General features: G+C 47.4%; 97 protein-coding genes and 1 tRNA gene (2 of these 98 only partly in view). 50 read left to right on the plus strand and 48 right to left on the minus strand.

What is annotated here, in order from left to right; translation table 11 throughout:
• The 4 genes from ABIE50_RS22205 to ABIE50_RS22220 form a co-directional block, all read left to right on the plus strand.
• On the plus strand, positions 1-1,168 hold the 3' portion of the coding sequence (locus ABIE50_RS22205) for a FecR family protein (protein ID WP_209859544.1). Its footprint begins 2 nt before the window's first position; 1,168 of the gene's 1,170 nt are visible here — the last part of the coding sequence; its start codon straddles the left edge of the window (only 1 of its three bases is visible, at position 1); it ends in the stop codon at positions 1,166-1,168.
• Between the two features lie 285 nt (positions 1,169-1,453).
• Positions 1,454-4,828, plus strand: coding sequence for a SusC/RagA family TonB-linked outer membrane protein (locus ABIE50_RS22210; protein ID WP_209859542.1), 3,375 nt, complete (start codon positions 1,454-1,456; stop codon positions 4,826-4,828).
• Between the two features lie 10 nt (positions 4,829-4,838).
• Positions 4,839-6,299: a RagB/SusD family nutrient uptake outer membrane protein gene (locus ABIE50_RS22215; RefSeq protein WP_209859540.1), complete on the plus strand. Its 1,461-nt coding sequence runs from the start codon at positions 4,839-4,841 to the stop codon at positions 6,297-6,299.
• 58 nt (positions 6,300-6,357) lie between these two features.
• Entirely contained in the window at positions 6,358-7,503 is a 1,146-nt protein-coding gene (locus tag ABIE50_RS22220; protein ID WP_209859538.1) for a redoxin domain-containing protein, read from the plus strand.
• Positions 7,504-7,619: 116 nt separating this feature from the next.
• Here ABIE50_RS22220 and ABIE50_RS22225 read toward each other — a convergent pair whose 3' ends face one another.
• Together ABIE50_RS22225 and ABIE50_RS22230 are read right to left on the minus strand one after the other, a co-directional pair.
• On the minus strand, positions 7,620-8,081 hold the full coding sequence (locus ABIE50_RS22225; RefSeq protein WP_209859536.1) for a hypothetical protein: 462 nt from the start codon (positions 8,079-8,081) through the stop codon (positions 7,620-7,622).
• Positions 8,082-8,163: 82 nt separating this feature from the next.
• Complete coding sequence (locus tag ABIE50_RS22230; protein ID WP_209859531.1) at positions 8,164-8,583, minus strand: hypothetical protein; 420 nt, start codon at positions 8,581-8,583, stop codon at positions 8,164-8,166.
• A gap of 554 nt (positions 8,584-9,137) precedes the next feature.
• Between ABIE50_RS22230 and ABIE50_RS22235 the strand changes: the two genes are divergently transcribed.
• Positions 9,138-9,449, plus strand: a complete 312-nt coding sequence (locus ABIE50_RS22235; protein ID WP_142688334.1) for an EF-hand domain-containing protein — start codon at positions 9,138-9,140, stop codon at positions 9,447-9,449.
• A gap of 57 nt (positions 9,450-9,506) precedes the next feature.
• Here ABIE50_RS22235 and ABIE50_RS22240 read toward each other — a convergent pair whose 3' ends face one another.
• Genes ABIE50_RS22240 through ABIE50_RS22260 form a run of 5 tightly spaced genes read right to left on the minus strand, consistent with a single transcriptional unit; the run spans position 9,507 to position 16,851 of the window.
• The gene (locus tag ABIE50_RS22240) at positions 9,507-10,742 is read right to left on the minus strand and encodes a glycoside hydrolase family 88 protein (RefSeq protein WP_209859529.1); all 1,236 of its coding nucleotides are present in this window, start codon (positions 10,740-10,742) and stop codon (positions 9,507-9,509) included.
• Between the two features lie 3 nt (positions 10,743-10,745).
• A complete protein-coding gene (locus ABIE50_RS22245; protein WP_209859527.1) occupies positions 10,746-11,657 on the minus strand; it encodes a DUF5017 domain-containing protein in 912 nt (303 codons plus the stop codon).
• A 17-nt stretch (positions 11,658-11,674) separates the two neighbouring features.
• Positions 11,675-13,708: a RagB/SusD family nutrient uptake outer membrane protein gene (locus ABIE50_RS22250; protein WP_209859525.1), complete on the minus strand. Its 2,034-nt coding sequence runs from the start codon at positions 13,706-13,708 to the stop codon at positions 11,675-11,677.
• Between the two features lie 10 nt (positions 13,709-13,718).
• On the minus strand, positions 13,719-14,930 hold the full coding sequence (locus ABIE50_RS22255; RefSeq protein ID WP_354028125.1) for a SusC/RagA family TonB-linked outer membrane protein: 1,212 nt from the start codon (positions 14,928-14,930) through the stop codon (positions 13,719-13,721).
• On the minus strand, positions 14,887-16,851 hold the full coding sequence (locus ABIE50_RS22260) for a SusC/RagA family TonB-linked outer membrane protein (RefSeq protein ID WP_354028126.1): 1,965 nt from the start codon (positions 16,849-16,851) through the stop codon (positions 14,887-14,889). The genes ABIE50_RS22255 and ABIE50_RS22260 overlap by 44 nt, the downstream gene beginning before the upstream one ends.
• 270 nt (positions 16,852-17,121) lie before the next feature.
• On the opposite strand from ABIE50_RS22260, the gene ABIE50_RS22265 reads away from it, so the two are divergent.
• Positions 17,122-21,093, plus strand: coding sequence for a two-component regulator propeller domain-containing protein (locus ABIE50_RS22265; protein WP_209859521.1), 3,972 nt, complete (start codon positions 17,122-17,124; stop codon positions 21,091-21,093).
• 78 nt (positions 21,094-21,171) lie between these two features.
• Positions 21,172-24,066, plus strand: coding sequence for a polysaccharide lyase family 8 super-sandwich domain-containing protein (locus tag ABIE50_RS22270; protein WP_209859518.1), 2,895 nt, complete (start codon positions 21,172-21,174; stop codon positions 24,064-24,066).
• Positions 24,067-24,135: 69 nt separating this feature from the next.
• Here ABIE50_RS22270 and ABIE50_RS22275 read toward each other — a convergent pair whose 3' ends face one another.
• The gene (locus ABIE50_RS22275) at positions 24,136-24,540 is read right to left on the minus strand and encodes a SpoIIAA family protein (RefSeq protein WP_209859516.1); all 405 of its coding nucleotides are present in this window, start codon (positions 24,538-24,540) and stop codon (positions 24,136-24,138) included.
• Between the two features lie 178 nt (positions 24,541-24,718).
• On the opposite strand from ABIE50_RS22275, the gene ABIE50_RS22280 reads away from it, so the two are divergent.
• The 3 genes from ABIE50_RS22280 to ABIE50_RS22290 all read left to right on the plus strand — a co-directional run bounded on the left by ABIE50_RS22280 (position 24,719) and on the right by ABIE50_RS22290 (position 27,094).
• Positions 24,719-25,606, plus strand: a complete 888-nt coding sequence (locus tag ABIE50_RS22280; protein ID WP_209859514.1) for an NmrA family NAD(P)-binding protein — start codon at positions 24,719-24,721, stop codon at positions 25,604-25,606.
• A 29-nt stretch (positions 25,607-25,635) separates the two neighbouring features.
• Positions 25,636-26,550 (plus strand): helix-turn-helix domain-containing protein, encoded by a 915-nt coding sequence (locus ABIE50_RS22285; protein WP_209859512.1) that lies wholly within the window; start codon positions 25,636-25,638, stop codon positions 26,548-26,550.
• 73 nt (positions 26,551-26,623) lie between these two features.
• Positions 26,624-27,094 (plus strand): hypothetical protein, encoded by a 471-nt coding sequence (locus tag ABIE50_RS22290; protein ID WP_209859510.1) that lies wholly within the window; start codon positions 26,624-26,626, stop codon positions 27,092-27,094.
• Here ABIE50_RS22290 and ABIE50_RS22295 read toward each other — a convergent pair.
• Positions 27,091-27,927, minus strand: a complete 837-nt coding sequence (locus ABIE50_RS22295; RefSeq protein ID WP_209859508.1) for a DUF8758 domain-containing protein — start codon at positions 27,925-27,927, stop codon at positions 27,091-27,093. The genes ABIE50_RS22290 and ABIE50_RS22295 overlap by 4 nt on opposite strands.
• Positions 27,928-28,117: 190 nt before the next feature.
• Between ABIE50_RS22295 and ABIE50_RS22300 the strand changes: the two genes are divergently transcribed.
• Positions 28,118-29,740 carry an NADP-dependent glyceraldehyde-3-phosphate dehydrogenase gene (locus ABIE50_RS22300; protein ID WP_209859506.1) on the plus strand — a complete coding sequence of 541 codons (1,623 nt, stop codon included), beginning with the start codon at positions 28,118-28,120 and terminating at the stop codon, positions 29,738-29,740.
• Positions 29,741-29,870: 130 nt separating this feature from the next.
• Here ABIE50_RS22300 and ABIE50_RS22305 read toward each other — a convergent pair whose 3' ends face one another.
• The 4 genes from ABIE50_RS22305 to ABIE50_RS22320 form a co-directional block, all read right to left on the minus strand.
• Entirely contained in the window at positions 29,871-30,593 is a 723-nt protein-coding gene (locus tag ABIE50_RS22305) for an SDR family NAD(P)-dependent oxidoreductase (RefSeq protein WP_209859504.1), read from the minus strand.
• 130 nt (positions 30,594-30,723) lie between these two features.
• Positions 30,724-31,494: a DJ-1/PfpI family protein gene (locus ABIE50_RS22310; RefSeq protein ID WP_209859502.1), complete on the minus strand. Its 771-nt coding sequence runs from the start codon at positions 31,492-31,494 to the stop codon at positions 30,724-30,726.
• A gap of 66 nt (positions 31,495-31,560) precedes the next feature.
• Positions 31,561-32,499 carry a GlxA family transcriptional regulator gene (locus ABIE50_RS22315; protein WP_209859500.1) on the minus strand — a complete coding sequence of 313 codons (939 nt, stop codon included), beginning with the start codon at positions 32,497-32,499 and terminating at the stop codon, positions 31,561-31,563.
• A gap of 83 nt (positions 32,500-32,582) precedes the next feature.
• Positions 32,583-33,473 (minus strand): aminoglycoside 6-adenylyltransferase, encoded by an 891-nt coding sequence (locus ABIE50_RS22320; RefSeq protein WP_209859498.1) that lies wholly within the window; start codon positions 33,471-33,473, stop codon positions 32,583-32,585.
• 147 nt (positions 33,474-33,620) lie between these two features.
• Here ABIE50_RS22320 and ABIE50_RS22325 point away from each other — a divergent pair, with 147 nt between their 5' ends.
• The 3 genes from ABIE50_RS22325 to arr all read left to right on the plus strand — a co-directional run bounded on the left by ABIE50_RS22325 (position 33,621) and on the right by arr (position 35,742).
• Complete coding sequence (locus ABIE50_RS22325) at positions 33,621-34,691, plus strand: alpha/beta hydrolase (protein WP_209859496.1); 1,071 nt, start codon at positions 33,621-33,623, stop codon at positions 34,689-34,691.
• 159 nt (positions 34,692-34,850) lie between these two features.
• Complete coding sequence (locus ABIE50_RS22330; protein ID WP_209859494.1) at positions 34,851-35,312, plus strand: MarR family winged helix-turn-helix transcriptional regulator; 462 nt, start codon at positions 34,851-34,853, stop codon at positions 35,310-35,312.
• Positions 35,313-35,316: 4 nt separating this feature from the next.
• Positions 35,317-35,742 (plus strand): NAD(+)--rifampin ADP-ribosyltransferase, encoded by a 426-nt coding sequence (gene arr, locus ABIE50_RS22335; RefSeq protein ID WP_142688316.1) that lies wholly within the window; start codon positions 35,317-35,319, stop codon positions 35,740-35,742.
• 119 nt (positions 35,743-35,861) lie between these two features.
• On the opposite strand, the gene ABIE50_RS22340 is transcribed toward arr, so the two are convergent.
• The 8 genes from ABIE50_RS22340 to ABIE50_RS22375 all read right to left on the minus strand — a co-directional run bounded on the left by ABIE50_RS22340 (position 35,862) and on the right by ABIE50_RS22375 (position 47,430).
• On the minus strand, positions 35,862-37,664 hold the full coding sequence (locus ABIE50_RS22340; protein ID WP_209859492.1) for a DUF4091 domain-containing protein: 1,803 nt from the start codon (positions 37,662-37,664) through the stop codon (positions 35,862-35,864).
• Positions 37,665-37,709: 45 nt separating this feature from the next.
• Positions 37,710-38,243 carry a gluconate 2-dehydrogenase subunit 3 family protein gene (locus ABIE50_RS22345; RefSeq protein WP_209859490.1) on the minus strand — a complete coding sequence of 178 codons (534 nt, stop codon included), beginning with the start codon at positions 38,241-38,243 and terminating at the stop codon, positions 37,710-37,712.
• Entirely contained in the window at positions 38,244-39,944 is a 1,701-nt protein-coding gene (locus tag ABIE50_RS22350; protein WP_209859488.1) for a GMC oxidoreductase, read from the minus strand.
• A 38-nt stretch (positions 39,945-39,982) separates the two neighbouring features.
• On the minus strand, positions 39,983-40,741 hold the full coding sequence (locus ABIE50_RS22355) for a glucosamine-6-phosphate deaminase (protein ID WP_209859486.1): 759 nt from the start codon (positions 40,739-40,741) through the stop codon (positions 39,983-39,985).
• A gap of 7 nt (positions 40,742-40,748) precedes the next feature.
• Entirely contained in the window at positions 40,749-41,846 is a 1,098-nt protein-coding gene (locus ABIE50_RS22360; protein ID WP_209859484.1) for a Gfo/Idh/MocA family protein, read from the minus strand.
• A 56-nt stretch (positions 41,847-41,902) separates the two neighbouring features.
• Entirely contained in the window at positions 41,903-42,745 is an 843-nt protein-coding gene (locus ABIE50_RS22365; RefSeq protein ID WP_209859482.1) for a glycoside hydrolase family 16 protein, read from the minus strand.
• Positions 42,745-44,280 carry a RagB/SusD family nutrient uptake outer membrane protein gene (locus ABIE50_RS22370; protein ID WP_209859480.1) on the minus strand — a complete coding sequence of 512 codons (1,536 nt, stop codon included), beginning with the start codon at positions 44,278-44,280 and terminating at the stop codon, positions 42,745-42,747. The genes ABIE50_RS22365 and ABIE50_RS22370 overlap by 1 nt, the downstream gene beginning before the upstream one ends.
• A gap of 72 nt (positions 44,281-44,352) precedes the next feature.
• Positions 44,353-47,430: a SusC/RagA family TonB-linked outer membrane protein gene (locus ABIE50_RS22375; protein ID WP_209859478.1), complete on the minus strand. Its 3,078-nt coding sequence runs from the start codon at positions 47,428-47,430 to the stop codon at positions 44,353-44,355.
• Positions 47,431-47,656: 226 nt separating this feature from the next.
• On the opposite strand from ABIE50_RS22375, the gene ABIE50_RS22380 reads away from it, so the two are divergent.
• Both ABIE50_RS22380 and ABIE50_RS22385 read left to right on the plus strand, forming a co-directional pair.
• Positions 47,657-50,512 carry a ligand-binding sensor domain-containing protein gene (locus ABIE50_RS22380; RefSeq protein WP_209859476.1) on the plus strand — a complete coding sequence of 952 codons (2,856 nt, stop codon included), beginning with the start codon at positions 47,657-47,659 and terminating at the stop codon, positions 50,510-50,512.
• Positions 50,513-50,634: 122 nt separating this feature from the next.
• Positions 50,635-51,225, plus strand: coding sequence for an RNA polymerase sigma factor (locus tag ABIE50_RS22385; protein WP_209859474.1), 591 nt, complete (start codon positions 50,635-50,637; stop codon positions 51,223-51,225).
• Here the strand turns inward: ABIE50_RS22385 and ABIE50_RS22390 are convergent.
• Positions 51,175-51,459, minus strand: coding sequence for a PDDEXK nuclease domain-containing protein (locus ABIE50_RS22390; RefSeq protein ID WP_209859997.1), 285 nt, complete (start codon positions 51,457-51,459; stop codon positions 51,175-51,177). The genes ABIE50_RS22385 and ABIE50_RS22390 overlap by 51 nt on opposite strands.
• Before the next feature lie 243 nt (positions 51,460-51,702).
• On the opposite strand from ABIE50_RS22390, the gene ABIE50_RS22395 reads away from it, so the two are divergent.
• A complete protein-coding gene (locus ABIE50_RS22395) occupies positions 51,703-52,731 on the plus strand; it encodes a glycosyltransferase family 2 protein (RefSeq protein ID WP_142688307.1) in 1,029 nt (342 codons plus the stop codon).
• Positions 52,732-52,781: 50 nt separating this feature from the next.
• On the opposite strand, the gene ABIE50_RS22400 is transcribed toward ABIE50_RS22395, so the two are convergent.
• On the minus strand, positions 52,782-53,678 hold the full coding sequence (locus tag ABIE50_RS22400) for a helix-turn-helix domain-containing protein (RefSeq protein WP_209859472.1): 897 nt from the start codon (positions 53,676-53,678) through the stop codon (positions 52,782-52,784).
• 242 nt (positions 53,679-53,920) lie between these two features.
• Here ABIE50_RS22400 and ABIE50_RS22405 point away from each other — a divergent pair, with 242 nt between their 5' ends.
• The 3 genes from ABIE50_RS22405 (at position 53,921) to ABIE50_RS22415 (ending at position 55,715) form a co-directional block, all read left to right on the plus strand.
• Positions 53,921-54,592, plus strand: a complete 672-nt coding sequence (locus ABIE50_RS22405) for a carboxymuconolactone decarboxylase family protein (protein ID WP_209859470.1) — start codon at positions 53,921-53,923, stop codon at positions 54,590-54,592.
• A gap of 92 nt (positions 54,593-54,684) precedes the next feature.
• The gene (locus ABIE50_RS22410) at positions 54,685-55,062 is read left to right on the plus strand and encodes a putative quinol monooxygenase (RefSeq protein ID WP_354028127.1); all 378 of its coding nucleotides are present in this window, start codon (positions 54,685-54,687) and stop codon (positions 55,060-55,062) included.
• An 83-nt stretch (positions 55,063-55,145) separates the two neighbouring features.
• Positions 55,146-55,715, plus strand: a complete 570-nt coding sequence (locus ABIE50_RS22415; protein ID WP_354028128.1) for a DapH/DapD/GlmU-related protein — start codon at positions 55,146-55,148, stop codon at positions 55,713-55,715.
• A 224-nt stretch (positions 55,716-55,939) separates the two neighbouring features.
• On the opposite strand, the gene rsgA is transcribed toward ABIE50_RS22415, so the two are convergent.
• Positions 55,940-56,992 carry a ribosome small subunit-dependent GTPase A gene (rsgA, locus tag ABIE50_RS22420; protein ID WP_209859466.1) on the minus strand — a complete coding sequence of 351 codons (1,053 nt, stop codon included), beginning with the start codon at positions 56,990-56,992 and terminating at the stop codon, positions 55,940-55,942.
• 372 nt (positions 56,993-57,364) lie between these two features.
• Here rsgA and ABIE50_RS22425 point away from each other — a divergent pair, with 372 nt between their 5' ends.
• Positions 57,365-58,237: an AraC family transcriptional regulator gene (locus ABIE50_RS22425; RefSeq protein WP_209859464.1), complete on the plus strand. Its 873-nt coding sequence runs from the start codon at positions 57,365-57,367 to the stop codon at positions 58,235-58,237.
• Between the two features lie 65 nt (positions 58,238-58,302).
• Positions 58,303-59,040, plus strand: coding sequence for an SDR family oxidoreductase (locus ABIE50_RS22430; protein WP_209859462.1), 738 nt, complete (start codon positions 58,303-58,305; stop codon positions 59,038-59,040).
• 218 nt (positions 59,041-59,258) lie between these two features.
• On the opposite strand, the gene dxs is transcribed toward ABIE50_RS22430, so the two are convergent.
• Positions 59,259-61,193 carry a 1-deoxy-D-xylulose-5-phosphate synthase gene (gene dxs, locus ABIE50_RS22435; RefSeq protein ID WP_209859460.1) on the minus strand — a complete coding sequence of 645 codons (1,935 nt, stop codon included), beginning with the start codon at positions 61,191-61,193 and terminating at the stop codon, positions 59,259-59,261.
• 79 nt (positions 61,194-61,272) lie between these two features.
• Here dxs and ABIE50_RS22440 point away from each other — a divergent pair, with 79 nt between their 5' ends.
• The 3 genes from ABIE50_RS22440 (at position 61,273) to ABIE50_RS22450 (ending at position 64,502) form a co-directional block, all read left to right on the plus strand.
• A complete protein-coding gene (locus tag ABIE50_RS22440; RefSeq protein WP_209859458.1) occupies positions 61,273-62,679 on the plus strand; it encodes an aminotransferase-like domain-containing protein in 1,407 nt (468 codons plus the stop codon).
• Positions 62,680-62,765: 86 nt separating this feature from the next.
• Positions 62,766-63,272 (plus strand): N-acetyltransferase, encoded by a 507-nt coding sequence (locus tag ABIE50_RS22445; protein WP_209859456.1) that lies wholly within the window; start codon positions 62,766-62,768, stop codon positions 63,270-63,272.
• 18 nt (positions 63,273-63,290) lie between these two features.
• On the plus strand, positions 63,291-64,502 hold the full coding sequence (locus ABIE50_RS22450; protein ID WP_209859454.1) for an MFS transporter: 1,212 nt from the start codon (positions 63,291-63,293) through the stop codon (positions 64,500-64,502).
• A 109-nt stretch (positions 64,503-64,611) separates the two neighbouring features.
• On the opposite strand, the gene ABIE50_RS22455 is transcribed toward ABIE50_RS22450, so the two are convergent.
• Positions 64,612-64,684, minus strand: a tRNA-Lys gene (locus tag ABIE50_RS22455).
• An 88-nt stretch (positions 64,685-64,772) separates the two neighbouring features.
• Here ABIE50_RS22455 and ABIE50_RS22460 point away from each other — a divergent pair.
• Positions 64,773-65,255 carry a hypothetical protein gene (locus ABIE50_RS22460; RefSeq protein ID WP_209859452.1) on the plus strand — a complete coding sequence of 161 codons (483 nt, stop codon included), beginning with the start codon at positions 64,773-64,775 and terminating at the stop codon, positions 65,253-65,255.
• 57 nt (positions 65,256-65,312) lie between these two features.
• Here ABIE50_RS22460 and rluF read toward each other — a convergent pair whose 3' ends face one another.
• The gene (gene rluF, locus ABIE50_RS22465; RefSeq protein ID WP_209859450.1) at positions 65,313-66,062 is read right to left on the minus strand and encodes a 23S rRNA pseudouridine(2604) synthase RluF; all 750 of its coding nucleotides are present in this window, start codon (positions 66,060-66,062) and stop codon (positions 65,313-65,315) included.
• 111 nt (positions 66,063-66,173) lie between these two features.
• On the opposite strand from rluF, the gene ABIE50_RS22470 reads away from it, so the two are divergent.
• Positions 66,174-68,120: a lectin-like domain-containing protein gene (locus ABIE50_RS22470; RefSeq protein WP_209859448.1), complete on the plus strand. Its 1,947-nt coding sequence runs from the start codon at positions 66,174-66,176 to the stop codon at positions 68,118-68,120.
• A 39-nt stretch (positions 68,121-68,159) separates the two neighbouring features.
• Here ABIE50_RS22470 and ABIE50_RS22475 read toward each other — a convergent pair whose 3' ends face one another.
• The 3 genes from ABIE50_RS22475 to ABIE50_RS22485 all read right to left on the minus strand — a co-directional run bounded on the left by ABIE50_RS22475 (position 68,160) and on the right by ABIE50_RS22485 (position 71,229).
• Complete coding sequence (locus tag ABIE50_RS22475; protein WP_354028129.1) at positions 68,160-69,242, minus strand: 3-oxoacyl-ACP synthase III family protein; 1,083 nt, start codon at positions 69,240-69,242, stop codon at positions 68,160-68,162.
• A 162-nt stretch (positions 69,243-69,404) separates the two neighbouring features.
• On the minus strand, positions 69,405-70,412 hold the full coding sequence (locus tag ABIE50_RS22480) for an LLM class flavin-dependent oxidoreductase (RefSeq protein WP_209859446.1): 1,008 nt from the start codon (positions 70,410-70,412) through the stop codon (positions 69,405-69,407).
• A gap of 61 nt (positions 70,413-70,473) precedes the next feature.
• Complete coding sequence (locus ABIE50_RS22485; RefSeq protein ID WP_209859444.1) at positions 70,474-71,229, minus strand: type 1 glutamine amidotransferase domain-containing protein; 756 nt, start codon at positions 71,227-71,229, stop codon at positions 70,474-70,476.
• 184 nt (positions 71,230-71,413) lie between these two features.
• Here ABIE50_RS22485 and ABIE50_RS22490 point away from each other — a divergent pair, with 184 nt between their 5' ends.
• On the plus strand, positions 71,414-71,989 hold the full coding sequence (locus tag ABIE50_RS22490) for a Crp/Fnr family transcriptional regulator (protein ID WP_209859442.1): 576 nt from the start codon (positions 71,414-71,416) through the stop codon (positions 71,987-71,989).
• 99 nt (positions 71,990-72,088) lie between these two features.
• Positions 72,089-72,478, plus strand: a complete 390-nt coding sequence (locus ABIE50_RS22495) for a RidA family protein (RefSeq protein WP_209859440.1) — start codon at positions 72,089-72,091, stop codon at positions 72,476-72,478.
• A gap of 43 nt (positions 72,479-72,521) precedes the next feature.
• Here the strand turns inward: ABIE50_RS22495 and ABIE50_RS22500 are convergent, their stop codons facing one another.
• The 3 genes from ABIE50_RS22500 to ABIE50_RS22510 all read right to left on the minus strand — a co-directional run bounded on the left by ABIE50_RS22500 (position 72,522) and on the right by ABIE50_RS22510 (position 76,447).
• Positions 72,522-73,622, minus strand: coding sequence for a glycosyltransferase family 2 protein (locus ABIE50_RS22500; protein ID WP_209859438.1), 1,101 nt, complete (start codon positions 73,620-73,622; stop codon positions 72,522-72,524).
• Positions 73,623-73,867: 245 nt separating this feature from the next.
• Positions 73,868-75,055 (minus strand): M20 metallopeptidase family protein, encoded by a 1,188-nt coding sequence (locus tag ABIE50_RS22505; RefSeq protein WP_209859436.1) that lies wholly within the window; start codon positions 75,053-75,055, stop codon positions 73,868-73,870.
• A gap of 66 nt (positions 75,056-75,121) precedes the next feature.
• Positions 75,122-76,447, minus strand: coding sequence for a sugar MFS transporter (locus tag ABIE50_RS22510; protein WP_209859434.1), 1,326 nt, complete (start codon positions 76,445-76,447; stop codon positions 75,122-75,124).
• Positions 76,448-76,695: 248 nt separating this feature from the next.
• Here ABIE50_RS22510 and ABIE50_RS22515 point away from each other — a divergent pair, with 248 nt between their 5' ends.
• The 5 genes from ABIE50_RS22515 (at position 76,696) to ABIE50_RS22535 (ending at position 81,777) form a co-directional block, all read left to right on the plus strand.
• Complete coding sequence (locus ABIE50_RS22515; RefSeq protein WP_142688285.1) at positions 76,696-77,217, plus strand: DinB family protein; 522 nt, start codon at positions 76,696-76,698, stop codon at positions 77,215-77,217.
• A 218-nt stretch (positions 77,218-77,435) separates the two neighbouring features.
• A complete protein-coding gene (locus tag ABIE50_RS22520; RefSeq protein ID WP_209859432.1) occupies positions 77,436-77,987 on the plus strand; it encodes a gluconate 2-dehydrogenase subunit 3 family protein in 552 nt (183 codons plus the stop codon).
• Between the two features lie 12 nt (positions 77,988-77,999).
• Complete coding sequence (locus ABIE50_RS22525; protein WP_209859430.1) at positions 78,000-79,709, plus strand: GMC oxidoreductase; 1,710 nt, start codon at positions 78,000-78,002, stop codon at positions 79,707-79,709.
• A gap of 136 nt (positions 79,710-79,845) precedes the next feature.
• Positions 79,846-81,024 carry a hypothetical protein gene (locus ABIE50_RS22530; protein WP_209859428.1) on the plus strand — a complete coding sequence of 393 codons (1,179 nt, stop codon included), beginning with the start codon at positions 79,846-79,848 and terminating at the stop codon, positions 81,022-81,024.
• 75 nt (positions 81,025-81,099) lie between these two features.
• Positions 81,100-81,777, plus strand: coding sequence for a DUF2625 domain-containing protein (locus ABIE50_RS22535; RefSeq protein ID WP_209859426.1), 678 nt, complete (start codon positions 81,100-81,102; stop codon positions 81,775-81,777).
• Positions 81,778-81,833: 56 nt separating this feature from the next.
• Here the strand turns inward: ABIE50_RS22535 and ABIE50_RS22540 are convergent, their stop codons facing one another.
• From ABIE50_RS22540 to ABIE50_RS22560, 5 genes are read right to left on the minus strand one after another with little or no spacing between them, the layout of a single operon-like run.
• Positions 81,834-82,181, minus strand: coding sequence for a HopJ type III effector protein (locus tag ABIE50_RS22540; RefSeq protein ID WP_209859425.1), 348 nt, complete (start codon positions 82,179-82,181; stop codon positions 81,834-81,836).
• Positions 82,182-82,210: 29 nt separating this feature from the next.
• Positions 82,211-83,833 (minus strand): sodium:solute symporter, encoded by a 1,623-nt coding sequence (locus ABIE50_RS22545; RefSeq protein ID WP_209859423.1) that lies wholly within the window; start codon positions 83,831-83,833, stop codon positions 82,211-82,213.
• Positions 83,830-85,071 (minus strand): enolase C-terminal domain-like protein, encoded by a 1,242-nt coding sequence (locus ABIE50_RS22550; protein WP_209859420.1) that lies wholly within the window; start codon positions 85,069-85,071, stop codon positions 83,830-83,832. The genes ABIE50_RS22545 and ABIE50_RS22550 overlap by 4 nt, the downstream gene beginning before the upstream one ends.
• A 1-nt stretch (position 85,072) precedes the next feature.
• Positions 85,073-86,413: an alpha-L-fucosidase gene (locus ABIE50_RS22555; RefSeq protein WP_209859418.1), complete on the minus strand. Its 1,341-nt coding sequence runs from the start codon at positions 86,411-86,413 to the stop codon at positions 85,073-85,075.
• A gap of 14 nt (positions 86,414-86,427) precedes the next feature.
• Positions 86,428-87,198 (minus strand): SDR family NAD(P)-dependent oxidoreductase, encoded by a 771-nt coding sequence (locus ABIE50_RS22560; protein ID WP_209859416.1) that lies wholly within the window; start codon positions 87,196-87,198, stop codon positions 86,428-86,430.
• Between the two features lie 121 nt (positions 87,199-87,319).
• Between ABIE50_RS22560 and ABIE50_RS22565 the strand changes: the two genes are divergently transcribed.
• Entirely contained in the window at positions 87,320-88,198 is an 879-nt protein-coding gene (locus ABIE50_RS22565) for an AraC family transcriptional regulator (RefSeq protein ID WP_209859414.1), read from the plus strand.
• A 2-nt stretch (positions 88,199-88,200) separates the two neighbouring features.
• Here ABIE50_RS22565 and ABIE50_RS22570 read toward each other — a convergent pair whose 3' ends face one another.
• From ABIE50_RS22570 to ABIE50_RS22585, 4 genes are all read right to left on the minus strand, one after another.
• Positions 88,201-88,392, minus strand: a complete 192-nt coding sequence (locus ABIE50_RS22570; protein ID WP_354028130.1) for a hypothetical protein — start codon at positions 88,390-88,392, stop codon at positions 88,201-88,203.
• Entirely contained in the window at positions 88,373-89,359 is a 987-nt protein-coding gene (locus ABIE50_RS22575; protein ID WP_354028131.1) for an SGNH/GDSL hydrolase family protein, read from the minus strand. Before ABIE50_RS22575 ends, ABIE50_RS22570 begins: the two co-directional genes overlap by 20 nt.
• The gene (locus ABIE50_RS22580; RefSeq protein ID WP_209859410.1) at positions 89,356-91,701 is read right to left on the minus strand and encodes a glycoside hydrolase family 95 protein; all 2,346 of its coding nucleotides are present in this window, start codon (positions 91,699-91,701) and stop codon (positions 89,356-89,358) included. Before ABIE50_RS22580 ends, ABIE50_RS22575 begins: the two co-directional genes overlap by 4 nt.
• A 404-nt stretch (positions 91,702-92,105) precedes the next feature.
• Positions 92,106-93,161: a serine hydrolase domain-containing protein gene (locus tag ABIE50_RS22585; RefSeq protein ID WP_209859408.1), complete on the minus strand. Its 1,056-nt coding sequence runs from the start codon at positions 93,159-93,161 to the stop codon at positions 92,106-92,108.
• Between the two features lie 81 nt (positions 93,162-93,242).
• Here ABIE50_RS22585 and ABIE50_RS22590 point away from each other — a divergent pair, with 81 nt between their 5' ends.
• The 4 genes from ABIE50_RS22590 (at position 93,243) to ABIE50_RS22605 (ending at position 97,818) form a co-directional block, all read left to right on the plus strand.
• Entirely contained in the window at positions 93,243-93,887 is a 645-nt protein-coding gene (locus ABIE50_RS22590) for an HAD family hydrolase (RefSeq protein ID WP_209859406.1), read from the plus strand.
• Between the two features lie 207 nt (positions 93,888-94,094).
• Positions 94,095-95,756, plus strand: a complete 1,662-nt coding sequence (locus tag ABIE50_RS22595) for a lectin (protein ID WP_209859404.1) — start codon at positions 94,095-94,097, stop codon at positions 95,754-95,756.
• Positions 95,757-95,896: 140 nt separating this feature from the next.
• Complete coding sequence (locus ABIE50_RS22600) at positions 95,897-96,658, plus strand: glycosyltransferase family 2 protein (protein ID WP_209859402.1); 762 nt, start codon at positions 95,897-95,899, stop codon at positions 96,656-96,658.
• A 38-nt stretch (positions 96,659-96,696) separates the two neighbouring features.
• A complete protein-coding gene (locus tag ABIE50_RS22605) occupies positions 96,697-97,818 on the plus strand; it encodes a glycosyltransferase family 2 protein (RefSeq protein WP_209859400.1) in 1,122 nt (373 codons plus the stop codon).
• On the opposite strand, the gene ABIE50_RS22610 is transcribed toward ABIE50_RS22605, so the two are convergent.
• Positions 97,799-98,884 (minus strand): lactonase family protein, encoded by a 1,086-nt coding sequence (locus ABIE50_RS22610; RefSeq protein ID WP_209859398.1) that lies wholly within the window; start codon positions 98,882-98,884, stop codon positions 97,799-97,801. The two genes, ABIE50_RS22605 and ABIE50_RS22610, sit on opposite strands and share 20 nt — an antisense overlap.
• A 322-nt stretch (positions 98,885-99,206) precedes the next feature.
• Between ABIE50_RS22610 and ABIE50_RS22615 the strand changes: the two genes are divergently transcribed.
• From ABIE50_RS22615 to msrB, 5 genes are all read left to right on the plus strand, one after another.
• Complete coding sequence (locus tag ABIE50_RS22615; RefSeq protein WP_209859396.1) at positions 99,207-100,733, plus strand: thiol-activated cytolysin family protein; 1,527 nt, start codon at positions 99,207-99,209, stop codon at positions 100,731-100,733.
• A 128-nt stretch (positions 100,734-100,861) separates the two neighbouring features.
• The gene (locus ABIE50_RS22620; protein WP_209859394.1) at positions 100,862-101,455 is read left to right on the plus strand and encodes a TetR/AcrR family transcriptional regulator; all 594 of its coding nucleotides are present in this window, start codon (positions 100,862-100,864) and stop codon (positions 101,453-101,455) included.
• Between the two features lie 79 nt (positions 101,456-101,534).
• On the plus strand, positions 101,535-102,095 hold the full coding sequence (locus ABIE50_RS22625) for a carboxymuconolactone decarboxylase family protein (RefSeq protein WP_209859392.1): 561 nt from the start codon (positions 101,535-101,537) through the stop codon (positions 102,093-102,095).
• Complete coding sequence (locus tag ABIE50_RS22630) at positions 102,085-102,468, plus strand: DUF302 domain-containing protein (protein WP_209859391.1); 384 nt, start codon at positions 102,085-102,087, stop codon at positions 102,466-102,468. Before ABIE50_RS22625 ends, ABIE50_RS22630 begins: the two co-directional genes overlap by 11 nt.
• Positions 102,469-102,569: 101 nt before the next feature.
• Positions 102,570-103,088: a peptide-methionine (R)-S-oxide reductase MsrB gene (msrB, locus tag ABIE50_RS22635; RefSeq protein ID WP_142688264.1), complete on the plus strand. Its 519-nt coding sequence runs from the start codon at positions 102,570-102,572 to the stop codon at positions 103,086-103,088.
• Between the two features lie 16 nt (positions 103,089-103,104).
• On the opposite strand, the gene ABIE50_RS22640 is transcribed toward msrB, so the two are convergent.
• The 3 genes from ABIE50_RS22640 to ABIE50_RS22650 form a co-directional block, all read right to left on the minus strand.
• Positions 103,105-104,274, minus strand: a complete 1,170-nt coding sequence (locus ABIE50_RS22640; protein ID WP_209859389.1) for a serine hydrolase domain-containing protein — start codon at positions 104,272-104,274, stop codon at positions 103,105-103,107.
• 75 nt (positions 104,275-104,349) lie between these two features.
• A complete protein-coding gene (locus tag ABIE50_RS22645; protein ID WP_209859387.1) occupies positions 104,350-105,483 on the minus strand; it encodes a helix-turn-helix domain-containing protein in 1,134 nt (377 codons plus the stop codon).
• 47 nt (positions 105,484-105,530) lie between these two features.
• Positions 105,531-106,262 (minus strand): DUF481 domain-containing protein, encoded by a 732-nt coding sequence (locus tag ABIE50_RS22650; RefSeq protein ID WP_209859385.1) that lies wholly within the window; start codon positions 106,260-106,262, stop codon positions 105,531-105,533.
• Between the two features lie 99 nt (positions 106,263-106,361).
• Between ABIE50_RS22650 and ABIE50_RS22655 the strand changes: the two genes are divergently transcribed.
• Both ABIE50_RS22655 and ABIE50_RS22660 read left to right on the plus strand, forming a co-directional pair.
• On the plus strand, positions 106,362-106,826 hold the full coding sequence (locus ABIE50_RS22655) for a hypothetical protein (RefSeq protein WP_209859383.1): 465 nt from the start codon (positions 106,362-106,364) through the stop codon (positions 106,824-106,826).
• A gap of 84 nt (positions 106,827-106,910) precedes the next feature.
• Positions 106,911-107,750, plus strand: a complete 840-nt coding sequence (locus ABIE50_RS22660) for a sugar phosphate isomerase/epimerase family protein (protein WP_209859381.1) — start codon at positions 106,911-106,913, stop codon at positions 107,748-107,750.
• 6 nt (positions 107,751-107,756) lie between these two features.
• Here ABIE50_RS22660 and ABIE50_RS22665 read toward each other — a convergent pair whose 3' ends face one another.
• A complete protein-coding gene (locus tag ABIE50_RS22665; protein WP_209859379.1) occupies positions 107,757-108,746 on the minus strand; it encodes a helix-turn-helix transcriptional regulator in 990 nt (329 codons plus the stop codon).
• Positions 108,747-108,860: 114 nt separating this feature from the next.
• On the opposite strand from ABIE50_RS22665, the gene ABIE50_RS22670 reads away from it, so the two are divergent.
• From ABIE50_RS22670 to ABIE50_RS22685, 4 genes are all read left to right on the plus strand, one after another.
• Positions 108,861-110,657 carry an ABC transporter ATP-binding protein gene (locus ABIE50_RS22670; RefSeq protein WP_209859377.1) on the plus strand — a complete coding sequence of 599 codons (1,797 nt, stop codon included), beginning with the start codon at positions 108,861-108,863 and terminating at the stop codon, positions 110,655-110,657.
• Positions 110,654-112,378: an ABC transporter ATP-binding protein gene (locus ABIE50_RS22675; RefSeq protein WP_209859375.1), complete on the plus strand. Its 1,725-nt coding sequence runs from the start codon at positions 110,654-110,656 to the stop codon at positions 112,376-112,378. The genes ABIE50_RS22670 and ABIE50_RS22675 overlap by 4 nt, the downstream gene beginning before the upstream one ends.
• Before the next feature lie 41 nt (positions 112,379-112,419).
• A complete protein-coding gene (locus tag ABIE50_RS22680) occupies positions 112,420-112,791 on the plus strand; it encodes a hypothetical protein (protein ID WP_209859373.1) in 372 nt (123 codons plus the stop codon).
• A 136-nt stretch (positions 112,792-112,927) separates the two neighbouring features.
• Complete coding sequence (locus tag ABIE50_RS22685; RefSeq protein ID WP_209859370.1) at positions 112,928-113,869, plus strand: alpha/beta fold hydrolase; 942 nt, start codon at positions 112,928-112,930, stop codon at positions 113,867-113,869.
• Between the two features lie 101 nt (positions 113,870-113,970).
• On the opposite strand, the gene ABIE50_RS22690 is transcribed toward ABIE50_RS22685, so the two are convergent.
• Positions 113,971-115,343: the 3' portion of a TonB-dependent siderophore receptor gene (locus ABIE50_RS22690; RefSeq protein ID WP_209859368.1), read on the minus strand. The gene runs 970 nt beyond the window's last position; the window shows 1,373 of its 2,343 coding nt (coding positions 971-2,343); its start codon lies beyond the right edge, outside the window; it ends in the stop codon at positions 113,971-113,973.

Raw genomic sequence — 115,343 nt, forward strand, 5'->3', positions numbered from 1 at the left:
GGACAATACACGCATATATTATCTTACCGGGCGGTACCTGGAAAAAAACCTGAGCGAAGCAGAGCAGGAAGAGTTCCGGCGCCTGTTACAAGCCCCCGCCCACCAGGAGGCATTGCAGGCTGCCTTTGAGGCGCTGGCGGGAGAACCGGATATGAACATCCCCCGGGATGAGGCCTTGCTGCCGCTGTTGCAGCAGGCACTAAACAGCGATAAGCCTGTTCGCCGCATTCATTTCCTACCCCGCTGGAGCTGGGCCGCTGCTTCGGTTTTGCTGGTGCTTGCCGCCGGTGCTTACTATTGGACAGTCCATAAAAAAAATACACACCCCGTGGCCATTGCGGCTAAAGCTACAGACATAGGCCCCGGCAGGGAGGGCGCTACCCTTACCCTGGCCGATGGCTCCAAAATAAAGCTGGATAGCCTGGGCAATGGCGTTATTGCCAAACAGAACGGCGCACAGGTGGTGCTGGCCAACGGGCAGGTTGCATATGATCCCACGGGCAATACGAATGGAGAAGTGGTATTTAATACAATGTCGACCCCGAGAGGCAGGCAATTCCGTCTTACTTTACCCGATGGCACCCTGGTATGGTTAAATGCAGCCAGCTCAATACGTTATCCTACCGTGTTTCCCGGTAAGGAAAGAAAAGTGGAAGTGACCGGTGAAGCCTACTTTGAAGTGGTAAAGAACCCCTCTGTTCCCTTCAGCGTGAGGGTAAACAATAAAGCGGAAATAGAAGTGCTGGGCACTCATTTTAATGTGAATGCCTACGAAAACGAGCAATCTATTGCCACTACCTTACTGGAAGGAGCGGTGCGGGTTTCTGCGGCTAACCGGCGTGGACCGGGAGCCGTGGTTCTTCGTCCCGGTCAGCAGGCGCAATTGAGCAATGCCGGTATAACCGGGATTAAGGTGGCAAATGCGAATACGGAAAAAGCGGTTGCCTGGAAAAATGGACTGTTTTATTTCGATGGAGCAACGCTGGCCGAAATCATGCGACAGATGGAGCGCTGGTACGATATAGAGGTAGTGTATGAAAATGGTGTTCCCGATATTGAATTTGAAGGGGAGATGACCAAAGATGTATCATTAAACGGTTTACTGATCATGCTGAAAAGAACGGATGTACGCTTTCGGATTGAAGGCAGGAAATTGATTGTCCAATAGAATATGCTGTGCTGCCGCTTTTAAGCGGCATAACAATATATACCGGGTCAGCTTTTAAAAAAAAACCGTCACAGTTTAGGCCTGTGACGGTGGATAAATTCAGCTGGTCCAAAAAACGGTTTGCCAACCACTTTTATTAACAACCAAATCTGCTGCAAATCTATGCAAAAAAAATGCTATTGCCCCCCCGCCAACCAGGGGGAATGCCAGGGCATTGCCCGATCCGCGAAAGCCGGATCCAGCGCCTCCTTAAAAAAAGGATCGCCTACCAAAATCTTTAAGGTTATGAAATTAACTACCTTACTATTAACGGCCGCTTTTATTCATGCCCAGGCCACCAGTATGGCGCAAAACGTCACTATTTCAGGCAGGAACCTGAGTTTAAAACAGGTGTTTGCTGCCATTAAAAAACAGACGGGCTATGTGTTGCTTAACCAGAAAGGAGTGCTGGCCGATTCCAGGCCGGTATCGCTGTCTGCTAAGGACCAGCCGCTTACAGAGCTGTTAAACGATATTTTTAAAACCCAGCCATTGGAGTATGTGATAGAAGGCAAAACGATCCTTGTTTCCCGGAAAGTGGCGCCCGCAGCTCCTGTTAAAACGCTTTCTCCTTCCGCTTCCTATATTAACACGCTTATTCCTGTAAGAGGTATTGTCCGTTCTTCCGACGGACAACCTCTGGCGGGAGTGAACGTGGTGATAACCGGTACAAAGAAAGGCACTACTTCCACGGCTAATGGCTATTTTTCCATTGATGCCAGTGAGGGAGATGTGCTTAAGATATCTGCTGTAGGATTCGCTCCGCTTACCCTTCGTTTCACAGGTGATCATGTACAGGTGGTGAATGCCGGGCAGCAGGATAAGGAGGAGAACACTTCCCGGGCCGGTTCCTCGAAACTGGTATCCGGAAATCCGTCGGCGCTCATCATACAGCTTGCTGTGAGCACTTCTCCTATTGATGAAGTACAGATAACTGCCTATGGTACCACTACAAAAAGATTTAATGCGGGTAACATTACTACCATTACGGCTAAAGAAATAGCCAAGAACCCGGTAAACAATGTGCTGGAAGCATTACAGGGCAAAGTACCGGGTTTGTTCATCCAACAGGTGACCGGTCAGCCGGGAGGCGCTTTTACCATCAGGATGCGCGGCTCTGCCAATCTTACCACCGGCGCCACACAGCCGCTGATCATTGTGGATGGTGTACGTTTTCCCGGTGGCACATTGCCCCTTTCTACCAATACCTCCTATGGTACGCAGGATTTCCTGCAGGGTGGCAGCGGCTTAAACTACATCAATCCAAACGATATTGAAAGCATCGATGTGCTCAAAGATGTAGATGCCACTGCTATCTATGGTTCTTCCGGCGCCTATGGCGTAATTCTCATCACCACAAAAAAATCCAGGTCGGCCCAGCAATCCTTTAACGCCAATATCTATACGGGCGTATCGGTCAACGGCCAAACGCCTCCCCTGCTTAATACCCAGCAGTACCTGATGCTGCGCCGCGAAGCAATAAAGAATGATGGCCTGGACATATCTGCCAGCGATAATGACCTGAATGGTACCTGGCCGGCCGACCGCTACACGAACTGGAGAAAGGAGTTTATGGGAAAGTCGGCAGCCACCACCAATGCCAACCTCACTTACAGCGGCGGTGCGCAGAACACGACTTATCTTATCAGCGGAAGTCTCCGCGACATGGGGAATATCCAGCGCCATAAAGGATCAAACAGGGATGGCTCGCTCAGGTTTTCATTAAACACAAGCTCGGCAAACAATAAATTCACGATGGGCATCACCGGTACTTATCTCTCCTCCAAAAATGATATGGTGCCTTATGATTTCTCCGTTAGCGCGCTCACACCACCTAATGCGCCACCGGCCTACAATAAAGACGGCAGCATTAACTGGGCATCCATTGGAAATGACCTTAACAGCAGTGGTACCGCAAGTAATGCGAACAGGTTGTATAAAAACGTGACCAATAACCTGCTTGCCAATGCTACCCTTACCTACAAACCTGTTAAGAAGGTGACCCTTCGCAGTATTTTCGGGTATAATACGATTTCCGGGAAAGAACTGATCGGCTATCCCACTTCTACCTTTAATCCTACCAACACCCAGGCAGCTACGCAAACAGTGGGTATTCTTCACCAGTATAATACCCGCTCCATCACTATTTCGCCTTATGGTGAATACAATACCTTAATTGGTAAGAAAGGTGATCTGAGCATTAAACTGGGCGGTGAAGTGAACAACCAGGTAACCTATTTTGATGAGATCACCGGGAAAGGTTTTCCGTCAGATGCTTTGCTGAACAACCCTTCCGCCGGGTCTACGGTAACAACCGATTATAATCTCACCGAGTACCGGTCCATCGGCATGTATGGGATTATAAAATTTGTTTGGGATGATAAATACATTATCGATATTAATACACGGAGGGATGGTTCCACTAAATTCGGCCCGGGGCGCCGTATAGGAAATTTTGGTTCTGCAGCGCTGGCCTGGATCTTCAGCGGGGAAAAGCTGGTAAAGGATAACCTGCCCTGGCTCAGCTTTGGTAAGTTAAGAGTGAGCAGCGGCGTAGTAGGCGGCGATGCCATTGGCGATTTCCGCTATCTTGGTACTTATAGTGTGACCGGTGGCTCCTATGATGGTAAGGTAGGATTATCTCCCAACTCCCTTCCCAATCCCCTGTTGAACTGGGAACGTAACTTTAATTCCGAAGCCGGCCTGGAGCTGGGTTTCTTCAACGACAGGATTACGACCGATGTTAGTTATTATCATAACCGCGCCGGCAACCAGCTGCTCGGACAGCCCCTGTCGAGCGTAACCGGTTATACCAGCTATACCCTGAACTCTGATGCGCTGATCCGCACCAGTGGCTGGGAAGCCAGTCTGAACACCATCAATATCAAAAGCAAAAATTTCACCTGGTCAACACGGTTCAACATTTCCGTACCAAAGAGCAAGCTGCTGCGGCTTCCATCTCAAAGTAACCAGAATTCGAATTATGTGCTGAACAAACCTGTTACCGGGATATTACTTTATAAATACAACGGGGTAAACCCCGAAACAGGCTACTACAGCTTCACTGATGCGAAAGGTAATGTTTCGGATTTCACAGGAGGATTAACACGGGCAGATAAAACTGAATTTGTAGACCTGGCACCGAAATATTTCGGGGGACTGCAAAACTCCTTTACCTATAAGCGGCTCACCTTCGACTTTTCATTCAGCTTTACCAGCCGGACAGGTAAAAACTTCCTTGGCCAAACTGCTTTCCCTTTTGGCTTATACGGCCTGAACGGGTCCACCATGTGGCTGCGCCGCTGGCAGCAACCGGGTGATGTAACCGATATTCCCAAACTAAGCTCCCAGTTCACCAGCATATTCCGGCAGTGGCTACTGCAGGAAAGTACCGGGGCATACAGCAATGCTACTTATGCAAGGCTGCAAAACGTAAGCATACGCTATAGCTTCAGCCCTGAAGTAAATAAAATGCTGCATCTGAAAAACCTGTCGGTTTACCTCCAGGGACAAAACCTGCTTACCATTTCCAACTTCGACGGCCTCGACCCGGAGAACCTGAACGCCGGCGTAATTCCTCCATTGCGCGTATTTACAGCCGGAATTAATGTAACACTTTAATGTAGAGAAAATGAAGATGATATTTCATACTGATCATAGCTTACCAAAATGCCTGCTTGCTGCTGCAGCGATGCTTACCTTCACACTAAGCAGCTGTGAATCCTACCTGGACGGCACTCAGCTGCCCGCAAACACCATTGCGGCTGCCGATGTTTATTCCAACGACAACATGGTGTCCACGGTTGTTACAGGCCTTTACCTGGCCATGAACAGTTCCGGCCCTTTTACCGGCAACGCGAGCGGCAATATAGGTTATACCATGGGTTTATATACTGACGAGCTCAAAAGCCTGCTGTCCGGTAACTTTGCAGATGTATTTTATAAAAATGCGGTTCAAAGCGGGCAAAGCGGCAACTGGGCAGATTTGTATAAGCAGCTTTTCACAGTTAACACCGCTATTGATGGTATCAATACCAGCAAAGGCAACCTGGTTTATAAGGATCAATGGTTGGGTGAGTGCTATTTCCTCCGCGCGTATTTCTACTATTACCTGGTCAATATCTACGGACCTGTGCCGCTTGCGCTAACAAACGACTACGCAATAAACAACCGGTTATCGCGCGCACCGGAAGCAGATGTATACAAGCAGATCATTGCCGATCTTAAAATGGCGCAATCGCTGCTGAGCGATGAATATAAAAACGGTTATGGCATCACCACTCCTAATCGCTTTCGCCCCAATAAAGCGGTAGCTACAGCCATGCTGGCCAGGGTATACCTGTATGCGAAAGACTGGGCCAATGCAGAGGCGCAGGCTACTGCACTGATCGGCAACACGAATTATGAGATGCTTGCGCCGGATAAGGTGTTCCTTGCCAACAGCAAAGAAACCATCTGGGCGCTGGCTACCAACAACCCGAAAACAACCAGTGAATATTCCTACTACAATAATGGCATGCCGGCTACTATCACGCCGCCGCAAACACCTGCTTCCTCCAGCGTTTTCGTGGCGCTGAGCAGCATTTTACTCAATACCTTTGAGAACGGGGACCAGCGTTTCACCAATTGGACGCGTACTTCAACGGTTGCCGCTACTTCTACCAGTCCGGCGGTCACTTACTACTTCCCTGCTAAATATAAATCTGCCGTACCCAATGCAGAATACCAGGTGCTGCTGCGGCTTTCGGAACAATACCTGATCCGTGCAGAAGCGAGGGCCATGCAAAATAAAAACACCGCAGTGGAAGACCTGAACGTTGTACGCCTGCGTGCCGGGCTGCAAGCCCTACCCAACAGCAACCAGGCTGCTCTCCTTGCCGCCATTGCCCGGGAAAGGCAAACAGAACTGTTCACAGAAAGCGGACACCGTTTCTTCGACCTGAAACGTACCGGTACCATTGATGCCGTAATGGCTGTTGTGGCGCCCGTCAAATTAACCACCTGGAAAAGTTACATGGCGTATTGGCCTATTCCGCCCGGCGACCTGCTGCAAAATCCTAATCTTACTCCCAACCCGGGATATCTTCAATAAATAATACCGGAACAGGATAGCAAAACTGCTGTCCTGTTCTTCTCAACAAAATCTTTTTATGAAAAAAAATATTTTCATTGCCGCCCTGCTGGCGCCCGGACTGGCATTTGCACAATCCGGTAAATACACGCTGACTGTCAGGCTCAACACCATCACAACACCTGCAAAGGCTTACCTGGTAAAAGATTACGGATGGAGCAACCAGCAGCTTCTCGACTCGGTAATGCCTCATAAAGGTATTTATACTTTTAGCGGACAGGTAGATGAACCTTCAAAAGTAACTGTGCTCATTGATCATGACGGAGGAGCAGCCCAAAAATGGACAAAGACAGCTGATGTTATTGACTGCTACCTGGAAAAAGGCCGTATAGACATTACCGGTACAAGCACTGTCAAAAACGCTACCGTTAAAGGCGGACCTGTAAACAACGACTACAAGCGATACAAACAAACGGTGCTGCTTTATATGGATCAGATGAGCAAGTCCATGGATTCCATATTCCGTACCGCATCAGACCAGCGGAAAAAAGACCCTGCACTGATGGATAGCGTGATGAAACAATACCGGGAAGTTTCAAAAAAAACGGATTCTCTGAAATATGTCTTCATCCGCCGCAATCCAGCCTCTTTTATCAGCCTGTTTACCCTGGTGGAAGTGGCCGGGAATGATATAGATGTGCCCCGTATTAAGCCGATCTTCCAAACGCTTTCTCCTGTATTGCAGCACAGCAATAGCGGTAAACGATTTGCGGAAATACTGTACGATCTGGGCCCCCTTTCCATTGGAGCAATTGCCCCTGACTTTACACAAAACGATGTAAACGACAAACCTGTAAAGCTTTCTGATTTCAGGGGGAAATATGTACTGGTGGATTTCTGGGCCTCCTGGTGCGGGCCATGCCGGGCAGAAAACCCTAACCTGGTTAAAGCATACCACAAGTTCAGGGATAACAACTTTACCGTACTTGGTGTTTCGCTGGATCAACCCGGAAAAAAAGCAGCATGGCTTGGAGCGATTGAAAAAGATGGTTTACCATGGACCCAGGTTTCCGATCTGCAATTCTGGAAAAATGCGGCTGCGAAGCTGTACCAGGTGCACTCCATTCCGCAGAATTTTTTGATTGATCCCAGCGGGAAGATCGTGGCAAAGAACCTGCGGGGAGAGACGCTGGAAGAGAGGCTTGGGGAGATATTGGGGAGATGATAAGAGGGAAATTTATATTCATCCTGCATACAATAGGAAATCCGTAGATAATGTCTGCGGGTTTCCCCTCTTCTTTCATTGAAAGTAACCAGGTAAAAAAAACTTCATCCAATGTATTATTTAAAAATTCTGCCGTCAAAGATCCAATCCAGACTATTACCACTCCAAAGCCTGCTATCCTTCAGTTGCCTTAAGTGGCTTAGCACCTCCCATTTTTCACTCCACTGATTAAAATGTTGACTATGGAATTCCAAAAAATTATATTTAAACAATGAAGCTTTGCTATCAGCAGTTAGAAAACCGAGAGTTAAATACTCCTCAGGATTGGTTATAAAATGCCCGCATACAACACACTTTCGTTCTCTTTTCAATGAAGAATAGTACTTAAAAAACAAATCGACTTCCCGCCATTGTGGATTATTCATTAAACACCCGGAATGATATACCTGATCATTAAAACAATAAAGTGGATCGGACTCATTCTGTACTACATTAGGAAATGAAACGATTTGGTCCTCAACATCTAGTATTTTTCCACAAAGATCACATTTTGTACTACCCCAAAAAACTAATGCCATATAGGTATTTGTTTGCTTTCTCTTTTAAGAGTTGTAAAAAATAATTTTTGTAAGAATAGATTTAAAGCCTTCTTCTAATATTTCATACTACATGATGTAATAATTGAAATATACCTTTGTAATGTTCTCCCTTCTCTAATTTCACAATATGATTTCTGTCATGAATATCGATCAAAACAAGACGTGTAAAATCCTTTACACTCTTTATCCCGTCTTTATATTCCTCATGGAGGGCAATATTTACCTTGACCAGTTCCGAATAGTGTATAAACAATGTTACTCCATTTTTTTCCTCTATAATCCGGTCTCCCGTTATTAATAACCAATTTGATTCATCCTGCTTAAAACATAACAACGGTTGTTCATCTGTTTGAAGAAAAGTCAATTGATGAATAAAATCGGTTTTGTTTTCATCACTGATTATTTTAGTCATCGACCCTTCACCGCCTTTCCTTCGGAAGATTGACAATAATATAGACGGTTCATATTTTTTATATTTCATAAAATGTTATAATCAGACGTTTCGGGCAACTAAAATCCGGAAATATCAAAAATATGTTGTTCTGCTAAAGATGTAAGGGTAACAGACACAGTATACGTACTAATTTCAGTATTCAAATGCGTATACCGGTATACTGCTGTGATTATCCGTAGAATGGCACCTGAGCGCCTTCGGCAGCTGATATTACGGATCATGGGAGGATTGCAATGCTAATATATTGTATTCATTTTTTCTCAATCACCAGTAATACTTTCAATATTTTCTATACACTCCATGATGCCCTAAAGTTAATATAGCGAACTCACATCTGGCAGAACTCCGTTAATTACTACTAACCAACGTTAAACAGTGTTAAGGGCCCCAACCATTAAAACACACCTAAATCCAATATTATCAAGCCATACCAGCCGCCAACTTATCCTGCACCCTCTCAACGTCTGCTTCTCTCTCCTTAAACTTCCATTACTGCCAGCCATCTAAAAACTATATGTCGAACTGGTTCCTGTTGTTAACACCAGGAACATTAATTCATTCAAAACTAAAAACACACAATTATGATGAAGCATTTTCTTGTAGCAGGTTTGTTAATGACAACACTGGTTTCTGTAAAATCTTATGCACAGCAACCGCAACAGCCACAGCAACACGACCGGGAAGGGTTCTTTAAGAAGATTGATACAGACGGGGATGGTAAACTCAGCAAAACGGAAGTAGATGCAGCGGCTAAAGACAATAAGCGGCTTTCCAAAATAAGCGAAAACTTCGCCGCTATTGATACCAACAAGGATTCTTTTCTTGACAAAGATGAGCTGAAGGCATATAGAAAAAGCCAGGGACCACGCAAAAAAGAGGACGGTAATAAATAGCACAAAAAAGGGGCAGTTATCCGGATCACCGGACAACTGCCCTCTTTACTCTTTATCTCAATCAAGTGAAGCCTTGTAGCGCTCCAGTGCTTCCATAAAGTAATAGTCTGCATACACCAGCGGCACATCAATCTCTGTATTATGCGGAATGCTTCCCACGCTATGCATCAGTATAAAATTACCGTTCTTCCCTTCCGGCGCCCTGTATGCAGCACTTGCCAGTGAATGCAGTATGGCGATGGCCGCCTTACGGTAGCCCTCTCCCTTGCTCTTATCTACATAACCACTCAATTCAAATAATGCCGACGATACGATGGCGGCAGCAGAAACATCCCGGTATTTTGTTTTTACGCGGTTGGCATTGGAACGTATGCCAGGTTGATACCCTGCTTCCTCTGCATTGAAATCCCAGTAAGGCACTTTGTCTTCAGGCAGGTTTTTATTATCCAGGAACCAATCCGCCATCCCGGCTGCTGTTTTAAGAAAACGGGGATCATGCGTTTCCCGGTAGATCATGGTAAAACCATAAATGCCCCATGCCTGGCCGCGCGACCAGGTAGAATTATCCGCATAGCCCTGCGCGGTTTCCCGGGCCAGTACCTTACCATTGGTGGTATCGTAGCATACTACATGATAGGAGCTGTAATCGGGCCGTACCTGGTTGTACATGGCAGTTTCTGCATGGCTCACCGCTATGTGGCGGAAGCTGGTGTCGCCGGTTTCCCTGGAAGCAAAGAACAACAGCTCCAGGTTCATCAGGTTGTCGATGATCACAGGATAGTAATACATCTGCTGGCCATGCCAGGATTTAAAGGCATTCCATGATTTAATGCTCCGGGTTACGGGGTTAAAGCGGGTGCTGAGTGAGCGGGCGCCCTGGATGAGGATATCGCGGTATGTTTTGTTACCGGTAAGACGGTAAGCGTTGCCATAGCTGCAATACATCATGAAGCCAAGATCATGGTGTTGGGTAAAATCCTTCAGCGGCTCCAGTTTCTCCGTCCATTTAACGGCCTCCCGCTGCCATACAGGATCTTTGGTTTGCTCATAGGCATACCAGAGCGAGCCCGGGAAAAAACCAGGCGTCCAGTCGTACATAGAGGTGGTGATCATTTTTCCCTCTTTGTTGGTAGTACGGGGAAATGCCAGTTGCTCCCGCGATTCCGTATCCTTCAGCATATGCTTAAGCTGTTGCCTTGCAAAGCCTGCATTACTGTCTACAAAGTCTTTCTCACCGCCGGCAGTGAAAACACTCAGTCCGGCGGTTAAGATGAAATAAAACAATGGTTTCATATGCTATGGTATCACTTTAATGATAAACTCCCTTATTATACGCCTTTCTTCATCCAGCGTATGGTTAAATGCTACAAAGGTGGCCTTGTACACACCGGCGGCGGGGTATGCGTAGGCATATTCCGCTTTATCAGGCTCATTGATACTTTTAATGCCTGTGCTTACATCTCCCGGAACCCGGCCGGCATACAATGGTTTGGTCACCACCCAGCTGGTATTGGTAGCTGCCGCGGCATCGCCGCCTGTGATCTTAAGATCAGTGGCAGATGCCGTCCAGCGCCCGCTGGCGGGATTCCATACATTGCCGTAACGGGTCCAGTAGGCTACGTCTGTGGAGAAGGAGCTTAAGGATACTGTTTTTTCAGGCAATACATTGTTCACTGCAAATTGGGTGATCGTCCAGGTGCGTTGTGTGGAACCGGTTACGCCGCTGTATTTGAAAGCAATGAAGAGTGAATCGTTTTCATTGGCCAGCAGGTCGGTCAGGTCTGCAGTGCCAAAAGGCACTTCAGTGCTACCGGTTGCCAGCGTGCCGCGGTTACTGATATCTGTCCAGGCGGCATTCACTACAGCAGCAGAATCAAGCCCCGCCAGTTTGTTGGTAGCCAGCACCTGCAGGGTATTGGTTTGTGAGCCATATTGTGCTTTTGAAGAAAAGCTAAGGGTGATGTGGCCCAGTTTATAGGCTGCAGAGCGGCCATCGTAACGCTTGCCGGGCTCCCCGGAATAGAAGGTGATATTACCTACGGTACCATTGAATTTAAAACGGGTAGTATCGCCAAGGCGGTAGGTGAAGGTATCTGCCACCAACCGTGCAGGATCAAGCGAAACATTAAAATCCGGTGTATCTACTTCCAGTTTTTTGGAACAGGCTACGGCGCAGCAGCACAGCAGTATGAGGAATGATCTTTTCATGTTTGTTTTTTTTAGATTTACCAGCCTTCGTTTTGTACCAGTAAGCGGTTAAGATTAAGCTCATAAGTAGGCTTGGGCAACATTACATGCCTGCTGCTCACGTTGCGTATTCCCTGTAAACCGTTGGGGTTACCGGTAGAAGTGACCCCTGCCCCGTTGGAAGTGGCCCAGGCGGCGAAGTTCTGCATGTCTGCCACAAAATTTCCCCAGCGGATCAGGTCTGCTTTCCTTACGGCTTCAAAACATAGCTCACGCATTCTTTCATCGCGGATGGCCAGCTGGAATGCATCTTTGCTAAGACCGGGTGTAAGATCGGATTCGTTGCCAGTGGTAATGGCTGCCGTTGCAATAGCGGCTATGCCCGCATAGGTGAACACTGCGCCGGTTACCGCGGGATCAGAGGCGCCGGAAGTATTTGTTGGCGCCGTATTGGTGGAGGTACCGGCCGTTGTTACCGTATACAGGTTACCGTTATTGGTGACCTGTATTCCCTTGGCATAGCTGATACCTGGTGTCCAGAAAGTACCGATTACTACCACAGGTGCGGAAGTATAGTACGAACCTGCTGTTAAAGCCCCAGGGCTGTTCAGGTAAATACCTGTTACCTTGCCTTCGGCAATGATGGCCGTGCCGGTAGCGCCATTGCCACCACCGCCGGTGATGCTCACTGCGGGGGCTTTGGTATAGCCGCTACCTGTGCCCGTCATGGTAATGGATTTTACTACATTGCCATTCATCAGCCCATACCCTCTTTTCCGTACCTGGTTAATGTAGGTATATGCGTTCGTAGGCCCGTTCACGTAGTTCTCAGCTTCTGCACGCATCAGCAGTACATCTGAATAACGGATCATGGGCCAGTTGATATTATAGGTACCGCCTACCCCATTGGTGTTGCGGATAGCCTGCGGCACATATTCCCTTCTGAACTTACCGGCGCACATCTGCCAGGGATTGGGACGGGCTGCTTTTATACGGGGATTGGTACCACTGTAAATGTAGTTAGCGCAGTTCCAGTCGCGGCGTATATCCAGCGAAGGCTTATTAGGACCGGCACTGCTGCTGGGATCCGTTTCATAGGAGTCGAACAGTTTTTTGGTAACCCATACCCATGCCGCGGAATTGTAGGAAGTGGAATCCAACGCAGTAAGCGTAGATTGTATTCCCACAAAGTTACCGATATCATTACCTGATTTGTTCACCACGCCGGCGGCGGCGCCAAGGGAGCCCAGCTCCCAGATATTTTCCCTTACATCGTACTGGTCGGTGGCAAGGTTGATAAATACCTGGCGGTAATCGGGGTTCAATGCATGAAGACCAGATGTGATCACTTTGTCGGTATACGTGATCACATCCTGGTATTTGGCGGTGTTATTCTGCGGATAACCTGCCCAGTAAAGATACACGCGCGCCAACATTGCCTGCACAGCGGTGAGCGTTACCACATCGTTGAATTTTGCCTGGGTTACGGTGTAATCTTTCAGCAGTGTTTCGGCCTCTTTCATATCCTTTTCCACCTGTGCATACACATCTCCCTGCTTCACGGGAGGAATGTTTACATCGTCTATAGCAGGCGTGTGGAGCACTACCGGCACATCTCCATAATTACTGGTAAGAATAAAGTACAGGAACCCGCGGAGGAACAATGCCTGTCCTTTGATAATATTCCTGCGTCCTTCATCCATTGTGGGCTTATTGATATTGTCCAGCAAGGTGTTGAGGTTGTTGATGCCCACATAAGCATAACGCCATATGTTGGCGATATGCACCAGGGAAGCATCGTAATTATAACGCAGACCGCGCGCATCACCGTCTGCCGTGCGGTTCGACATTACCTCATCTGTGGTGGATACAAAATTGAAGCCCATCACCTGCGCATACAGTTCAGGCCGCATCAGGTCGCCGTACACGCCATTCAGCGCCTGCTGCAGCTGGGCTTCTGTTCCGTAGTAATTATCGGTGGTATAAAAATCCGTCGGTTTTGTATCGAGGAATTTTTTGCAGGAACTCAGTCCTGCTATTGCTATACATGCCAGGATGCAAATACGTTTCATGTTCATCATTTTAGAATGTTACATTTAAACCGGTCACATAAGACAACGAGTGCGGGTAAACGGCGTAATCAAAGCCAGGAGTAAGATTACCCGGCCTGCCGTTCACTTCAGGGTCCATACCGGAGTACTTCGTCCATGTATAAATATTCTGTGCGGCGCCATAGATGCGTACGTTCTTTATCTTCGCCCGCTTCAGCAGGGAAGCCGGCACATTATATCCCAGGGAAACCGTTCTCAGTTTCAGGTAAGAGCCATCCTCAATTACGCGGGAAGAGTAAGCTGCATTACCCATACCGCCTGCGCGGAACAAGGTGTTGCTGGGGTTCGTCGGCGTCCAGCGGTTAGCATAAGTGGCAAACTGGTTAAGGTTTGGATTGTTTACAATTCCCCCTTCAAACACGTACCGGTTGGCATTGATGATATCATTGCCGTAAGACCATTGCAGTAATATGTTCAGATCAAAATTGCGGTAACGGAAATCGTTACTGAAACCGCCCGTATGCTTTGGCAAACCGCTGCCGATAATAGTGTAGTCCTGGTTGTTCACCTGCAGATCCCCGTTGAGATCCTTATACCTGATATCGCCCGGGCGGATGGCATTGCGCGCCGCGCCATTGGTAGGCACATCAGGTTTCAGCAGGTAGGTGCCATTGGGCATCGCATCAAAATCGCTGTACTGGTATACCCCGTCAAACACCAGTCCGTACATCTCTCCCAGTGGCCTTCCTATTACAGAAATATAAGGGAACAGACCGGAGTAGGTGGTATTGAAGAAAGTACCGGAACCGGAAAGGATAGATTGCTGTCCCTCTGCCAGTGATTGTATTTTGTTATTATTAAAGCTGATATTAAAGCTGCTGTTCCAGCTGAAGTTTTTACTATCCGCAATTACACCTGAAACCGCGATCTCCAGTCCCTTGTTCTGCAACTGCCCTACGTTCTTGAATCCCTTCGCGCTCTCGATCCCGTGGGCATACGGCAATGCGGCATCCAGCAGGAGATCTTTTGTAGTGCGTATGTAGGCATCTACGGTAAGCGTCAGCCTGTTCTTCAGGAAGGCCATGTCTAACCCGATATTGGTTTGTTCGTTGGTTTCCCAGCGCAGGTTTGCATTGCCGGAAGAAACCATTACGGCGCCGATACCTAATGGCCCATTACCTGTGGAATACCAGTACTGGTTATTGGTAAGCTGTAGTTGAGGGAGATAAGCAAAGTCGCTCACCCGGTCTGTTTCCCGATGCGCCGTAACCCAGCCTTATCTTCGCATCGCTGATAAACTTTACGTCTTTCATAAACGCCTCGCTGCTGAAACGCCATGCGGCGGATACGGCAGGGAAATACCCCCATTTATTACCGGCGGCAAACTTAGAAGAACCATCTGCACGGATGGAAGCCGCGAAAAGATATTTTGAATCGAAATCATAGTTCACACGCAATGCGCCGGAGCCCATAGTCCAGCGGGAGCTAAGGGAAAGCAGCGAGGTATTGGCCGGCGCTGCCAGGTCGATGGCATCCATGCCCAGGTCTTCATTCGGGATCTGGTTTGCCGAGAACCTGCGCTGTGAATTCTTATAGCCCTGCGCTTCAAATACACCGAGCACGGTAAGGTGGTGCAACTTGTTCCAGGTTTTGCGGTAGGTAAGCGCGTTCTCAGAACGCCAGAGGGAAGTAGGCCGGAATTCTATACTGCCGTTCACGCCATTGGAATTCCACTTACTGCCGGATTGTGTTTTGGAATTATTGAAGATATTGATCTCCGTATTCACGGTATTGATACCGCCTGCAATACGCAGGGTCAGGTCTTTTGTGATAGCGTATTCTGCATAAGCGTTGGCGAAAAGGTTATTCACCTTGTTCATGGTATACTGGTTCTGTATATTCTGCAACGGGTTCACCCGGTAGTCCTGGTTATTGGCCAGCTCATTGCCCGGATCATAAAACTCATCAACCAGGTTCACGGCGCTGTCGCGGCCATAAATACTGGTGGTTGGCCGGAAGCCCCAAACTGAATACAGCGTAGTGGCGGATGCATAGAAATTGGTGGCAGACACCGGGATACCATAGGTTTCATTATAGGCATAGTTGGCATTGAGCCCTACCTTTAATTTGCTGCTCACTGTCTGGTCCAGTGAAAACCGGCCCTGGTAGCGTTTAAAACCGCCGTTAATAATGATCCCCTTCTGGTTATTAAAGTTACCGGAGAGGGAATACCGGGTTTTATCGTTTCCCCCGCGTACGGCAATATCGTGGTTCTGGTTCTGCCCTACCTGGTAAACAAAGTTCTGCATGTCGATGGATTCCTTATTGCGGTAATCGTCCAGCTTGGCGCCACCGGCCAGGTACACGGAATCGAAGATACCGGGATTTACATCTCCCACATATCTCACAAATTCGTAAGCATCCATTAAAGGGATCTTGTTTGGCACCTGCTGCCAGCCATAGTAGCCGTTATACGTTACCTGTGGCGCGCCTGTTTTACCTTTCTTCGTGGTGATGAGGATAACGCCGTTGGAACCACGGGCGCCATAGATGGCGGTGGCGGAGGCGTCTTTCAATACGTCGATGGACTCGATATCAGCAGGACTGATCGCATTGGCGTTGGAGCTTTCGGTAGGGAAACCATCAATTACATACAGCGGGGAGTTATCCTGTGTGATGGAACCTGCACCGCGGATAACAATGTTGGAAATGGAACCGGGCTGCCCATCGTTACTTGCTACTGCTACCCCTGCTACCCTGCCTGCCAGCGCTTCATCGAACGACTTTACCGGCGCTTTCTCAAAATCTTTCATGTTCACACTACCCACCGAACCGGTCAGGTCTTTACGCTGCTGGGTAGCATAGCCCACTACCACCACATCGTTGAGCGTTCCGGCCTGCTCGCTCATCCGCACATTATACTCCGTTCTGTTGTCTACCACCTGTTCCACTTTTCCGAAACCGATAAACGTGAACACCAGTGTGGAGCCGGGAGACGCGGAAATAGTAAAATGTCCGCTGCCATCGGTACTGGTACCGGTCTTTTGATTCTTTACCATTACAGTTACCCCGATCAGCGGCGTACCGTCTTTGGCACTTACGGTACCTGATACTGTTCTTTTCTGCTGGGCAAAAAGGGAAAGCGGGATAAGTAAGATCCACATGACTCCCGTAAAAAAGTAATTAGAGGCAAAGCTGGACGCTCTTCCCTTACTGGTTGATTGGCATCTCTTTTTCATAATAATTGTGGAATTGAGCGGAAATACGGTTGATACACAAATATGTGATAACCAATCCGGACCACAGGGAGATAATCATAAATGATTGGGGTGAATTTTATAAATCCCCCTTCAACCAGCTGATTATCAGAATAGTAACAGGATGATTTTTATAAAAAACACCCTTTCGGGTGAATACAATGCTTATATTAGAGGATGATTTTGAGGTGCTTCCCGTTCTTATGCCTGCTGATCCTCGCTGTTTTTACAAAAAGCAGCGGGCAGGATGTAACGTTCAATCATCTCACCGTGGAAGACGGGTTATCGCATAATGCCGTCTTATCCATTTCCCAGGATCAACAGGGTTTCCTCTGGTTCGGCACCAACTATGGTCTCAGCCGCTACGATGGGCACCGTTTCAAAATTTACCGCCACCAGGCAGACGACAGCAGCTCCCTGCCGGGCAACCAGGTAATGAGCCTGTACCGCGACCGGAAAAATGTGTTGTGGATCGGCACTACCGCCGGCCTGGCAAAATATGACCCGGTACAGGACCGTTTTGACCGTGTAGTACTTGATCCCGCTATTCCCATCAGCATCAACTGTGTGTATGAAGATACCAGGGGCCGGCACTGGTTTGGCGCCAACAACGGGCTTTATATGCGGCAGGGCAACAAACAGGAATTCTTTATCCCGGGAAAGATTGCCGGTTATGTGGTGCGTTGCGTGTATGAAGATAAAAAAGGCAATATCTGGATCGGTACCAACAACGGGCTCACGAAGATGAGCGGGAACAGCTTCACCTCCTTCCGGCATGAGGACGGGCAAACTGCCGGTCTTGCTATGAACTTCATTACTTCCATCACGGAAGATCCTTCGGGCAAATTATGGATTGCTACCCAAACAGGCGGTATCAATATATATGATCCCGCTACCGGGAAATTTTCATTGCTGTCGCAACCCGGCATTGTCAATAATATTGTAAGACGGGTGCTGCGCGATAAAACCGGCAATATGTGGGTAGGCACCCAGGAAGGTATCAGCATCATCGACCCGGCCAGTATGAACAGCCGGCATTACCAGCAAAAATCCGGCAACAGCAATAGTATCAGCCAGAATTCTGTTCACAGTATTTATGAAGATAACAATGGCTCTATCTGGATGGGTACCTATTTTGGCGGTGTAAACATCGTGCATCCTTACGGCTCCCCTTTTACAGACTGGCAGCAACATCCCCCGCTGGATGGCATCAGCAATAATGTGATCAGCAGCATTCATGAAGATGCCCTTCATAATTACTGGATTGGTACCGAAGGCGGTGGCCTGATGTATTTTAACCGCGCCACCGGCAGCTTTACCCGTTATAAGCACGATGCCAATAATCCCTCCAGCCTGGGGTCTAACCTGGTGAAGGTAGTGTATGAAGATAAAGACCATAATATCTGGACCGCCACGCATGGCGGTGGCTTGAACCTCCTGGAGAACGGGGGCTTCCGGCGCTTCTTTTATAATACCAGAGATGCCAACACTTTTTCACGGGAAGTGACTGCCCTGCTGGAAGACAGCCAGGGCAAGTTCTGGATAGGCACCAACAACCTGCTGCAACTCTATCACCGCAAAGGCCATGAGCTGGAAAAGCAGGCCGATTCGGCACTTACAGGCATTGCCACCCATCAGTCTGTCCGTTATATTTTTGAAGATTCGCAACACCGTATCCTGGTAGGCACCATCAGCTACCTGTATGTATTTGAAGGCGATTCCATGCGGGTGGTTCAACCGGGATATGTTAATTCCATTCAGGAAGATTCAAAGCATAACATCTGGGTGAGCATGTATTTCGGAGGGCTGATCAAATACAATTCCAACCTGGTACAACAGGTACGGTATACCGAAAAAGACGGCCTGCCGAATGATAATATCATCGGGTTGCTGGAAGATGACCAGCATTATTTATGGATCAGTACTTATAATGGCCTGGTACGTTTTGATCCCGCCCGCAATAGCTTCCGGACCTACACCACCAGGGATGGCATTGCCGGGAATGTGTTCAATTACAATTCCTTTTTGCGCGACAGTCGCGGCGAATTTCTCTTTGGCGGATACAATGGCATTACCAGCTTTTTTCCCAGCCGGATCATTACCAACACGCACCCGGCTCCCATGCGCTTTACGGGTCTTCGCCTGTTCAATAACCTGGTGGGCATCGGGCAGCACAACGGGTTGCTGGAACAGGATATCAGCTATACAAAAGCCCTGCGGTTCCATCACAACCAGGAAGTATTTACACTGGAGTTTGCGCTGCTCAATTATGTAAAAAGCAGCAAAAACCGGTACGCATACCGGCTGGAAGGCGCGGACCGCGACTGGATAGAAACAGATAACCCCGCCGTAACGTACACGAACCTGTCGTCCGGCCATTACACCTTTTGGGTGAAAGGCGCCAACAACGATGGTATATGGAGTGAGCCTGCAAAGATGGAGATCACCATCCTCCCGCCTTTCTGGCAAACCTGGTGGGCCTATGCCATTTACCTGTTATGCCTTATCCTGTTGTTCTTCTTCGTTACCCGGTTCTTTTTCCTTTGGGCCCTGCTGCGCAAAGAAGAGGAACTGCACCAGGTAAAGCTCAACTTCTTCACACATGTATCTCATGAAATACGCACCCACCTTACCTTCCTGCTGGTACCGGTGGAGAAAATGATGGATGTGCTGAAGAAAGATGACCCGCTGCAGTCCACCCTGTTGCAATTACGGAACAATGCCGACCGGCTGCTGAAGCTCGTGAATGAATTGATGGACTTCCGCAAGGCAGAAACCAATCATCTTAAACTGCATGTACAGGAGCAGGACCTCATCCCCTTTCTCGATCATATTTATACCAGCTTCCGGGAAATATCCCTCGACCGGAATATTACCATGGTGTTCCGGCATGAGGTAGAACATGCCTGGGCGTATTTCGACCGTGAACAGCTGGAGAAAGTATTCTTTAACCTGCTCAGCAACGCCTTTAAATTCACGCCCGATGGTGGCCGCATCCAGCTGCATGTAACTGCTGCAAAACAAAATACCGTGATCACGGTTACCGACAATGGCCGCGGTATTGCCCCTGCATATCTCGACAAACTGTTCACCAACTTCTTCCAGGTACAGGATCATGGCCTGCAAAATACGGGATACGGTATAGGGCTGGCACTGTCCAAAAACATTGTAGAACAGCATAAAGGCACGCTCACCGTTGAAAGCGAACCTTCCACGCCGGAAAAAGAAGGGCGTACCTGCTTCACCGTATCGCTCCCCGCCGGCGCCAAACATTTCGAAGGCTCCCAACATACTGTAGGAGGAACCTCTGTGGCTCCTGCCGCACTGGTAAAACCAGCTGTTGCGCCGGAAGAACCGGGTATCACGGTAACGGGTACACTTCAACCTTTTACCATTCATATTGTGGAAGACAATACCGAGCTGCGCGCCCTCATCAGCCAAACCTTCAGGGATCAGTACCAGGTGCTGGAAAGCGCGAACGGAGCCGATGGCCTGGCCACCGCCACTGCACAGATCCCCGACATCGTGATCAGCGATGTGATGATGCCGGAAATGGACGGCCTGCAATTCTGCCAGGCGCTTAAAACAGATGAGCGCACCAGTCATATTCCCGTGGTACTGCTTACCGCCAAAAGCTCGCAAACAGACCATGTAAGCGGGCTTGAAACCGGGGCAGACCTCTATCTCACCAAACCTTTCAGTACCAAAGTACTGGCGCTCAATGTAAGGAACCTTATTGCTTCCAGGGAAAAAATGCGGGAACATTTCAGCCGGCAGCTGCAAACAGCAGCGGTAATACCCGATGCCTTGCCTAACAGCCTGGACAATGCCTTCCTGGAAAAAGTGATGGCCCTGGTGGAAGAACATATGGACGACCCTGAATTCGGAGTGGAAATGCTGGCCCGCAAGGTAGCCATGAGCCAGCCGGTGCTTTATAAAAAGCTGAAAGCCGTCACCAATATGTCGGTGAACGATTTTGTAAAATCGCTGCGACTGAAAAAAGCAGCCGCCCTCATACGCACCCGGCAGCATACCGTGTACCAGGTGGCGTATATGGTGGGGTACAACGACCGGAAATATTTCAGCCGTGAGTTCAAAAAACAATTCGGGAAAACGCCTTCCGAGTTTGCGGAAGCCCCTGATTTGTGAAAAATCCCCCCATTTACTCGGAAAAACCACCCCTCCCGGTAAGCGGGGATCATTAGATTTGTTACAAATCCCACTGTTATGAAAATCAGATTGCTACTCCTTTTCGGGTTGTTGGGCCTTACGCCTGTTGCGTGGGCACAAACCACCTATACCACTATTATGGACCGTATCAGGTCGGAACTGCTGTCGCAGGCCAGCAACACCACCACGCTGGACAACAATGTAAGCAGCACACTGGCTACCCTGCAATCCAACGGTTCATGGCCGGATGTTAACTATGCCTACAGTTCCACCACCTATACGGCGGATGTGCACATCAACCGAGTAAAAACTTTCGCACAGGCCTATACGAAATCAGCCAGTACTTATTACCATAGCAGTACCCTCTTCACTGCCATTGTGAACAGCCTTACTTACTGGAACACCACCGATCCGCAAAGCTGGAACTGGTACCATAACCAGATCTCCAACCCGCAACGTATCGGCGAAATCCTGATCCTGCTGGATACGGCGCCTCAAAGCCTGGGCAGCCTGCGCAATGCGCTGCTCACGCAAATGAACCGCGGCAACCCCGGCAGTCAGACCGGGGCCAACAAACTGGACGTGGCTACACATTTTATGTACAGGGCCTGTCTCACGGCCAACGATTCACTCATGCAATACAGCGTGGACCAGATATTTTACCCGCTGATGCTTACTACCAATGAGGGCATCCAGCACGACCTGTCGTACCACCAGCATGGGCCGCAATTATACTTCTTTGGATATGGTTCCGTATTTGTAGAGGGAGAAACCAAGATGGCCTATTACCTCCGCGGCACTTCGTATGCACTTTCCGGCGCCCGCCTGTCTGTGTTCAGCAATTTTGTGCGGAACGGTTTCCTTAAAGCTATGCGTGGGCGTTATATCGATTATGGCACAAATGGCCGCAGCATCAGCCGTGTAAATAATTTAGCCGTTGGCGTTACTGCCCACCTGGAAAAGCTCAAAACGCTGGATACTGCTCATGTTACCGAATACAATGAGAACATAGCGAGGCTGAATGGCACACAGGTCCCAGGATACCTGCTTCCTGCGCTTCACTCCCATTTCTGGCGCTCCGATTACACCTTGCATCATCGCACCGGCTACCTGTTCGGCCTGCATATGACCTCTACCCGTACAGCGAAACAGGAAAACGGCAATGGAGAAAATCTGAAAGGATATTACCTGTCAGACGGCTCCACCCATATCGCCGCAAATGGCAGTGAGTATTATAATATTCCCCCCGTATGGGACTGGAGCAGGATACCTGGCACTACCGTTCCTTATATCACCACCATCCCCCTGCGGACGCCCTGGGGCGTGAACTTTGGGACCACCACTTTTGCCGGCGGCGTTTCCGACTCGCTGTACGGCGTTTCCGCGCTTCAGTTCTCCGATTACAATACGCAGGCGCGCAAGGCCTGGTTCTTTTTTGATGATGAAGTGGTTTGTCTTGGCGCGGGGATCAGCTCCACCGCTACCCAACCCATCAATACCACCGTGAACCAATGTCTTCTCAACGGTTCTGTATCCGCAAATGTAAACGGTACCGTAAGCACCATTGCCAATGGAACTTACAGTTATAACAATACACTGAAATGGATCACGCATAACGGTATCAGCTATTACTTTCCATCAGGAGGCCAGGTGCAGCTCAGCATGCAATCCCAATCCGGTACCTGGAGCAGTATCAACAACGGCGGCACTACCACCGTACAAAATATGAATGTGTTCCAGTTGTGGTTTAACCATGGTAACACCCCTGCGAACAGCACGTATGCCTATTATGTATTACCCGGGCAGAATATGGCCACGTATGATACTACCGCCGTCCGTATAGAGCAGAATACCGCTAATATGCAGGTAGTGCATCACCGCGGACTGAATATCTGGCAAATGGTATTCTACCAGGCAGGCACCTTCCATAAAGATTCGCTGACAGTTACGGTAGACCGCCCCTGTACCCTGATGCTGCGTGATGCAGGCAGTTCTGATGTAAAAGTATCCGTTGCCGATCCATCACAATCATCTTCACCGGTAACCATCCTGCTGAACCTGCCCGGTATTCCGCAAACGCGGCAACTGCTGGCCAGCCTGCCCTCCGGGCCGTATGCGGGCGCTTCCGCCACCCATCATGTAAACAACCAGACACCTGTTTACACCGCAGCTGCAATTACTGCAGTGGCCGACGCCTATGTAAGAGGGGGCTCCGTTTACGGCAGCGTGAACTATGGCACAGAGTCGCTGGTATTAAAACAGGATGCTACCGTAAGCTATACCAGGGAAGTATTCCTGAAATTCAATGTGGGCACATTACCGGCGGGTACCAACCAGGTAAAGCTGCGGATGTATGTGAACTACGCAAACACCGGTATTGCTACTGTGCCCTGGATTGCGCAATATGTGAGCAACGATAGCTGGACAGAAACCGGCATCACCTATAACAATATGCCCGCAGCTACCAGCGCGGTAGATACTATCATGGGACGCTCCGCCGGGAACTTTGCAGAATGGGATGTCACTAATATCGCGCTCTCCCAGCAGGCCGCAGATGGCGTGCTTACTTTAAAACTGGTATCCGGGCTGGCGGGCGCCACTACTGACGCTATCTTTACTTCCCGCGAAAACAGCGACTCCACGCGGCGACCAATGCTGGTTTGCAGCACAGGCAGTACATTGCGGAAAATGATGAGCGCAAATGTAAACGAGGAAAAAACAGACGGCGTAAGCATTTATCCCAATCCTGCAGGCGCCATCGTTTATGTAAATACCACCGGACACTGGATGAAAGCAGCATTACATGATAGCGCCGGTAAGGCAATAAAAGCAGAGCGACTGGATGGCCGGCAGCAGTTTGAAATACAACTTGGTGATATCAGGCCCGGGATGTATTTACTGGTGCTAAGCGGGCAGGGAAAACAACTGGTGAAAAAGATCGTAAAGATGTAGTAACTGCTTTAAAAAAGGGGACAGTCATCCGCGTTGGATGACTGTCCCCTTTTTAAATGCATTTTCTTCTCAGGCATATTGCTGAAGCCATACCTTAGCTTCTTCATCATTACTGAATGATTTCATGGGAATAGGCGGCGCTTTTAGCTTAAACAGAATATTCATGATCAGCTTTGCCAGGCCAGGCTTGGAAACCATGGCCATGGCGGTATATACATGAGGCAATTGCTCCGTGGAAAATTTTCTTGTTGCTTTATCAGGAACAGGAGAATTTGTGAGATAGATCAGCAAGGGCACTTTTTTATTTCCTGTGATTTCCTTTACCAGCTTGATATTATTTGAAATATTCTCCACTGTTCTCAGGATGCTTTTAGAATAGGAATATAAAATGCCGGTATGCTGATCATAGTAGTAATCAGCTATTTCTCCTTTGATGAGGGGGAGATTGTTGGGAGGGTAACGCTTTTCTCTCATTGCCTGATTTTTTTATAAAGATAAATATCCAGGACATTGTGAAGGATTAAAAATGAGATTTCGGGGGCATAACCGGACAATGTAAACTGCACCCACACTTTGGTTACAACAACCACTGGTTTGGTTAGCTCCGCCGGGCTTATTGTTTGGAAATTTGTGTAAACAAATAGCAAACAATATGAAAATTGTAGTAACCGGATCAATCGGCAATATCGGCAAACCACTCGTACCCAGGCTGGTGGCAAACGGGCACCAGGTAACCGTGATCACCAGTAAACAACACAACGAAGCCATCATTGAAAATATGGGGGCAAAAGCTGTTACAGGTTCTGTAGAAGATGTAAATTTGCTGACCGGTACATTCGCCGGGGCAGATATCGTTTATACCATGGTGCCATCTTTTTTTGGCGCAGCCGACCTCCTCGAATTTTACAGGAGCGTAGGAGAAAATTATGGAGAAGCGATCAGGGAGTCGGGGGTGCAGCGGGTAATTAATCTAAGTAGTTTTGGCGCGCATCTCAACAAAGGCACAGGCGTTATCCTGGGAGCCCATTATGTAGAAGAGATCCTGAATAAACTGGAAAACGTTCAGATCACCCATATGCGCCCTACTTCTTTTTATTACAACCTGCTTGCCTTTGCAGATATGATCAGGAACCAGGGATCCATTTCCATCAACTGTGGAGGAAACGATGTGATGCAGCTGGTACACCCCGATGATATTGCCGCTGCCATAGCAGAGGAAGTGGAACAACCCGGTAGCCCAAGGAAGATCCGTTATGTAATGAGTGATGAACGGACCTGTAACGAAATAGCCGCAGCCTTAGGTAAAGAGATCGGCATGCCGGATCTTGAATGGCGCCTGATTTCAGATGAAGAAGCAAAGAACAGGTATTTAAAGGCCGGCGTTCCTTCCTTACTGGCACAGTATCTGACAGAGATATACAGTAGTCTTCATAACGGGAAACTGGCGGAGGACCTTATTCATCACCGCCCTGAATACGGGAAAATAAAACTGGAAGATTATGCCAGGGAATTTGCTGTTATTTACAACGGGAAAAAATAATAATAAACTAAACCTGGTCAGATATAAAAATGAGTAACCACCAGCCGAAACGGATACATAGCATTGCAGCGTTTCACCGCTACAGGGAATTACCGGAACCGGAAAACCCGCTGATCAGCGTTGTGAACGTAGAAGATATCAGCTATACCGGAAAAACAGAATCGCTGCTGCTTGATTTCTATTCCATTGCCGTCAAACGGCACCACGACATCAGGTTTAAATACGGTCAACAGCAGTACGATTTCGATGCAGGCGTGATGTTCTTTGTGGCCCCGGGGCAGATATTCAGCATTGAACATACAACCGGGAAACCGACAGACTGTTCCGGCTGGGTGTTACTCATACACCCGGATTTCCTGTGGAATACGCCCCTGGCTAAAACCATCAGGAAATATGAGTACTTCGACTATGCCGTTAATGAAGCCCTGTTCCTTTCCCCGAAAGAAGAAGCGATACTGAATAACATTGTAGATATCATCCGGAAGGAATATCATTCTTCCATCGATAAATTCACCCAAAGCATCATTATTCCGCAGATAGAATCCCTGCTTAACTATGCCGAGCGCTTTTACCAGCGCCAGTTTATAACACGGAAAATAACCAATCATCATATCCTGGCCCGCTTCGAGGAAACCCTCTCCCACTACCTGGATAGCAGCCAGCTGCTGGAAAACGGGCTGCCAACAGTACAGTATATGGCCAATGCACTGAATATATCTCCCAATTACCTGGGTACCTTGCTACGTACATTAACAGGCAAAAATACCCAGCAGCATATCCACGACAGCCTGATTGAAAAAGCAAAGGAAAAAATTTCCACCACGGCGCTGTCGGTCAGTGAAATTGCCTATGAACTGGGGTTTGAACATCCCCAGTCTTTCAGCCGCTTCTTTAAATCCAAAACGGGGCAGTCGCCCCTGGAATTTAAAGCCGCTTTTAACTAGCGATACCCAACCGCGCCCTGTTTCTACAAAATCCAGGTTGAAAACCGTTTGTTAATCATTATTAAAACATATCATGGTAACAAAGAGAATTACGATAGATTACAACAGCGTACTGAAAGCTAAAATTTATTTTTTCTTTAAGAGAAGTATATGGAGATATTTATTCGCGATACTGCTTATCGCGTACATTTTCCCGTTAAACCCGCCAGGATTCCTGCTTTCAGGATTGATCTACTTTTTCATCTTTACCATAGTGATACTGGTACCGCTGTATCATTTTTCTTCCGTGAGGATGGCGAAAAAGATTGACTTTGACGCAGAGGTCACCTTCACCGATGCACACATTATAGTAGTGCATCAGAACAGGCAGTCGACCGAAATAAAAGAATGGACCTGGATCAGGAACATTGATATCACGTCAAACAATATATGGCTGGTAACAAATGAAGTGCCCCGTTTCCTTATCTCTCTCAGTAAAAATAACCTGTCAGAAAATGAGCGGTTATTTTTTGAAGAGATAAAGCGAAAAAAACTGGCTGCTTAAAATAAGCTCCCCTGTACCACTGCCGGCGGCATTGTAGGATGAAATAAACCCACAATGGTAAATGGCTGTCTCGAACTTGCATGTACATTTTGGGTAGTACCCAGGAAGAAGTACAGGTCGGTGTTACGCGCGTATTCCTGCAGGTATTTTTTTCTCAGGTCGTTAACAGCCTTCTGTTCCTTATCAGGGCCACTGTGCTTCTTCAGGCTTTTCCAATAAAGGGAAGCCAGCTGCCAGTCTTCCACCGGTAAAGTGATTTCCTTCTCCCTGCTGTCGGTAAACCGGAAAGAAAACCGGTAAGGCAGCTTTTTCATCACTGCAAAAGGATCTTCCGGTTGTTCAGATACCCGGCCGCGCGCTTTTTCTTCCTGTAATTTCTCCAGCAGGCTGCTATCCCATTCCCGTTCCGTTTCTTCTGCCACAAAACCCAGGATACGGGTTGGTTTGAATACTGCCAGCGAGGTATAAAACGCTTCGTGCTTTGCTTCCATCAGCACGGTCGACAGGTCGCGGTATACATTCTTCAACACAATGGCTTTCCTTTCGCTCCAGTGATCCTCCGTGCCGATATGCCCTGTTCTTTTTACAGGCGCCTCCATTGATACCGGCCTGAAACTTTCCAGCCTGAAATCCCTGGTGTTCCGTTCCAGGTCCAGTTCTATCCAGTCGTACAGCTGGTATTGTTCTTCGTAACTCTTTTTTATAAAGGGAACCGGGTATATCCTGATAAACACACCATCTTCCCTGAAACCGGCGATGCTCACCTGTTCTTCATAATGGGAAGATAACGTGGGGTAACTTTTAACTGTGATCAAAACTTTCGTCAAGGGCATGCGCAACATATTTTAAAACAGCCAGCAAAACTAAGGGTTAATCGTTGAAAATAAAAAAGTTAGCAACATTTTCAATCGCTCCTTCATCTCCCTTAAATATACCTGATAGATTTTTCATACTCCCCTATCGAAACATTCTATGTTTACTTCAACCTAATTTGTGTAATTTGTACGCATAAAATTTTAACACATGAGTTTTCAAGATGAGCTTAAGAAAATCTTTGTTGAAGAAAATGAAATACCCGTGGAGTTCCGTATTTCTGAAATTCATCAGAGAGAGTACCTGGTAAACGGGGAGATGAAACAATGGGATGGACCAGTGAGCGAGGTATATTCTCCTGTTAACATTCCTACTGCCGATGGCCTGAAGCGCAAGCTGATAGGCACTTACCCGCTATGTACCGAAAAAGAGGCCTTTGAAGCGCTGGATGCTGCTCTTTCCGCATACGACAATGGCCGTGGCGAATGGCCAACCATGCGGCTGGATGAGCGCATTAACTGCCTTTCTGTATTTGCCCGTAAAATGACGGAGCAACGCGCCCTGATCGTCAAGCTGATCATGTGGGAGATCGGGAAATCCTATGCAGACTCTATCAAGGAATTTGACCGCACCATAGAATATATAAATGCCACGATAGATGCGCTTAAAGAAATAGACCGCAGCTCTTCGCGCTTCGAGATCAGGGAGGGCACCATTGCGCAGATCCGCCGCTCTCCCCTGGGTGTGGTGCTCTGCATGGGCCCATTTAACTACCCGTTAAACGAAACCTTTACCACGCTGATCCCTGCACTGCTAATGGGGAACACCATCCTCTTCAAACCACCCAAACATGGTACGCTGGTGCATTACCCGCTGTTGCGCGCTTTTATGGAATCGTTTCCCAAAGGTGTGGTGAACACCATTTATGGCCGTGGCGCTTCTGTGATACCCGGTATCATGGCCACCGGCAAGATCAATGTACTGGCCTTTATCGGTTCCAGTAAAGTGGCCAATGATCTCCGCAAGCACCATCCCAAGCTAAACCGGCTGCGCGCAGTGCTGAGCCTGGATGCCAAGAATGCCGCCATTATCACTCCGCATGCAGATATACAGGTAGCCGTGAATGAATCCATATTGGGGGCATTATCGTATAATGGTCAGCGTTGTACTGCTATTAAAATACTGTTTGTGCACCGTTCTATTGCCGATGAATTCAATGCACACCTCAGCGAGGCGATCAGCAAAATGAAATTTGGTATGCCATGGGAGAAAGGTGTACAGCTTACGCCTGTAGCCGAGCCCGGCAAGCCAGCCTATATCCGCGAAGTGCTGGACGACGCCATTGCGCATGGTGGGGCAGTTGTGAATGAAAACGGCGGCGCTACCCACGAATCATTTGTATTCCCGGCAGTAGTATATCCCGTGAATGATAAGATGAAACTTTACCGGGAGGAACAGTTTGGGCCTGTAATCCCCGTAGTGCCTTACGATGAGATAGAAGAAACCATCGATTACCTCATCGAATCGCCACATGGCCAGCAAGTAAGTATTTTCAGCAATAACCCTGATGAAATAGCGACCCTGATAGATCCATTGGTAAACCAGGTAAGCAGGGTGAATATCAACAGCCAGTGCCAGCGCGGCCCGGATGTATTTCCGTTCACCGGCCGGAAAGACAGTGCAGAAGGCACGCTTTCAGTACATGATGCGCTGCGCTCATTCTCTATACGGTCGCTCGTAGCTACCAAAATGAATGATACCAATAAAAAGCTGCTGGAAGATATCGTGAATGAACATAGTTCCGACTTCCTCAGTACCAATTTTATTTTCTAGGCGGCTAAAAGGAGGTATTAAAAATAAAGACGTGGCTTAACGGCAGGCGGCTTCCATCGGATACCCGGATAAAAAAGCGGGTGTATCAGTTGCTGATACACCCGCTTTTGCATTAAAGCAACGGCAAATCCTACCAGGGAATTTCTCCGCCGTCTTTGAAGAACCGGCCTGTAATGGATCTGTCTTCCAGCATCGCCAGTTGCACAATGGCCTTTGCCCCCTCTTCCACTGTTTTAAAACCTTTAAACTGGTTAAGATCGGTGGCGGTATATCCCGGGGTTACGCTGTTGACTGTAATATGCTCCCCGCGCAATTCATTTGCCAGCATAACGGTAAAACCATTCAACGCAGTTTTGGTTGCCCCGTAGGTAGAGAAATTACTCCAGTTGGGGGGCCTTTCGGCCGACGTCTGCATGGTTAACGATCCTATTTCGCTGGATACATTGATGATGGAGGGAGCGGAAGACTTCCGCAGCAGCGGCAACATCACCTGTGTTGTTTGCACAGCGCCGAAATAATTTGTTTCAAACAAAGCGCGGATGGCTTCCATGCTGTATTCAGCAATATACTGCGGCTGTTCACCTGAAATACCGGCGTTATTGATCAGTAAGTCGAGGGCACCGACGCTATTTTCCAGTTCAGCCTTAGCTTTCCTGATACTGTTTATATCGGTTACATCGATGTGGATGGCGGCCACATTAGTAATACCTGCGGCTTTCAGCTTTCCGGCGGCGCTTTGCCCGTTGATAATGTCCCTGCTGCCAAGGTATACGAAATTGCCTGCCTGTGCCAGTTGCTTCGCTGTTTCAAAGCCCAGGCCTTTGTTGGCGCCTGTTATTAAAACGGTTCTCATAAAAATCAAATATTAAGATTAAAAATGCCTGGATGATAAGCAGCTATTACTATATCTCCCCTGCAAATTTAACCAGGCACAAGAAGGCAGCTGTAGCCCAATTACCTTATTTTGTATCCAAATGTCAGGTTCAGTGTTTCACCACCAGCCCCTGCCCTGGTATGTATTTGTCGTATTCCATATGCCTGGCAATGCGCAGCGCTTCTGCTTCTCCCTTCAGCTTTGCCACCAGGTGCAGCGCGCCGTCTATGCCGGCGGAGATGCCGGCAGTGGTAATAACACGTCCGTTATCTACATACCGTACATTGTCCATCACTTTGGCGGAAGGCACAGCCTTTTGTAACGACCGGATGCTGTTGTGAAAGGTCGTTACAGTGAGGTTGTCCAGCAAACCGGCGCGGCCCAGCACAAATGCCCCGGTACATACGGAGAAGTAAATTTTTGTGCCGGCATCCCGGCTTTTGATCCAGCTGATCACTTCCGGATCATCGGCGGCTACGTCGTCATCCCCGCCAAATATGGCAAAGATATCTGCAGGTGGGGCGTCCTGTATGCTGTAGTCGGGGTTCACCTTTAACACACCCTGTACCGTAACGGGCGCCTTGGTTTTGCCTACAGTAAATATTTTAAACCCGGCATAGGAAAATACTTCCAGTGGTCCCGCGAAATCGAGTACCTCCGTACCATTATACAGGTAGAAGCAGATGCTTAAGGGCGACTGTTGTGATGCTGTGGTGCTATCACGGAGCACCAGTGTCATACCACAGTGCGGGCATACGCCTGGCTTATGATATACAATAGTGTCGCATGGACCGCAAGGCGGGCAAACATAATCGCCCCCTTTTTGTTGTGCCATTCCCCATAATGGGATACACAGCAGTAGAATAAACAGATGTTTCATATGTGATTATTGTCCACGCAAATTACGCAGACGCCAACCTGCAAAGAAGGACAATCCACCTGCCGATCAGGCCATTTTCATGCTGGCTGCAATGCCCGCCTTTTTTGCTAACTGTCCCAGTTGGCGGGTACTGCCAATCCCGCAGGTTTTGGCTACCCATGCCAGCTTCTGGCCGTCCTTCAATAATTGCATGGCCTTTTCTTCGCGCAGGTTACGGATATAATCGCCAATGGTAATACCTGTGGTAGATTTAAAGAGGCGGGTAAGATTCCGCGGCGACATATATACCATTGCAGCCAGTTCGGTGATGGTTAGTTTTGTGTGCAGATGATGGGTGATATGATCCTGTATTTCGTGTACCTGGTGATTGATATGTTGCCGGTATTGCAGATGGATGCTGTGCTGGGAAGCCGCTCCGTCGCGGCGGATGTATACCACCATGTCTTTAGCTACGGTATAAGCGAAAGTAGGGCCATAGTGTTCCTCTACCAGGAACAGCGCCAGGTCTATTCCCGTGGAGATACCTGCGCTGGTATAAATATTATCACTCTTTACAAACAACCTGTTCTCTATTACCTGCAACTTCGGGAAGCGTTGCTGTAGGGCGGCGGTATAGCCCCAATGCGTGGTACAGCTGCGCCCATCAAGCAGTCCTGCCGCTGCGAGCGCAAATGCTGCGGTACACACAGAGCATAAGGTAGCCCCCACCGCCGCGGCCTGCTGCAACCATAGCATCCACGTGTCATCGGCTGAATGATCCCATTTCGCCAGGTCCATTCCGGCTACGATCACAATATCATCCCGTTGAATAGTGATGGCATCGGGCGGTTCCACACGGGTGAATCCCAATCCTGAAGAAGTACCCGGCGCCGTATAGGGCGATACGTATCTCAGTTCATACGGATGCCCGCAACATCCTGCTTCATAAAAAACAGTGACGGCGCCCGCCAGGTCCATCAGGTGCACATGATCAAACAGAAAAAATATGACACGTTTTCTTTCCATTATGCTAAGATAGTAAAGGGCATCCTTTATATTGGCTAATGGTACTCATCTCACATCAATACAAACAGATCCTCATTTCCACTTTAACCATAAATAGCCTCCGCATTTTGAGGGAGTTGTTCTACGTGCTGCATATAAGCGGTTACATTGGCATCCCAGCTTTCCGGGTATGTGTAGCCCAATGCTGCTGCAACAAATTTTGCTACTGTTCTGAAAAGATCCATAGCAGCATATACAGCCTTCCATATTTGCGGCAGACTGGCGGGCGCATAGGTAGCCAGCAACTTTTCATATATTTCCGGCTCAAGGAGGCGCTGGTAAAAGCTTCCCATCTTACCCGGGTTTACCTTAAACCCATAACGGCAACCGATATACCAATCCATCATTTGTAATAGTGCGCCGCGGATCACCTGGTTGAACAATTCCTGTACCTGGATCACCCTTCCCCTCCAAAGTCCTTTTGCCAGGCCGGAGTTGGTATACCAGAACTCATTACAGCAATCAGTAAAGGAGCGGAAGGAAGGTTGCTGTACCCAATAGCCGGTGTCGCCTGCAGGTGGCAGGGGCCGCGTATTAAACAGGCCATTCCTGTCCCACAGTACTTTGCAAAGGCTATCGCTGGTAAAATGATCGAGCTTATCCAAAGGCACCATCACCAGGTCTATACGATTGCCATCGGTAAACTGCATAAGATAGGAGAAAGCTCCTTCCAGCTCCGGCGAAGGCGGATAAAGCTCCATATCCTCCGGCAGCTGCATGATCATTCTCTCGCCAAAAACATCCACCCAGCTATGATCCTGCAGAAACGGTTCCAGGCTCTCCACCACATAAATGATGTCATAATCCTGGAAAATATCAGGTGTTACATTCGGGTTCGATCTTGATCCATCCTGCAATACGGCCAGTATACGGTCGTTGTTACGGGCCACGCGTAATATTAGTTCCATCATCCGGGATTCATTTCTGCTTATCATATGTGCTGCTGTTTGGCCAAATTTAATACAAAGCTTACATATCAGTTTTACAGGCATTCAGGGGGTTACAAGATGTGTTGTTTAGTGGTGAGATCTTTAGTTCAAATTCGTATATTAATGCCCGTAATCACTCATAATTGCAGCCATATGAAAAAATATATGTCCCGTTTCATTATTGCTTTCCTGGTGTTGGCCTTGCCTGCAAGAAGCTTTGCGCAGCAGCAGATTGCGAAAGGCACTGTTCAGCGGATCTCCATCCACAGCAAGTTGCTGGAAGGTAATCTGAGTGGCGATGATCCCAGCCGCCATGTCTCTGTTTATTTACCTGCCAGTTATAATTCCGGTAAGAAGAAACACTACCCGGTGGTTTACTTCCTGCATGGCTATACCGATAATGACGCAAAATTTTATGGCTTCCAGCAGCATTGGATGACGCTTCCTCCCATACTGGATTCGGTATTTGCCAGCGACCCGACTCATGAAATGATTGTTGTTACCCCCGACGCCTATACGCTTTTCCAGGGTAGCATGTATTCTAATTCCGTCACCACCGGCAACTGGGAAGATTTTGTTGCCAAAGAACTGGTGGGTTATATAGACAGCCACTATCGCACGCTGGCGCAAAAAGAAAGCCGGGGCTTATGCGGCCACTCTATGGGTGGTTATGGCGCATTGCGGATAGGAGAAAAGAACCCTGATGTTTTTTCAACAGTATACCTGCTGAGCCCTTGTTGCTTAAACTCCACCCCGGTATCGGCCGGAGCTATGCCACCCGGCTTTTCACGTGCGGAAAGCATTAAAACGGTGGAAGAACTGCAGAAAGCGGATTTCCTCACCAAGGCACTTTTTGCATCAGCAGCGGCATGGTCGCCCAACCCGGAAAACCCTCCTTTTTATATCGACCTCCCGGTAAAGGATGGGAATATTCAGCCATTGATCATGCAAAAATGGGATGCCAACCGCCCGCTGAATAATTTAGACCAATATATCTACAATATCAGGAAACTGAAGGCTATTGGCTTTGATGCCGGGGACCGGGATGCTGGTATTGCGGAGAGCATCAGGATACTGGACAGGGAGCTTAATAAATATCATATCAGCCATTCCTTCGAAATTTATGAGGGGGATCATATTAACCGTGTAAGTAAGAGAATTGAAGATAAGATGCTGGATTTTTTTGGTAAGAATTTATTGTTTGGCCAGCACACGAAACAGTAATATATTAATGCGGGGCCTGCTTCTTCCAGGCTACTCCCTCTAACTATCCCAACCTGGGATGGGTTTGTAAATCCCTGTCTCCAAATAATTCCATTTTTTTTGGGAGACAATCTATTTATTATTTATCTTTACAATCAAGATAATTAATAATCAAGATATATGCCTTCTAAAGAGGAAATCAGGAAGCTGAGAAAGCTAAGCCAGCAATTTGCGTATACCTCTATCCAGATGCACGAAGCCATTGGCAGAAAGGCGGGCATGTCTGGCACAGACCATAAATATTTAGGGTTCTTACTTCAGCAGGGAGAAATGACAGCCGGGGAGTTTTCTGTTATAACAGGCCTCACCACCGGCGCTGTTACCAGCTTAATAGACCGCTTTGAAAAGAAAAGACTGGTAAAGCGGCAACCTGATAAAGCCGATCGCAGAAAAGTGATCATCGTACCGGATACAGAAAAAATAACAAAGCTGTTCAAGCCCCTGTATGAAGATTTTCAAAGCGGCACTGAAAAACAGTTTGCTGCATTTTCATCAGAAGAATTAAAGGTTTTGGAGCGGTATTTTATAAATGCCATGGAAATGATGAACCATAAAATAGATACGATCAATCAAAAACAATAATATTATGAGCGAAACCCAGACACCTATTCAGAATGCTTTTGCCCAGACCTTCTTTCATGGCACCAAAGCGGATTTAAAGATCGGGGATCTTATAGCAACCGGTTATAACTCCAATTTTGTAGACAGGAAATTAAAACATATTTACCTCTCCGCTACCCTGAACGCTGCTGTATGGGGAGCTGAGCTTGCTTCGGGGGAAGGCCGTGAACGGATATACCTGGTAGAAGCAACCGGAGCCCTGGAAGATGATCCTAACGTAACCGATAAAAAATTCCCGGGTAATCCTACCATGTCTTACCGTTCTATCCATCCATTTAAAGTTGTGGGCGAGGTCACTGTGTGGCAAAAACATTCGCCGGAACAGATCAAAGCAATGAAAGATGCGTTGGAACAGCTGAAACAGCAAGGCGCGCTCGTGATAGAGGAGTAAGTTAGTAGCAGAATTGCAGGCAGAAATGGATACCTGGAAAGATGTATCCTGTTCAACGGATTTTTCTTCTTAATGCTATAACAGATAACGAAGGTGGCTGTTTATTGAAACGCTGTTCTTTAACGTGCCAGTTCATTGCTTAATGCTATCATCAATGCTCTGCCCTTCTCTATATCTGCAGTGATCTTTTCCTCTTTAAAACCACGTTCAGCAGTAAAAACGTTCAAATGCTGCTCTATAGCCTGCCAGCTGCGTTTCACCGTTTTATTGCCTGATGCAGCCGCCTGTATTTTCAGGATACGTAATTTTTCATAATCAACGATCCCTTCTCTCAGCTTCTCCAAACGGATGCTGCTGTTGCCGCCGGGATATACCAGGTAACAATCTCCTGCGGGCCATGAACCGTGGCGGGCGTCCCGCACCGGGTCTTCCGGCCATCCGTCGTAAGCCCAACGCAGGAAGCCATCATAGCCACGCGCAAAGGAGTACCAGCTGATCCAGCGCCCTTCAATGGGAGGAGAAAATACAAAGTTGTTAGGTACCGGCGGATTACAGCAAACATAAAAAGTAGTGGTAGCGCCTCTTGCGCTGCGTTGCCGCTGCTGGCTATCCGCAGGCTCATTACCATACAGGTAACAGTAATCATCCAGCAGGGTATCCAGCTCCTGGTGCCAGTTGCCCGCATAGGTGATACGCCATTGGGGCGAATGCTCTTTTATTACTTTAATAGCTGCAAGGGTTTGGGGCAGCTCATTTTCATTAATGCCCAGGTATGTTTTTTCAAACCATCCTTTCTTCTCCAGGTGAGCCCTGAGATCGTCCAGGAAATTGTGCCAGCGTGCGCGGTATTCTGCTGTTCCCGGCGCCCACTGTGCATATACATAATTACCGCTGGCTGCATCGGTATAACGGAAACGGTTACCCCAGGGAACGGGCGTATAAATAGTGATGGCCTTGTTAATGCCCAACGCCATAGCCATTTCCACGTAATCGTCGAATATCGTGTAATCATATTTCCAGGTGCCATCTTTTTGTTTGATCCAATTGATCATGCCTCCTTCTATCATATAGGAATTATCCGACCAGGGGGAATGTACCGCATAGGTGGTAATATATTTTCCACCGGCGCCGGCATACAGCTGCAGGTGTTTTTTCAGCAGGGCCCTGTGCTCATCAGACCATGGCTCCACATGATTGTACCATGCCACTGCCCACGGGTTCTGCCAGAGATCCAGCCGGTATTGCCATTCCTGCGGTGGCGGCAACAGTTGCTGTTGCACCCTGATCTTCATATGCAGGGTGTCTGTATAGCGTTCCGTATGCACCAATACAGTACCCGTGTACTGTCCCGGTGCTGCATCCGCGGGAACGTCCAGCGATATCCAAACCGGCCTGGTGGTTTTCCCCTCCAGGTCAAACCTGTCAAACTCCTCCAACCTGTCGGGCATCAGGAAGCCCTGCTGATATGGCGAGCCTTCACATACAGCGTCTTTTGCGCCATAAGGATAGTTGGACAGCACATAACGCACCAGCTGCAGGTTAACATGTTTACTACTGATCACCTTTCCCTCCGCATTCACCAGGTTGCTTACGGTAAACCTTACCTGGCGCAGGCTGTCGGGCGACCAAACCAGCAGTTGTGCATTCAGCCGTTCGTTCTTCCACCCCGTTGCTTCCCATGTAGCAGTAATGTTTTGCGAAGGCGCTTCTGCCCTGAAATAAGCCTGTTCCGTTGACCCGAAGGCAGCATGTAGCCCACTGCGCAATTCCTTCCAGGCAGCGGGAGCTGTCGGCTCATCAAATGTATACTCCGGCTGGTAATGCGGCGCCAGTACAGGTAATCGGGCAGCATCCATTTGCCCTTTGTGCTGTGCGAAAGCTGTTGCCGAAATGAGGCAGCATATAATTGCTATTCCCTTCACGCTGTTGGGTTTAAGAAGTTATCATTGTGAAGCCGGCTCCGGTGCTCAGGACCATGCTGTTTCCCCGTTATAATCAATACATCCTTCATAGGTTCCGGGTACCGGCAGGAAACGTAGTACCTTTGTGGCCCCGGCTTCAGAAGTAAAGAAGCCCAGTAAGGTCAGTTGTTTCATCAATGTAAAATAATGCGTTGATCCTTTCTGGCTCCTGGCCTGTTCATCGATGCCGGTAAGCAGGGATTCTTTTTGAGCTGTGGAAAGTTGTATAAAACCTGTCTTAAATTTTTTCTTTGAAGCATCGTTTAGCTGCGTAATGCCCCGCTTCAGTATTTGCTGTTGTCCGTTATCGTAGCAACCGGAGGCATAAAAGCCAATGAATTTACCGACCGCTGCATCCTTTGCCCCCGGCGTATTAGTACGGGGAATGATGGTTTCCGCCACTTCATCCAGGAAGGCGATATCGCCTGCGCTGAAAAGCGGCCCTTTAGTGTCTTTACAGCCCGAAAGAAATAATTCCCCGCCAACAAATGCGGCCCCGGTAAGAACGGCAATTGTTCTGATCAATTCTCTGCGGTCCATTTACAATGCTCCTTTTTTTAGCTGCTCCACTGCGTAGTTAGCAGCTCTTGCGGTTAATGACATATAAAGAATGGACGGGCTCTGGTTGCCAGTGCTTGTCATACAGGCGCCATCCGTAACAAACACATTTTTACAGTGATGTAACTGGTTCCATTCATTCAGTAAGGAAGTGGCGGGATCATTACCCATACGCACCCCTCCCATTTCATGTATATCCAGTCCAGGCGGCTGGTGATTATCAGTTACCACGATATTCTTTGCACCGGCTGCAATAAGCATGGCTTTTCCCTGTTCAATAAAATCCTTTACCATCCGCTCATCGTTATCGTCATAATCTACAGATGTGATCAGCAAAGGAATTCCCCATTCATCTTTCTTATCTTTGCTCAGTCTTACATGATTGCTTTCCTTCGGAATGGTTTCACCCTGCATATACATATACGCGCCCCATTTCCCCGGCTTGCTGATCGCTTCTTTAAAGCTGGCTCCCAATGCTGCAGGCACGTTCTTATCGCTTAACTTTTCCCGGTACGCGGCGCTAAAAACCACGTATCCTCCTACAAAATCTGTATCTTTCTCATATACATTCCTGAAGTTGGGAATAATACATTCTGCCGGTTTCGATACCTTGTAATACTTATCTTCAAAACCATCAAACTCGCCGCTCATGCCCGCCCTGTAATTATGGAAGCAAATATATTTTCCCAGCAGGCCGTTATCGTTCCCCAATCCATTTGGAAACCGTTTGGAAGTAGAGTTCAGCAAAATGAGATTGGTGTTTAAGGCCGATGCATTGAGGAAAATGATCTTTGCATGGAACACCGTCGCTTCTTTTGTTTTGGCATCAATCACTTTAACGCCTGTTGCCTTACCGGATTGTTCGTCATAAATAACAGAGTGCACCACGGAAAACGGGCGCAAGGTCAGGTTCCCCGTTTTTTCCGCCCAGGGAAGTGTAGATGCATTTGAGCTGAAGTACCCGCCAAACGGACAACCACGCATACAAAGATTCCGGCTTAAACACTGCCTATGCTGTTCCTTGTGAATACTGGTAGGCCGGGTTACCTGGGCCCACCTGCCGGATACATAATGACGGTTGAATTTACCGGCCAGTACGTCCTTTAAGTGCTGCTCTACACAATTCAGTTCAAATGCAGGCAGGAATTCACCATCCGGCATAGTATCGATGCCTTCCTTATTTCCGCAAACACCAATAAATTTTTCTACATGACTGTACCAGGGAGCAATATCCTGGTATCCTATGGGCCATTCAATCCCATATCCATAGCGGTGCGGAGCGGTAAAATCCATTTCACTCCAGCGGGCGCAGGCCCGTCCCCATATCAGTGATTTTCCACCCACCTGGTACCCGCGTATCCATTCAAAAGGTTTTTCCTGGATATAAGGATGATCGGCATCCTTTATAAAGAAATGTTTCGTACTGTCGTCATATCCTGCGGCCCTGCTGATATAAGGGTTCGCACTCAGCTCCTTTTCGGGCACTGCGCCCCTGTATGGAAATTCCCAGACCGGCGTATTGGCGGTTGGATAATCCCTGATATGCTCCACATTTCTTCCCCGCTCCAGCACCAGCGTTTTCAATCCTTTTTCACACAACTCCTTTGCAGCCCAGCCACCGCTGATACCACTACCAATTACAATGGCATCAAACTGCGTAGCAACATCTTTACTATCTGCCATACATAAAAAATTTACTGATTGTTATTCACCCTCCCGGGTCAACCCCTATTATCTGCGTCTTCTTCATATAAATCCCTGTCTGACAAACAAGCGGCTGCATCTGCATCTAAAAAAACGGTTACCGACGGATGCTGCAGCAACAGGCTGGCCGGCAGTTCATTCGTGGGTGGCTGCTCCAGCATTTTTTGCACGATCACTGCTTTGTGTTTACCGCTCGCCATTAAAATAATATGCCTGCTTTCCAGGAGTGTGCCCATTCCCAAAGTGATCCCTTTGTCCAGTGCCTGGGGCCGGGTAAAATATTTTTGTCCCACCTTTTTTGTTACCGGGTGTAGTGCTACTACCTGCGTCCTGTTGTCTTTTGCAGTTCCCGGCTCATTCATGGCAATATGTCCATTCATTCCCACTCCCAGGATAGCTACATCAATCCCGTTCTTCTCACTGATAAACTGCTCCGTCCTCCGGCATTCTTCCTGAAGATCGGTTGAACGCCCATCAAAAAAGCAGATGTGATTTCCGGGAATGCCCAGTGGCTGAAACAGGTCCCTGTTGACAGAATACCGGCAGCTTCCTTCATCGTTGCCGTTTAGCCCTACCCATTCGTCCAGTCCCACAAAGTTCCAGTTGGCGTACTGCGTTTGTTGATAAGTGTTGGCCATGGCCCTGTATAAACCTGCCGGCGTATCGCCGGATGCGGGGCATAGCAGTGGCAGGTCATACGCCGGCATCAGCTGCATTACACAGGCTGCCACCTTTGCTGAAAGCGCTTCATATGTTGGATAAATAACTATTCTCACGCATCTACTATTTAGTGGTGGAGGTTGGATGCAGCCACAGATCAACAGGCTTTTCTACTTTCTCATTAAAGGGAAGCATTATCTTTTTACCCTGCCCTGCAGATGCGTAGGCGGCATAGATAATTTCCAGCACATCCCTTCCGTCTTTCCCCGTCACCAATGGTTCCCGGTTATGCTGTACACATTCAATAAAGTGTTTTAATTCCTGGGGATAGCCCTGGTTAAAGGCTTCCTCGAATATGCAAAAGCTCCATCCTATGGTAGTATCTGTTTTTTCCATAGCATAACCATAGCCATTTTTGCTATAGGCCAGCACAGAGTTGCCGGTAAACAGGTCAGCATAAGCCACGCCGTCTAACCCGTGAATTTCACTGCGGTCGTCCATACCGCCCTGTTTTGCCCATGAGTTTTCTACCACGCCTGTTACGCCATTTTCAAACTCTATGATCACGATCGAATTATCTTCTCCCCTGGTCCTGTGTTTATGAAGCACTGTTTTCATAGATGCCGTAATGCTCACCGCCCTGCTGTTCTTCAACATCCATCTGAACCAGGCGATGCCATGGCAGCCCATATCCATCAATACCCCGCCGCCGGATTGGTTAATATCATAGAACCAGTCTGAATGAGGGCCGGAATGCTTCTCCGACTGTTTCAGCATATACACCTGGCCCACCGCTCCTTCTTCCACCAGCTTCCTGGCGCGCTCGTATTTGGGAGCAAAACAAAGTTCCTCTGCATACATCAGTTTTACCCCGGCTGCTTCACAGGCTGCAATCATTTCATCTGCTTCCTCCAATGTAACGGCCAGGGGTTTTTCGATAATAATATGCTTGCCGGCTGCAGCAGCTTTGAGCGTTACTTCCCGGTGCATAAAATTCGGAAGACAAATATCCACCACATCAACATCCGAGCTTTGCAGCAACTCGTCAACAGAAGAAAAGTGCCGGGCAATATGATGCTTATCTGCGAAGGCTTTTGCCCTGTCTGCATTTCTTGCATACACTGCTGCTATTTCTGCTTCCGGAACAAACCTTGTATAACTTTCCAAATGGATGTCGGCAATAAACCCGGCTCCTAATATGGCAACTTTCACCCGTTTCATACTTTTACCTTAATGAGATTCATTAAAAATTATACTTTGAGATCTTTACCGGGGTGTTACTGCACCCATTCGTACATCCTTACATAATCCACCTGCATGGCGGCCGGGAACACTGTTTCATCTATACCTTCCTTACCGCCCCAGTTGCCGCCTACAGCCACGTTCAGCAGCAAATAGAATTTCCTGTCGAAAGGCCAGCCTTCATGGCCTTTGTGCTCATTAGCCACCTGGTAATACACCTTCCCGTCGAGCAGGAAGGTGATATTATCAGGGGTCCATTCTATTGCATACACATGAAATTTCTTATAAGGATTTTTTATGTACACACCTTTTGTTTTCTGTGTTCCGATAACATGATTATAGGATTTGCTGTGCAGGCTTCCGAAGATGCTGTCTTTCATATATCCAACATGCTCCATCACATCAATCTCCCCGCTTTCAGGCCAGCCTCCGTATTCATTGTCTGTTGACAGCATCCAGATAGCAGGCCAAAGGCCCCTGCCTTTTGGAAGTTTGGCCCTTACTTCCAGCTTTCCGTATTTCCAGTCGCCTTTGTTTTTGGTGATCATCCTGGCCGAAGTGTATTGATGATCCCCGCTGCCGTCATTCCTGGCAATTACAGACAGGGTGCCATTTTCCACTTTCGCATTATTGATATCTGCGCCGGTGTAAAACTGCAGCTCATTATTTCCCCAGCCGGATCTGCCGGTCTGATATCCCCATTTGGTGCTGTCCGGTAATCCGTTGTAGTTAAACTCATCGCTCCAGGTCAGCTTCCATTTTGTATGCCGTTTGATGGACTGGGCCTGGGAGGTCGCTATGCAGCAACATCCCACCCATGTTAAAACGAGACAATAAATACTTCTTTTCATCAGGTTAAGTGCTTTCTTTACTATCATTATTTAAGCTTTGGATTTACATCTTCCTGTGCCTGCGGAATGGGAATATATTCACTTCTACCTTTTATAAAACCAGGGAGCACGGTGGCGGCCTGGTCGGTTCTCAGCAGGTCGTTGAATCTTTCCCCCCACCATTCACAGATCAGTTCCGCATGGCGTTCATCCAGCAACTGCTGCAGCGTTACATTGCTGATTGATGCCAGCTTTACCCGGTTCCTGACTAAATTTACCTGGGCATCCCCGCTTTGTCCTTTACGGATTTTTGCTTCCGCATTCATCAGCAGCGCTTCTGCATAACGCATGATCCGGATGTTATTATTTGCGCCATAATAGTCAATCCTGTCTGCCGTCATTTGCGAACGGGGAGTATATGATTTACCATTAAAGTATTTCTTCCTTGACGCATTTCCGGAGATAGTATCCCCATCAGGCGTAACCGAATAGGTACCGGGAGCGCCATTAATACCGCAATACTGGATGGCTGTTTTTAAACGTACACTATCATTACGTGATTTCAGGAAATCAACCGCTTTTTGTGTGGGCACCATCCATCCAGGGCCTGTAATAACAGGGCTGTAGGTATTTTCGGGTCCCTGGAAGAAAAAGAAGTTACCCCATTCTTCGCCCGGGCCACCGGAAATTACGATATCGCCGGTAGATTTTCCAAAATCGGAATATTGCAGTTCCAGAATAGATTCATCACATAACTTACCCGGCTTTTTAAACAGCTGGTAGTAATCATTGAACAGGGAGAACTTGCCGCTATTTACAATCTGGTTAGTGCAGTCCAGTACTACATCCCAGTAAGTGCTGCCATTATTATTACCTGCCAGGTCCATAGCCGCTTTGGCTTTCAGCATCAGCGCCGTATACTTCGTAACGCCTCCAACATGCGCAGCTGCATTGGGACGGGCATCTTCCAGGTTGGCAATGCAGAAATCCATTTCGGAGATCACATACTTATTTACGTCCTCAACGCTGCTTTTGCCAACTCCGCCCAGGTTAGCCGGGTCGTTGCTTTCTATGCCCAGGATAGGTACTGCGCCATAGCTTCTGCAAAGCCAGAACTGTGCAAGCGCCCTGTAAAAGCGGACTTCCGCCTGGTACCTTGCCAGCAGCCTGGTTTTGTCGGCATCGCCCGCAGCGATATTTTTCCCAAATTTGTCCAGTTCAGCCAATGCGCTGTTGGCGCCAAGCACTACGGAATACATGCTGATCCACATATCGTTGATACCCCAGTAACTTTTTACGGTTACATCGGTTTGAAAATTGTGGATGCCTACCTGTCCTGCATCATCATTTCCCGGTTCGATATCATCACTGCGTGACGACCGGATAGCAACACTGATCCATTTTCCGAAAGTGCCGCTGGCAGCGGTTCTGTATACACCAGACACCGGCTGGTACATTAAAGACAGATCAGTATAATCGATGGTAGTTGCCTGGGGCTGATTTTCCAACGGGCGATCCAGGAACTTGGAGCAGCCGGAAAATAAAACCGTTGCGATGAGCAAAATTGCTATATAGATTCTCATATTTTCTTTTTTTAAATTTCTATAACTGGTATTACAGCAACATTTTCGTATATCCTTAAACGAAAGCCTTTTTTAGAATGTAGCTCTTACACCTAAGCTGTAGGTAGAAGAAACCGGGTAAACGTTCGCATCATAACCGGACACCTTGTAGCCAAAAGAGTTATTTGTACCTACCTCAGGTGTAAAGCCATTGTACCGGGTAAACAGAAAGGGCCTGTCGGCAGTAGCAAATACCCTCATGGCAACAGGCGATACTTTACCTATATTAAAGTTATAGCCCAGCTGAATGTTCTGTATGCGCAGGTAAGCGCCGCTTTCCACAAAGAAGGAGTTGCTCACCTTAAACCAGCCCTGTCCCAGTGCATAGGCAGAAGGATAGGCATTCGTTGATCCGGGGCCGGTCCACAGGCTGGATGCGAATTTCTCGTCCAGGTTCAGGGAAGTGGAAGCTTTGTAAAGCCGTCCGCGGTTAAGGTTGAATATTTTATTTCCGGACACGCCCTGGAACGCCACACTGAAATCAAATTTTTTATAGTTAAGCGCTATATTAAAGCCATAGGTAACTTTGGGCAAATAGCTACCCATGTTGATACGGTCTTTATCATCCAGCACGCCGTCACCATTCTGGTCTTTATACTTGGGAAATCCGGGCAGGATAGGTGAAGTAGCTGTTTGGTTATAATGCGCCGCCACCGGGTCGCCACTCACTTCCTCAGGGGTTTGGTATATGCCTGTAAATTCATACCCATAGAAGTAGTTGATGGGTTGCCCTACTACGATACGGTTCGGAAATTCTGCTGTCCATTCAGGGAAACCGCTGGTTGAACTGGGAAGCGTACCTAAGTTGGTGACTTTATTTTTCAGGGTCGACATATTCGCGCTTATCTGGTACCCGAGGTTACCGATTTTGTCGTTCCAGCTCAATGCAATATCCCAGCCGCTGTTCTCCATATCTGCCCAGTTACCATATATGGTAGTGTAGGTGAAGGGGAATGGCCGGGAGAAAGCAGCCTGGGAAGTTTTCCTGTTGTAGTAATCAACAGAGCCGTTTAATCTTCCCTTCAGCATTTCAAAATCAACACCCCCATCCCACTCTGTTACTACTTCCCAGGTAATATCTGTATAGAACCTGTTTACGGAATACCCTGGTATATATTCCCCGTTGGCGTTGGCAGTGCTGCCAAAAACAGCAGAAGCGCTGTTGCCTGTTTTTACAACGGCGTAACCTGCGTTGGCATTTACCCCGTCGTTTCCAAGCTTACCCCAGCTGCCTCTCAGTTTCAGGAAGTCAAAAACTTTCTGGTTCTTCATGAAGGCTTCCTTGCTCAGCACCCATCCCAGGCCCACGGAAGGGAAATAGCCCCATTTGGTCTGGTACTTTGAGCTTCCGTCTGCACGGAATGTGGCAGTAAGCAGGTATTTATTATCATAATCATAGGTACCGCGTGTAAAATAGGAAATACCGGCGTTACGGGTACCGTCTTCTCCGTAGTAAGCCGCATTGGATGTTCCCTGGCCGGCATACCATGATTCTTCCACATTAGGTATGTTATCGGCTTCTGTCCGCGTCTGGCGCCAGCGCTCTTCCCTGGTTGATTGCCCCAGTAACAGGCTCCAGTGATGCAGGCCCTTACCATCTTTATAGGTAAGCAGGTTGTCCAGGATATAATTGGTAGTTCTTTCCTGGATGGATTTGAGGTGCGATACGGTAGAGCCGGCGCCCGGGCCCAGGTTCCGCTGAGGCAGGTAGTTTGTGCCCAGCAGGGAACCATAGATCTGGCTCAACTGGGATCTGAATGTAAGCTTGTTCTCCCAGAAACCGGCTTCGCCATATAATGTAGGCAATATCTGGAAAGCCTTTGACCTGTCGTAATTATAATAGGCAGATGCCATAGGGTTTTTGTCATCAGACCTTCCAATCACAGAAGCGGCGGTAAACTTCACCGGGAACGCATTCACGTTGGCGTCGTCATACACGGGGTACAACGGGGAGGCCGTGTAAGCATCCAGGAAAGCGCCGTTATTGGGACTAAAAGTAACCGAATTATTAAAGATGGCAGAGAACCCTAATTTCAACCAGCTAAACGCCTTCGCTTCCAGTTGTAAGCGGCCGTTATATCTTTTAAAGTTGTTCAGCGCATTCAGGATACCATTCTGATAGGTGTAGTTCAAACCCATTGAGTAAGTTACCTTGTCGCTTCCCCCCTGCACATCAATGCCGTGGTTGGTCAGCATTGCGCTCTTTCTCAATATAACATCATACCAATCGGTGCTGGTAGTGGGATTAAGCCCGCTGCCGCCGAACCTTTCGGACGACAGTAACACGGTGCCGCTATCTGCCACAGATCCCCGTTGAAGGGAAAACTCAGTATATTGCCTTCCGTTAGCCATTTTAAGGACATTCGTTGGCTTCTGAACGCCTACATAGCCATTGTAGGTTACGCGGGTTTTCATATTGGCCTTTCCTTTTTTCGTGGTGATCAGCACTACGCCATTGGCTGCACGTACCCCGTAGATGGCAGCACCGGATGCATCTTTCAGGATAGACATGTCGGCAATATCATTGGGATTCAGAAAACTGATGTCATTTACAAACATTCCATCCACCACATACAATGGATTTTCATTGTTAAATGACCCTACCCCTCTGATGCGTACATTCGGGGAGCTGCCGGGCGCCCCGCTGGTAACCACCTGTACACCGGGAACGCTTCCCTGCAATGCCTCCATCGGGCTGGCAGTAGTGCGTTTAAGCATATTTTCCGTGTTAACAGTGCTGATCGGGGCGGTGAGGTCTCCTTTCTTTTGTGTGCCATAACCAACCACTATTACTTCATCCAGGCTGGTCCTGGAAGTCTCCAGCTGAATACTCAATACGCTGCCGGAGATGGCAACCACCTTGTTTACAAAACCAATTGCCGACACTGCAATTGAATCTGCACCGGGAGGCACGGAAAGCGTAAATGTTCCGCTTTCATTTGTCAGAGTGCCTATAACCGTACCTTTTACACCTATAGAGGCTCCAATGACAGGGGCGTTTTTGTCGTCAGTTACAGTACCTTTTACAGTTCTGTTTTGAGCGTTGGTTGTAAAATGGGCGGTAATAGAAAGTACAAGGAGGATAAAAATTCTGAAGAACTTTTTTTTCATACGTAAAATTTATTTTTGGTTGTTCCTGATAAAGTGGATCCGTGGTATAACAAATGTAGGCGGGCTTATCATTAAATGTGCGGAAACTACCCCAACAATACTACGTCTTATCCCGTAAATGCCTATTTTTATAACAAAAGACACTACTACAATACTACTACATCGGTTGATCGGGGAATACGATATGAATAAGACCTTACTTAATATACTGTTTTTTTCCTTACTATTGTCAGCATACTGTGGTGCCGTTCACGCACAAAACGGGTGCGGGCTTCCTGCAGTGGTCAACTACACCAAATTTGATTATCAGGGTGGCAGTCAGAACTGGGACATGGGACAAGATAAGCAGGGAGTCATGTATTTTGCCAATAACGAAGGACTGCTGAGTTTTGATGGAAGCCACTGGAAGCTCTATCCATTACCCAACAGCACTGTTATATGGTCGCTCGCGGTTAGCGACGATGGGAAAATTTATGTGGGCGGGCAGGATGAGATAGGCTACTTCTCCCCCGATGTCAACGGTATACTAACATATACATCTTTAAAAGATAATATCCCGGAGCAATACAAAAAGTTTGCGGATATATGGCATATTGCCATTATGGGGGGCAGGATCTTTTTCCAGGCCGATGGCCGCATCTTTGAATACAACGGTAAATCGATCAGGGTATATCCTTCCAATTCACAATGGCTTTTCATGGGGCGTGCCGGTGAACATATTTATGCTTCAGACCGCATGGCGGGATTATTACAGTTCGATAAAAATCAATGGGCGCCTGTTGCCAAAGGGAAGAAACTTACGGGTATACTCATTGCCGGCATCCTTCAAATGGGTAAAGACAGTATTTACATCGTTAGCCGGACCAATGGTATTTTCCTGCTGCACAACGACTCGATAAGTACAGTGCTTAATAATACCCCCGATCATCTCTACATCAATGCTGCTGCAAAGATAAATGAAGAGGAACTGATGCTTGCCACCTCTTCCGGCGGCTGCCAGGTACTTAATATAAGAAGTAATGTATGGCAAAGCTATTCCAATGACCAGGGCCTTCAGAACAACAATGCCCTGAGTGTATTTAAAGATGCCAGCAATAATTTATGGACAGGGCTGAACAGCGGCATCAGTTATATCAACTACAATTCCGCCATCAGGTACCTGCAGGTGGGCAAGGCCAGCAACCTTCCCGGTTATTCCACCTCCATATTCAATAACAGGCTGTATGTGGCCACATCCAGCGGCCTGTACAGCGCTCCTGTGGCTAACAGTAATGATATACACATTACGAGGGATGATTTTTCCCTGGTAAAAAATACAGAGAATCGTGAAGCCTGGAATCTTGCCGGGATAAACGGGCATTTGTTGCTTGGCGGTGACAACGGGAGCTACGAGGTACAGGGCACTGAAGCCAGGCAGCTTTCCGGGGATGCAGGCACCTGGTATTTCCTTCCGCTATCTTCTGTTTATCCTGTACAGGAGATAATTGTAGGCACCTATTATGGACTGAAGCGGCTACGGTATGAGGGCAATAGTTTTCACGATGAAGGCAAAATAGAAGGCACTCCCGACTCTTATCGCTTTATGGCATTAGATGCCAATGGGGATATCTGGGCTTCCCATCCCTACCGGGGCGTTTACCGGGTGAGTTTATCGGACGACAGGAAAAAATACTCCTTTCATTTATACACCGTCAGCGATGGCCTCCCATCTACCTTAAATAACTTTGTTTTTAAAATAAAAAATCAAATCCTCTTTGCTACTTCGGGAGGACTTTACGAGTTTAACCCCTCCTCCCAAAAATTCTCTCCCTCCGGGTTTCTTTCCGCTGTTTTTGGCAGGATGAAAGTACGGTACCTGACGGAAGACAAGGAAGGTAACATCTGGTTCTGCAACGAGAAAGGGACAGGTGTGGTGCATTTTTCGGCTGATACCGGCGGTTTGCCCAAGGTCACTTATTTCCCGGAGCTGGCCGGGCAGCTCCTTCCGAAGTTTGAGAACATTTATCCCTATAACAGGGAAAATGTATTTATTGGCTCCGAAAAAGGATTGATCCATCTCGACTATCAAAGATATACTTCCTCCAGGCATCCTATTTCCGTGCGACTGGGAATGGTGAAGATCACCGGTAAAACCGACAGCACCATCTATGGCGGTTACCAGAACACAGATCCTGCCGCCGCTGCTTCCGGCAGCAACAGGGAAATACTGCAGCTACCCCCGGCATTCAACGCTTTTCATTTTGAGTACAGCTCCCCGGTATATGATTTCCAGCAAAATATTACGTATAGCTATCAGTTGGAAGGTTACGATAATGACTGGTCATCCTGGGACAGTAAAACAGAAAAAGACTACACTAACCTGTCGAACGGGGAATACACCTTTAAAGTAAAAGCCCGGGACTACCAGCATAACGAATCCCCGGTGATGTCGTACACCTTTATAATAAAGGCTCCCTGGTATAAAACCACCTGGGCGATACTTGGCTATATGGCTATTTTAGCCGGCCTGGTATTTATGATACGCAGGTACCTGAAACATAAGCTGCTGCTGCAACAGCAAAAATTTGAGGAAGAACAGAAGAAACTCAAATACATTCATCACCTGGAGCTGGAGAAAAATGAAAAGGAAATCATCAGGCTTCAAAAGGAAAAACTGGAACAGGAGGTGCTGCTGAAGAAAAAAGAGCTTGCAAACACCAGTATGCACCTGATGGAAAAGTCGGATACCTTAACCAAAATAAAGGAAAGAGTGTCGCGCCTCAACAGTGAAACAAATGATATTAAAAGTATCACGGATCTCATTAAGGATGCTGAAAAGATCAATGCCAACTGGGAAGTGTTTGCCGCTCATTTTGACGAGTTGAATGATGATTTCCTGAATAAACTAAAAAAACAATACCCTCAGCTGACTACCTCCGATTTAAAAGTATGCGCTTACATTAAATTGAATCTGACCACAAAAGAAATATCGCAGCTGCTGAACATAACTGTACGTGGCGTAGAAGTAAGCCGGTACCGGATAAGAAAAAAGATTGGCCTGCCAACGGAGCAATCGTTAAGCACTTTTTTTAACCAGATATAAAAACGGCTGTAAGCCTGAAGTCAGGGGCATATTATATTCCTTCTCATTTTTTCCCCTAAGTCAAAACTATAGATTATGAAATTTTTATTTTAGTTTGCGCAGAAGGAAAATCAAGCAGAAAATTGCACGCAGATAAACTTTTGGAAGAACAGGAGCTCCTTACGCTTATTGAAAATGGAGACCCGAAAGCATTGGAACATATCTACCTGAAATTTTTCGGGCAGCTCAGTTATTATGCCTTTAAGTTAGTCAATGATGCAGAAGCAGCAAAAGATATCACTTCCGGTATTCTTATAAAAACCGCTGAACAGCCAAAGTATTTTGATAGTTTCCTGCATCTGAAAAATTATCTGTTTCTTGCCACACGCCATGCCAGCTTCCGCTGGCTGGGGCAGCTCAAAAAAGAACAACTTTCCCTGAACGAGCTCCAGCTTGTAGGAGACGATTATGACTGGCAGTCGGAGGTTGAGCAGATCCGTGCCAGGGTGGCTGCTGCCGCGCATGAACAGATTAACTTACTTCCAAAAGGCTGTGCCGAAGTTTTTAGAATGATTTACTTTGAAGGGAGAGATACTGCAGAAGTGGCGAAGGTACTTCACATCAGTACTAAAACAGTACTTAACCAGAAACAAACAGCTGTTAAATTACTGAGAGCTGCGTTATTAAAACAAGGGCTGCTGGCGCTTTTCATTCTTTTCTGGGGTGATCTTTAATTTTTCTTTTCCATGGGAATACCCGGTATTTCCTGCCATATCAGCCCTGCTCCGGGATACCAATGATTGCAGGTCTGATGTTCCGCCATAAGCATTGGCGACATGTGCAGCCTTCAACTCAATTGCGCTTAAACACTGCAATGTTCTATGATAAAATAACAGATCAATGTAAAAATCGCAGTTCCCGGCATGGACCTTATATTCTTCTGCGACAATAAAAAAACCTTTGCTGATCCAGGAATGAAATTCTTCATCTGTTTATCCATCCTTTTTTGCAGATCGTTTTCGTTAAACGACAATAATTGATTTTAGAGTAAAACCTGTTCCTGCTGTTTTGCAATTGATGAGAAAAAAATGCACAGGAATCAAAAATGAAAATTATCTTCGAGCTCAAAACTGGCAGCAGCAGGATAAATAGCCGTGAAAAGAAAATATTTTATGAACATAATGATCTATCCAATTCAATAACCGATCTGCATGGATAAAAATGTAAATCCCCCTTTAGTTACTGTTTTTATGGCTGCCTTTAACGGTGAAGCCTATATTGAAAAGGCCGTACAAAGTGTCCTCGATCAAAGCTTTACTGATTTTGAGCTGTTAATTATTAATGATGGCTCCACAGATCGTACACCCGACATCGTTCATAAATTTACTGATCCCCGAATCCGTTTTATTCACAATGATAGCAACAGGGGCCTTACTTTTACCCGTAACCGTGGGATTGAAGAGGCTAAAGGACAATATATAGCAATTCTGGATTGTGACGATTTAGCCATGCCTGATCGTCTTAAAGTACAAACCGGTTTCTTAAATTCGAATCCTGAAATCGCAATGTGTGGCGGGCAAGCCATAACTATTGATGAATCCGGCGAACAGACCGGAAACCTGAATGTGATTGCAGGAGACAAGGATATATCTCCTGAATTGGTATTTCATAATATCTTTATCAATTCGACCTTAATGATCAAAAGATCTGCCATGGTGGAGGCAGGTGGATACCGGGATTATTCTCCCGCGGAAGACTATGATCTTTCTTACAGGATCTCCATACATCATCCCGTAGCAAACCTGAACGAGGTCCTTGTCGCATACCGCCTTCACGGAAATAACATTTCAAAAGTGCAGAATGAAAAAATAGTTCGTGCAGAGCTCCGTATCATCGAGAACATCCATACAAACCTGGGCATTCCCAAGGATGAAAATTTAATTCGGATTCATCATGACTACTCCAGTTATCGGTTTTCATCCAGAAGCTCAAAAGAGTTCCTGCAGGTTTTTGAGGCCCTGAAACTGGGTAATTCCAAATCCAGGAACTATTCCGTTCATATATTCAATGAAATGCTCTTCAAAAAATGGTTTATACTTTTAAGACATAAAAAAGAAAAAAGAATTCTTCCTTTATATTTTAAAAGCAGATTATTTGAATGGCAATTTGTTACTCCCAAGGAATTACGCAAAGTATTCAAGCAGGCTTTTTTTCGTAACCTTCCCTTAAAACGTCAGTAATATGATACCTGCAATGAAGAGCAGCACTGAAGAAAACATCAGCAATATTTTTAATTTAACAACCTGTATTCAGTGGGTGTTTTCCCGGTTTTCTGTTTAAACAACCGGGTGAAATGTTGTTGGTACTTAAAACCCAAATGAAAAGCTATATCACTGATAGATTTATCGCTGTCAAATATCATGGACTTTGCTGTGTCAATCACTTTGGATTGTATATAGTCTAACGCCGTACTACCTGTTTCTTTTTTGATAAGGTCCCCCAAATAATTGGTTGAAAGATGTAACTGCCCGGCACACCAGGTTACGGTTGGCAGGCCTGATACCTGACATTTATCGGACTGAAAATATTCGTTCAGCAAGCTTTCAAATCTTACCAGAATATCTCTGTTGGCATGGCCCCGGGTAATAAACTGGCGGTCGTAAAAACGCATACAATAGTTCAGGAATAATTCGATGTTGGAAACAATAAGCGTTTTACTATGCTTATCTATATTCTGGCCTATTTCATATCCAATTTTTTCAAAACAATCATTTACAATTGCCCTTTCTTTTTTTGATAAGTGCAGGGCTTCATTCACTTCATAGGAAAAGAAAGTGTAGTTCTTAATTTTTCTGCCAAGATCTGTACCTGCTATCAGGTCCGGGTGAAACACAAGTGCCTTACCCTGGGGCTTGATCATTTTTCCCTTGCTATCAATTCCATAAACCTGACCTGGTGAAATAAACACCAATGTACCATCTTCATAATCATATGGCTGGCAACCATACTTCATATCACCACATCTGATATACTTTAGGAAGATGGCATAGATGCCCATGTATCTCCTAAAATACTGATAAGTTGGCATGCCATCGAAATCAACAACGCTCACAAGCGGATGTAAGGTGTCAACTCCCAGGGTATCATTGTATTGCTTAACAGTATCAATTCTTTCCACCTGCTCCATGACCTGGAATTTTATTTATACAAATTTAGTAAACTCTGCACGTTTCAGATTGAATTAAAGCAATAACAGTGAAAGTGGTAAATAAATCTGTGCTTTGTATAAAAACCTTACAACGGATAGTGAATAATTTTGCAATACCAGATAATCAGTATATGTGGCAATCCGTCTTAAAAAATCGCATACAGCAATACAGATTTATAATTTGTATTTTATCATTGGGTTTAATCTTAAATACAATAAATATGAGCGCACGAAATAATATAGAAAAAGAGCAACCCCTGGATGCCCGTCAGCAAAGCCTTGCCGTTATTTCTGCACTGGTGGCAACAGGCAACATTGAAAGCCTGAAAATACAGTTCAATACCGGACTCGATGCGGGGCTTACCATAAATGAAATAAAAGAAGAATTGGTACAGTTATATGCCTATTGCGGTTTCCCGAAGAGCCTCAACGGTATCAGCAGCTTCATGCAGATATTGGAAGAACGGAAAAAGAACGGCATTACCGACGTGGCAGGTAGAGAATCAACGCCCTTAAAAGACAGCACGGACACTTATGAACGTGGAAGAAAAACGCTTGAAATCCTGACCCAAACGCCACAGCCGAGACCAGCGCCAGGGTTCGGTGAGTTTGCACCCTGTATCGATGCGTTCCTGAAAGAACATCTTTTTGCCAACATTTTTGACAGCGATGTACTGAACTACCAGCAGAGGGAACTGGTAACAATTGCCGCTCTGGCTGCCATGCAAGGGACAGAAGGACAATTACAGGCACATATTGGAATGGGCATGAATACCGGGATTACCGCCGAACAGGTGAAAGCTGTATTCGACATTATTGAAAAATCGGTAAGCAAGGAACAAGCCAGCAAAGCAAGAGCAGTTCTCTCAAACATGAAAAAACAAGTAAATTGACAACCAGTAATATGAAAAGGCCCATATTTCAATACCGCATTTACACTAAACACCCCTTGCGGGCCATACTGGCTATAATAATGCTTCTTTGTATGAATAACACCGCCCATGCGCAACAACAGGAAGTGATGGTGCGCATTTCAGAAATAGAGATATATCCACAATACCTGGAGGAGTACAAAACAATACTAAAGCACGAAGCAGCAGCGTCGGTAAAACTTGAAGATGGAGTTATTACTATCTTTCCTATGTTCCAAAAGAGCACTCCAACACAGGTAAGGATATTGGAAATATACAAAGATCAGCAGGCGTATCAGTCACATCTGAAAACCGGGCATTTTCTGAAATACAAAACCACCACACTGCAAATGGTCAGATCATTGAAATTGGTGGATATGGACGCTCTGGATCTGGAAGCGGCAACGGATATCTTCATAAAATTAAAACATATCACTGTTCCGCACAGATGATCAGGGCAGCATACAGAAAAAAATGAAGCAGCTGTTACACGATTAACAAGCGGGCAAAAAACAATCATAAAATCATACCTAAAATGAACAATAGTACAATGGATCTTTTTGAAAGATTGAGAAATGGGGAAACCATTACAGCAGGCGACCCGCAGGCATATAGAATGCGTGAAGTATCCTATGCCACGATAAAATTGCTTAACCAGATGAATAGCTCAGGTGACCCGGTAGAAATCAGGAATTTCCTGGAGCAGATTACGGGTTCAGAAATTGACGAGAGTACAACAGTATTTACCCCCCTTTATATCAATTATGGAAAAGATATCAAGATCGGGAAAAATGTCTTCATCAATTTTGATTGTACTTTTCTTGGCCTGGGAGGTATTACCATTGAGGATAACGTAATGCTGGCTCCCAAAGTCAGTTTGCTGTCGGAAGGCCATCCTGTATCGCCGGAAAACAGGCACTCCCTGATGGTAGGACGTATCCTCATTAAAAAAAATGCCTGGATAGGCGCGAACGTTACCATTCTTCCCGGTGTAACGATCGGAGAAAATTCGATAGTCGCCGCCGGGGCTGTCGTTTCAAAAGACGTTCCCGATAATACTATTGTTGGTGGTATCCCTGCAAAGATCATTAAAACAATAGAATAGGATCCGTAAAGATACAATCCGTATGACGGAGGCACTTATCTTTTCACAACTTTATCACAAAAACAAAAAAACCTTGTAGAAAGAGTTTCTACAAGGTTCAGTTACGTCAATATACCCTCAAATCCAACTCAGACAGCAACGATCAGTAGCAGCTACTATAAAAACATCCATATTCCACGACGGTAGCTGCCCCGATGAAACGCCTGTATTGAATAATAGGGAAATCAACGTTTTTTTATCTTCTTAGCCTCTTCTGAAATTCTGGCAAAAGACTTATCTCTTTTTCGTTTTTCCTGTTCAGAAGTAGAAAAATACCAGGATTCTTTTCGCAACTTGAGATAACTATTGTACACCTCCTGTTCCAAAAGACCGCTGTTTACAGCTTCCACAACCGCACAGCCAGGTTCATTAACATGCGTACAATCCTTAAAGCGACAGGATTCAGCAAAATCGGCAACCTCGAATATTTCTGCCAATGACTCAGGATTGTCCAGGGCTAAACCAAATTCTCTTACGCCCGGTGTATCTATTAAGATACCACCATCATCCATCAGCACCATTTCCCTTCGGGTTGAGGTATGCCGCCCTTTACCTGAGGATTTGCTTATTTCAGATGTGACAAATACGGTCCGTTCGCATAATGCATTGATTAAAGAGCTTTTCCCAACCCCTGATGATCCTACAAATACGATCGACTCTCCCGGCCTGATAAATTCCCGCACAGGATGTACTGTTTCAGGAGAAAGAATGCTTGTGAAAAACACGGGTATCTGGCGGGTAATATGTTTCAGCGATTCATCTACCTGGAGGCGATCAAATTCCAGATCAGATTTAGTGAGTATCAATATCGGCTGAATATTTTCTTCCAATACCTGAACCATAAAACGCTCCGTCCGGCGAACACTGAAATTGGCATCAAGACCTTGTACGATAAACGCCTTATCAATATGGGAGGCAATAGCCTGCCTCCCGGATATTGTACCGCTCTTTCTCCGGTATAGCGTATGCTTACGCGGTAAAATATCAAGGATTATTCCCTTGTTATCGTCAAAAGGTTGAAAGATTATCCAATCGCCCACACACGGAAGTTCAAACAATGACTTTCCATAAAGCAGATTCCCGGTCAGTTCGCACAACAGCAATCCGCTCTCCGTGATAACTTCATAATTGGTTTTGTTCACCGCGGAAACACGGCCATGGAAAAGATGTTTGTATTGTGAGGCTTGTTTAAGTTGGAACAGGCTATCGTTCCAACCATATAATGATAAGTTATTCACTACTTATAATTTAAAATGATGAAATAAAATTGCCTAATTCTCTATCATCCGAATGGTTTGCTGCATACAAATCACCTTTGGTAATACGGGAACTACCAAGCCGGCAATTTTCAGAAACAAGACACCCGGAATCAGGCAATCATTCCAACTGCTAAACTATAATATGTGAATACTTGTTTTTGCATAAGATACAAAGATACAAAAAAATAATTCAGGCTCAAATACAGAAAAGCCGCATACATCCTGTTATTCAAGCGGTTTTAATTTCCTTTGATTTCCCTATGGTGCAAAAGCCAGACATTTTTATGGCCGATTTACGTAAATTAGCTGAAATAGTATAATATTAAACAGACGTATTCCCGGTGAAATAATATGCAGGAACAAAAAGGGGAAAATCAGGACTCACAACATGATGAGCTGGGGATAAAGATCCGCTCAAACGATAATCCTTATCTTCCGGCTGACATTCAAAAAAAACTGCTGCAGCCACGCAGATTATCTTCTTATTTTATTGTATTAATTGAAAGCGGTTCAATTACCTACAATATAGACTCACAGGACTTTACCCTTACTGATGGGCATTTGCTTTTTGCAATGCCCAATCAATTTTTCACGCCACCTGCTAAAACAGACGATCTTAAATATTTCAAGGTACTGTTTGATGAGAATACACTGGCATTGTTGCCACAACAATATCCCTTTCTGGTCAACCCCTTAAACGCACAAACCATAGCACTTGACAATGCTGCAAAAGAAAGAGTGATAAAGGTTTTTGGCATTCTAAACCAGATACTTTACGTAGATAGACATGAGACCGACACCGAAATAATATTAGCTTATCTTAACTCATTGCTATCAGAATTAAACAGCGCGTATTTCAAAAACAAAGAATCCGCCAATATCTTAAACGCTAACCTTTCAAAGTTTATCGAATTCAAATTAGTGGTAGAAACGCACCTTGCGGAGCAACCTTCCATCAACGCAATTGCGGAAAAATTAGCCTTAACTACAAACAGTTTGTATCGGATTGTAAAAGAATATGCCGGTACATCGCCCAAAGATTATTTTATTAACCGCTTAATGGCGGAAGCTCAGAGAAAGTTGCGCTATTCCAATACTTCCATCAAGGAATTGGCCTATGAACTGGGCTTTAACGACCCTGATTATTTCTCCAGGCTCTTCAAAAAAAGTACAGGAAAAAGCGCAAGTGAATTTTTGCCCAGGCAGGATTTGTCGGGGAAATAAAGTGAATTGTCCATTCCCGCTATTTTCCGGCCCTTTACTTTTGCTTCATAAAATTCATACAGGAAATGAAATTTGCATTAGTAACAGGAGCTAACAAAAGCATTGGTTTTGAAGTTGCGCAGCAACTGGCTCAAAAAGGAGTTTATGTTTATCTCGGCAGCCGTAATATGGAGAACGGTATTGAAGCTGTTGGTAAATTAAAAGAGAAGGGATTAAACAATGTAGAGGCTATTCAGCTTGATATTACAGATGACGGATCAGTAATTAAAGCCCGTAAAGAAATAGGTAAAAAAACAAAAGTCCTGGACATATTGATTAATAATGCGGGCATTTACGGTGGTTATCCCCAAACGGCACTCGACTCAACTATTGATCAGTTTAAAGCAACATATGATGCAAATGTTTACGGCGCGGTGCGGGTTACACAGGCATTTATTGATCTATTGAGGAACTCGTCAGCACCCCGTATTGTAAATGTAAGCTCAAGCCAGGGCTCAATTACGCTTCACAGTGATCCAAACTACAAATACTACGACTACAAAGGGGCTGTATATCTTTCTTCAAAATCAGCCCTGAATATGTATACTGTTGTTTTGGCTTACGAACTTAAAAATACCAACTTCAAAATAAATGCCGTTTGCCCGGGATATACAAAAACAGACTTCAATGGACATCGTGGGCCAGGAACTGTTGAAGATGCAGGAAAACGGGTAGTAAAATATGCGCTGATTGACAATAATGGCCCAACGGGGAAATTTTTTAGCGAGGAAAATAATCCCGAAACAGGAGAAATACCCTGGTGAAGAAGATTGAGTAACCAGAAAAGTAATTTCGCACTTTGATAAAGGTTAACAAATAGACTTGAAACCTGCGCCGCTCGCAGGTTTTAAGCTTCCTCCAGTGAACCTTCTGGTACAAAACCCGAACCTTTTCATATTCGGTTTACGTAAATCAGCTGAAATACTATAGCTAATTAATTTCTGGTGAAATGAGGGCAAATGGCGACACACTAAGTGAACTGTCAGCATGAAATATTGTTGCCTGGAACCTTTTCAAGGTTTGGGGAATACATAGCAAGTCGTCTGACCAGGCTGATGATCGTTTTTTTATCATAACCATATAATTCATGCAGTTGTTGTTGCGTACCCTGTACTGCGAATGTGTCTGGCAGCCCCAGCCGCTTTAAGGTAACATGGTAATCATGCTCCACCATAAACTCCATCACAGCACTGCCTACACCTCCTGAGGTACAACCATCTTCGATAGTGATCACCGTGGAAAACCGGCGGAATACCTCGTGTAACAGTGCCTCATCCAGCGGCTTAAAGAACCGGAGATCATAGTGCGCTACGTTCAATTGATCTTCTTCCAGCTCCCTGCAGGCTTCTTTTGCGTATTGTCCCACCGGGCCAAGGGAAAGAATGGCGATATCCTTACCAGACCTGATCTTTCTTCCTTTTCCTATTTTCAGTCTTTTGAAACCGGAGGAGACAGACGCAGATATTCCCGCTCCCCTGGGATAACGAATGGCAAATGGTCCGCTCCCTTTGCTGGCCTGCGCCGTAAAGAGTAGATTTCTGAAGTCTTCCAGGTCCATGGGGGACGCACCAATGATGTCAGGTACACATCTTAGAAAAGCAATGTCAAATGCACCATGATGTGTTGGCCCATCCGGCCCTACAACACCCGCCCGGTCGATACAAAATATAACGTCCAGCTTTTGCAGGGCCACGTCGTGGATAACCTGGTCATAGGCACGCTGCAGGAAAGTAGAGTATATCGTACAAAAAGGGATCATGCCATCAACGGCGAGGCCGGCCGAAAAAGTAACGGCATGTTGTTCAGTGATGCCTACATCAAAAACACGTTCCGGCATTTCCTTTTTCATTTTGGTTAGTGCGCTTCCCGATAACATCGCAGGTGTTACCGCCATGATCTTTGGATTGCTGCCGGCCAGTTCAATTAAGGTATCACCAAATACTGACTGGAAGGTGACAGCCTGGTTGGCAACCGTTCCTTCATCTAACGTAGCACCGGTAAATCTGTCGAATTTTTTTGGTGCATGCCATTTCGCTTTATCGGTCATCGCCGGGGCAAAACCTTTCCCTTTGGTCGTTACACAATGTAATAATTTGGGTCCGGGTATATGCTTCAGTTTTTCCAATACATGGATCAGCTTTTTAAGATCATGCCCATCAACGGGACCAAAATACCGGATGTTCAGCGCTTCGAAAAGATTACTGTAGCGCAATAGCCCTCCTTTCACCATTTTCTGGAGCTTCCGTATCACATCCACCGGCCACTTGTCTGGCTGCCCGGGATGCGATAACAGCTTACTGATATGCTGCTTTAACGCATTATAATGCCTGCCGGCAGTGAGCTCCGTAAGATAGTTCTGTAAAGCACCTGTATTGGCATCGATCGACATATTATTGTCGTTCAGTATCACCAGCATGTTGGGCTGTTCATACCCGGCATTATTTAACGCTTCAAATGCCTGCCCTGCAGTCATAGCCCCGTCACCGATCACCGCAATATGCTGGCGTGTATTTTCACCACGGTATTTGGCGGCACAGGCCATGCCCAATATGGCCGAAACAGAGGTGGAAGAATGTCCGGTTCCGAAGGCGTCGAATACACTCTCCTCCCTGCATGGAAAGCCACTGATCCCCCCCAGTAACCTGTTGGAATAAAAGCGGTCCTTTCTTCCTGTCAACAATTTATGCGGATACGCCTGGTGCCCAACATCCCAAACCAGTTTGTCTTCCGGTGTATTAAATACATAATGCAATGCAACCGTAAGTTCCACAACACCAAGACTCGAACTGAAATGACCTCCATTCGAGGCAACATGATCAATTAAAAAAGACCTCAGCTCTTCGCAGAGGCCCTGCAGAGACGAAACAGGCAGGTTTCGCAAATCATCCGGTGTATCAATATTAAAATTTTCGGGCATTCAGCATTCTTTCCGGCAAAATTAAATCGTTTACATTTACAGTACAGATACAGAATATGTATAAATTACCAATACAGATATGAAGGTGTATAAATTCGAAGCTTTTACCAGCGACATTGAAAAAAACATACGCAAGGGCGTTTTCAAACCCGGACATAAACTGCCGTCTGTCCGGGATCTGAAGGCGCAATATCAAACAAGCATGAGCACTATACAGCAGGGATATGAGTATCTGGTCGCCAGCGGATTGGTGGAGAGCGTGCCTAAATCGGGCTATTATGTCAGTAACAGGCCGGACCTGTCCAATCAACCGGTGAAGACCAAACATCGGCTGGTAGCCAGGGACGCCACTTTCAAGCATCATCTTGGACTTACGACTTCGCTGAAAGCGGGACGCAGATTTTCGGAGTTTAATGTAGCGGCCCCCGGTGACCTGCTGATGCCGCAAAAACTATTGCTCCGTACCATGCAGCAGGTGATCAGGGAACAGGGCGCCGGTTTGCTGCGCTATTACCCTTCCAACGGATCAACTGCATTAAAAGAGAATATCTTAAAAAAGGCGGCAGTTCATCAAACCATTATCAATCCCGATGAGCTGCTGGTTACCGATGGCGCATTACAGGCGCTGTATATTGCTTTAGCCGCGGTGTGTAATGTGGGAGATGTGATTGCCGTGGAGAGTCCCTGTGTTTTTTCTGTACTGGAAGTGATAAGGGTACTGCAACTGAGAGTGATCGAAATCCCGGTTGACCCATACACCGGGTTTGATATTGATTTTCTCAAAAAAGCTTGTCGTACCAATGCTATTAAAGCAGTAGTGATAACCCCCAATTTCCATAATCCTACCGGCATCTTACTCTCCAATGAACAAAAGCTGGTACTGTTATCCGTTGCACTTCAATATAATATTGCGCTTATTGAGAATGATATTTATGGAGATCTATACTTCCACGGTCAGCGGCCTTCCACAATAAAAAGATTTGATGACAGCGGGTTGGTATTATCTTACTCATCGTATGCGAAAACGCTGGCGCCAGGAATACGGGTCGGTTGGTTATCAGCGGGAAAATTTATGCAACGTGCAGAACAAATCAAGTTTGCATTGGGCAGTACTGTTTCGCCATTGTACCAGGAAACGGTGAACCGCTTGTTAGCCGGCAACAGCTATGACCGGCATGTCCGTTCATTCAGAATGCAGCTGGCAAAGAATGCGCATGTTGCGATTAACTTGTTATCAGCTCATTTTCCGAAAAAGACTTCGATCCTTACACCTGCGGGCGGATATAATATCTGGGTAAAGATGCCCGATAACACTGATATGGCGCGCTTCTATGATCAATGCGAAAAAATCGGGGTAAGGTTTACGCCAGGTTATACCTTCTCTTTTTCAGGCCTTTTCGATAAGTATTTCAGGATTGTGTTTGCGGATAAATTCTCTCCCAAAAGGATAGAGGCGCTGCAGCTGGCCGGAAAGCTGGCACGATAACATCTGTACTACCCATAATTTCAAATTGTGTACTGTGTATTATCCAGCGCACCGTGATAGATTTGCCTGTATAATTACGACAGACTATGAACATCATCACGAAATTTACAGTAGTTACAAAGCAGGGCATGGATGCGCTTTTGATGCTGACCAAAGAACTGGCTAGGGAGAAGTATTCTGGTCTTCTCCAACAAAAAGTATTAGATAAATACATCTCCGAAAATTTTAATGAACGCGCGTTGATCGCTGAGATCAACAATATATCTAACCAGTGGCTGGTAGTGTATGTGGATGATCAACCCGCAGGATATGCGTGTATCACCTCCAAGGGTAAACGACCGGAGTCGCTGGAAGGCAAGCGGGCTGTCCGTATCGCGGACTTCGGCGTGCTGCAAAAATACCCGGCGCCTGCTGTCAGAGATGCGCTGCTTGAAAAATGCCTCGCTGTTTGCAAACCATATGAAAATGTTTGGCTAACTGAATATGCTGCAAATCCTCTTCTTCCCCTTTTTGAAAACAAAGGATTCACCAGGCAGCAGTCTGCCGGACAGCCGCACGAGTTATCATTGGCTGCCGTGTGTCTGATCGCGTAAACCCTATCAGTGAGACAAATGGAATTACGCAAAAAAATCATCGTTACCGGCGCGGGGACCGATATACACAGTAAGGCCACCATGCTGCCCGTACTGATTATTTCACTCGCTACTTTTATTATATTCTTCCAGGGATTAATGGTAGCCCCTTTGTTGCCTATGCTTTCAGCATATTTCGACACATCGGTCAGACACGTAAGCTTTATAGAACCATCATACCTGCTGGGTTACGGCCTTTTCACACTGTTTTATGCTCCGTTAAGTGACAGGATGGGAAGATTTAAGGTCATCATTTTATCCCTGTTGTTATTTACAATTCTTACGCTGGCCACCACTATAGTCAAGAACATCAACCAGATGATCCTCTTACGGTTGCTGACAGGAATGGGTGCTGCCGGTGTGGCGCCTACTACCATTAGCTGGATCAGTGACACCTATCCATACGAACGAAGAGGGCATGCACTCGGCATTTTCTTTGGCTGTATGGCAGGCGGTACTGCCTTTGGCTCCAGCGTAGGCGCACTCTTCTCTTCACTGATTGGCTGGAGATGGCTATTTGTAGGTGTTGCGGCAGCCGGTCTGGCCATTTCGGTCCTGATCATCGTGTTGAGAAACTGGTTATTTGATGCATCTAAGGAGGCTATCGGCAGTCAGAAAAATATTCTGTCATCATTTCACACCATCCTCTCACAGAAACGGGCCAGGTGGGGTTATAGTTATGTCATGTTCAATGGTATGTTTCACAGCGGGATCTTCGCATGGCTGGGATATTTTTTTTATAAAAACTATGGATCAAATGAAATGCAGATCGGCCTGGCGTTGCTCGGTTATGGTATCCCCGGGCTATTGCTGGGTCCTTTTCTGGGAAAGCTGGCAGATCGCTATGGTCGGAGTAAGATCATACCGCTGGGTATTTTCGTAGGGTCGTTAGCGGTACTGCTGCTTAGCCGGCAATTCAGCCTGGCGGCTTCATGTATGCTCGTTACTCTTTTATCCCTGGGCTTTGATCTTTCGCATCCGCTGTTTGCAGCGATCATTACAACATATAGTACCAATAAGGGGGCGGCAACGGGGCTCTTTGCCTTCTTCCTGTTCCTGGGCTATGGACTTGGCAGTTTAGTGTTGAGCCTGATCGTTAACATAGGACTGGAAAAAGCTTTCCAGCTATACGGTATGTGCGCACTTATTGCAAGCGCAGCGGCGGTATTCGTTTTCAGAAAAGAGAGATGACCGTATTAAAACGGGAGGTAAGACCTGTGGCCTCTATTGTTTATGTGATGATGAGGAACTCAAAAAAGGCTTCAAAACTAACAAGTTCTGAAGCCTTTTTTATTTCCAGTGATCCCCTTGGGACTCGAACCCAAGACCCATACATTAAAAGTGTATTGCTCTACCAACTGAGCTAGGGAATCCTTTCCTATTAAGGGCTGCAAAGATAATAATCCCAAATTAACCGCCAAATTTTTTTTCATAGAAAAATAAAATAACTTCAGATACTATATGAAAAAGTACCTGGTAATTATATTGTTGGCCTATGCTGCCTGTACCCCACCGGCAACTTCCTATACTTACTACCGTGGAGCCGATGGGCAGCTCAAAGTTCAGGAGCACACTGAAACCGGATCCGGCTTACCTCTCAATATCAAAAAGAAGAAACGGGCAATTCAGCCTACTATCACTTTTGTGGAAGCCGTTAAAGAATACCGCCGCACCTTTCATCATTTTCCACAGGACTTATGGAACCTGCAAAATATGAACGACAAAAGCCGCAGTGCGTTTAAAGACATGAAAGAAACAGGATTCACCGATCTGCAATTGCAGTATGTATATCTTGATTCTTTTGTAGTCGCCTTTGTACATAAACCGGTATATACCCGGGCGAATAAAAACAGCCTTCTTTCCGGGTCCGATGTACACGGGAAATTTATTTTTACCTACAATGTCAAGGACTCTTCCTTTCTCTATGTAAAGAAACTGGATTAAATAAATAAGCCGCCTGCTTTACAGCATGACGGCTTATTTGTTATCTTTTAACATGGGTTATTCATCCATTCCGTCCTGGTAGTTATTATTGCCTTTCTCTGTTTTGCTGCTGTTGGCAACGAGGGCGTTGATATTATTGACCTCTTCTTTGGTGAAATACCGCCAGCTGCCCGGCGCCAGGTCCTTCAGCGTCATATTCATGATCCGTGTGCGTTTCAGGGTTGTTACTTCATACCCCAATGCCTCGCACATACGGCGGATCTGCCGGTTAAGCCCCTGGGTTAATATAATACGGAAACGGTTCGGCCCCTCCTGCTGAACAAAGCATTTCTGCGTCATTACACCAAGGATACGAACACCGCTGCGCATACTTTTAACAAATTCCAGGTCTATCGGTTTATCAACGGTTACAATGTATTCTTTCTCATGCTGGTTACCGGCCCGCAGGATCTTGTTTACAATATCCCCATCGTTGGTAAGGAATATCAGCCCTTCGGAACGCTTATCCAGCCGGCCAATAGGAAATATGCGGGATGGGAAGTTCACATAGTCAATGATGTTCGTTTTATCTTTCAGATCGGTGGTGCAGGTAATGCCTTTAGGTTTATTGAGCGCTATATACACGGTCGATTTCTTCTTCTTCAGCGGCTCCCCGTCTATCTCTACCACATCGCCGTCTTTTACGCGGTTGCCTTTGGAGGCAATATTGTCGTTAATGGTAACGCGGCCCTGCTCAATATATTTGTCCGCTTCCCTCCTGCTGCAGAAGCCTGTTTCACTGATATATTTGTTAACGCTGATATCCATATGGCTGCAAATTACTTAAAAACCGGATGCCGCCAATATTTATGCTTTGATGTTAAAAACGAAGAATGTAACTTGTTACAGGCAATTTGTCACGCTGCCCCGGTCCCTGATATGAAAATACTTCTATGCCTCATCACCGGCCTGTTATTGCTCAGCTATTCTCGCCTGACGGGCCAAACGTTGTTGCCTTATATCCTCAACGGGGCTGCTACCCAGCGTACATGTAACTGCTATGTGCTCACTCCCGATCAGCAAACTACCAGCGGTACGGTATGGAATAAAAATAAGATCAATCTCCACCAGTCTTTTAATTACGTATTTGATGTGAACCTTGGTTGTAAAGATGCCAACGGCGCAGATGGCATTGGCTTCATCCTGCAAACCAAAGGCACCAATCTCGGTGCTACCGGGCAGGGCATCGGTTTTAAGGGCATCTCGCCTTCACTGGGTATTATTATAGACACCTGGCAGAACAACGATGAAAACGACCCGCCTTATGATCATATCGCCATCCAGATGAACGGTATCACGGATCACAGCGATCCTGCGGGCAATCTTACCGCGCCAGTAACGGCGCTGGCCGGCAGCGACAATATAGAAGACTGTAACTGGCACCTTTTCCGCATCCGCTGGGACGCAGGCACACAGCACATGGAAGTAAGCGTGGATAATGAACTGCGGCTTACACTTGATAAGGATATTGTAAACGATATTTTCAGCGGCGATCCCAATGTATTCTGGGGCTTTGCCGGGTCTACCGGTGGCAGCTCCAACAAACAGGAATTCTGCGCGGCCCTGCGCCCGGAATTTAATTTCAATCCCGGGCAGATCTTCTGCGATGGTACCCCCATCCGTTTCAGGGACAATTCCAGCTCTTTTGGATCTATCACCCGTTGGTGGTGGGACCTGGGAGATGGAACCCAGTCCACCGCACCATTACCACCCGCCCATGTATACCCTTCGGCGGGACAATATGAAGTAAAACTGGTGATTGAAGATAACAGCGGCTGCATGTCGGATACCTTAAAGGCGCCCTTTACCGTGGGGGCATACCCGGTGGTGGACTTCGGCCCCGATCCGCTATGCATTACCGGGAAAATGCAGATGGAAGATCGTACAACCATTGCCGTAGGAGCTGCTGAAAAATGGGAATGGAATTGGGGCAACGGCACTACCGCTACCGATCGGCAACCTACCGCGCCCTACACCACGCCGGGCGTCAAACAAATACAGCTCTCGGTCACCTCCGCACAGGGTTGTGCCGGCACCGCCACCAAAACGGTACTGGTAGGCAATACACCGCAGGTAAACGGCAGCGGTGAAGATGTATGCCTGGGCGCCACCACTGCATTTGAAGGATTCAACCTTACACCTGCTACTCCGGTAAATCAGTGGCACTGGGATTTTGGCAATGGTAACACACTTCTGCAACAACAGGGCGGCTTCCGCTTCGCTGATACCGGGTACTACCGGGTAAGCCTATACGCTATTAGCAACGATGGCTGTGTATCGCCCAAAGTGGAAGTCCCGGTAAGGATTACTTCTGTGTTCGCCCGCGCCGGCAAAGATACCATTGTGGCCAGCGGCCAGCCACTGCAGTTGCAGGCGGAATGGCTGAATCCCCGCGTCCGTTATACCTGGTCGCCGGTAACCGGCCTCAATGATCCCTACATTGCCAGTCCCGTTGCCATACTGCAAAAAGACCAGACCTTCCGCCTTACGGTCACTTCCCCCGAAGGTTGCGAGGACCACGACGATGTAAGCATCAAAGTATACGCAGGACCGGAATTTTATGTTCCCAATGCGTTCACGCCCAACAACGACGGGCGTAACGATATTTTCCGGGTTATTGCCGCCGGTGTGCCCAAACTGGATTTCTTCTGTATATGGAACCGCTGGGGTCAGGAAATTTTCCGCAGCGCCAGCCTTCCCGGTGGATGGGACGGCACCTGGAACGGACAGCCCGCTCCTGCAGCCACTTATGTATGGATGGTGCAGGGCGTGGATTATACAGGACGCCGCTTCAGCAGGAAAGGCACGGTAACGCTTATACGTTAACCGCCATCCCGGTAAAAAAACAGGTAGTAACGATAACGCCTACACGCGGTAACAGATAGCATTGATATTCATCCCGGCTCCTACAGAGGCAAACAGGATCACATCCCCTGCATGTATTTCCTGGTTGGCAATATGCCCTTTCCGTACCATATCATATAAAGTAGGCACTGTGGCTACAGAGCTGTTGCCCAGTTCGTGGATATTCATAGGCATAATATCAGCAGGCGCTTCTTTTATACCATAAAGTGAGTAGAAAGCCTTGATGATGGCGATATCCATCTTCTCATTGGCCTGGTGAATAAAGATCTTCTTTACATCCGCAATGGGAACCCCGCCTGCATCCAGGCAGGCCTTCATTGCCTCCGGCACATGCTTCAGGGCAAACTCATATACCTTGCGGCCCTGCATCTTGATATAACGGATACGCGCGTCTGCTTCCGGTGCAAAGGATTTACCCATGTAGATATAGTTTAGCTCTTCCATGGCATACGACTGCGCACTGGTACTGATCACACCCGCACTGCTTTCTTTATCATTAACCGCTTCTACAATCACAGCGCCGGCGCCGTCACTGAAAATCATGCTGTCGCGGTCGTAACGGTCAATCACCCGGCTCAGCGTTTCTGTACCGAGTACCAGGCACTTCTTTGCCAGTCCCGCTCTAAAGAACGCATCTGCCTGGATAAAGCCCTGGATCCAGCCGGGGCAGCCAAATAAAATATCGTACGGAATACAGGCAGGGTTCCGTATTCCCAATGCCTGCTTCACCCTGGAAGCGAGTGAGGGTACGGCATCCGACTGTATCGTATCTGTAAGTACATTACCAAAATTATGGGCTACTATGATCTGGTCCAGTGTTTCAGGGTCCAGGCCCGCATCCTTGATGGCGGCTGCCGCTGCAGCTACGGCCATTTCTGTAGCATTCATATCAAGGTCGGCATACCTGCGCTCGCAGATTCCTGTCACCTCTCCGAATTTGCGGATAATGACTGCCGCCTCATATGGAATCTTTTCTCCCCGGTCACTGTAGAAATCCTGCTGCAAAAAATCACTGTTCTTTACTTTATTGGCAGGAATAAAACTACCGGTACCGGTAATAATCGTCCTCATTGCATTAACCATAGAGCCCCTTTGTTTTTAAAGTTGCCACCTGACAACTTATCCCGTAAAGATACAATAAAAAGCGTGCCTTTCCAGTCACAGGCCCCTGTCTTCATCTCCAGGAACAAAAAATGGCGCTGTTATTAATAACAACGCCATCATTTATATTCATCTCTGTTTATATCACAAACTATCTGCTACACCCTTCAGTAATTCGTACGACCGTAACCGTATGTCCTGGTCGTAAATATGTGCAGTCGCCATCAGCTCATCCACCTGTGTTTCTTCTATGAAACGCTGCAACCCTGTTTTAACAGTGGCAGTACTGCCTATAAACGAACAGGCAAGCATCTGTTGTGCATGTGCGGCTTCATATTCATTCCATACACCTTCCATACTGTCGATCGGGGGACCCAGACGACGGAGCTTCCCGCGGATAATTCCCAGGAACAGCTGGTAGAAAGATGTAGCCAGCCGGTTCGCTTCCGCATCAGTATCTGCGGCAATTACATTTACGCAGGCCATGGTATGGGGAGCTGATAAAAATTCAGAAGGCTTGAAATGCTGCCGGTATATTTTCAGTGCAGCATGCAGTTGTGCAGGTGCAAAATGACTGGCAAATGCATAGGGTAAGCCCATAGCGGCGGCCAGGTAGGCGCTATCGGTACTGGAGCCTAATATCCAGATGGGAATATCCAGCCCTTCACCAGGTATGGCCCTCACGGCACTGGTGTGATTATCGTACGATAAGTATTGCTGCAGCTCCTGTACCTGTTCAGGGAAATCGTGGCCTGCCCCCAGCCTGTCGCGGCGCAAGGCCCTTGCCGTTACCTGGTCGGTGCCCGGCGCCCGGCCAAGCCCCAGGTCTATCCGGTCGGGGTACAGTGAGGCCAGGGTGCCAAACTGTTCCGCCACCACCAGCGGCGCATGATTCGGGAGCATAATACCGCCCGAGCCTACCCGGATGGTATTGGTGCCGCCGGCAATATAACCAAGCAATACGGCTGTGGCGGAACTCGCCACACTCACCATATTATGGTGCTCTGCCATCCAGAAACGTTTATATCCCAGCTTTTCAACATGTTGTGCCAACCGCAGGCTGTTCCGGAAGGCATCTGCGGGCGTACTTCCTTCTGTTACCGGCGCCAGGTCTAATACTGACAACGGCCGTCTTAATCCTTGCTTATTCATGGGCACAAATTTACTACAATGCTGCCGACGGATATGAGGCGATATACTTTAGGTAAGCAGCCTAAGCATGCTCCAGCATATCAATGAATGCAGCGGAAAAGCGATAAGCATCGCCCGGCCAGCGGGCAGAAAGATAGTTCCGGTCACGTACAATGAAGCCCCGCCCCGGATGCCGGGCATCATCCCTCCGCAGTGGCAGCGGACCACGGATAAACTGCCTGGGAGTTGCCAGCGCAGCCGTTACTTCCGACTGTACCGTTACCGGGTAAGTGAGATAATAGTCTTTAAGCCACCAACGGGTAAGCTGATAGGCCATCCGCTCCTGGATGGCCAGCAGGGCGGTGGTTTTATAGGAATGCAACACAGACTTCCCTGTTTGCAGATGCCTGCTTCGTGCAGCCAGCACTGTACCATGACAGATAGCCGCCACCGGCTTTCCATCTGTAAAAAACCTGGTAACCACCTGTTGTAATAAAGCTGATTCAAGATAGGGAATCATGCCTTTGTCGTGCCCCCCGGGCAACAGCAACGCATCATAATCCTCCGCCCGGATCTCCGTATATTTTAAAGGCGTGCAAAAAGACTCACTGTTCGACATACGTTGATAAGCCATCACAGCATCTTCCCTTGCCTGCAGCAGCCATTTCCATATACCCAATCCCTCTCCCCTCAATACCCGCAGGTCGGCCATGGCACTGTAACCGCCCGGCGTGGCAAATTGCACCTCGTACCCTTTTGCGGTCAGCAGCAACCAGGGTATAGCAGTTTCAGCAGGATCAAAACCATAATCAGGCAGTGGCAACAGCACCTTCTTCATGCAGGAAATTTTAACGCAGGAAAGGAAGATAACAAAATTACTTAATTTCAGGCCCTCATAATCGTGTTATGCCCCTGATATTGATATTTGGTTTGAATCCCAGCCGGAACCGGCCAAAAGCGGCCTTGATATCCTTATAAAAACGGTCCGCTGGTGTGAAAGCAAGGGGCAATAAAAACCGCAAATGGAAGAAAAATTACGCGCACATATAGAAAAAATAGTACCGCTTAGCGACCAGGAATTTGAATTTGTGTCTGAACATTTCACGATAAAAAATTATAAAAAGCGGGAGCTCATTATCCGGAAGGGCGAAAGCGTAAAGTATATTTATTTCGTGATCTCAGGGTTGTTAATGCTATCTTATAGCGATGACCAGGGGAAACAGCACATTGTTTCCTTCGCCATGGAAGACTGGTGGGAAACGGATTCGCTGGCCTGGTTCACGCAAACAAAGGCCTCCATGTCGTTGCAATGCCTTGAGGATACAACAGTATATTGCCTTTCGCTGGAACATTATAAAGCACTGTGTGCAGGTATCCGGAAGATGGAGCACTTCTTCCTGGAAAAATCAAATGCAGGTCATATCGGCGCCCAGCGCCGCATCTTATCTTTCCTGACTTCTAACGCAAAAGAGCGGTACGAACAACTGCTCAAACATTATCCATCGCTGTACCAGAGAGTGCCAAAAACGTTGCTGGCAGCTTATCTTGGCGTATCACGCGAAACACTCAGCAGGCTTTACCGGTCTTCGGGAAAGTGATGTTTGTCACACAAAAAGCAGCGCATTGTGCTCATCTTTGCAGTGTACAATTTTTTAATCAAACCGTGCCTGCAGCGCTACGAACAAAAAATCAATAACATGGAAAAAAGGATCATTAATCCCTGGCAATGGCAGGATCAGCGGAGCTATGTGCAGGGCCTTGAAGTAAAGAACGTGGAAAGTACGCTTTATTGTGCAGGCCAGGCGGCCGTGGAAGCCGATGGAAAATCAAGCACCGGCGATATGAAAACCCAGATAATACTGGCGCTTCAAAACCTGGAACGCGTGATCAGCGAAGCCGGTTATCAATGCGGGAACATCGTGCGGTTAAACGTTTACACCACTTCGTCCGCAGAATTTTTCAGCTGCTTTGATATATTCCAGGCCTGGATTGCAAAGCATGGCATTAAACAGGCCACTACTTTATTCGAAGTAAAAACCCTCTTTGAAACATTGAAAATTGAATTTGAAGCTACCGCAGTAAAATAAAGCGAAGGCCCGGTATATGCCGGGCCTTTGTTTTTATAATTAGTTATATGAAGATGAGTAACGATAATAAAATAAGATAGATCACCAGTTTAATGATCCTCCAGCGGTTGGTACGGAAATGACGGGGCCGCGTAAAATCAACATTGATACGCCGCATAAAATAACCTGCATAACCCCGCCCTATAAGGGTTTTAAGCATTCCCCATTCATTGCTGCATCGCAGCATGGTCATATAGTAAGCCACTTTCGGATCACGGTAACCCATACCTGTGGCCCTTATATAATTGATCCCCATATCAATAAAAGGAATAGCGGCTAAAAGGATCAGCCATTTCTGCCAGCTGAGAAATATAAAGAACAAAGGCGCAGATAGTAAAGCCAGCAGCAATCCCTCTACAGGATTGGGGAAAGCATACCAGTTAAATGCTTTAAACCGGGGCAACAGCATGGCCATGCCCGCGCCATAACGGGTAAAACGGTCGTAATGCGGCTGCCCGTTATTCCACCACGGATGGGTAATACGCGCCTCTTTCACACAGGTGAACTGCGTATTATGCAGCATACTTATCCTTGCCCCCAGGTCAATATCCTCTCCCCCGCCAATAGCCGACAGCTCCGGCGAAAAACGCAGGTCCTGCAAGGAGTTGCGATTATACATGATATTGGCCGTTACTCCCCATTTGAACTGTTCCTTTTTCCGGGCAATAGTAAAAATACTGGTAAGCCCGGCAGCATCCAGCGCACGTGTAAAGGCATTTAGGGGAACCGGGAAATCTGTTAACCCTATAAAACCAATTGTAACCGGTTGCGCCTTGATGGCTTCTGCATACCGGAACAACAGATCATCATCTGCCACAATATCATCATCCAGGAATAAGATCCAGCTTCCGCTTCCTGCTTCAATCCCGGTATTGCGGGTTTCACCAGGGCCCCTGTTTTCAGGATTTATAAATAACTGTATCACACCTTCCCGTGCCAACCTCTGCAACTCCGCGCCAGGCTTCACATCCGGGTTGTCTGCAATAATATAATAATTGAATTTCCATCCGCCGGGTTTGGGCAAATGGATCAGTGGAAGCAAATATTGCTCATCCAGCCGGAAAGTGGGAATAATAATATCAATAGAATTTGTAATCCCTGACATAGGGCGCGAAGATAAATAAGATTTTATTTCTTCTCTGTAGTATACATAAATAAAGGGGGTGGCAAGACTACCTCCCCCTTAATATTTTAACCATATCCTATGAAAAACCTGGTACAAAGATATATTCATGGCCGTTAGTTGCCCTCCTTATTTCGTGAACGCATTATTATTCCCCGTGAATGCATGAAATCAGCGGGCCTTAACCGGTAGTTAACAAAATAATAAGAGTGGCGCCAACGCTTCCATTAATTACCCAATGTTTTCAGAGCGAGATAAGACATCAGGCCAGCGCCGGTTTCCAGCGCTTTTTCATCGGCATCAAAAGTAGCTGTATGTAAACCGGAAACAATTCCCCGGTTTTCATTGCGAACACCCAGGCGGTAAAAGCAGGCATCGGCCACCTGGGAATAGGAGGCAAAATCTTCCGCCGCCATCCAGATGTCCAGGTCTTCCACCAGTTCTTCCCCCAGGTAATCCACTGCATGCCCCCTGCTGGCTGCCGTCAGCTTATCCTCGTTGATCAGCACAGGATATCCTCTTTCTATTTTAATATCACAGGAGCCTTCCATACTTTCTGCTATGGAGATGGCCATTTTTTTAATTTTCTCATGCGCCGCATTGCGCCAGGTTTCGTCCAGCGAACGGAAAGTCCCTTCCAGCTTCACTTCATCGGGGATCACATTACTGGCCCCGTTGGCATGCATTTTTCCGAAGCTCAGTACAGATGGCAGCAATGGATTGGCCCGGCGACTTACAATCTGCTGCAACGCTATCACCATATGGCAGGCAATCACCACCGGGTCTATGCCCAGGTGCGGCATAGCTCCATGTCCCCCTTTTCCTCTCACCGTAATGGAGATCTCATCGTTACTGGCCATATAGCGCCCGGAACGGAAGCCCACCTTGCCTACAGGCAGCTCCGGCATTACATGCTGCCCCAGGATATGGTGTGGCCGCGGGTTTTCCAGTACCCCGGCCTTGATCATCAGGCTGGCCCCACCGGGGATCACTTCTTCCGCCGGCTGGAAAATAAACTTCACCGTCCCGGAAAACTCTTCCTTCATCCGGCTCAGAATGCCCGCCACGCCCAGTAAAGACGCCGTATGCACATCATGCCCGCAGGCATGCATAACGCCCTGGTTCCTGGAACGGTAGGGCACTTCGTTCAGCTCCACGATAGGCAGGGCGTCGATATCGGCCCGCAGGGCCACCACTTTATCCGACGGCTCCCGCCCTCCCTGCAATAAAGCAACAATACCGGTATCAGCCATCCTTTCATAAGGGATCCCAAGGGAATGCAACCGGTTCTCAATAAAAACCGCCGTCTGGTATTCCTGGTATGAAAGCTCTGGATGGGTATGCAGATGGCGACGGTTGGCCGTTGCCTCCTCCAGCAGTTCGCTGGCTAATTGCCGGATTCTCTCTTTAAGCATGTGGCTGAAGTTTTTATAAACTTCAAGTATACAATTTTTTATCCGGTCAAACCGCATGAAAGCATATCACTGTTTGCTCCAGCTTCTCAGTTTATAACCATAAAACGCGTAGAATATCAGGTAGAGATAACAGGGAAACAATACCCAGTAAGCCAGCCGTACATTGTATATATCTGCCACCAGCCCGTACACTACCGGCAGCATGGCATTGCCGCATAAACCCATGATCATTACAGATGCGCCCAGTTTCGTAAACCTTCCCAGCCCATCCAGGGCCAGCGGCCAGATGCCCGCCCACACCAGCGAATTGGCAAATCCCAGCAATACCACGAACCAGATGGAAATATCCGTTACATGGCCCAGGAACCGCACTTCCCCGCGCAGGTAAATGATGCCCAGCGTAAATAATGCACCGAGAACAGTACATATCCTCAGGGCATTGGCCTGGCTGATCACCCGCGGAATCAGCGATATGCCCAGCAGGTAGCCGCAAATGGTAACAAATAATGTATAGGACGGGAACGTTTTTGCTTCCAGCAATGGAATATGCATAGAGCCGGCATAACCGATTATGGTATCTATAGCCACTACCTGCGTACCTACATGTAAAAATATTGCCAGCGCCCCGAGGATCAGGTGGGGAAACTGGAAAATGCTGGTTTTGCCTGCATTGGCGCTGGCCACGGCGGCATCTTCATGCTCTGTATCAATTTCCGGCAAGGGAGATAAGCGAACCAAACATCCCAGTCCAAACAACACCACCGATACCACCGCGTAAGGCACTATTACCCTTTTTATCAGGGCATCCAGCACCTCGTTGCGCGCATCGCCGCTCATATGGGCCAGCTCTTTGAACAGGTCGCCATCCGTGGCTTTCAGTATCACCGCTGCAAAGATCAGCGGCGCCACAATGCCCGCACCCTTGTTACAAATGCCCATAATGCTGATACGCGCAGCCGCACTCTCTTTTGGCCCAAGGATGGTGATGTAGGGGTTTGCCGCCGTTTGCAGCACGGCCAGCCCCAGCCCGATGATAAACAGTCCCGCCAGGAAGATCTCGTAAGTACGCGTGTATGCCGCCGGTATAAAGATCAGCGCCCCCATCGACATTACCCAGAACCCTATCATCATTCCCTTCTTGAAACCCACCGCCTTCAGCAGGTAGGAGGCCGGCACGGACATAAAAAAATAAGAGATATAGAACGCAAAGGCCACCAGGTACGACTGGAAATTGCTCAGTTCACAGGCTATCTTGAAATACGGTATCAATATGGCGTTCACCCAGGTCACAAACCCGAATACAAAAAACAATAAACCCACAATGAGTATCGATATCACGGTATCGCGCCGGCTAAGGGATCCTGCTGCTACAGTAGCTGTATGTTGTTTCATGCTTGGTTATTTAATTACTCCGGTCGCTTTGCTATTGCCAGTGCGCGGGTAGTGTGTAGTATTTGGCCATGCCAATAAAGATAATATTTTGACCTGTCCGGTTATTTTTTTTCATTGAGAACGTTACCGGTGTTTTTTTTTCATTTGCCGGTTAGATGACATCATCGTGATTCCCATGCCCGGAATCAAATAAATATTATATTTGGTTCCTCAACCAATAATAACTCCAATCACATCAAACATCTGCTATGAGAATTATTTTCGTACTCCCGTTCCTGTTAATGGCTTTTTCAGGTTACAGTCAAACCGCTACTATCAGATCCATACTGCTAAACCAGTTACGCACTACCCACAATAAGGCCGAATGGTTTGTACCGGTCAATACCGCCATAGAAGGGCTTACGCCGGAACAGGCCAACTGGAAAGACAGTTCCGGCAACCACTCTATTGCACAATTGGTGACTCATCTTACTTTCTGGAACCTCGACCAGCTGGAAAAGTTTAAAGGGAAAGAAAAGTCGGCATTCAACGGTAATAACGACGACACCTTTTCCCCGGCCACAGCAGCGCAGTGGGAAGCTTCGGTTAAGCGGATCGACAGCGTACTTACCGCCTGGGAAACAACAATTGAACAGACAGATGAGAAGAAGCTGTCTTCCCAATACACCACTATTGCCAATATCAATACGCACAATGCCTATCATATTGGCCAGATCCTTTATATCCGTAAAATGCGGGGCAACTGGAATCCTGAAAAAGGGGTGAAATAAAACCGGTTCCCGCTTTAATACCTGCCAGATCATCAACACCCGCGGGAGAACCTGTTGATCTCCTCACCGGCCACCACAAAAACATTGTGAAAACTCCCGGATTCGTTTATATTTAGTCCTTATTTCCGGCACGGAAAACCCGGAAATAAGGATTTTGCAGTTTATAAGACTAAAATAATGGCGATAAATTCCCGTTTTATTACAAAAAATTCCGATCAATGACTGTGACAAGAAGAGCTGCGCTCAAGCAACTGCTGTATGTTTCAGCCGGCATGGCCATATTGCCAGCCTGTTTGCAACACACCAGCAGAACATCCCTAACATTAAAGAATATTGCGGTAGACGGCGACCAGGAAAAAATGCTGGCAGAACTCGTGGAAACGATTATTCCCGCTACTACCACACCAGGCGCGAAAGAGCTATCCGCCCACCTGTTCACGCTCATTATGATGGATGATTGCTACAAAAAGGAAGACCAGCAGAAATGGCTCAGTGGCATGAAAGCATTTGAACAGGCCGGTAAGAAATTAAACGGGCGTAGCTTCCTTGACAGCACGCCGGCGCAACGGGAAGAGCTGCTTAAAAGCTTTGAGACCGCCAAAGACGATAAAGAAGATGCCGCTTTTTTCTATCGCACTACCAAACGCCTCACCATCCAGGCGTATACCAGCTCCAAATATTTCCTTACCAAAGTAAATGTTTATGAACTGGTACCTGCACGGTACCATGGTTGCGTACCACTGAAACCCATTACCCGGAAGCTTGCCTAACTATTTAATTGTATGAGTAAAGATAATACCAGCCTGCAAAACCGTACGTTCGACGCCATTGTTATCGGCTCCGGCATCAGCGGCGGATGGGCAGCAAAAGAATTCACTGAAAAAGGATTAAAAACACTGGTGCTGGAAAGAGGCCGTGATGTAAAACACCTGAAAGACTATCCCACCACCAACAGTTTTCCCTGGGAATTCCCGCACCGCGGCCAGGTACCCCAAGTCATTAAGGCTGCCAACCCGGTGGTTAGTCGCTGCTACGCCTATAAGGAAGATACCATGCACTTCTTTGTGAAAGATACCGAGCATCCTTATGGCCAGCCCAAACCATTCGATTGGATCAGGGGATACCAGGTAGGTGGTAAATCACTGATGTGGGCCCGGCAAACACAACGCTGGAGCGACTTCGACTTTGAAGGCCCCGCCCGCGACGGGTTCGCCACCGACTGGCCCATCCGTTATAAAGACATCGCCCCATGGTATAGCTATGTGGAAAAATTTGTAGGCATCTCCGGAAACAAAGACGGTTTACCACACCTTCCTGATGGAGAATTCCTGCCCCCTATGGAGCTTTCCTGCGTAGAAAACTACTTCAAGGATTTTGTAAAAGATAATTATAAAGACCGACAGGTGATCTACGCCCGTTGCGCCCACTTAACGCAACCACAGCAGATCCACCTGGACCAGGGCCGGGGACAATGCCAGAAAAGAGATCTTTGCCAGCGTGGATGCCCGTTTGGCGGCTATTTCAGCAGCAACTCCTCTACCATTCCCTGGGCGGAAAAAACCGGCAACCTTACCCTGCGTCCTTTTTCCGTAGTGCATTCCGTCATTTATGATGAACAAAAAGGAAAAGCTACCGGCGTACGCGTAATAGATACCAATACAAAAGAAATGATGGAGTATTATGCGAAAGTGATTTTTGTAAACGCTGCCGCAGTAAATACGAATGCACTGCTGCTGAACTCTACCTCCCATCGTTTTCCCAACGGCCTGGGCAACGATAGCGGCGTACTGGGTAAATACTTTGCCTTTCATAATTACCGCGGTCATATCGGCGGGCAGTATGAAGGATTCAAAGATTCCACTACAGACGGGCGCCGTCCTACCAGCGCTTATCTTCCACGATTCCGCAACGTACACAAACAGGAAACCGATTTCCTCCGTGGCTACGCAGCAGGATTTTCTTCCGGCAGGGGCTCTCATACCAATACCAACGGGTTTGGCAAAACGCTGAAAGACCAGCTGTTTAACAGCGAAACAGGCCCCTGGTACGTTGGCTCCCATATGATGGGCGAAACAATCCCTAAAGAGATCAGCACCGTTACACTGGATACACAAAAGAAAGATGAATGGGGCATTCCGCAGATCAATATCAATGTAGATTATGATGATAATGATGAAAAGATGCTGAAGGATTTCTTTGAGCAGATGACCGAAATGTATACCAAAGCAGGATTTACCAATATACGGACCAGCGATTCCAAACAGGCGCCCGGACTGGATATCCACGAGATGGGCGGTGTGCGTATGGGCAACGATCCTAAAACATCTATGCTGAATAAATGGAACCAGATGCACGCATGTAACAACGTGTTTGTAACCGATGGCGCATGTATGACGTCTACTTCCACGCAGAACCCGTCGCTTACCTATATGGCGCTCACGGCAAGGGCGGTGGACTATGCGGTACAGCAGTTGAAGAAGGGGGAGATATAAAAAAATCAATAAACTTTTCATGAAGACCTGTTGCAGATCTGCAACAGGTCTTTTTTTATGCCGGATCAAATTAAAATGTTATTTTGATAATCATATAAACCCTGTATTTTTATTTTTCTTTTTAAAACCTATACATATGAAATTCATCCAGTTACCCGGCCTGTTATTGGCCTGTTTATTAACCTTATGCAGCTTTCATTCCCAGGCCCAGGTACGAGGCACCTTTATGGTGAATGGCGATATTGATAAGTATTACCCGGTTGTGTTTACAGATACGGCCTGGAATTATGACGAAGCATCAGAGCTTCAGATAGGCCGTTCCAATATACACCGGGATAGTACAGGAAGCAGCTGGCGGGGAAGTATTATTGCTACATTCAGGTATCATACATGGAATTGGGGAAACGGGTCCAGCTTTATTGACGCGGATATCCGGCAATATATCAGTCCTGTATTACCATTCGATAAATTTGTAGCCGGCTGGAAAGATGCAACTGCGGTAAATAATTCAAAGATCATCATTATCTGGCTGCGGGGAAATACAAGCTATACCTATAGCTCTCGTTATAATGACAAAGTAGCCGTATATGATGGTACGGCCTCCCGTCCGCTCCCATATACAGAGCCCCTCAGCAGCGTAACCCATACCTTCAAAACTGCTATCGACAGCTATGTGAATACCAGTGGAAGTACTTATTCCGGTAGTACCTATTCCACTGGTGGTGTCAATTATTTTTCAGGGAATATAGGTTTGGGCATAACTAATCCTGTTGCAAGGCTCGACATTGTTGGCGCTACACCCTGGACAGCAAATGGTTGGGGAAAGGCAATCAAACTAAGAATGGCTCAATCCATTGAACTGGAAGCTGGCATCCGGAAATTTGGAATTGGCGCTACCAGCGATACAATCCTTTGCTTCTTTTCAACAGATGCAGATACTGTGGCGTTACCTGCCAAATACCACATGGTAATGACCAACAGCGGTAATATAGGCATCGGCACGCTAACACCTAAAAGTTACAAATTAGCAGTGGAAGGCACCATCGGCGCACGCCGCATAAAAGTTACGCAACAGCCTAACTGGGCCGACTTTGTATTCCATCCCGGATACAAACTCCCGCCTTTGCAGGAAGTGGAAAGCTTCATCACAAAAAATGGTCATCTTCCCGAAATCCCCACTGCAGCAGAAGTAAAAGAAAATGGAGTGGATGTTGGAGAAATGAACAAGCTCCTGTTACAAAAAGTAGAAGAGCTTACCCTTTATCTTATCCAACAGCAAAAGGAAATTGAAGAGCTGAAACGTAAGATAAAATAATCATCTACCCTTTAAATAAAAAACGCGGATGAACACACTTACTGTTCACCCGCGTTTTTTATTTAATTTGCAAAGATGAAACCTGTTAATGAACTGATCAACACCAAAGAACCAGGCTGGAACCTGGTAAAGGAATGGATCAAAGATGGTAAGAATCAGATAGAAATCCTTCCGAAAGACAGCGCCCGTGCAGAGCAGGCTTTGTATCAAACCCAGGTAACCACCCGCTCCCCTATGGGCGCCGTTATTTATGAAACCGGTGGACTACTGGTAGATCATGGATGGATCCGGGTACTTGGCTCCGGCCATGAAAAACTGGACCGTACCCTGCCCGGTTGGAATGAGGGAAAATCGTATAGCCAAACAGGTGAGCAGCCCGGCTTCTTATTAATTGCAGATGATGTGACAGGCGGTTTCTTCGCTATCAATGCCGGCGGCATTGCCGCACAGGAAGGCATTGGCAGCGTGTTTTATTTTGCGCCGGATACACTGGAATGGGAAAACATGGAGATCAGCTACAGCGATTTTATTTCCTTCTGCTGCTCCGGTGATATCGAAGGATTTTATAGCGCATTCCGCTGGAAAGGCTGGCGTGAAGATGTAGCCGCAATAAACGGTAACCAGGCATTCAGCTTTGTGCCATTTCTTTTTTCCAGAGAAGGAAAAGACATTAACAACGTAAGCAAAAAAGCTGTGCCGGTGGAAGAAGTATGGTCCCTGCAAATGGACCTGCGGGAGCAATTAGGGCATTAAGCGGTAAAATAAAAAGACAAGGCCATCTCAAAATGAAATGGCCTTGTCTTTTTATTTTATGCCTGTTTCTCGAGCAGGGGCTGCCCTTCAAAACTTATTCCAGGCCAGCCATGGATCATAAACTGCCTGATATTCTGATGATCAGTTCCTCCGGAATTATTTAATACAGATTGATAATGTTCGGCAAATAATTGAAGCGTGTCTTCCTTCTCCAGCTTATTCAGCTGTGCAAAAGCAAAAACCCTGGCGCTTCCCTGGTTTTGAGTAGCCTCATTATACGTTTCCCCATTTTTAAAAGCGGTTGGCTGATGCTGATAGTAAGTATCTATAAACTCCAATACCTCTTTGAACGGGCGTGCGTTGCTTTTTAGTTCGGTAAGCAAAGTAGTCAGTTGTTCTTTCATTCCGCAAAAATAGAAATTTAATGCAGCATTTACCTGAAACACCAATAAAGCACTGCCATCACTAATAGTAAAGCGGCAGACAATACTTTATAATTAGCCAGGCCCGGCCATCCTTTTACCCGCAATGGCGCCAGCGGACTTTCCCAGTAAAGACCTCTGCTTTCAGCCGTATGCCGTACCGGGAATACAAAAGACAATACCACCTGTAATACCACGCAAACCATGAACAGGTAAAATGCCACCATCAGCGGCGGGATATTAACCGGGTAAAGTTTACCGGTAAGATATACAGCGGCCCCCAATGCAGAACCTATCCATAAAGTATACTGTGCCGCAAGGGAAGATGCCTTCTTCCAGAACACGCCTAATAAAAATACGCAGGTGATAGGCGGCGCTATATGCGATATAACATCATTAATGCCGTTAAAAAGGCTTTCATACCTGTTCAGTAAGGGTAAGAGCCCTATCGACAACACCAGCGCCAAACCAGCCGCTATACGGCCCGTTTTCACCAGCTGTTTATCTGTTGCCTCCGGGCGGTTCCGTTTATAGAGGTCGTAGCTTACCAGGGTGGCAATAGAGTTCAGCGCGCCGGAGATCTGGCTCATGAGACCGGACAACAATGCAGCCACCAGCACGCCCACCAGCCCTGTTGGCACCAACCGCGTGATCATCACCGAATAGATCCCTTTTGTATGCAGCTGCCCGTCGGCCTGCCGCAATACTTCCAGGTCCAGGTGGCCCTGTTTGTACAGCACAAACGCCAGCAACCCGGGGAGAATAAAAATAAAAACAGGCAATACTTTTATAAAGCCACAGAACAAAGCGCCGGTACGTGCATGATTTTCATCTTTTGCACCCAACACGCGCTGTACAATGGTCTGATCCGCACACCAGTACCAGATACCAATCACAGGATAACCCAGGAACACCGCGTACCAGGGCAGACCATTGGGATCCCCGGCCGGATGCAGCATGGAAAGCTTATCCAGCTGCTGTCCTTCCTGTAATACCTGCATCACCGGTTGCCAGCCTCCCACTTTCCACCACGACAATACCGTGATGATCACCGCACCCGTAAGCAGTACCACTGTTTGCACGGCTTCCGTTACCACTACTGCCCTGAGCCCGCCTACTATGGTATACGCCCCTGTTACCACTGCAATAAGAATAATGCTGGTAAACATATTGATACCAAACAAGGTTTCCAGTACTATGCCACCGGCCAGGAAAGAAAACGCAATATGGATCACCACCGCCGATACCACAGACACCACCGCGAGCCAGTCGCGGCAGGCCCGGTTGTAACGCCGCTCCAGGAAATCAGGCAGCGTAGCCACGCCGGAACGGATATAAAACGGCACAAAGAAAAGCGCCAGCAATATGAGTGTGAAGGCGGCCATCCATTCAAAGTTGCCTGCCAGCAGCCCCGTATCAAAACCGCTCTGGGCAAGGCTCACCAGGTGCAAACAGGAAATATTGGTAGCAAACAATGCCATGCCTATCATGGGCCAGCGTAGCGATTTACCGGCCAGGAAATACTCTCCCGCCGCCGAATCATTCTTCCTGCCTGATAGTCCTGCCCAGAAGCCCAATCCTACTATCAGGGCCACGTAGCCAATGCTGATGATAATATCTGTAGTAGCTATCATCCCGGGAAAGTATTAAGGGCAAGCAGATCACAGCTGCTGCCCGGTGTTTGAGGTGTTTGATAAAAACCGCCGGTGATCGATGCCGGGTGAACAAAGTGTTTACGCAGGTGCGGAATATGCTCCAGGAACAATGCTTCATGCCCCATTCCAATATGATTGAACAACACCAGGTGCTGATGCAGCTGCCCCATATCGCCCACATGCGGCACCACCGGCACGCCAAACTTTTTACACAACAGGCTTACAGTAATAAATTCACTTACGCCTCCCACCCTAACGGCATCTACCTGTATAAAGCCCGCGCAGGCGGTTTGCAGGTAATTCTTAAAGATCACTTTGTTGGGTACATGTTCGCCCAGCGCCAGTTTCACCGGGTTCAGCGCATCGGCCAGTGTTTTATGTGCCAGCACATCGTCGGGGTGCGTGGGCTCTTCTATCCAGTAAGGATTGATAGCTGCAAGTCTTTTACCGATAGCAATTGCCTGCGGCAGATTCCATTGCTGGTTGGCATCTACCATTACTTTGATCTCATCGCCAACTGCATTTCTTACAATGTGCGCTCTTCGTATATCCGTTTCCGGGTCTTTTGCGCCCACTTTTAACTTCAGTGCCCGGAAGCCATTATCCAATGCTCGTTTACAATTGGCTTCCAGTTGCTCATCGGGGTAATTGAACCAGCCGGCCGAGGTATCATATGCCGGGTAACCGGTGCGCAGCACGCCTTCCCGCACTGCCCTTGAATCCTGCATCTCCGCTAACATACGGATGGCTTCTTCCCGCGGCAGCACCTCTTCCAGGTACGACAGGTCCAGTGTGCTCACTACCTGTTCCGGTGTAAGATCAAGCAACAGTTTCCATAAAGGCACCTGTTGCTGTTTGGCCCACAGATCGTAGCAGGCGTTGGTAACTGCTGCCAGCGCCAGGTGCACCACTCCCTTGTGAGGTCCCAGCCAGCGGAACTGCTGCTCGTCCGAGCGTTGTTTAAACCAGTCGCCGAAAGAAGCCATTACTTCCGTCAGCTCCCTGCCTATAAGCTGTTCGCCATAAAACCTGGCGGCAGCACATACCAGTTCATTACCTGCCCCTAAAGTGAAGGCCAGGCCAGTGCCGCAGTTGCCTTTATCATCATAGAGGCAGGCTACCGTGTACGAATATACGGGGTTCTGATGCACGGCATCACTACCGGCGCCTCCTGTTAAAGGGAACCGGGCATCTTTTACAACTATCTTACTGATCATCTTATTTTAACTTGTCATTTTTTATGGGAGTCACACTCATGGCCGGTTTATCCGTTTCCAATACTATTACGGTATCGTTGGCATCGGGTAATGCTGCCGGCAATGTTACAGTCAGCTGATCAGCTGTTGCAGTCAGTTTCACTGCAGCGCCTTTCAGCAGGTACGCCCTGGTTACTTTTACGCCCGGCATAACAGGAAGCTCAATGCTTTGCTGTGCAGGATCAAAAACATGCAGGTATATTTTGTTGCCATTGCGCGTAGCTGCATATTGGCTGTTGGGATAATAAGGACCGCCATGCGTATTGTAAATGGCAGCGCCGTATTTACGGAGCCAGTCGCCCATTTCCCTTAAGCGCGCTGCCTGTTCAGGTGCTATCATACCATCCGGGCGGGGGCCTACATTGAACAACAGGTTGCCGTTACCCCCGGCGGCCTTTGCCAGCGTTTGAATACATGTTTGCAACGATTTCATTTTATCGTTGGGTTTCCACGCCCATTGTTCGCAGATGGTCATACAGGTTTCCCAGGGTGTGTTCATATCCAGGTCGCCTATACGCTGTTCCGGCGTATCGTAATCACCCAGGAAGGAGGCAGTACCGGAAGCCCCGGTGCCGGAAAATGCTTTGCCCAGGCGATTGTTGATGATCAGGTCTTTCTTCAGCGTTTTGAGATACGCATACATATCCAGCGCCATTTCCGGTGTCCAGGGCTTTTCCCAGGGGCCATCAAACCACAGCATATAAGGATCGTAATTTTTCACCAGTTCTTTCAGCTGGTTTTTCATGTATGTCACATACTTTTCCATGTGCGCATTTTTTCGTATACCCCTTTCCGTTGTATCATTCGGATTATCTACCGGGTATTCAGGGTAATGCCAGTCGAGCACCGAGTAATAGATACAGAACTTTATATGATACTTTTTGCAGGCCTTTGCCAGCAGTCCCACTACATCTTTCTTAAAGGGAGTAGCCATAATATTATAATCTGTATAGGCAGATGGCCATAAGCAGAATCCATCATGATGCTTCGCCGTGATGGTCAGGTATTTCATACCGGCATCGCTGGCTGTTTTCACCCATTCATCTGCATTGAATTTTACGGGATTAAACTGGCGGTACAGCGTATCGTAATCGGCAGCCGGCACCTGTACGTGGCGCGACCAGCCTATTTCCGTGCCTCTCAGCGTAACAGGCCCCCAGTGGATGAACATGCCAAACCGCAGATCCATAAACCGGTCCATTACATTTTTACTGGTAAGGATCCCGGGATCCAGCTGTGTATTGGTTTGCGCCCCGCTTCGGAGCGCCAGTAACAACAAACAGAAAGTAGCTAATTTCTTCATCGTTCACTTTTATTTTACAGGGTGTGTTTATATCCAAGTTCTGCTCCCCCGCTTACCGGCATGATACAGCCGGTAACAAAACGGGCCTGTTCTGATAACAGGAACGCACATACGTCGGCAATTTCATCTGCTTCAGGGCAATATCCCAAAGCATGAATATTATCCAGGTATTGGGTGATGCGTGCAGGTTCCGGTTGTTCCTTGCTCCACTGCCGCAGCATGGGCGTCCATACGCCGGCGGGAGCTACTGCATTTACCCGGATACCATCTGCCGCATAATCCAGCGCCATGGCTTTGGTGAGTGCGTTTACGGCTCCTTTGCTGCCTGCATAGGCGGCATGGTTATCCTGCCCTATTTCCCCCACCATACTGCTGGTGTTGAGGATACAGCCGCGGGAAGCCTTCAGCGCTGCAATACCATAACGGGTGGTGTAATAGATGCCACGTACATTTACATTCATTACCAGCTCCCATTCTTCTTCGGTGGTATCGTGTAAAGGTTTCGAAGGACTTGCAACGCCTGCATTGTTATGGATAGCATTCAGCCGGCCGTACTTTTGCAATATGGTGTCAATGGCCTGTTCTATGGCGGGGCCGCTGTTAAGATCCGCTTCCAGGAATATATGTGGGGTGCCCATCTGCTGTTCCAAACGTTGCAATGCAGGCTTGTCTTTATCTATTACTGCCACAGTAGCGCCCTGCCTTGCGTAGGTTTGTGCGCAGGCCTGGCCAATGCCGGATGCGCCGCCGGTGATCAGCACTATTTTATTTTGCAGTATCATCATTTTTCATTTTCCGTGGATAATCAAAAGTAAGTAGGGATAAGGTAGGTCATCCCGGTGAAATTGACTTAAATCAACACTATTTTGACTTATTTACCTAATTTACCTATTTTAGGCAGACAATATGAAGCCTCTTTTTGCTATACCGGGCGATAAAGCCCTTGAACAAAGTGTATACCTGGTAAAGGAAATTACACAACCGTATTTTTCCACGGAGTTTCATTTTCACCATGAATGCCAGCTGGTATATGTGGTGGAAAGCGCCGGGCGCCGCATCATTGGCGATAATATCAGCTATTTTGAAAGCGGGGAATTGATATTTGTAGGATCGGGTACGCCGCATGTATGGCATAACGAACAAAAATATTTTGAAGGGAAGAACAAGCTGCAGGCAAGATCACTGGCGTTATATATTTCGCCGGATCTGCTGGTAGAGCACCTCAGCTCCTTCACCAATACCAGCGCACTGAAAACATGGTTAAAAAAGGCGCAGCGGGGCATCCAGTTCCATGGAAAGGCCAAAGCGGAAATACTGGCGCTGATACAGCAGATGCTGCAACAGCAGGATCTTCCACAAACCATTTCCTTTCTTACACTGCTGCAAACAATGATGGCCACTAAAGAATATAAGCTCCTGGCCGGCACCAACTATGTAAACCTGTATAATGATAAAGATCAGTCGAGGATGGATGATATCTTCAAATATATTTTCCGGCATTTCAGAAGAGACATACCCCTGGCGGAAATAGCGGCTGTGGCGGGTATCAATGTGCATTCCTTTTGCAGGTTCTTTAAAAGCCGGACACAAAAATCATTCACCCATTTTGTCAATGAATTAAGGATAGGGTACGCCTGCAGATTATTGCAGGAAAAGGAAATGCCGATAACAGAGTTGTCCAATAAGTGCGGGTACAGGAATACCACGCACTTTAACCGTTTCTTCAAAAAAATAAAAGGGAAAACCCCGAGAGAATATAAAAAGGAAGTTGCCTCCCTTGATTAAGCTCAGGGATTCACCAGGAAATACACTACGCGGCAAACAGAGCCATCCCCCTTCTTTTGCAGGCGCAGCGTATGTTTGCCGGGCGCCAGGTCATCTCCCAGGATAAGATACCAGGGCAGGTACAGGCTTTTACTCCACTGCGTGCGCAGGTCTTTCTGCTGCACAGCGCCATCATCAATGCGATAACTGATCACACCGGCATCGGGGCCGGAAACTATACCAATACCGATGGTGCGCCGCGGTAAAAGGATATTCCACGCTGGCTTCCGCGGTATCCGACACCAGCATAGGCACTTTTACAAAACCCTCGCGGGTACCAACCTTATCGGATGGTTCCCATGATGCAATTATATCAAAACCATTCCTGTTAAGCGCATCATGAATATCGTCATAAGCGCCGTTCTCATAATTAAGCGGGTCTGCCGCAAGTGGCAGTTTCACCGATGCTAAATGCTTTGGCAACGAGGCGCTGAAATCCTCATTCAGCAACCGTTTGATAGCATTAAAATACAACTGCTGCCCGAACGGCGACGGATGCAGGTCTTTGAAATCATCTTTCCAGGTAAATTCACCGGCATCAATGCGGGCTGTAATTTCTTTGGCGAGATTGATGAAAGGCAGGTGGTATTTTTGGGCAAGATCTTCATGTACCTGTACTTCTACCGGCACTTCGCCGGCATGGTAATCGGCCATTTTATCTTCATCTGCAAAAGCCATCAGCACAATATTCACCTGGGGATTGGCTTTCAGCGCATGACGGATAATCCCTTCCATGGCACGGCGCTGCGTTACTTCATTGGTGCCGTTCACACGGTCGTTCACCGCTGCTTCCAGGAATAACAGATCGGTTTTCCCTTTGCTTAATACATCATGCGCAAAGCGGAATGCATGCGGCAAACTGCCCAGAGAAGGTATGCCTGCATTGATAAAACGGAAAGCGGTGCCGGGGTAAGTTGTCGTGAGATAATCGCACACCTTGCCACGCCAGCCCTCCATATTGGTAATGGAGCCGCCCATAAATGTAATGGTGGCCTTTTTACCTGTTTTAATATGATACCTTATATTGTCCAGCCGCCCGTACCGCGTCACAAATTTTCCCTGCGCCATGGTACTAACGGCAATGACTATACTGAATATCAGTATTGCAAATTTCCTGCTCATATCTTTGTTGCTTGGATCTCTTTCATCTGGCCGTTAACCCTTACTTTTACTTTACCGGCGCCACGTATCTTATAGTTGGTAACAATACCGTTCTTCCAGGTCATATCTACCGTATAATTACCTCTTGCTTTCATTCCTTTCACGCTGCCAGAAGCTTTCCATGCATCCGGCAATGCGGGGAGCAGGTCAATGAAGCCTGCATGGCTCTGGATCAGCATCTCCGCCAGTCCGGCTGCACCGCCGTAGTTGCCATCGATCTGGAACGGGGGGCCTGCTGAAAACAGGTTGGCATAAACGCCGCCACCTGCGCCGTAATTGATATCCGTATTATAGGTGGGCCTGATGAGCTGGGAAAACAATTTAAACGCGCGGTTGCCATCGTGCAGTCGCGCCCAGAATAATTGCTTATAGGCAATAGACCAGCTGGGGCCATCATCTCCTCTTACATCCAGTGTTTTCTTACAGGCTTCGGCCAGTTCCGGCGTAGCTTCCGGCGTGATCAGCGAAGCAGGGTACAAACCGTATAAGTGTGAAATGTGCCGGTGTGTAGGCTCTGTCTCCTTATATTCTTCCAGCCATTCCATCAGGCGCCCGTCTTTAGCTACCCTGCCTGCAGGCGGCAGCTGTTTTAATTTAGCCGCCAGTGAGGCGCTGAACGCAGCATCTTTACCAAGTGTTTTAGCAGCAGTGATCACGTTCATAAAAAGCTCCCGGATGATCTGGTTATCAATAGTAGGCCCATTGCAGATGCTGGCGGTTTTACCATTGGGCAGGTAAAAAGAATTCTCAGGGGAAGAAGATGGTGATGTTACCAACCATCCTGTTTTATCATCTTTTATGAGCATGCTGCTGTAAAATTCTGCAGAGCCTTTTAACACAGGGTATATATCTGCCAGGTATTTTTTATCATTGGTAAATGCATAATGCTCCCACAGGTTATTGCACAGCCACCCGGAGCCTGATTTGGTCACTCCCCAGGATGCGCTTTCACCGGGCTCTGTAAAGCCCCATATATTGGTGATCACATGCGCTACCCAGCCTTCTGCATTGTAATAGGCTTTGGCGGTTCTTTCACCGGGCTTTACCAGTCCGTGCACCAGCTCAGCCAGCGGCAGGTTAAGCTCCGGCAGGTTGCTCACTTCCACCGGCCAGTGGTTCATCTGCACATTTACATCGAGGTGGTAATCCCCGTTCCAGGGCGTCTGGATCTGGTTGGCCCACAGGCCCTGTAAATTGGGCGGCAGCAGGCCCACGCGGGTACTACTGATGGTTAAATAGCGGCCATACTGGTAGAATAATACCGGCATGCCGTTATCTGCTGCGGGAGTTTTGTGAAAATCACTGATCCGCTGATCAGTAGGCGTCTGGTCTGCACTGTTGTTGCCGCCCAGTTCCATACTAACGCGGTTGAACAAACGCTGAAAGGCGGCAATATGCTGTTGCTTCTGCTGCGCGTAATTTTTACGTAAGGCGGCATCCAGCAGCTGTTTTGTTTGTTCACGGTAACGCGGATTCCTGAAGTCGGTGGCGGCAGATACATACAGGATCGCCTCCGTGGCATCTTTAATAACCAGGGTATCCTTATCCGTTAGTAACTGTCCTCCCTTCAGTTTTGCCTGTACCCTTGTCAGGTATTTCATACCGGGATTGGCGGTGCCGCTTTTCAGTTCTCCAAACATTTGCAGCTCCTGCCCTTCCATGCGGGTGCTGGCCCTTTCCGGGCGACCAACAGCCACTCTCATATTCAACTGCCCCGGTTTAGCGGCAGTTAAGCGGATCACGCATACATCCCCGTTGAAATCCGTAAAGTATTCCCTCGTATAGGCTACGCCGTTAGCTTCATAAGCAGTGGTGGCTACTGCCTCGTTTAAAGACAAGGTCCTGATATAACGGGAAGGGCTATCCGTTGTAGGATAGCTGAACTGCAAATACAATTCACCCAGCATCTGGAAGCAGCCAAAGGGCACGTCGGCAGAGCCTTTCCCGGTGCATACAAACGATTTGTCCATGAGCTCCTGGGCCTCGTTATTCTTTCCTTCTGCCAGCAGCTGCCTGATGGCAGGCAATTGTTTATATGCTTCGTAGTTATTGGCGTCCTGCGGTGCGCCGGACCAGAGGGTGATATCATTTAATACAATCTTCTCCTGGTTTACGCCGCCATCCGGCGTCATACCCAGGCGGCCATTGCCCAGCGGCACGGTTTCCTCCCACACCCTGGCGGGCCTGTTATACCAGAGGCGCAAAGGCTGTTGCTGCTGCGCGGTAACTATCAACGGCCAGATGCCTGTTATCACCAGGATACCAAGCCTGATGTACCGGGAAGAAAAGAATTGCTGATTCATGTGTTTTCCGTGGAATTTGTATGCAGCCAAAATTAAAGGCAGCAGGGTAACCCGGCTCCCTGAAAATTGACTATTACCTACACTATCTTGACTTTGTTTGGTAAAAAACGATAAAAGAAATAAAACCTTAAAGCAGTATCGTCCGGTTAAGGCATGAATGGGAGTACAGATACGTCCCGGATACTTCTCAGATACTCAGGAGTCGTCTGTGTGGTACTCACAACACAGCCCTAATACAGTCTTCATACGGTCAACACGAACTAACAATGCGCTTCTAATGCTTAGTGCATGCACTTACCCCGATCTCCTGGTACGTAATCCGGCAATAAGCGGCAAAGCCGGCGGATTGATTTTACCGCTTACTGCCAGGATGGTAATTTAGCGGTAGGTCATGAACATCCGCGTTACTTATTCCTTACCAATGCGCGGATCTTGAGGCAGGTGGGCACAGTGGCCAGGTAGCCATTGTCTGCAATAAAGGTGAAGATAAAGCCGGTGCGCTTTTTCCCTCTGTTGATCCAGGGATGGCTGCCAAAGGCGCCGGGGCTGCTGTTTTCAATCAGCACGCCGCCGGGAGCGGTTACATCCCTCCAGTTACCGATACCATAAAAGTCTTTTGTATTGAGCAGGGCGGCAGGATAAGGCGTATAGGCGATGGCGGCGTGCGCGGTCTGGCTTTCTTCCATGGCTGCCACGGCGGCTTCGCTGAGCACGCGGGTACCATTGGGGGCCACGCCTTTGTTCATGAGCATATCCAGGAAACGTATATAATCGTCCGGTGTGCTCCGGGCCCCGCCTGCGATCTGGGGGTTGGCAGTGAGGCCATAGTCGGTGCCGGTCATGCCACAGGGTGTAAATATTTTATCCGCTGCCAGTTCCTTCCAGCTTTTACCGGATGCTACCTCACAGATACGGCCTGCCACCTGCATACTTACGCCGCCATAATAAAAGGTGGTGCCCGGCGGGTTCAGCAGCGCCACATTCCTGGCGATGCCCTCAGCCGCCTGTGAAAGCGTGATCAGCACATTGGATTCATATCCCTGGGTAGAATTTCCCGGGAAACCGGATGTATGGGAGAAGAGTTGTGCAATGGTAATATCTCCCTTATGATAAGTAGTAAAAACAGGCAGGTATTTTCCAACTGTATCGCTGAGCTTTATTTTCCCTTCATCTACCAGGCTCATGACTACCGCGGCTGATAACCATTTGGAACAGGAAGCTATCAACTGGCGGGTACTGCCGGTATATCCGCCAAATCCCCTGGCATATACCGGTTTACCGTCTTCATGAATAACTGCATAACATTTTCCATTAAAAGCAGTGGGCACAGAATCGCTCAATACCTGGTCCACATCGCTGTAGCCGGTGGCAACAACAGTAGTGGATTCGCTTTTTGTGCAACCTGCAAGCTGGGAAATAAAGATAACAGCGGACAAGGCGTTCCGGAGGAAATCGTTCATGTGACAGTTGTATTCAGTTGTAAGCTAAGAAATAAGGTAAACTTATTCAACGTCCTCTTTTTAAATTATATTGCGGCCCTTATGAAATACAGCAATATTTTATTTGACCTGGATGGTACCTTAACCGATCCTAAAACCGGTATTACAAAATCTGTTCAGTATGCGCTGGCAAAGACGGGCATTTCCGAGCCCGACCTTCAGAAACTGGTACCGTTTATTGGCCCTCCCCTGCTCCAGTCGTTCATGGATTTCTACGGCTTCACCGAGTCCCGGGCATGGGAGGCAGTAAATGCTTACCGGGAATATTTCAGGGTAACGGGGATCTATGAAAATGAGCGGTATGCGGGTATCCCGGAACTGCTTACTGCGTTGCTTTCACAGGGCCGCCGACTGTTTGTGGCCACCTCCAAGCCAAAAGTATTTGCGGATATCGTGATCCGGCATTTTGAGCTGGACCCATATTTTACTGCCGTATATGGCAGTGAACTGGATGGTACAAGAACCGACAAGGCAGAACTGATCCGTTACCTGGTAGAGGAACAGCAATTGAGCACAACTGATACTATTATGGTGGGCGACCGTAAACACGATATTATCGGCGCGCAGAAAAACGGCCTGCCGGCTATTGCTGTAGGCTACGGTTACGGCAGTACGCAGGAACTGGAACAGGCATTGCCCGATTATATTTTTAACACTGTTAGCGAATTACACGCGGGATTTCCCTGATCCTTTTCAGGCGCCTGTGGCTCCGGGTGAAAAAAAAGTGAGCCTTAATTTGTTTATTAGCCCTTTATTAATGCCCTGATTAGTGCCTCTCTCCTTACTTGCACTTGAAAACTTCCACGTTTTATTATCTATAGCCCGGCATTGTTCTAAGAAAACCAAAATAGCAAACCCGATAGTAATTCCTAATCATTATCAATTATTCCACACATGAAAATCAAGTTGCATCTTCTTGTCGCAACCCTTGTTGCATTGTCTGTTGGCTGCTCAAAAAAAGAGGCCGCCAATTCGCTCCAGTCGCTCGACGGTAAAAAATCAGGGATCAATGCGTTCGGCTCCCCTGTTGGCGATGTGGTCGGCAAAATTACGGTAGGCTACCAGGGCTGGTTTGCCGCCAACGGCGATGGCTCCCCCATCAATGCCTGGTGGCACTGGACACAGAACTGGGGCGCATCGCCATCTTCCACGAATAATGGTATCAAGTCGTGGCCGGATGTAAGGGATTACAGCAGCACCTATCAAACCGCCTGGGCCAACCTGGGAAATGGCCAGCCTGCAAAGCTGTTCTCCTCTTTCAACGACCAGACCGTAAACACCCACTTCCTGTGGATGCAGCAAAACGGTATAGACGCCGCGGCGCTGCAGCGTTTTAACCCTAACGGCATCGAAGGCCCCATACGAGATGCCATCACCGCAAAAGTGAAAACTGCTGCTGAAAACTATGGCCGCAAATTTTACATCATGTACGATGTAAGCGGGTGGACCAACATGCAATCGGAAATTAAAACCGATTGGACCACCAAGATGTCGGCCTACACTTCCTCTTCCGCCTACGCCAAACAGAATGGCAAACCGGTGGTATGTATCTGGGGCTTTGGCTTCAACGATAACAACCACCCCTGGTCTGCCGCCGTATGCCTGGATGTGATCAACTGGTTCAAGAACCAGGGCTGCTATGTAATTGGTGGTGTGCCTACACACTGGCGTACAGAAACCAGCGACTCCAGGCCGGGCTTCCTTGCCACCTACAGCGCGCTGAATATGATTTCCCCATGGATGGTAGGCAGGATCGGTAATGTATCTGACGCAGATAATTTTTTCACTAATGTAAACACACCCGACCAGGCGTATTGCAACAACAACGGGATCGATTACCAGCCCTGCGTGCTTCCCGGCGACCTGCAGGAACACCAGCGCGCACACGGCGATTTCATGTGGCGGCAGTTTTACAACATGGTAAGGGTTGGCGCACAGGGTATTTACATCTCTATGTTCGATGAATACAACGAGGGTAACCAGATCGCGAAAACAGCGGAAAACGCCTCCTTCATTCCTGCAGGTTCCAACTTTGTAACCCTGGATGAAGATGGCGTGGTATGTTCCTCAGATTATTACCTGCGTCTTACCGGCGATGGCGGTAAAATGCTGAAAGGACAGATCGGGTTAACCGCTACCCGCCCAACCCCGCCTGTACTGGGTGGCGGCACAGGCGCGCCCATAGGGCAAACCATTACCCTGAAAAGCTCCAATAACCTGTATGTATGCAGCGAAAACGGTACACAGGCCATGAATGCCAACCGTACTACAGCCCAGGGCTGGGAACAGTTTGCAGTGGTAAGCGCCGGCAGTGGCAAAGTAGCCCTGGTAAACGGCGGCTATTATGTATGTTCTGAGGATGGCACACAGGCCATGAACTGTAACAGAACGGCTATTGGCCCCTGGGAGCAGTTCGACTGGATCAGCAACAGTGATGGCACCATTTCCCTGAGAGGCAGCAATGGTAAGTATGTTTCCAGCGAAGGCGGCACACAGCCTATGACCTGCAACCGTACTACCATCGGGGCTACTGAGAAGTTCAGGGTGAACCAGTAATGATGCTGCTGTTCTAATATTTGGTTATTTGGATATGGCGTTACACCAGCCGGGCTATCAGTACAAAATATCCAAATAACCAAATAAAAAAACAAACAAATAGCGCTAATTTTAGCCCCGGTAATCAACTAGTATAACGAATGAATGAAAGACCCGGTGATGTATTGATCAGTATAATTATTGCAACATATAATGCCGGTCAGCACCTCAGAGAATGCCTGCAATCTGTTAAATCACAGACGGCAAAAGAAATAGAGGTAGTAATTGTGGATGGAGGCAGTACAGATGACACCATGACCATTGTAAAGGAATCCGGCCTGCCTTTAATAAAATGGGTGAGCGAACCGGATAAAGGCATTTACGATGCTTTAAACAAGGGCGTCGCAATGGCAAGCGGCAACTGGGTCTATTTCCTGGGCAGCGACGACCGCTTATTGCCAGGATTCAGTGAACTCGCCGCACATCTCAACGATGATCATACTATTTACTATGGCAACAGCACCGGCTTCAGTACAGATGGGCCTGTTGAATACCCGCTTTTACAGGGCAGCTTCAGTGAATACCGGCTCGCCAAATATTGCATGAATCACCAGTCTATTATTTATCCCAAAAGTGTTTTCCGGAAATATGCGTACGATCTCCGGTACAAAGTACTGGCCGATTATGCCCTCAATCTCCTGGTATGGGGCGACCACAGTTTTAAAAAACAACATTACCCGGTTACCGTAGTGTTGTATAACATGACCGGCTTTTCATCAGGCAACAAAGACAAGCAATTTTTAAAAGATAAACTACAGCTGATCCGCAAAGGAATGGGCTGGTGGATGTACCTGCGTATGCTGCTGAAACGGTACAAAAAGAAACTGCTCCGGCAAAAAGACCTGTGGGCGCCGGAAGATTGAGCTGATTCTTTCGTTTTAGTTACCGTTATTTGTCAAGTATGAAACTCACCATAGATGTTGTAATGCCCTCCTTTCGCCTGGAGGAAAAATATGTGCTCCCGGTGCTTCGCTTGCCGAGGCCGGAAAATGCCGACATTAAGTTTTACCTGATGGCCGACAATCCGGATATCACACCTGCTGAAAGTATCCGGCAACTGGCCGACAACCAACACATATTTCTTTATATCAATGAAAAAAACCTGGGCGCCTCCGGCACCCGGAACAGGGGCATATCCGTTTCACAGGGCGAGTGGATTCTTTTCCTGGACGATGATGTTACGGTTACAGACGATCTTTTGTTCAGGTACGCAGATGCTGCCCTCGAACATCCGGATGAAACAGGTTTTATAGGCCTGATTCATTTGCCTCCGCCCCCCGGCGATTTTGCCCGGGCGCTTATCGCCAATGGAAATGTCAGTATCTTTTCAGTAGCTGCTAACAAGCCTTCTTTTACCTGGGGTGCTACTGCCAATATCATGGTAAAAAGAAGCGCAGTGGGCGATGTACGCTTTTCTACCAGCTACCCAAAAGCCGGCGGCGGGGAAGACGTGGATTTTTTCCTGCATGTACGCGATAATAATAAGGGGAAAAACTTCAGATGTTTGCCGGAAGCCGCCGTAACCCATCCCTGGTGGGATGATGGCCGTGTGAATTACAAACGCCCCTACAGGTACGGGATAGGCAACAGCCGCCTGGGTAAATACAACCCGGGATATACTTACCGCAACCTGTTGAATACGCCTGAAACCATATTGCTTTGTGTAATTGTAAGCGCGGCGCTGCTGTTCATTGCCCCCTGCCGGAGTATTCCCCTGCTGCTATTTGCCATAGGGAGTTTGCCGGTAGAATTCGCAGCAACGGCAGCTCTGCTCAGGAAACGTTCACCCGGCAGTTCCTTCACCGTCGTACTCCACACCACTATTCTGAAACTGCTAAACGATACCGGCGAATTATGGGGCAAGCTCTCCCAGGGTGAATTGTCCAGGATCACGGAACGCTTTGACGATACCGGCACGATTAAAAAGAATGTTTTCTTTAAAACAAATACCTACAAAATAGTAAAGTGGGTGCTATACCTGCTGCTGGCTGCGGTGATCATTATTACCTGGAATAAGCCCTGATTTGCAGGGACGACGGGTTAGGCAATGTTACCTGCACCCCTGTTTCCTTCAGCAAACCGCTTTGCTGATCTCTTTTAAACACCACGATATTCCCGGTTTTCTGGTTGGCTACCAGCAGGAACTTACCTGTTGGATCAATCACAAAATTCCGCGGATGAACACCCTGTGTAGATTCAACACCAATTTGTTTCAGCTGCCCGTTCTGCTGGTTAATGGCATAGATAAAAATACTGTTGGATGTTTCCCTGGTAGACGCGTAAAGAAAACGGCCATCGGGAGAGATATGTATATCGGCGGCGCCGTAATCGGCCTGGGGTTTTGCCAGGTGGGCATCTACCCGCTGTATGCTATCCAGTTTGCCGTTGTGGTACTTGTAAGCTGTAACGGTACCGCTGATCTCTTCTATGCAATAAGCCATCGGCAGTTGCGGATGAAAGGTGATATGCCGGGGACCACTACCGGGAACAGTAGCTGTAAAGGGCGGGTTACCCGGCTGCAAAGGTTCCGCTGCATCGGGCGCCAGGCGGTAAACACGGATCTTATCCGCACCCAGATCAGGAAAAAAGGCGTATTGTCCATCAGGAGAAAATACCGCCGCATGGATGTGCGGGCTGAGCTGCCGGCTTCGTACAATGCTGCTGTCTTTGAATGAAATAGTTTGTTTGGCGGGCGCAATATGACCGTTGCCGCTGAGCGGGAAAACAGACAAACTACCGCCGCTGTAATTAGCGCAGATGAGCCATTTGCCGGTGGGGTCCACTCCAACATAGGCGGGGTTATCGCCGCCGCTGTCCTGCCTGCCAAGCAGCGTAACCGTTTCCTTCACGCTGTCGAAAGCAAAACTGCTTACACCGCCTACGTTAGGCGTTTGCGCTTCCGAGCAGGCATAAATATATTTTCCATCCGGCGACAAAGTAAGAAAAGAAGGGTTGAGTATCCCTTTGGTGGCGGATACCTGCTGCAGCTCGCCCGTCTGGTAGTTAAACCGGTACAGGTATACCCCCTCTTTTTCTTTATCGTGATTATAGCTGCCTGCAAAGAGGTAATACTGCTGTGCATGTGCCATAACAGATAAATGTATTAATACACTAAGAAGAAGAAGAAAATTTTTGAACAATTGATATCATTTAAAAGATAAAGCATCCCTCTAAGATAACTCATCTCCATAAAAATCAAATGATCCTGTATGAGAAAATACCAGGGAAAGAACAAAAATATTTTTTTTATTTATTACCCTGATATATGTTTGCAACCTAAACATAGGAATAACCCTTTTGAGTTTTTGTATTCTTTAACCCGGAAATCTATAAACTATTCTGTTTTCCTCTTAACCCGTTAGACAATACAGTTTATTGTTATTTTTTAATTAATCATAAAAAGAACCCTTTATGAAAAGAAAAAGCTATGCCCTATTGTTGCTCGCTATTACCCTTGCCGGCGCATGTAAAAAGGAGCAAACCAAATCCCAAAAAGAGGTTGTAACCCAGGAAACAGGGAAATCATCATTTACAAATGAAAATAACCAATTCCGGTTCATGAAAAAAATGCCACAACCTGAAGTTGGTATTACAACCAAACCTACGGACTCAAAGAATGCACGTACAGCCGGGACTGGTTGTACTGTTACGCAGGTAACAAAAACAGCGGGGTATGATGAGAATATCTTATTAAATCCCAATTCAGACATTATTTATCTGGGATCTATTATAGATCCTCAAACTATTAACACCGGCGCTTATAAGCCAATTACAAACGTCACCAGGAAACCCATTACCGTTTCCACCTCCTTACAGGGAGTACAGGGCGTTGTCAGTAAAACGTTTATGCCCTCACTATCTAACCAGCGTACTGCTCTGAATGAGATCCTCAACCAGAAGATCACCGGGGATCAACCGGGAGAGTTATCTATGGAAATAAACGAGGTATACAGTGAAGACCAGATGAAACTGGCCATAGGCACTAAGTTCGAATACAGTAAAATTGCCTCTATTACGGCTAATCTTAATTTTTCTGAATCTGCCGCAAAAACACACATAGTTGCCAAGTTCATACAAACTTATTACACCACCGATATGGATATTCCTTCTGATGGCAAGTTGATAGAAGATGATCCGTCCAAGTTTGGTCAATACTCGCCAGTGTATGTATCCTCCTGCACTTATGGAAGAATGGGTCTTTTCTTTTTTGAATCCAGTAAATCATCTAAGGAAGTGACTGCTGCCCTGAATGCGACCTATAAGGCTGCAGTGGTTTCCGGTAGTGTGGATGTGAGTCTGGAAACGAAAAAAATCCTGAATGAAAGTACTATTAAAGTTTATACCAATGGAGGCTCCGGCGCTGATGCAGTGCTGTCCATCGGCGGTTATGAAGGTTTTGTCGCTTTCGTTAAACAGGGCGGTAAATACAGTATTAACTCAAGAGGTGCAATGTTGTCGTTCCGCTTAAGATATTTAAGTGATCACAGCATTGCGCGTACAGTACTGACTTCAACATATAATGTGCGTACCTGCGATGAAACAAAGGTGCCTGTGTATTCTTTCAAGAATAGTCAGTATGGCGATCATTACCTGTCCGTGGTTAGCAACGCCGGCAATTATTGGACATATGAAGGAACAGCATTTTATGCACATAAAATTGCGGTTGATGGCGCCTATCCTGTTTACGTATATGTTAATGATGCGGACTCAGATCACTACTATACTACCGGCGGCGTTAGCGGTAACTGGTGGAGAAATGAAGGCGTTGCATTTTATGCTTATAAAACCCAGGTAGAAGGTACTATACCTATTTATGAGTTTTATAGTGCCAGCGGAAAAGAGCATTATTATACCCCCTCCCAGTCTATTGGCTCTTATCCAGGCTATTGGTCTGCGAATAACGGTGTCGTATTTTATGTGTTCCCGAATGGAAACTAACACGATGCCTTCTTTATAATTATTTTTAGAAGTGCCGCTGTAATCAGCGGCACTTTTTTATTTTCCATGCGGCGATCGCCTTCCCGCTACAGAACAATCATGATGATCACGGATAATTATAGACAAATTTGTCTATTACCAAAAACATTTACTACCTTTACGCCATGGCAAGACCAGGCAATCCTAAAGAAAAAATACTGGCCACCGCTGCGCGGTTGTTTTATGACCAGGGCTATAATTCCACCGGCATCAACCAGGTGCTGGAAGAAGCCGGGGTGGCCAAAGCCAGCCTGTACAGCCATTTTGGTTCCAAGGAAGAACTGGGACTGGCTTACCTGAAAGAAGCCAGAAGCGCCTGGTTTAGCGACATTACCGCTGCCGTGGAGAAAAAGAAATTGCCGGTGGAAAAGCTGCTGGCAGTATTCGATTTCCTGGAGCAACAACTACCTCAACAGGACTTCAAAGGCTGCCGGTTTATCAATATGCTGGCGGAAATTGGTGATAGTCAGCCGGAAATGTACCAACAGGTGCTGGAACACAAACGCAAACTGCGGAAATACCTGCAACAGCTGTTAAGCGCTGTTCCGGGGCAAACGCCTGCACTGGCAGATACGATCTATCTTCTTTTTGAAGGCGCCATCGTGGAAAGCAAAGTGTACAGGGACCTGTGGCCGGTTAAAACGGCTAAGAAAACAGCCAGGCTGTTAATTGGTCAGCCATAATTTTATTACCACCCTGCAAAGGGTTATTTTTTTACCTGGTTATAGACAAAATTGTCTATAACTAAAAACAAACGCACTTATGAATACAATTCCTGCATTATCAGCAGCAGAAGCTGCACCAGCAGCAAAACCGGTACTGGAACAGGTAGCCCGCACACTTGGCCGCGTTCCCAATATGTATGGCGTTATGGCCCAATCCCCGGCAGTACTGGAGGCCTATGTACAATTCAGCAACTCGCTCCGGAAGGGCAGCATTGGCAGCGCCATGGCGGAAAGGATCGCGCTTGCCTCCGCAGAATATAACGGCTGCAGCTATTGCCTGTCGGCCCACAGCCATCTTGGCGCGAAAAGCGGGTTAACACCGGCAGACATCCTGGAAGCCAGGGCAATGCAGGCCGGCGACGGGAAAACAGCCGCCGCCATGCAGTTTACCAGGCAGCTGCTTACATCGCCGCAAAACCTCTCAGAAGCGGATGTACATACCCTCCGTGCAGCGGGCTATACCGATGGGGCCATATTGGAAATCATTGCCAACGTAGTGAGAAATATTTTCACCAACTATCTCAACGTGGTAGCGGGTACGGAGGTCGACTGGCCTGTAGTGGTAACGCCTTTAAAACCTGCGGTGCATGAAAAATGATCATATTACGGTTACCGTTAACCAACCCTTCAGCAGGTTATTGACGGAAGCCAGGGAAGCCATTACCGGAAACGGTTTCCTGCTGCTGCATGAAATCAATCCACAGCAGATACTGGCCGGTCATGGTATCACCACGGAGCCCTTGCGCCAGCTACTCTTCTTTCACCCGGTATATATGCAGTCGTTGCTGGGAAATGACCCGGAAGCCGTGATAGAGGCCCCGCTCAAACTGGTGCTGCGGGAAATTGATGCCACTTCCACGGCTGTTACCTGCCTGAACCCGGAATTATACCTGCAAGGCTACCATGGCATGGACGCCCTCCGCGCACAGCTGCAAACAGCCATGAAAAATGTACTGGAGCATATTTTTTAAAACCTTTGTAAGGAAACAATGGTCTGCCCGTCTAATCTTTATTACGGATTTAAAGCGGTAATTTTGTATGACCGTATTATTCACCAGTATTTTTTTTTGAGATGAGAATAATATTCCTTTTAACACTGATCCTGGCTACGCAGATAGCCTGCCACAGCCAGAACAGTAACAATAAACAAGCGCCAGTGAAAAATCCTTACTATTCCAGAACGGATACGCGGAAACTGCATATTACCAATGCTGAATGGAAAAGAATACTGCCACCGGATCTTTATGCTGTAGCCCGGGAAAATGCCACTGAACGGCCATTTACGGGTAAGTACTGGGATTCCGATGTAAAAGGCAGCTATTACTGTGCAGTTTGCGGCAATCCCTTGTTCAGGTCCGACGCCAAATTTGCCAGCAGCTGCGGATGGCCCAGTTTTTTTGAACCGCTGAAAGCCAACAGCGTTATTTACAAGGAAGACAATTCCCTGGGCATGCAAAGAACAGAAGTGATCTGTGAACGCTGCGGCTCCCACCTGGGGCATATTTTTGATGATGGCCCCCCTCCTACGCATAAACGGTATTGCATGAACTCCGTATCACTGGATTTTGAACCGGATCCGGGCGCTCATTGATACAAAAACCGGCGCCTCATTCCAGGAAATGATCCAGGAAAGCGGCGCCGAATGCGGAAGCTGCCAGTTTCTTTTTCAGGTTGCGCCGGAAAGGATTGGACATTCCTATGCCGGGCAAAGGCTGTACAATATGATAGAAAGGCCGGCTCAGATCCTGTGAATTGGCCAGGATGATAAACGTTAGGTCGCGTTGCGGGATCTTTACAAACAAGGCAGAATAGCCGGTCCACCAGCCGGTATGCCACATCACCTTCATACCTTTGTAATAGGTTACGAACCAGCCAAGCCCATACTGGATGGTTTTCCCTTTAGGAGTAACATAAGGCGTAAACACTTTCTCCCAGGTGCTGTCTGCAAGAAATTTCCGGTCATCAATGGCATTGGAATACAGCGCCAGATCCGCTACGCTGCTCATAATACCTGCAGCCGGACCAAAACCATATTTAAAAACAACAGGTTGCAGCTGCTTGTTTTTCCAGTCGTACGGTTTGGCTACCCGCCGCATAAAAGCATCTTTATTATAACCGGTTAACGCAAAATTGAGGCTGTCGTCTGTACTGGGCGCCGTATTTTTGAGCGACAACGGCCTGATGATCTGTTCCATCAGCAACCCACCGAAGGTTTGCCCGGAAGATCTTTCAATTACTTTTCCAAGTTCATTATACCATCCGCCGTTATACCGGAATACATAACCGGGTTTGTAACTGTTGAACATATTGCCCATGGCCGTATGGGTGAACAGGTGCTTTACTTTAATCCTCGGATCGCTGCCCCAGCGGGCGCCCAGGTTGATACCGTATTTGCCGATAGGATCGTCAAGGCTTACCTTTCCGGCCTGTACCTGCTGCATGAGAATGATGGAACCAAAAGTTTTGGTCACTGAAGCCACCTGGTAAACCGTGTTTTCATCCGGTATGGTCCTGTTTTCCAGGTTTGCATAACCGAAACCCTTTTTCCAGGCCAGTTGCTTTTCATTTACCACGCCTGCCGACATACCGGGAATATGATATTTTTCACGGAGCTGTTCCAGTTTCCTTTCAAACTGATCTGTTTTCTCCGCGCTCCATACTGCGTCGCGGGAAGTTACCGGTATCCTGTTGGTGGCCTGCCGGCTGCTGCCACAGGCAAATAAAAATAAGGCGATCCCCAAAAAAGTGAAAGAAGTGGAAGTAAAGCGATGTGTCATCCGGATTATTGGTTTTGATGGCAAAACTCCCTGTTTACCTTGTGGTTACCTACTCATATCCGGATTTGAGGCATATTAAAGCGTGGATTTCTGCGTTTGCAAAGCGCTTTTCCTGAATTCGGAAGGCGACATGCCCGTGAGCTGTTTGAATACCCGCTGGAAAGTAGCGGGCGATGAAAAGCCGCAGTCGTACGCCATGCCTGTGAAGGTGAGCTGATCGGCCTCCTCCTGCAACAGTTTTTCTTTAAACAGGTTAACGCGGTAGCCGTTTACATACTCATTAAAGTTTTTATGCAGGTGCTGGTTCAATACCGCGGAAATAGTTTTAGACGGCAGACCGGTATGTTGCGCCACCATTTGCAGGGTAAGCGCCGCGTTCAGGAACAGCTGGTCTTCCTCCATGGCTTTTTTCAGCAGCATTACGGCAGGCGCCGTGGTGGATTCGGGCAATACTGTTTCCGTTTTCTTTGCAGTCACCAGTTCCTGGTAGGAAATAATATACCCTTTAATTCCCAGCCAGTAGATCAGGATGGTGACGGGCACATAAACCGGGTACCAGTCGAATTTATCAAGCATCACATCCGTATAACGGGGAATCACATATGGCACCAGGTACACCAGCCATATGGCGGAGAAGCCGGCAAACAACCAGGTTAGCTGCTGCAACCAGCGCAGGCCCGCACCAGGAGGATTGCTTCGTTTATATGCCGCCAGGAACCTGACAGATAATCCTGTATAAGTAGCCAGCGATATCCAACGGGGAATATCTGAATATACGTTGTAGGTATCTATAAAGATGACCCATGGCTGCGGATGATTCTTCAATACACCCAGGAGCACGCCCACCACAAATATGATAGCGGCCACCGGTGATACAAGATCAACGACCACCGGCCAGAAATGCCTGCGCCGTTGGGGGGTGAGCTTAAATTCAGGATCCGTGAAAGATTGTATGTAGAAATACATCAGCGGTCCTAAGGGCATTGCAACAATAAGCGGCACCAGCTGACTGAAGAAACGCAGCCAGGGAAAGCCGAACCACTGGTGGTATTCACCGCTTAAACAAAAGCTGGCCATACTGAGCAGGAAGATCAGCATTGCCAGGAAGCGGTTGGCCCTGCGTTTTTTTACAGAAAAAAACAGCAACCCGCTTACAATAAAGCCCTGGATAACGCCCAGTAAAATAATAGTTTGGAATAACCGCTCCATAGTGCCAAAATAAGATAAAATCTTTTTCCGCCGGCAACCAGGTATTGCTAGAAAAATTTCTCCACCGTGAGCCCATAGGTCATCAGCAGGTTTTCACGCTCTGTGCGGTTTAATTTGTTATAGGTCATGGCGGCGGTGATGGCAAGCCAGGAACGCAGCTTTACAGCAAGGGTGTTATTACATTTTATAATATAGTCGTTACTGTGAGAAAGGGAGTTCTGGAAATAATTGGATCCTTCCAGCACAATAATGTCTTTGATCACCCACTTATAATATACCCGGAAGGAATTTCTGAAGGTCTGGTACACGTCCGGGATGGTATCGTGAAGAAAAAGATCACTGTTTTCAAACAATATCCCATCGCTGAGGTTCAGTGTCGCATTTTCCCGCTTAATAACGTCGTAAGCAGCGCCCCCTCCACCCTGGAAGCGGTCGTTGATCTTCAGGGAATAACTTTTATCGTAATTGGCAAGCCCCCAGAAATATATCTTCCTTTCTCCCCGGTAAATATTAAAATCCAAAGCGGCAGATACATCGTTGTTGGTAACGCTGTGGTCCTGTTTCCCATATACATAACTGGCGCCCATATTCAGCGTCATTCTTTTCTTGCTGATCTTGAAGCCCAGGTTATTATTAAGCAGGAAGGAATTTCCATCATTGGTCATGTTCACAGAACCGGTAGACGCGTACTTGATATAATAATGCACCGAGTCGCTGAACTGGGCCCGGGTGCTCAAACCATATAATAATATCATCCATAGTAAAACTAATCTCTTCATGACCAGGTGCTTAGGTGTTTACAATGCGATTCGGGCGCCGCAATTAACGTGCCTGAACATTCTGAAAGAATCAGTATCTTTATTAATAACCCGAATCTCATGCTGCAAAGAGCTTTGCTATCTGTTAAACACCGTCCTTACATGTTGTTCCTGTTCATCGCTCTGGCGTTGATCGTTTACTCCTTTTTTACCCTTCATCAAACAACGGATATCCACATATACGATACTATGCTGGTGATACCCACCAGCCATATCTGTTGGCTGGTTTCCTTTTGCTTTATAGCTGCTGCGGGGTTGTATGCCTGTTTAAAGCGCTTCCTTCCCAGCCGGGCGCTAACATGGGCACATATCCTGCTAACGCTGCTGATATTGTTTTTAGTGGTGTTTTTTACAGACTATTATAACAACATTTATAACACTGGCGCCAGGCAAAAAAACTACTATTACATAAACACGTCTGAGGTTGCCTATCGCTGGCTGATATTATTTTTGCTGGGCGCACAACTGATTTTTTCCGGTCATCTTTTTTGGGGTATCGCCAGGTACATTATAAAAAAACAATAAAAAACAAAGTTTTTTAGAGATATTAGCCCGTTGTACTGCCTTCAGTGCTGTACTTTTTGCTGAAACCACGAAACACGATACAATATGTCATCAAGAAGAAACTTTCTGCTGCAAACCGCGCTGGGCATGGCTGCCACTACTATGGCGCCTTTCACTACTGCAGCAGCTGCCGGCAGGCCGGCAAGGAAAACAGCGCTACCCATTGGTATGGCGGGCTATACCTTTGCCAAATTTGATCTCGACCAGGCCATCGCCATGATGAACCGGGTGAATATCAAAAATATCTCTGTAAAAGATATTCATCTCCCTTTAAACAGTTCCCCGGAAAAAATAAAAGAAGTGCTGGGCAAATTTTCTGCAGCAGGCATTCACGTGTATGCGGTAGGCGTTATATACATGAAAACGGAAAAAGCAGTAGATGAAGCATTTGATTATGCAAAACGTGTAGGCGTGCCGTTAATTGTAGGTGTACCTAACCCGGAGCTGCTGGATTATACGGAAAAGAAGATCAAAGAATATAATATACGCCTGGCGGTGCATAATCATGGTCCGGAAGACAAGCTCTATCCCGGTCCGAAAAATGCGTACGACCTTATTAGGAACAGGGATGAGCGCCTGGGTCTGTGCCTGGACATCGGCCATGCCGCCCGTGCCGGGGAAGAGCCATCCAAAGCGGTGCTGGCGTATAAGCACAGGATCTTTGACCTGCACATCAAGGATATTTCCGCTGCACAGAAAGATGGAAAAGCCATTGAACTGGGCAGGGGCGCCATTGATTTTAAAAAACTGGTAACGGCACTGGAAAAGATCAATTATGCCGGGGTATGCAGCCTGGAATTTGAAAAAGATATGAGTGATCCTTTGCCGGGCATCGCCGAGTCGGCCGGTTTTTTCAGGGGTGTGATCAATACAATTAACAGCTGATAATTATTACCGGCGCAGCTTTCCGGGAGGAACACTGAACTTTTTCCGGAAAGCTGTGCTGAAATGCTGTACAGAAGAATATCCCAGCCTGTCTGCCACTTCTTTCACAGGCATCCCCGCCAACAATAAGCCCTGTGCCTTTTCCAGCCTCGTATCACTGAGGTAACCAAACACCGTATTATTAAACAATTCCTTAAAACCATTCTTCAGCTTAAAGGTATTGGTGCCTGCAATAGCAGCCAGTTCTGTGAGTGTAGGTGGTGCAGTAATATGCTGCAGGAGATACTCCTTCGCGTACATGATGCAGTCTTTATCATACGCTGAAGTAAGCGCGCTTTTGGCGCGGGCCTGCTTTTCAAACGATGCCACCTGCAGGGTAAGCAGCTCTATACATTTTGATTGCAGGTACAAGAATTTCAGTCCGCCTGCAAACCGGCAATCCATTATATCACGGATACACCGGTACATGGCAAATGTTATTTCCTCCCCGTTATCGTTCGCATGCACTTCCATTTTCCCTTCCACTTTCTCCGCAAAATCGTACAATACAGGATTGGTATCCCGCACCAGTTCCAGGAAATATTTACGGTCCAGATGCACTTCAAAGAACTGGTACATCTCCTTGTCCATATAACATGCCTTACCGTCGAGTGCAGGCACATACATGAGGTTGTGGCGGTTAGCGCCGAAATGATACTGCTTACCGGTGGCGTTGTTATTCAGCCAGCCATTACCTTTCAGGGAGAAATGCATTTCTATCGTGTCTGGTATATTTACCGCACGCATATTAAAGTGCTGCTGTTGCAACAGCATATCGCCATACACAATATAAAGTTCCGGGAGTATGATCTGCACCAGCTCAAGATCGCCGAAAGCAAAACTGAATTTCTCCCTGCGCTCCTGTACCAATGGAGGCATAATATCGTTGGCTGGCAAAGCAAAGGGCCCTGTCAGATCATGCCAGTTACCATCCAGGTCTCCTATCAACATCCCCATATGAATTTCTTTTCTGTTGAGAAAATTATCCCGCTGATATAAAAAACTATCCCGCCGGTGTAAAAACCATTTTTATGATAAGCGGCACCTTTGAGGCTAAAGTTAAAGATTTCAATGAAAGCAACACAAAAAATGAAATCGGGCGTATCCCGTTTACTGGAACTGGCAGGCAGGCGCAGGCGCCTGTTAGTGCTGTCGGCGGTGCTGGCCGTGCTGCATGCATTACTGGCCATCGTTCCCTATATACTGGTGTATGCCATACTGAAAGCTATGATCACTCCACCGGTAGATGTGGGGCTGATAAAAACGTATATCCTCGAAGCGGTATTTGCGGTGATAGCCTCATATGCCCTGTTGTATGCGGCAGGCATGGCATCGCATGTGGCGGCATTCAATATCCTGTATGAGCTGCGTACGCAGATGGCGGATAAGCTGGGCAGGCTGCCACTGGGATTTATTAACCGGCATAATTCAGGTGCACTGAAAAAGATCATGGGAGATGATATAGAGCGGATAGAAAATTTCATCGCCCATAGTATCCCTGATTTTGTAAAAGGGATGGCTTTGCCGCTTATAACGCTGATATATCTTTTTACAGTGAACTGGAGGCTGGCCCTGGCCAGTTGCTTACCCATCCTGTTCCTGGCCATATTTATCCCGCTGATGTTTAACAAAGAGCGCAGGGCGTTGCTCACCCGGTACCACCGCTCCCTGGAAGATATGAATGCGGGCATCGTGGAATTTGTACGGGCCATGCCGGTGATCAAGATCTTTGGGCATACGGCAGATAGTTTTGATAAATACAGCGGGGCCGTATACCGTTTCCAGGATATGGTACTGGCCTGGGTACGTACCTCCTCTCCTTTTTTCGGGATATTTACCAGTTTCATCAGCAATGCTTCCTTACCGGTGCTTGCAGCAGGATTTTACCTGTATTTCCACCAGGGGCTCAGCGTTTCCGTACTGCTGCTGTTCCTTATACTGGGCGTGGGTTATATCCGGCCACTGTTTGCACTGAGCAACCTGGGTACACAGATCTCCGTGATCAATCACGGCGTAAAACGGCTCGATGAAATACTGTTCAGCCAGGAAGCAGAAACCCGGGGCCAGGAGAAACTGGAAAATGATTACAGTATCGAGCTTGATAACGTGTCTTTCAGTTACGATGGCCGTACAGAGGTATTGCGGCATGTGAGCTTCCGTGTTCCGCAGGGCAGCATTACCGCGCTGGTAGGGCCTTCCGGCTCGGGTAAATCTACCGCTGCACAACTGATTGCCCGGTTCTGGGATGCCAGTCGTGGCTACATAGGAATAGGCAATAAAGACATCAGGGCCATCAGGCCGGAGGAGCTGATGAAGCATATTTCCTTTGTATTCCAGGACAGCTTCATGTTCCAGGAAACCATTCTTGAAAACATCCGCATGGGCATGGATAAAACCATGCCTGAAATAGTGGCTGCTGCCAAAGCCGCACAATGTCATGATTTTATCATGAAGCTACCCGATGGCTACAAAACCCTGTGGGGAAAAGACGGTGTGCACCTGAGCGGAGGCGAGCAACAACGCATACAGCTTGCGCGGGCTATTTTAAAAGATGCGCCGGTGCTTATCCTCGATGAGGCCACCGCTTTCAGCGATCCTGAAAACGAGCACCTGATACAACAGGCATTCAATAAATTGATTTCCCGGAAAACCATGATCGTGATCGCCCACCGGCTCAGCACCATTACGCAGTGCAACCAGATTGTGGTGATGGATAAAGGCGCCGTGGCAGGTATTGGCCGTCATGAAACGTTGCTGGATCAATGCCCTTTATACAGGAAGATGTGGCAGGCGCATACACGGGCAAAATCCTTTACGCTGACCGGGGATCCGTCCATCATTACTCCTTTCAACATCTCTGCAACATGATCAGACATCTCTTTTATATTTTTAAAATGGAGCCCGGCAGGGTACGCAAAAGCATTGCGCTGGAACTGCTGCATCATTTATTTATTGCCGTGCCTACAGGGTTCCTCCTGCTCATTATACAGGAACTGTTTTCCGGCCATGCTTCAGAAAAGCGTTTATACATCTACGTTACTATCATGGCAGTTATGCTTACCGGGCAGTTGTGGATCTCCGTAAAAACGATGGTAGGTTCCAACACCATGACCTATGCCCTCTCTACCCGCCTGCGCATACAGCTGGGCATGCACCTGCAACGGCTGTCGATGGGCACCTTTAAACAACGCGATCCCGGCGACCTGGCAGCCGTTGTGTTACAGGATGTAGCCAATTTTGAACTGATCTTCGGACATACTATAGGCAATATGGCCGGCGCCGTTTTTGCCACAGGCATTCTGTCGGTATTCCTGCTGTTCACCGACTGGCGCCTGGCGCTGGTATTACTGGCGGCATTGCCCCTTTGTTATGTGATGATCAGTATCTCCAATTACCTGATAGTGCAACAGGGGAAAACACATGTAGCCGCACGGAATGATACCGGCGCCCGCTTCCTGGAGTATGTGCAGGGTATCCGGCATATCAAATCGTTTGGGATGACGGGCAGCCGCTTCAGTACCCTGGAACAGGCGCTGAATAATTTCCGCAGGGCCAGTATACGGACCGAAGCCATTCCCGGCCCCTTTGTACTTACCACCGGCATGATCCTGGAATTGTTTTTCCTGGGGATGTTAAGCCTCGCAGTTGTTTATCTTACACAGGGCACTTTATCTGTTGCCACTATGATCACTTTCCTCATTATCGGATACCGGCTGTATGAGCCTGTGAAAATTGTGCTGGTGGATTATGTGATCCTGCGGTATATGAACATCAGCCTTGAACGGGTGATTGAGCTGCTAAAAACCCCGGTGCAGGATGCAGGTAACAGGCAGGTACCTATGCAGTTCAATATCTCCTTTGAAAACGTAACATTTGCATACCGCGATCATAAAAATTTACTGGAAAACATTTCCTTCGAGGTGCCGGAATGCAGTATGGTGGCGTTGGCAGGGCCTTCCGGCTCCGGTAAAACCACCGTCACTTCGCTGATAGCCCGCTTCTGGGACACCAACGGAGGCGCCATCCGTATAGGCGGCATCAATGTGCGTGATATGGCGCCCACAGATGTGTATGCACTGATCAGTGAAGTATTCCAGGATGTTTATCTTTTCGACGACAGCATCTACAACAACATCCGGTTTGGCCGGATGAGCGCTACCGAAGCAGAAATCCTTGAGGCGGCAGAAGCAGCGCTGGTCCTTGATTTCGCGCTGGAGCTACCCGATGGGATTCACAGCACCGTGGGAGAAGGCGGCAACAAATTATCCGGCGGGCAAAAACAACGCATCAGCATTGCGCGCGCATTGCTTAAAAATGCACCGGTGGTATTACTGGATGAAGCTACCGCTTCGCTGGACCCTGAGAACGAACTGTATATCCAGGAGGCCATCCGGCAACTGGTAAAAGGTAAAACAGTGGTAGTGATAGCACATAAACTGGCCACTATCAGGGATGCGGATATGATCCTGGTATTAAATAATGGTAAAATAGAAGAACGCGGGCAACACGACAGTCTCCTGAAAAATAACGGTTTGTACAGCAGGCTATGGAATACACAGCAGGCCACCAACGGCTGGAAGATTGCGTAATCCGGGATTTGGTATTAGCTTCGCGGGCAAAGATCCCTTGCATGAAAATTAAACTCATCAGAAAATTCCTGGAATACGTTTACAATAATTATGTGGGCAATTTTTTAGGATTCGTTATCGGGATGGCATCCACCCGCCTTGTTTCCCATTATTTTACCACCCGCAGCATCCGGAACCTGTGGGGCCTCACCGCACATAAAACCGTGGTCGACAAACATACCTACAATACAATGGAATGGGTTATTTCCATTGTGATCGGTTTTATCGTGTTTGAAATAGTTTCCAAGTGGCTGAAGAAAAAGCTGCATACCATGCTGCCAAAAAATAAGTACACGCAATGGCTGATGGAAACCGATGAGCCGGCGGCGCCGGCCGGTACAACGGCTGCAAATAATAATACCAATGCGGCATAAAAAAAGAGGCTGTTTTTAAACAGCCTCTTTTTATGCCGGTAATGCGTTGTCGTTTTTAGCCCTGTAATTGTCGCATACGTACAGCCCCTCACAGAGTATTGTTTTGAATCTTTGTAAGGTAATAAAACTGTACTGTATGAATAAGCGTTTCATCACCCAAGCGGGGCTTCTACTTGCCATCATTATAACCGCGATGGCCTGCCAGCCGAACCAGGAAAAAGCCCCGGAAAAAACAGCCGGATCTGCAGATACTACCCGGCCTCAAAACATCAAAGCCAATGAAACGGGCTATGCCGATGTAAATGGCTTAAAGATGTACTATGAAGTATATGGTAAAGGTGAGCCGATCGTATTATTACATGGCTCTTACATGACCATTCCGCTGAACTGGTTGGGTTTCATCCCCCTGCTGGCCGGAAACAGGAAAGTAATAGTAGCGGAAATGCAGGGCCATGGCCGTACCAGGGATATAGCCAGGGAATTTAGTTATGAAGGGATGGCAGATGATGTATCCGGTTTATTGAAGCACCTGAAAATAGACAGCGCCGATATACTGGGCTATAGTATGGGAGGCGGGATAGCTTTCCAGATGGCCGTTCGCCATCCTGAACAGGTGCGTAAACTGATCGTGTTGTCAGGCTCCTATAAGCATGATGGATGGTGGCCTGATGTGGAAGCCATGTATAGCACCATCAACGCTGATATGTTCAAGGGCTCTCCCCTGGAAAAGCAGTATGATAGTCTTGGTAATGACCCTGCCCACTTTCCGGACTTTGTAAAAAGAGTGATCAGTATAGACCTGAAGCCATACGATTGGTCGAAAGAGGTTAAAAATATAAAGGCGCCCATCTTCATGGCTATTGGCGATGCCGATGGTATAAGATATGAGCACGCACTTGAGCTGTTCCGTGCCAAAGGCGGAGGGAAAATGGGAGATATTCACGGCCTGCCCCAGTCGCGCTTAGCTATCCTGCCAGGCACTACGCATATAGGCATGATGCAGCGTACAGACTGGCTGATACCGATGATCAACGACTTTCTTGATGCTAAGCCAGGTGCAACGCCGCCTACTTTTTAAACAATTGGCTTTCGAGCGTTTCAAAATAATATAGCTTACCCCTTCAGGGTTATAACATATACGGGGATGCGGGCAGGCCAGATAGCCTGCCCGCATCCTTTTTAGAACTTAAAGGTTACGCTTGCCAGGAAATTGACAGGCTTCTGTGGTATACCGTTGGTATCCCAGTATTTTTCATTTAAGAGATTATTACCTTTCAATGCCAGGCGGTATTTCGGCTGATCATAAAATACCGAAGCGCTCAAAAGGGTATATCCCGGCAAAAGGAAAGTATTGCTGGATTCAAACCAGGAGTCGCCAACATAGTTTCCGCCTGCACCAAAGCCCAGGCCCCTTCCCTTTCCCTGCAGCAGATGATAACTTACCCAGATATTAGCTATATCTTTCGGGCTACCCACAATCAGCTTACCCTGCAATGCGGGAGATGCTTTCGTATACCTGTTCTCGTTATGGGCATAGCCGGCTACGATATTCAGGCCTGTTACCGGGTTAGCGGTCAGTTCCACCTCGTATCCCTTGCTGCGCTGCGTACCATCCTGGAACATAAAGGTTTTCCCGTCTACAATCTCCGTCCGGGTAACATTGGTCACATCGATGTTATAATAACTGGCAGAACCGCTTAACCTGTTGTTGAGCAACTCTACCTTCACACCGCCTTCCCACTGGTTGCCCTGCTGGGGCTTCAGGTTCAGGATGGTATTATCCGGCTGCACAAGCGGGGCAAGGTTTACAAAACCATTCATATAGTTGGCAAACAAAGACACCTTGTCTTTCAATACCTGGTATACAATACCCAGTTTGGGCGATAATGAATTCTGTGAATAATCACCGGCATATTTACCGGTAGCCACCGTGTAGGTGCCTTCAGTGGTAAAGCGGTCGGCACGCAGGCTCAACATGGTCATCAGTGCCGGGGTTATGTTCAGTACATCGGAAGCATACACGCTGTAGCTGTTGGACCTGGTACGGGTAGCTGAAAATCCTTTCTGATAGGATAACGCATCAATCAGGTCGGCATTCAGTTCTTTTACCGGTTGATTGATGTTCACTTCATCATAGCCAACAGTAACCCGGTTCAGGCTATTATAATTGTGGTTATAATCGATACCTATCACCAACCGGTTTCTCAACGATGCGATCCTGAAATCGCCTATAAAATTCTGCTGCAACTGGATGTTACCAAACGTTTCGGGTTTCTGATTCCTCACACTGCGCGACATGGTGGAATCTGTGAGCAGGGTCATGTTGGTCCAGTAAAAATGTTTATAGAAGCCCTCGGAAAACAGGTAATTCGTTTCGGAGCTCCAGGCGTCCGATATTTTATAGGTGATCTTGCCCTGTATGTTATTGATACCATTGCTGATATCGGCCCCGTTATTAATGTACGAACGCTTGTACCCGATGTTAAGATCTTTAAAGCTTCTCGCTTTCACATTTTTGAAATCGCTCACTGCATAGGTACCGGTAGCGAAGT

It is taken from the genome of Chitinophaga sp. OAE865, from assembly GCF_040546735.1.
In the GTDB taxonomy this organism is placed as follows: Bacteria; Bacteroidota; Bacteroidia; order Chitinophagales; family Chitinophagaceae; genus Chitinophaga; species Chitinophaga polysaccharea_A.

What these genes read in the sequence shown, in the direction of transcription:
- ABIE50_RS22320 (WP_209859498.1), bottom strand. Translation starts at nt 33,473, where the DNA reads ATGATAAGCAGAAATGAATCCCGGATGATGGAACTAATATTACGCGTG.
- dxs (WP_209859460.1), bottom strand. Translation starts at nt 61,193, where the DNA reads ATGCCCGAAAATTTTAATATTGATACACCGGATGATTTGCGAAACCTG.
- ABIE50_RS22605 (WP_209859400.1), top strand. Translation starts at nt 96,697, where the DNA reads ATGAAACTCACCATAGATGTTGTAATGCCCTCCTTTCGCCTGGAGGAA.
- ABIE50_RS22300 (WP_209859506.1), top strand. Translation starts at nt 28,118, where the DNA reads ATGAGTTTTCAAGATGAGCTTAAGAAAATCTTTGTTGAAGAAAATGAA.
- ABIE50_RS22625 (WP_209859392.1), top strand. Translation starts at nt 101,535, where the DNA reads ATGAATACAATTCCTGCATTATCAGCAGCAGAAGCTGCACCAGCAGCA.
- ABIE50_RS22650 (WP_209859385.1), bottom strand. Translation starts at nt 106,262, where the DNA reads ATGAAGAGATTAGTTTTACTATGGATGATATTATTATATGGTTTGAGC.
- ABIE50_RS22520 (WP_209859432.1), top strand. Translation starts at nt 77,436, where the DNA reads ATGACTGTGACAAGAAGAGCTGCGCTCAAGCAACTGCTGTATGTTTCA.
- ABIE50_RS22555 (WP_209859418.1), bottom strand. Translation starts at nt 86,413, where the DNA reads ATGAAGAAATTAGCTACTTTCTGTTTGTTGTTACTGGCGCTCCGAAGC.
- ABIE50_RS22525 (WP_209859430.1), top strand. Translation starts at nt 78,000, where the DNA reads ATGAGTAAAGATAATACCAGCCTGCAAAACCGTACGTTCGACGCCATT.
- ABIE50_RS22310 (WP_209859502.1), bottom strand. Translation starts at nt 31,494, where the DNA reads ATGAAACATCTGTTTATTCTACTGCTGTGTATCCCATTATGGGGAATG.
- ABIE50_RS22230 (WP_209859531.1), bottom strand. Translation starts at nt 8,583, where the DNA reads ATGAAATATAAAAAATATGAACCGTCTATATTATTGTCAATCTTCCGA.
- ABIE50_RS22250 (WP_209859525.1), bottom strand. Translation starts at nt 13,708, where the DNA reads ATGAAACGTATTTGCATCCTGGCATGTATAGCAATAGCAGGACTGAGT.
- ABIE50_RS22290 (WP_209859510.1), top strand. Translation starts at nt 26,624, where the DNA reads ATGGTAACAAAGAGAATTACGATAGATTACAACAGCGTACTGAAAGCT.
- ABIE50_RS22495 (WP_209859440.1), top strand. Translation starts at nt 72,089, where the DNA reads ATGGAAAAAAGGATCATTAATCCCTGGCAATGGCAGGATCAGCGGAGC.
- ABIE50_RS22490 (WP_209859442.1), top strand. Translation starts at nt 71,414, where the DNA reads ATGGAAGAAAAATTACGCGCACATATAGAAAAAATAGTACCGCTTAGC.
- ABIE50_RS22270 (WP_209859518.1), top strand. Translation starts at nt 21,172, where the DNA reads ATGAAAATCAGATTGCTACTCCTTTTCGGGTTGTTGGGCCTTACGCCT.
- ABIE50_RS22565 (WP_209859414.1), top strand. Translation starts at nt 87,320, where the DNA reads ATGAAGCCTCTTTTTGCTATACCGGGCGATAAAGCCCTTGAACAAAGT.
- ABIE50_RS22615 (WP_209859396.1), top strand. Translation starts at nt 99,207, where the DNA reads ATGAAAAGAAAAAGCTATGCCCTATTGTTGCTCGCTATTACCCTTGCC.
- ABIE50_RS22535 (WP_209859426.1), top strand. Translation starts at nt 81,100, where the DNA reads ATGAAACCTGTTAATGAACTGATCAACACCAAAGAACCAGGCTGGAAC.
- ABIE50_RS22610 (WP_209859398.1), bottom strand. Translation starts at nt 98,884, where the DNA reads ATGGCACATGCACAGCAGTATTACCTCTTTGCAGGCAGCTATAATCAC.
- ABIE50_RS22405 (WP_209859470.1), top strand. Translation starts at nt 53,921, where the DNA reads ATGAGCGCACGAAATAATATAGAAAAAGAGCAACCCCTGGATGCCCGT.
- ABIE50_RS22575 (WP_354028131.1), bottom strand. Translation starts at nt 89,359, where the DNA reads ATGAGCAGGAAATTTGCAATACTGATATTCAGTATAGTCATTGCCGTT.
- ABIE50_RS22285 (WP_209859512.1), top strand. Translation starts at nt 25,636, where the DNA reads ATGAGTAACCACCAGCCGAAACGGATACATAGCATTGCAGCGTTTCAC.
- ABIE50_RS22345 (WP_209859490.1), bottom strand. Translation starts at nt 38,243, where the DNA reads ATGGACCGCAGAGAATTGATCAGAACAATTGCCGTTCTTACCGGGGCC.
- ABIE50_RS22350 (WP_209859488.1), bottom strand. Translation starts at nt 39,944, where the DNA reads ATGGCAGATAGTAAAGATGTTGCTACGCAGTTTGATGCCATTGTAATT.
- ABIE50_RS22560 (WP_209859416.1), bottom strand. Translation starts at nt 87,198, where the DNA reads ATGATGATACTGCAAAATAAAATAGTGCTGATCACCGGCGGCGCATCC.
- ABIE50_RS22395 (WP_142688307.1), top strand. Translation starts at nt 51,703, where the DNA reads ATGGATAAAAATGTAAATCCCCCTTTAGTTACTGTTTTTATGGCTGCC.
- ABIE50_RS22500 (WP_209859438.1), bottom strand. Translation starts at nt 73,622, where the DNA reads ATGTCAGGGATTACAAATTCTATTGATATTATTATTCCCACTTTCCGG.
- ABIE50_RS22545 (WP_209859423.1), bottom strand. Translation starts at nt 83,833, where the DNA reads ATGATAGCTACTACAGATATTATCATCAGCATTGGCTACGTGGCCCTG.
- ABIE50_RS22365 (WP_209859482.1), bottom strand. Translation starts at nt 42,745, where the DNA reads ATGATAGTAAAGAAAGCACTTAACCTGATGAAAAGAAGTATTTATTGT.
- ABIE50_RS22220 (WP_209859538.1), top strand. Translation starts at nt 6,358, where the DNA reads ATGAAAAAAAATATTTTCATTGCCGCCCTGCTGGCGCCCGGACTGGCA.
- ABIE50_RS22330 (WP_209859494.1), top strand. Translation starts at nt 34,851, where the DNA reads ATGCCTTCTAAAGAGGAAATCAGGAAGCTGAGAAAGCTAAGCCAGCAA.
- ABIE50_RS22305 (WP_209859504.1), bottom strand. Translation starts at nt 30,593, where the DNA reads ATGAGAACCGTTTTAATAACAGGCGCCAACAAAGGCCTGGGCTTTGAA.
- ABIE50_RS22530 (WP_209859428.1), top strand. Translation starts at nt 79,846, where the DNA reads ATGAAATTCATCCAGTTACCCGGCCTGTTATTGGCCTGTTTATTAACC.
- ABIE50_RS22470 (WP_209859448.1), top strand. Translation starts at nt 66,174, where the DNA reads ATGAAAATACTTCTATGCCTCATCACCGGCCTGTTATTGCTCAGCTAT.
- ABIE50_RS22410 (WP_354028127.1), top strand. Translation starts at nt 54,685, where the DNA reads ATGAATAACACCGCCCATGCGCAACAACAGGAAGTGATGGTGCGCATT.
- ABIE50_RS22235 (WP_142688334.1), top strand. Translation starts at nt 9,138, where the DNA reads ATGATGAAGCATTTTCTTGTAGCAGGTTTGTTAATGACAACACTGGTT.
- ABIE50_RS22325 (WP_209859496.1), top strand. Translation starts at nt 33,621, where the DNA reads ATGAAAAAATATATGTCCCGTTTCATTATTGCTTTCCTGGTGTTGGCC.
- rluF (WP_209859450.1), bottom strand. Translation starts at nt 66,062, where the DNA reads ATGGATATCAGCGTTAACAAATATATCAGTGAAACAGGCTTCTGCAGC.
- ABIE50_RS22295 (WP_209859508.1), bottom strand. Translation starts at nt 27,927, where the DNA reads ATGCCCTTGACGAAAGTTTTGATCACAGTTAAAAGTTACCCCACGTTA.
- arr (WP_142688316.1), top strand. Translation starts at nt 35,317, where the DNA reads ATGAGCGAAACCCAGACACCTATTCAGAATGCTTTTGCCCAGACCTTC.
- ABIE50_RS22505 (WP_209859436.1), bottom strand. Translation starts at nt 75,055, where the DNA reads ATGCTTAAAGAGAGAATCCGGCAATTAGCCAGCGAACTGCTGGAGGAG.
- ABIE50_RS22440 (WP_209859458.1), top strand. Translation starts at nt 61,273, where the DNA reads ATGAAGGTGTATAAATTCGAAGCTTTTACCAGCGACATTGAAAAAAAC.
- ABIE50_RS22510 (WP_209859434.1), bottom strand. Translation starts at nt 76,447, where the DNA reads ATGAAACAACATACAGCTACTGTAGCAGCAGGATCCCTTAGCCGGCGC.
- ABIE50_RS22590 (WP_209859406.1), top strand. Translation starts at nt 93,243, where the DNA reads ATGAAATACAGCAATATTTTATTTGACCTGGATGGTACCTTAACCGAT.
- ABIE50_RS22645 (WP_209859387.1), bottom strand. Translation starts at nt 105,483, where the DNA reads ATGGAGCGGTTATTCCAAACTATTATTTTACTGGGCGTTATCCAGGGC.
- ABIE50_RS22485 (WP_209859444.1), bottom strand. Translation starts at nt 71,229, where the DNA reads ATGAAGAAGGTGCTGTTGCCACTGCCTGATTATGGTTTTGATCCTGCT.
- ABIE50_RS22655 (WP_209859383.1), top strand. Translation starts at nt 106,362, where the DNA reads ATGCTGCAAAGAGCTTTGCTATCTGTTAAACACCGTCCTTACATGTTG.
- ABIE50_RS22430 (WP_209859462.1), top strand. Translation starts at nt 58,303, where the DNA reads ATGAAATTTGCATTAGTAACAGGAGCTAACAAAAGCATTGGTTTTGAA.
- ABIE50_RS22450 (WP_209859454.1), top strand. Translation starts at nt 63,291, where the DNA reads ATGGAATTACGCAAAAAAATCATCGTTACCGGCGCGGGGACCGATATA.
- ABIE50_RS22670 (WP_209859377.1), top strand. Translation starts at nt 108,861, where the DNA reads ATGAAAGCAACACAAAAAATGAAATCGGGCGTATCCCGTTTACTGGAA.
- ABIE50_RS22585 (WP_209859408.1), bottom strand. Translation starts at nt 93,161, where the DNA reads ATGAACGATTTCCTCCGGAACGCCTTGTCCGCTGTTATCTTTATTTCC.
- ABIE50_RS22595 (WP_209859404.1), top strand. Translation starts at nt 94,095, where the DNA reads ATGAAAATCAAGTTGCATCTTCTTGTCGCAACCCTTGTTGCATTGTCT.
- ABIE50_RS22640 (WP_209859389.1), bottom strand. Translation starts at nt 104,274, where the DNA reads ATGACACATCGCTTTACTTCCACTTCTTTCACTTTTTTGGGGATCGCC.
- ABIE50_RS22375 (WP_209859478.1), bottom strand. Translation starts at nt 47,430, where the DNA reads ATGAAAAAAAAGTTCTTCAGAATTTTTATCCTCCTTGTACTTTCTATT.
- ABIE50_RS22400 (WP_209859472.1), bottom strand. Translation starts at nt 53,678, where the DNA reads ATGGAGCAGGTGGAAAGAATTGATACTGTTAAGCAATACAATGATACC.
- ABIE50_RS22265 (WP_209859521.1), top strand. Translation starts at nt 17,122, where the DNA reads ATGATTTTGAGGTGCTTCCCGTTCTTATGCCTGCTGATCCTCGCTGTT.
- ABIE50_RS22240 (WP_209859529.1), bottom strand. Translation starts at nt 10,742, where the DNA reads ATGAAACCATTGTTTTATTTCATCTTAACCGCCGGACTGAGTGTTTTC.
- ABIE50_RS22280 (WP_209859514.1), top strand. Translation starts at nt 24,719, where the DNA reads ATGAAAATTGTAGTAACCGGATCAATCGGCAATATCGGCAAACCACTC.
- ABIE50_RS22665 (WP_209859379.1), bottom strand. Translation starts at nt 108,746, where the DNA reads ATGGGGATGTTGATAGGAGACCTGGATGGTAACTGGCATGATCTGACA.
- ABIE50_RS22550 (WP_209859420.1), bottom strand. Translation starts at nt 85,071, where the DNA reads ATGATCAGTAAGATAGTTGTAAAAGATGCCCGGTTCCCTTTAACAGGA.
- ABIE50_RS22630 (WP_209859391.1), top strand. Translation starts at nt 102,085, where the DNA reads ATGAAAAATGATCATATTACGGTTACCGTTAACCAACCCTTCAGCAGG.
- ABIE50_RS22460 (WP_209859452.1), top strand. Translation starts at nt 64,773, where the DNA reads ATGAAAAAGTACCTGGTAATTATATTGTTGGCCTATGCTGCCTGTACC.
- ABIE50_RS22515 (WP_142688285.1), top strand. Translation starts at nt 76,696, where the DNA reads ATGAGAATTATTTTCGTACTCCCGTTCCTGTTAATGGCTTTTTCAGGT.
- ABIE50_RS22370 (WP_209859480.1), bottom strand. Translation starts at nt 44,280, where the DNA reads ATGAGAATCTATATAGCAATTTTGCTCATCGCAACGGTTTTATTTTCC.
- ABIE50_RS22480 (WP_209859446.1), bottom strand. Translation starts at nt 70,412, where the DNA reads ATGAATAAGCAAGGATTAAGACGGCCGTTGTCAGTATTAGACCTGGCG.
- ABIE50_RS22210 (WP_209859542.1), top strand. Translation starts at nt 1,454, where the DNA reads ATGAAATTAACTACCTTACTATTAACGGCCGCTTTTATTCATGCCCAG.
- ABIE50_RS22225 (WP_209859536.1), bottom strand. Translation starts at nt 8,081, where the DNA reads ATGGCATTAGTTTTTTGGGGTAGTACAAAATGTGATCTTTGTGGAAAA.
- ABIE50_RS22245 (WP_209859527.1), bottom strand. Translation starts at nt 11,657, where the DNA reads ATGAAAAGATCATTCCTCATACTGCTGTGCTGCTGCGCCGTAGCCTGT.
- ABIE50_RS22315 (WP_209859500.1), bottom strand. Translation starts at nt 32,499, where the DNA reads ATGGAAAGAAAACGTGTCATATTTTTTCTGTTTGATCATGTGCACCTG.
- ABIE50_RS22260 (WP_354028126.1), bottom strand. Translation starts at nt 16,851, where the DNA reads ATGTGGATCTTACTTATCCCGCTTTCCCTTTTTGCCCAGCAGAAAAGA.
- ABIE50_RS22415 (WP_354028128.1), top strand. Translation starts at nt 55,146, where the DNA reads ATGAACAATAGTACAATGGATCTTTTTGAAAGATTGAGAAATGGGGAA.
- ABIE50_RS22475 (WP_354028129.1), bottom strand. Translation starts at nt 69,242, where the DNA reads ATGGTTAATGCAATGAGGACGATTATTACCGGTACCGGTAGTTTTATT.
- ABIE50_RS22360 (WP_209859484.1), bottom strand. Translation starts at nt 41,846, where the DNA reads ATGAAACGGGTGAAAGTTGCCATATTAGGAGCCGGGTTTATTGCCGAC.
- ABIE50_RS22675 (WP_209859375.1), top strand. Translation starts at nt 110,654, where the DNA reads ATGATCAGACATCTCTTTTATATTTTTAAAATGGAGCCCGGCAGGGTA.
- ABIE50_RS22660 (WP_209859381.1), top strand. Translation starts at nt 106,911, where the DNA reads ATGTCATCAAGAAGAAACTTTCTGCTGCAAACCGCGCTGGGCATGGCT.
- ABIE50_RS22680 (WP_209859373.1), top strand. Translation starts at nt 112,420, where the DNA reads ATGAAAATTAAACTCATCAGAAAATTCCTGGAATACGTTTACAATAAT.
- ABIE50_RS22445 (WP_209859456.1), top strand. Translation starts at nt 62,766, where the DNA reads ATGAACATCATCACGAAATTTACAGTAGTTACAAAGCAGGGCATGGAT.
- ABIE50_RS22540 (WP_209859425.1), bottom strand. Translation starts at nt 82,181, where the DNA reads ATGAAAGAACAACTGACTACTTTGCTTACCGAACTAAAAAGCAACGCA.
- msrB (WP_142688264.1), top strand. Translation starts at nt 102,570, where the DNA reads ATGAGAATAATATTCCTTTTAACACTGATCCTGGCTACGCAGATAGCC.
- ABIE50_RS22600 (WP_209859402.1), top strand. Translation starts at nt 95,897, where the DNA reads ATGAATGAAAGACCCGGTGATGTATTGATCAGTATAATTATTGCAACA.
- ABIE50_RS22275 (WP_209859516.1), bottom strand. Translation starts at nt 24,540, where the DNA reads ATGAGAGAAAAGCGTTACCCTCCCAACAATCTCCCCCTCATCAAAGGA.
- ABIE50_RS22580 (WP_209859410.1), bottom strand. Translation starts at nt 91,701, where the DNA reads ATGAATCAGCAATTCTTTTCTTCCCGGTACATCAGGCTTGGTATCCTG.
- ABIE50_RS22685 (WP_209859370.1), top strand. Translation starts at nt 112,928, where the DNA reads ATGAATAAGCGTTTCATCACCCAAGCGGGGCTTCTACTTGCCATCATT.
- ABIE50_RS22425 (WP_209859464.1), top strand. Translation starts at nt 57,365, where the DNA reads ATGCAGGAACAAAAAGGGGAAAATCAGGACTCACAACATGATGAGCTG.
- ABIE50_RS22215 (WP_209859540.1), top strand. Translation starts at nt 4,839, where the DNA reads ATGAAGATGATATTTCATACTGATCATAGCTTACCAAAATGCCTGCTT.